The sequence below is a fragment of the Gracilimonas sp. BCB1 genome, from assembly GCF_040117685.2.
Taxonomy (GTDB): Bacteria; Bacteroidota; Rhodothermia; order Balneolales; family Balneolaceae; genus Gracilimonas.
This window is the reverse complement of sequence record NZ_JBEDYP020000015.1, coordinates 57,672-173,014: the sequence shown is the minus strand read 5'-3', so window position 1 is coordinate 173,014 and position 115,343 is coordinate 57,672. Positions and strand designations below refer to the sequence as shown.

Here is a 115,343-nt window from a genome sequence, read left to right as displayed (position 1 = left end):
TTCAGGATCTAATTCAAAATCGAAATTCGTAATATTATCACCCGCTGCTACCTGAACTGTTCGGCTATCAGATATGTAATCTGTTGCTGAAGCTGATAAAGTAATGTCAGTCAGTTCAGAAACATCGATATTGCTAAATGAGTATTGACCAACAGAATCAGTCCGGGTAAAGTCGCTGAATTCCTGAGGACTGGTAATTTGTACAGTCGCATTAGCTATAGAATTTCCGTTTACAGAATTTGTAACCGCACCTTGGATTACGACGGTATCCTCGTCATTCCCGGTACATCCAACTAAAAACTGAATCAATAAAGCCGTGCAAAGAAGTAGAGATATTTTACGCATAGTTTTTTCTTTTATAGAGAACTAAGGGGATACTAAGTTACAATAAAATTCATTTCAAGTTAGAAATACGTTATAAATGAGAAAGAGGAGGGAAGTAGTTGAACAACGTTGCAGAATCTATATCTGAAGCTCTTTTAATCCTTTTCTCCGGAATTGAGCTCAGGTTCGGGAACGTGTTTCCAGACCACATAGGCCATCAGAAGGATCATAACGGTGCCCATCAGTGTATTGCTTACATACCCCTGTTGTACATAAAACGGGCCTGCTATAGAGCCCCCAACTCCATATCCTACCTGACCGATGGCTACCAGCAAGCTCATTAAAGACCCTCTGTTGTCGGATTTAATAAGTTGTGTGGAGAGCGCCTGAAAAGGACTGATTCTCATAGCAATGAGAACCATAGCTGCGAAAAAGATGAGGTATGCTATCCAAAACTCAGTAACAACATAGGTCGTGATTCCCATAACTACCGAAAGCCCCAGGCAGGAAATAATGATTATTTTTTTCCTGCCGATACGATCTGATATTTTACCGGCAATGGGCCCTGTAATCACATTAGCTACACCCCCAACAAAGAAAAGTGTCGCAATCGCTTTACCGTCAACACCGAAAGTGTTTTCCAGCCAGGTAGGCAGGTAAACCACGTACACCGAGATACTCAAAAACATCACTACATAGGCAAAGGCAACAGCACGGACTTCGCTACGCTTAAGTAAATCGTAGTATTTGGATACCGAACCCTTGAACGTAACCCGGTCTTTTGACAGCTCAACATTAGGCTGTGGAACTTTGAATAAAATCAGAATAAAGGTAAGAGCCATTATCACACCAAAAAGGAGAAATGGGATTCGAAAGCCAAACAAATCAGCGAGTAGTGTTCCTATTGGAATGCCTAATATTTGTCCCATAGCGATACCGCTCATAATCCAACCATTAGCCCAGCCTCTCTTTTCGTAAGGGAAGTAATCGCCCACATAGGCAACAGCAGCTCCGCTTAAAACACCCCCGGCCATGCCTGCCAAAGCCCGGACAATTAGTAGTCCTATAAAAGTATCAACCAAACCATGTAGAAAGAGAAAGAAAGAGATACCACCGGTTCCTATTAATAAAATCTTGCGGCGGCCGATTTTGTCGGACAGTGGCCCCATAATGATGGCAAACATACCTACCATTACTGCATATACGGTAACCAGATTACCAAGAATCTCTAACGGAGTTCCCAACTGTTCGCTGATACGGGGTAGGATGGGAGAAATGATCATGACCTGGCTACTTGCTGCAAATACAAGTAACCAGAGAGCAAATATAATTAGGTAAGGATTGCCGTCTTGCTTCTTCGTCATTCTGAATTATTTCGACCAAGATAGAATGCAGACTTATAAAAAACAGTAAATAATTTTTATTGGTATTTATCGATTCCAGATACTTCAATTTATGTTTCTTTAAAAGGAGCCGATTAACAGAAATATCATTTTTAAAAAATTCAAATATACTTTTTGGAACATTATTCTTATTTCTAAAAAAAAAGTAGTTTATTGTAACAAATCAGGATATATATCATCATTAAGTGGCAACCCGGTATTGCTTGTTTTTCGTAAATAGTATGTATGATATCGGTATTTCAAATTTATATTAATTCAGACGCGTCGTCTTAAGAACCGAGAAGGGTAAATTTTAGCATTATGGCACAATTCAGGCTAAAAGCGATTTCGCAAAAAGGTAAAGTAGTTCAAACTGAATTTGAAGCAGACAATAAGAAAGAAGCTCAGCTAAAGGTAGACAGGCTTTCCAAGACCAATGGACTTAAGATCCAGTCGGTGGATGAGAAAGTGATGTTCATGTATAAAGTCCAGCGTCCGGGTAAACCGGTTGTTTCTGGTGAACAGGAAGCTTACAGCAAAGAAGAATTAGAAAAAGCGCTCGTCAAGCTTGGCTATAAAGTCAAGAGTATCAATAAAAAACTGTTCGATTTTAAGGGCGGAGTACCCCAACAGGAAGTAGTTACTTTTATTAGACTTTCATCAGACCTTCTTGGCCAGCAGCTTCCTTTTGACGAGATTCTGAACCTACTGTACGAAGATACCCAGAACAAGCGGATGAAAGAGGTGATTAAAACCATCCAGAAGGACCTGAAGGATGGTAAAGAAGGTTCAGAGGTGTATGGGAAGCATGAGGATGTATTCGGTAAGTTTGCAGCTTATATGTTAAGTGTTGCCTCCACCTCGGGTAATATGGCTTTGGTATTTGAAAGTACCGCCAAGTTTATGGAACGAGACGCTGAGTTTAAGAAGAATATGCGCCGTGCTCTTATGATGCCTGCGGTAACGGTATTGGCTGTAATTGGGGTGGTGCTGTTTTATGTGGGATATATTTTCCCGGCAACCGCAGAAATGTTTCTGGAAATGGATATTGCTCTTCCTCCAATGACGGCTGCTACCCTCGAGATGAGTTACTGGCTCCGGGATAACTGGGTATTGATCGTGCTTTCATTCGTTATACCTATTGCAGGATTTATATATTTCGTCCGTACGCCAAAGGGGCAGTTATTCAAAGATAAATACATTATACATTTGCCCGTTTTGGGTGATTTGCTCCACAAGACAAGTATAGAGATTTTTGCACGGGTATTTTACACTCTTTACAGTGGCTCCGGGCAAAACATAGAGGTTATTAAGGTGGCTTCTGAAGCGTGCCGAAATAAATACATGGAAAAACAGATTAAGGAAGTGGCCATACGAAAAATGTTAAAGGATGGAGCCGGGCTTATCGAGTCGATGGAGGCAACCGGAGTTTTTACAAATACCGCTTTAAGTAGATTTAGGTTGGGTGCTGAGTCAGGTGCTTTAAGAGAAAATGCAAAACAGCTGGCCGAGTATTACGAAATTCAAACCACCTATAAAATGCAATCCGTAATTGATATGATTAATTTGTTTATCAATATGTTTATTATGGTTGCGCTGATTGCTATTACGGTCGTTTCTTCCGAGTCAGCCGTAATTCAGCCGAATTCAGGTGTCTAAGAGTTTTAAATGGGAAAAATAAATATACGCAGACATATTGGGGATATCCTTGTTAATAAAGGGATTATAACCTCTGATCAGTTGCAGAAAGGGCTGTCTATCCTCTCTGAAGAACCTAAGGAGAGTAATCGCAGACTTGGTCAAATTCTTTCACAGGACTTAGGGCTGAACAGGCACCTGATTATGAAAGAAATTGCCAATATCTATGCTTTCAGAGAGGTGTTGAAAGATGTCGACGAAATTCCGGATGAAGTTCTTGATCATATCAAGGAAAACCTGGAAGACCTCCCAAAAGAGATTGTGGATGAACTGGTACACCATAAGGCCCTTCCGTACCAGAAAACCAAGAATTCCATTGTAATTGCTGCGGCTGATCCATCCGATCCTAACATTCAAAGTGTACTCAATAAGATTAATTTCAAGCAAACAGAATTAGTCTATTGCAAATATGAGTCGATTGAAGACATCCTGTCTAAAGTTTATGAGCAAAAAAATGAGTTCCTGGATCTGCTCGAAGAAATCGATTATGAAGAACCTGATTTAGATAAGAATCAGGAAGAGATTGACGAAGAAGAGATTGATGCTGAGATCAATCAGAGTATGCTTAACTCACTGGTAGAAGGGATGTTGGTAGAATCAGTTCGCCAGGGAGTGAGTGATATGCACATCGTTCCCAGCTCTCCAACCACTACAGATATCCGTTTTCGGGTGGATGGTAAATTACAGCTTTGGTACCAGCAGAAGAATGTGAAGCCGGAGGCTATTTCAGCTGTAATTAAGGATAAAACACGTAATGTTGACCGCTTTGAACGGGATGCTTCTCAGGATGGATTTATTCAGCGTCAAATTGATGGTGTCGGAATTCGATACAGGGTTTCGATTATGCCTATTGTTGGAAAACAATACGACCGGAAGTTTGAATCAATTGTAATTCGTGTATTGGATGATCGAAATGTAATTCGAGACCTGGATAAGCTTGGGTTACAAAAACAGGCGAAAGAAAATTTTGTAAAATCGATCCAAAAGCCTTCAGGTATCGTAATTATCACAGGGCCTACCGGTAGCGGTAAGTCAACTACATTGGTAGCCGCCCTGTATTATGTGATTGACCCAACAAAAAATGTTTTAACTGTGGAGGAACCCGTAGAGTATATTATTGAGGGGGCAAGACAGTTAAAGATCAGTAACCACATGACCTTTGATCAGTCGATTAGGGGGATTTTGCGTCATGACCCCGACATTGTACTTGTAGGTGAGATGAGGGATTTAAAGACGGCTGAAATTGCTATTAAATTAGCAAACACCGGTCACTTAACCTTTTCAACCCTTCACACCAATGATGCACCCAGTGCGATTTCCCGTTTATTTAAGATGGGAGTTGAACCATTTTTGATTGCGAATGCCGTAAACCTGGTTGTTGCTCAGCGTTTGATTAGAAGACTGTGTAGCAATTGCAAAGAAAAGTTTACACCGCATCCCGAGACGGCCAAAGGCATTGGTTTTACGGATAAAGAAATTGAAGAAACTACATTCTATAAGGCGGTTGGTTGCGAAAAATGTAACCAAACTGGTTTTAAGGGCCGTGCAGGTATTCATGAAGCACTTTATTTCTCGAAGGAGATTAAGCAAATGATTCTGGATGCCGGTGGCGATATTGATGAAGGAGCTATTAAAGAGCTTGCAATGTCACAGGGTATGCTTACCTTGCGCGGGTCTGGCCGGGAGCGTGTAAAAGAAGGTGTTTCAACGATCGAAGAAATTGTGGCCGCAACTATTGAAGATTAATAAGCGGAAAACTTGAAATTAAATATTAACTTGATGCATATTGCTGTTATGCCAGTAGTAACTATCACAGGGGTTTAGTATGAGTACCGAGATGTCAAATTCCGGCGATGAATTAATGACCGATTACATAAAGAAGTTTTTGAAAGAACCTCCGTTGCTTCTGAAAAACTTTCATTATGAAGATGTTTTGGAATTCCTTCAGTTAGGGAAGGAAGAAAGGTTTCTGTCTGATGAAATCATCCTGAACGAGTCGGAATATGTTAATTCAGCCTATTTAGTAGCCGAAGGAAAAGTATGTATTTGGAAGGATAACATACAGTTAGCTACGTTGGGGGAAGGTAATTTTTTAGGGGAAACCTTCTTATTCAGTAAAAATAATAGAATGGCTAAGGTTACTGCAGAAGGCGATTGTGTGGTTTTAAGATACGAACGATATGAAGCCCTTAATTTTTTCAGAAAAAAACCTGAGAAGCTGTTCAACATCTTTACAAAAAATATCATCGAAATACAGCAGCGTAAAATAAGTAACATGAATGTTCAATTACTTAACTTGAAGAAGAGGTTATTGAACGATACCAATTGGTAACTCTGTAAACAGGTTATTGTACGGCAAATTGATAATTCGCAAGCATATACGCTTGGATTGTTAGTTTTTTTTAATTTTTTTCGTAACAATAAGCGTTTTCAGGTATCCTGTTATTTGTCATCAACAAAATGATTTGGCTTTATTATGGAGGCGGCAACCAAAAAATCCGAAAAGCTATCAGAACTGGTTCATCCGGTTATTGAGCAATTACCCCGGACCTCAAGGGGAATAGACCGGCATGTGCAATTGGGAAATGTGGTTGATAACCTTGGGGATGACCACCGCGAGAAACTTTCTGATATATTAGACGGCTACCTGAAAAGGATGCTAAAGAACGATGCTTCTGATATTGATTTAGGCGGTCCGGGATGTGATGGCAGGGTTTGGTATAGAATATATGGTGATAAAAAGCCGGCCAAAGAACCTCTAAGCCTCTCACTGGATGAAACGAATGTATTGCTGCATAATGCTATTCTTCCATCACAAAGGAAAAAACTTATTGAAGACAAAAATCTTGATTTTTCGTATTCAATAGAGCTTGGTAATGGTAAACAGCAGCGGTTTCGTGCTGATATGTATTTTGATTTGGAGCACTTAGCGCTCAACATGCGTAAAATTGATAATACCATACGACCTTTCAAAAATCTGAATGTACATACCGAGGTAGCAAAGGCTCTGAGTTTAAAGTATTACAAATATGGATTAACCCTCATCACCGGTATAACGGGTTCCGGTAAGTCGTCAACTCTGGATACGGTTATTGATGCCAATAACCGCACGGTTGACTCTCACATCGTAATTATCGCTTCTCCGGTTGAATTGATACACACACCCATCAAGTCAGTTGTTAGGCACAGGGAAGTAGGCCGGGATGTTGAGTCTTTTAAGGAAGGGGCAGTTCAGGCGCTTAGGCAAGATCCTGATATTATAGTAATTGGTGAGCTTCGTGACCCCGAAACTATTATGACGGCATTGGAAATCACTGATTCCGGTCACAAAACGTTTGGAACACTTCATACCTCATCAGCTATGGAAAGTATTGAGCGTATTTTAGGTGAGGTGCCAACAGAGGAACAAAACAGGGTTAGGGTAAGGCTGGCAGATGTTCTTACCTGTGTAGTTAGCCAAAAGTTAGTTCCCAGTCTGGATGGTAAACGGGTGTTAGCCAAAGAAGTATTAATGGTGAATACTTCGGTAAGGGCCGCTATTCGTAATAATAATATCAGTGAGATCTATCAGATGTTGATGGAGGGTAGTGAGAAAGGGATGAATACCATGGAACAGGACCTGAAGAGATTATATACTGATGGCATTATTTCTAAAGAGAACGCTTTAAATCACGCCAACAACAAAACTAAAATGGTTCAACTGCTAAGTGAAGTTAATTACTAAGGCTGAATATGTTATCAAATAAGACATATACCGGAATTGTTGTTGACGAAGAGTTTCTGAAAGTTGCCCGTATAAAAATAAACGGCAAAAAGGTCTCTTTAGTTAGTCTTGACAAAGTACGCCTGGTTGAAAGTCTGAAAGGGAAAGCCAAAGCAGCCAGGGAAGAAGAAACAGTTGACGTTTTTGACAGTATCGATGACAGCCTTGATGACGAGGATGTCATATTTGGCCTGGAAGAAGAGGAAGAAGATCAAACTGAGGAGTTAGATTTAGACGCTTTTGAAGATGACCTCGATGATCTTGACTTTGATGACCTTGATGATTTAGAAGGTTCGGATGAGATTGTTGATACTGATATGGTTGATGAAACCGAAGCGGCCGCATCCAACGAATTGCTATTATATAACCTTCTAAGCTCTACAGACACCAAAAGAGTAGATGTTGGTTTAAGTATCCCTGCCGGACAAACGATCTTCCAGATTTTAAAAGATGTTGATTTTTCCGAAACTAAAAAGAAAGATCTTCAGATTATAGTTAATGACCGGCTTGAAGCTCTGCACGGAGTGTCTAAAGCAGAAGACTATTTTTCCTATTCAGTAAGAGAAGATGGTGCTTTACTTCTCACTTCTATTGACGATGAGCCGGATTTACTAAAACTAATGAACAGGACCCGTGATATGTACTCCGGGAAATTGTTCATTAATGAGATTTTACCTGATGAAATACTTCTATTAGGGCTAATTCGGGCAAATTATGAGCTCGAAATAAACAGTATCACCGGTGTGGTTCAGTTTGGTGAAACCACAAGTCGGATACTTTTCCTGAAAGGTTCTCAGCTTTGGATCGTATCACCAATTATTACAGAAGGGATTAAGAATCCAAAATTTCTCAATACCATATTCAGTAAGATTCTTTTCCAGCTTGATACCGGAGAGGTACCAAATCTTGATCGGCTTATTATCTGTAATAATTCGCTTGGAGATGATGCTATTGAGTTTTTTGAAGAGCGCTTTCAGGATGTAAATGTTTCAGAGTTTGAGTTTTCTGATGATTTTTTCGATTCCGAAGAAATAAATCCTTCCTCCATACCCGCCTTTACTACGGCAATTGGTGCAGCGTGGTCAGCTTCAGGTTTTGAGAAAAGCAATTTCCCAAATATCTCTTTCTTACCGAATTATGTAAGTGATCGTCAGAAGATTTTTAAACTGCAATGGCATGGGTTTTTACTGTTATTATTGATCTTGTTGACCCCTATTGTATCTAACCACTTCTATACTCAAAATGCGACTGAAATAGATCGACTTAGAAATGAAGTGAGTACATTGAACTCTCAAATTCAATCTCTTGAGCCAACCGTGCAACGGTATAATCAAATTAGTTCAGATTTAGAGCAAATTCAGGCTAAGCTTGTATTATTAAGTGAGTTGAATCAGGGAACCTTACGCTGGAGTAAAAACCTGGATCGTATAAATAGTGGGGTAGATGATGTAAATTCGGTATGGTTAACGGCAGCAGCAACGCTACCTAATGGTGATGTTGAATTAACCGGATACGCTGTTTACAGGGAGCGAATTGCCGAGCTTGCCGATTTATTTGCAGATGCAACGCTGTTGAATGTGACATCTGATCAGATAAGAGAACAGGATGTTTACAGTTTTACCTACGTTGTCTCAGAATTTTTTGACGATGAAAGCATCTACACGCCACAGAGTGTGCAGGGAATTGAAGAATTAATAGAAGGGAACCAATAGTCAATTGTCATACGCGGTCCGAAATACCATCATTTTGTTAGTAACACTTACCTTATTTGTAGGTGCGGCTTTTTCTTATATCAAGTTTTTTCAGTTGTCTGAATTACAGGAACTTCAGACTTCAGTAACGGAGAAACAGAAAGATTTCAACAGCAAAAAGGCTACCAGCGATGCTTTTCCGGCATTAAACCAACGGTATCAGCAGGCCTTATCCATTATTGAGAACGCTGATAAGTCTCTTTTTAAGTCTCCCAATCCTGATGACATTTATGATTACCTGAATTATATAAGTAATAGCAGCACATCTTCGAAAGTGTTTTTTGACTTTGTTTTTGTGGACTCTACTGCCCAGGACCAGTATGGTATTGTAAACGCAGAAATTAATGGTTATGGAACCTACACTAACTTTGTAAACTTTGTGAACAAAATTGAGAACAGTCAGCTTTTAAATAAGGTTTCTGAGATATCCTTAACACCCCCGAGTTCTAGTCCTGAAGAACTCAATGATATTACTTTTACCTTCACTATTGAAAGTTATTATGAACGAATACCCATTCAGGACGGACTGGCATTATCCAGTCAGTTAACGATGGATGAACGAGTTTCAACATTCAACCCATTTTATCCACTAATACAGGAAGTGATTCCACCCAATGACGATAATCTGATTGATGTGGAGCAAAGCAGATTAATAGGCCTCACAGCATCACGAATTTTTATCGTAGATCAGGGAGGAAATATAAATTCACTTAGAAAAGGAGATGAAGTGTACCTTGGTGAATTAGAATCTATAGACCTTAAGAATAAATCCGCTACTTTTAATCTAAACAAAGGTGGCATCACGGAATTGGTTACCTTGGAGATAGAGCGATGAAACCCATGAAAGCAACAATCTACAAAAAAGGTTTTTTGACATTAGTCCTTTTCGGCTTGGTAAGTTTACTACAGCCTGAGTTTGTACATGCTCAGGTAGTTGACCCTCTAAAAGAATACACCAATCCGGAAGAGATCGTCGCCTTCGACAAAAGTACGACCTACAACGAGGCCATTGAAATCATAAATACCTTTGCCCAGGAGTTTGAGAACAAGTTTATTGTTGATAATTCGGCTTACAGTGGTACCATTGGGGTTACTTTACCCGCAATGCACTGGAAAGATGCTCTACAATACATCATGCGGTTTAACAACCTTGAGCTGGAAGAGTTTGAAGATTTCTATGAAATAAATGAACCTGAACCTGCTACAACCGGTACTACAACGCAGGCTTCCGGAGGCGGTTCCGCTGCTGCTCAAGGTGAAGCTCCGTCAGCTACAACCAGAACTCAGGAAGTGCGAATTAATGCTACCTTTTTTGAAGGTAACAAGAGAGCGCTTCAGGAAATTGGAATTGACTGGTCTACATTAACAAGCGATGTACCGGCGAATTTGGGAGATTTTGTAGACGCTGATGCGAATCAAAGCATCCCGGCTACCGAATTTAACGATCAGTTTGTATCTGTTAACTCTTATAACGCTGCAAGTGTTTCTCAGAACGCTTTTAACGCCCTTGTAAATCTGGGAGAAGTTGGTCCCGGCATAAGTGTACAGGCATTATTCAGTGCTTTTGAAGCGGATAACCTTGGTAAAGTTTTGGCCACTCCATCCATTAAAGTTGTGGATGGAGAAGAAGGGAATATCCAGGTTGGTCAAGATTTCTCTATTAAGCAGCGCGATATTGCAGGTAACGTGACGGATAACTTTATCAGCACGGGTACTATTCTTACTGTAACTCCTGAAATTATAAATCAGGAAGACACTTCTTTTATTTATTTGTCACTTGAAGTAGAACGTTCTACCGTACAGCCTGATGTAATTAGTACCATTGTTAACAAACAGGAAGCAACAACCTCAGCAATTCTGCTGAATGGGGAAGCAACTTATGTAGCCGGATTATATCGAACGGAAGAGTCTACAGTACGAAGAGGAGTTCCAATTCTTAAAGACTTACCGGGTTGGTTTTTCGGTCTTCGGTATTTATTTGGGTACAACTCGAAAGATTATTCCGAAAATGAACTGATTATCATTGTGCAGGCAGAGTTGATTAAACCTGTTTCGGAGCGGATTTCAGAACGTAAGCTTACAAAACGTGAAGTTTTAAATAATACACGCGACAACATGCGTACCGACTTAGACCGGGTATTTACTACTGAGACATTCGAAATGCCCGTTGTTGAAGAAGAGACAGCTGAAGCTGAGCAGGAAGAACAACCGGCTATGGATGATTCAACTCTTGTTGAAACGGACATGGAAGAGACTGAGCCTGATACCACAGCTTTGGATAAGCAACCGGTGGACGCCGAAGAAGAGGATGCACTTACCGATGAACAACAGGAACTGGCCAAAGATTTAAGCATGCCTGTTGACAACCCGGAATTAATGGTGGTAGTACCTAAAGCATTTAATTTGGATGAATATCTGGAGTACCAACAGAATGAGCAGGAAGTGGAGACTATGCAGGAAGAGACTTCCGATTTGAAATATTTTGTGATTGGCGGTTCATTTCTTGTTCCGGGTAATGCTCAGAACTTTAAATCTTCACTCGAACAAGAAGGCTATAACACACAAATCCTGTTTAATCCGGAAACCCGCTTTAATTACGTAGCTTACGAAGGCTTTGCCGATTTTAATGTAGCCGTTGAACGAACTCTTGAGATAAGAGACAGCTTTAACAGTGAAGCTTGGTTATTCACCCTCAGAAATGGAAATAATCCTAACGCTGAGCGAGTTAACGGAAGTAGCGAATAAGGGTTAAATTCAGGAGTGAGCCTTCAGGTATTGGATGGAAACCCGGTTAAAAGCTCCGGGTCGTTCCACATTGCAAACGTGTCCGCAATTTTCAATAACCTTTAGGCTTGAATTCTTGTGCTTTTCCACTATTTGTTTAACAGGAGGGAGGAACATATAGTCCTCACTTCCCATCACGTATAACATAGGAGATTCAACCTCTTTTTCTTTGAAATATCGAAGGAGTGGGTTCACTTCATTGGTAAGCTTAAACCACCTTAGAAACTCTTTTTGATATAATTTCTTCGCTTCCCTGATAAAAAGATTCCTGGATTTAGCGTGATGTTTCTTAGGCATAATAATCCACGCAAACAGTTTATATAACCACATGTAGGGAATAAACCGCTTAAACATATGCCCGACAAAGACAAGAATCCTGGAGCGTACATTCAAGCGGGTGATAGCACCACAGAGGATAGAAGATTTAACGCGTGTAGGGGCAATCTCGGCAATAGTACGAATGATAATGGTTCCCAATGATACTCCAATAAAGTGAGCCTTATCAATATTGAGATGGTCCAGCACATCCAGGATATCCTGACTTATAAACTCAAATGAATAGTTATCTTCATAATACTTTTGAAGCAGATCTTTGGATTTACCATGCCCGCGTAAATCTACCATCAACACATTGAAGTGTTTTTTGAAATCTCTTAACTGGCTAAACCAAATGGATGAGCTTCCTCCAGCGCCGTGAACGAACACAACCCAGTCTCTCTTTTCAGATGATTTATATTCTTTGTAGTACAACATATTTAATGGTACAAATATATATCAATTAAGTAAATATCCAAGCTGCACAAGCTGGCATACAATTGTAATTAATCCTAATCAGGCCGGTAGCCTTCAGGCGTGTATCTTGTGGTTTCTGTTTCAGTTCAATTACATAAATCTAACCAAATTAGGTGTAATAGAGTTTAAATATCTAACGGGGCCGATATCTATATTCATTCAGTATAAACAACACGACAAAAAGCCCTGTTTTTCTGAAAGAAATTGTTAATTTCTGCTCATGAATTTTCTACGGGCTATCATAAAGTTATCTGGTTTTCTGGTTTCAACCCTGTTTTTTTATTTCCTGATAATGCTGTGTCTTTTTGCTTCAGTTGTTGGGGTGAACTATGAAAAAAGCAGAGGCTATCTTCTTCGAAGCTGGGGAAAAGTTTGTTGTTGGATAATTGGGATAAAAATAGAGGGGAAAAATAAACCCCCGGAACCACCATTTCTATTGGTGTCTAACCATCTGAGTTATATTGATATTTTTGTACTTTTCTCTCAGTTAAGATGTTTATTTGTGGCTAAAAGTGATGTAAAAACATGGCCGTTAATCGGTTTTATCATCCGGACGTGTGGAATTTTATTTATTGATAGGCACAGAAAAAGGGATATAACACGGGTTAATAAACTCATTTCTAAAAATATAAACACCAATCAGGGTATTATCATCTTTCCTGAAGGCACTACCAGCCCCGGATATGAAATATTACCGTTCAGGTCTTCATTGTTGAAATATCCGGCTTCCCGAGAATTCCCGGTTTCAACCGTTGCCGTTTCATACAGAACGAATCGGGAAGAAGCTCCGGCTTACGATACGATTTGCTGGTGGGATGATACTCCGTTCTTCGTACATTTCTTCAACCTGCTGAAACTTAAGTCTTTTACAGCCGTTGTTAACTTTGGTTCGGATCAGGTTATGGCCAGCGACCGAAAATTATTAGCTGAACGATTAAAAAGTGATATTGAAGAACAATTCGTGCCCGTTATTTCAGAAAATGAATTCCTTAAACAGAACCGGGAATTCACACCCATTGCATTCTCTTAATTCCATGAAGAAACTCTTTTCGTGAAGCTTATTCATTTCTGCATATTTCTGATCTTTGGGGTTGCTACATCGGTTAATGCCTTTGCTATACCAAAACACGCTGATGTTTTCGTTTACCAAGAGTTTGGGGTAAGCGATACAACTGAGCAGCTTTCTGAAACTGAGAATATAAATAAAGACAGTCTCCAGAAATTAGTCCCATACCTGGATAACGTGGAGGCTGATTCGGAAAATGAGCTCCTTGTTTTATATATGCTATTGATCATTCTGGCAACCTTCATGAGCGAAGATCTTGCTTGTATTGGGGCGGGTTTAATGGCAGCACAGGGACTCATTGATTTCTGGCCTGCGGCCATAGCTGCAACGGCAGGAATTTACATAGGTGATTTCACCCTCTATTTTGCCGGGCGTTTAATGGGAAATGCTATTTTCAACATCCCGCCTTTTAAGTGGATGGTGAAAAAGGAGAATGCGTACAGTGCAGAAGCGTGGTTTCAGAAAAAAGGACCTGTGATACTTGTGCTCAGTCGATTCATACCCGGTAGTCGTTTTCCGGTTTATCTGAGTGCCGGTATTCTAAAAACGGGCTTCTGGACCTTCCTGCTTTATTTTGGATTAACAGCACTGCTATGGACTCCCACCTTTGTGTGGCTTTCCGTTTTTGCAGGTAACGAGTTGCTGTTCTTTTATGAAGCCTATGAAGAATATGCTGTTTGGGCAGCGTTGGCTGTCTTTATATTTATCATAGTTCTACTCAAATATTTGATCCCGGTACTGAAGAAGAAATTCGAAATCTGATATGTTTCTCATTCATAAATAAAAAAACCCGATTCTTTTCAGAACCGGGCTCTTCACTTAAGTATGTTTGAAATTAAACGGACCCAATAATTGAATTCAAGGTTTCACTGGGTCTCATTCGATCATAAACAATCTCACGATTTGGCCAGTAATATCCATCAATCTTTTCGGGACTTCCCTGAGAAGCAATTAACTCTTCGTTGATCTTTGTTTCGTTCTCTTCAAGCTTATCGGCTACAGCTTTAAAGCGTTCAGCCAGCTCAGAATCTTTGCTTTGGTTAGCTAATGCCCGGGCCCAGTACATAGCCAGATAAAAGTGGCTGCCACGGTTGTCGTGTTCATTCACCTTGCGGGAAGGTGATTTATCGTTTTGGAGGTACTGCGTATTGGCTATATCCAGCGTTTCTGAAAGAACCAAGGCTCTGTTGTTATCGAAGGTTTTTCCCAGATGCTCGAGCGATACGGCTAAAGCAAGGAACTCACCTAAGGAATCCCAACGCAGGTGACCTTCATCCAAAAACTGCTGGATGTGCTTAGGGGCAGAACCGCCCGCACCGGTTTCAAATAAGCCACCACCGTTCATAAGGGGAACGATGGAAAGCATCTTGGCGCTGGTTCCCACTTCAAGAATGGGGAAGAGGTCGGTGAGGTAATCACGCAGCACATTTCCGGTTACGGAAATCGTGTCTTTACCATCTTTGATCCGCTCCAGAGAATAGCGCATGGCTTTGACCGGCGACATTATGTGAATCTCTAATCCTTCAGTATCAAATTCCGGCAGGTAAGCATTTACTTTTTTGATGAGCTCCGCATCGTGTTCACGGTTTTCATCCAGCCAGAAAACAGCGGGAGATCCGGTTTCACGTGCTCTGCGAACAGCAAGTCCAACCCAGTCTTTAATGGGAGCGTCTTTGGTCTGACACATTCTCCAGATGTCGCCTTCCTCAACCGGGTGTTCTACTACGGTTTCTCCGGCTTTATTGACAACTCGTACAGAGCCACTGCCGGGGATTTCAAATGTCTTGTCGTGAGAGCCGTATTCCTCAGCTTTCTTTGCCATTAGTCCTACGTTAGGCACACTTCCCATCGTAGTTGGATCGAAAGCGCCGTGTTCTTTACAGAAGTCAATCACTTCCTGGTAAATACCGGCATAGCTGCTTTCAGGAATAACCGCTTTCGTATCTTGTGTCTCGTCATTCTTGTTCCACATTTGTCCTGATGTACGAATCATGGCCGGCATGGAGGCATCAATAATCACATCGCTTGGCACATGGAGATTAGTAATTCCTTTGTGGGAATTTACCATCGCCAGGTCCGGTCCGTTTTCATAGCATTTCTGTATGTCCGCTTTGATCTCTGCCTGTTTGTCTTCCGGTAATTCCTGAATTTTTGCTTCCAGGTCACCAAAACCATTATTGGGATCTACACCCAATTCCCGGAGTGTTTCACCATGCTTCTCGAATACTTCTTTGAAATACACTTTTACGGCATGACCAAAAATAATCGGGTCCGAAACCTTCATCATGGTTGCTTTCATATGCAGTGAAAAGAGTATGCCTTTTTCTTTGGCATCTTTGACCTCATTCTCAAGGAAATTAACCAAGGCTTTTTTACTCATAGCGGCAGCATCAATCACTTCACCCGGTTGTAGTGGCGTACTTTCTTTTAATACCTGCACATTATCATTGGAATCAACAAATTCGATTCGGACATCATCGGCATCAGACAGGGTGATGGATTTTTCAGAATGAGCAAAATCATGGTCTTCCATAGTAGCTACATGTGATTTGGAATCAGAACTCCATTCACCCATGGAATGGGGATTGTTTCGGGCATACTCTTTAACAGGCTTAGGAGCCCGGCAGTGTGAGTTTTCCTTCCCGCAGAACAGGATTAACTGCACTTCCTTTTACTACATCGTAGCGTTTTTGAATCTCTTTTTCTTCTTCAGTTTGAGGTTCTTTCCGGATAATCAGGAAGATCATAACCCTTACTCTGCAATTCCTTTATAGCGGCAACTAACTGAGGGATAGAAGCACTGATATTCGGGAGCTTGATGATATTCGCTTCCGGTTTCTTAGCCAGCTCTCCAAGCTCTGCAAGCGCATCAGGAACCTGCTGACCTTCTTTTAAATAATCGGGGAAGTTGGCAAGAATACGTCCTGCAAGAGAAATGTCTTTGGTCTCTACATTAACTCCGGCAGCCTTGGTAAATGATTCAATAATAGGGAGGAAAGAATGGGTAGCTAAGAAAGGTCCTTCATCCGTTATGGTATAAAAAATCTTGGCTTTATCAGTGCTCATTTTTAAATAAATGGTTAATGGTCAGTAATTTAATGTGAAGATCGAAAAACTGGTTTCCGAAGAAAAATTAAGGGGCAGGGAGTTTACAAATTTTAGAGGCAAAAGAACATTCGAAAGAATATCGAGCATTCAATGTTGAACATTAAATAATGAAGTACCCGGTAAGCAGTTTAGCGAGATTCATTATTCCCGATGGAATGTTCGATATTCACCCTTCAAATTCTGTATATTGAATAAGATTTGGTAACCACCCGCGTTAGCCATTCAAAGCCAATAAAATTGAGGTGTTGTTATGATCAGACCGATGTTCGGCTTCCGGCCTAAACCCAAAAAATTTGATTACCCGTTTCGCTACTACGATCCCGAAAAGGATGAAAAAGAAAAGCGCAGAAAACGAATCAAGTTTGAGACCCATACAAGACGAAGACCGGCACAATTTACCCGTGTGGTTTTTTATGCGGCGTGCCTTGCCCTTATTGTTTATTTAATTTCACTTTAAAAGACGTACAGATAACCATTGAGCGATACCCGGATTAGCGATTCCATTATACATCAGCTTCCCCCAGAAATAAGTAATAAAATTGCGGCCGGAGAGGTAATTCAGCGTCCGGCCTCTGTAGTTAAAGAACTTCTCGATAACGCCATTGATGCCGGCGGTGATCAGGTAAAAATTCTTATCCAAAATGCCGGCCGAACTTTGATCCAGGTTTCCGACAACGGGTGCGGGATGAGTAAAGAGGACCTGCCTCTCTGTTTTGAACGACACGCTACTTCAAAGATCAATTCGGTCGATGATCTTTTTAAAATTCGCACACTCGGTTTCAGGGGCGAAGCGATGGCTTCCATTGCATCGGTATCTCAGGTAACCGTTAAGACCAAACGAGCCGGTGATGAAAACGGCTGGGAGTTTGAAGTTTGGGGTGGAGAGGAAAGGGAAATAAAACCCACCGCCATTGATGACGGAACAACCATTGCCGTTCGTAATCTCTTTTTTAATGTGCCCGCCCGCCGGCAGTTTTTGAAAACAGATGTCACAGAGCTTCGGCATATCCTGCGAACCATTCAGTATGCTGCACTGGCAAATACCGATGTGGCTTTTTATGTAGAAGCTGATGGCGATATTATTTATGATTTACCAATCCAGGACCTTAAAGACCGGGTAACACAGATTTTCGGTAGTTCCTACAAAGCCAGCCTGATTGAGTTCGGGGAAGAGACGAGCTATGTAAAAATTCATGGCTTTGCATCCGATCCTAAATTGGCCAAAAAGAGTCGGGGGGAGCAGTTTTTGTTCGTGAACGGCCGGCCTTTTCAGCACAGGTACCTTACCCATGTGATATTGAGTTTGTATGATGCATGGACCCGAAATAATGAATACCCGTTTTATGCGCTCTTTTTCGATATTGACCCTTCTAAAGTAGATGTAAATGTGCATCCTTCTAAAATGGAAGTAAAATTTGAGGATGAGCGAAGTGTAATTCAGCTTGCCAGGTCGGTGGTTAATCGGGCCCTGAATAAACATTTTCAGGTGCCCAATATTGAGCAGGATCAGGATGCATTTTTGAGTGATGATCCGTCCAAAGGATTTGATTCAGGTTTCAGTTTTAACAAACCCCGGTCCTCCGGACAAAGTGAAGGCGGATTTCAAATTCCATCCCGAATCAATAATCGCTCTTCTAATATTGGAGGAAGGGGACAAGATTTCAGCGAGCAGTTATATGGCGGAGGCCACACCAAAAGTCCGAATTATGATGAAGCCGAAAACTTTGAACCTGCTGAAGACGAACAAAAGAAAGTAACCCAGGAAAAAGGGTTCTGGCAGTTGCATAACACGTACATCCTCACTCAAACCCGGACCGGGCTTACAGTTATTGATCAGCATTTGGCTCATAAACGCATCATCTTTGAAAAGGCGATCAATGCTACCGAAGAAGCTCTTCCAAGTACCCAGCAGTTGTTATTTGCCCAGACTCTGGAGCTTTCCGCATCTGATTATACGCTCCTTAAAGAACTCCATTCCATTATTCAGCGTATGGGTTTTTCCGTACAGCTGCTCAGCGGAAATACTGCTATGATTAACGGCGTTCCGGCCGATATTGAAATCGGGAATGAGGAAGAGGTACTTATTTCGATGCTGCATCAATACCAGGAATTGGGACAGAAAGTGAAGCTGGAAGCCCGGGAAAAACTGGCCATTGCCTTTGCGGCTAAAGCAGCCATCCCTCGTGGCAAGAAATTAACCGAACAGGAAATGGAAGGACTTGTGGATCAGCTTTTCGCTTGCGAGCAGCCGTACCTGGATCCACTAAAGAAACCCACAATCAGCTATATCCCCCTGGATGAGATACAGTCGAGGTTTAGGTAGTTTATCTCGTTATGGTGCTCTGCTCCGTAACGCCCCATTGAGGCTCCGCCTCATCCATTTAATACTATACCAATCTCACTATAGGCAGAGCCTATGATTTAGGTTACACAGCGGAGCGGCCGAATCAGTACAAGCAAGTTCATACCGTAACACACTCTTTATTTGGTTCATTAATAAATTTCTTATACTTATCGCTTTCCCAAGATTAAGACCATTTGCATGAATATTCTGGCGGTAGAACCTTTTTACAGCGGCTCACACAAGGCTTTTTTAAAAGGACTTGAAAAGCATTCCCGCCATAATATTATCCCTATCAAGCTTAATTATAAGGGATGGAAATGGCGGATGCACGGCGATTCGGTTTCGCTTGCAGAAATGACCAAGAACGTGGATGAGGATATCGATCTGTTGCTTACCAGCAGCATGACTAATTTACCGGCGTTCATGGCGCTGACTAATCCCCGGTTTGCTCACACGCCGGTCATTATGTATATGCATGATAACCAGTTTACCCGTCCCATTCCGGAAGGTGAGAGCAGAGATCTGACTTACTGCTATATCAATTACCTGAGCATGCTGGTGGCGGATAAGCTGTTGTTCTCCTCTCAATTTCATCTGGATGATTTGCTGGAGGCCTTACCCAAGTTTCTGGATAAGTTTCCGGATACCAATCAATATAATACCGTTGAGCGTATTGCGAAGAAGAGTATTATTATGCACCCCGGGCTGGACCTTTCCAGTTTTGACAAGCAGCCCGATACCCGAAGTAAGAACGATAACCCGGTGATTGTATGGAATCAGCGCTGGCAGTTTGACCGTAATCCCGCCATGTTTTTCAGAGTGCTGAACCGGCTGAATGATATAGATCTGAAATTTGACCTGATTTTAGCAGGGGATACCCAGCATGAAAAGCCGGAAGAATTTGAGAAAGCCTGGCAGCGGTTCGGGCAGCAAATAACTCATTTCGGGTATGTGGATGACAAGGAAAATTACAGCAAGCTGCTGCACTCCGGCGATATCGTGGTATCCACTGCAAGCTATGAGTTTTTTTGTGTGGCCATAATGGAAGCCATTTATTGTGGGTGTCATCCTCTGGTTCCCAACTCTTTGCATTACCCGGAGCTGATTCCCAAAAGTTTACACGATCCACTCTTGCACGCACCAGTTCTATATGAAACGGAGGATGATCTATTTCACCACCTGAAAGATTTGCTAAATGGAGAAACGAAATCGCTGCCAAAGAGTTCACTACAAAATATAAACCGCCATTTGGATTGGAAGAAGAGGATCAGGGACTTTGACCCACTTTTTGATGAAGCGGTTGAAGGTAAGTGAAATCAGATGTTGCCAAGGTTTTATAGTCCATCAGTGGAAGTCGTCCTGAGCGTAAGAAAGCAGAATCAGGATTAGGATGTATATCTCGTTACGGTGCTCTGCTTCGTAATGCCCTTCCAAGGCTCCGCCTCATATAGGTTTGACTTTAATCCAATCTCACTAGAATTAGAGGCAGAGCCTCTGGTTAGGTTCCGCAGCAGAGCGGCAGAACCAGTGCAATGACATATTTTGGTAGTCAAGGATGCACGATCTAAGCAAATTAAAACGGAGCATCTTCATCGGGCGCGGGACTATGGGGCATAGGAGGAGGGCCGTCATTCCCGCCACCATCGGTATTACTTCCGCCGTCTCCAAGAAATGGATCGTTACTATCAGCTGAACTGAGGTTTTCGAATCGGGCGTAATCTTTCACAAAGTACATCATCTTACTTCCAACCGGACCGTTACGCTGCTTTCCTATAATCACCTCTGCAATACCGGCTGTTGACTGTCCTTCGGCGGTAGTTGTAATGCCGTAGTATTCAGGCCGGTAAAGAAACATCACGATATCCGCATCCTGCTCAATAGAACCGGACTCCCGAAGGTCAGACAGCTGCGGACGTTTATCTCCGCCACGTTGCTCAACCGCCCGGGAGAGCTGTGAAAGTGCAATTACCGGCACATCCAGCTCTTTAGCGAGTCCTTTCAGTCCACGGGAAATAGACGCAATTTCCTGCTCACGACTTCCGATGTCTTTAGCGTTAGACTGCATTAGCTGGAGATAATCAATTACAATGAGTCCTATTCCTTTTTCGCTTTTTAGTCGCCGGCATTTGGTTCTCAATTCCATCAGGCTGATGCCGGGAGTATCATCAATGTAAATTTCTGCACTGAACAGGCGGCTGGCTGCATCAATCAGCTTTCGGAAGTCTTCATCTTTCAGGGTACCTTTTCGGGCTTCATCAGCACGAACGCGGGCTTCCATGGTTAATAAACGCTGAACCAAAGACTGGTTGGACATCTCTAAACTAAAAAGAGCAATGGGGGTGCGCAGCTTTTCATTGGGATGCATAGCCGCGTTACGTGCGGCGGTTAATACAAAAGCCGTTTTACCCATTGAAGGTCGGGCGGCAATAATAACGAGGTCACCATTTTGCCAACCGGCGGTCATGTCATCAACGGCCAGTCCCGACGGTACACCCGTAATTCCATAATCCTTACCCCGAAGGTCTTCCAGGTAGGAGAGAGTGTCTTTCAAAAGTTTTTCTACCGGAACAGCTGAGCTTCGGCTTTTTTGGTTGGAGAGATCAAAAATGCGCTGCTCGGCGGTATCCAGCACATCGTATGCATCACTGGTGGTGTCGTAGGCATCTTTGATTACATCATTGCTGGCTAGAATCAGATTACGTTTGATCGCCTTTTCAATAATGATCTGTGCGTGATACTCAATATTGGCAGATGAACTCACCGATCGGGTAAGGTCGGATAAATAGGTTGGACCACCGCAAGCATCCAACAGGTTGTTGTCTTTGAGCTCGGTTTCAACAGTGAGCAGGTCAAGTGGATTATCCCGCTCATACAAATTTGAGAGTGTCTCAAAAATATGACGGTTAGCAGTTTTGTAGAAATCGGTGGGTTTCAACATTTGGAGAGCAATGGTAGCCGCTCCGTGTTCAATCAGCATGGCACCCAAAACGGCTTCTTCAACTTCTACGGCCTGGGGAGGAACACGTCCGCCTTGCTCCAGAACTTTATCGTCGTTCTTATAATTATTGCCGTAAGATCCGTTCTTTTTTGCCATGATTTGTGCTGAAAACTAAAGAGTACTGCTGAAATCCGAATCTCGAAAATAGCTATAATATGAAAGCAAAATGAGATTCTTTTTGAACAATTTTTGAACAGGGTTATCCACATTCAAATTGTTTAATCGGTACTCAATTTAGAGTAGATATCAATATCGATATAACGGCCATTTTTTATTTCTGCATTCCTCATGGTTCCTTCGAAAGTAAAGTTGAGTTTATCGAGAGCTTTTTGACAGTTGGTGTTTTTGCTTTCAACAAATCCTTCAATTCGGTGAAGGTTTATTTTTTCGAAACCATGGTTTAAGATGGCCGGGATAGCTTCACCCATAAAACCGTTTCCCCAATATTCCGGAAGCAGCCAAAACCCGAACTCTGCTTTCTTGTGATCGTGCTCAATATCATTGAGACCACCCGCACCAATAAAATGTCCGGAATCCTTTAAACAAATAGCCCACCAGGCTCCGGTTTCATTTCTCTCATGATCAGCAAACCACTTCATTTGCTCTTTGGCAGATTCCCTGGTCTCGAAACTGATGCCATAATACTTGATAATATCCGGGTTAGATAGCCCCTTAAACACATTATCAAGATCATCTTCAGTAAAAGGCCGGAGAATCAGTCGTTTCGTTTGCAGGCTTGGAATCATGGCAAAACTTTGCTTTGATTAAAATGTAATAATATGAAATGCATAAATTTTAAACATTGTATATTTAGCCCAAAATTATGTCAGGGACTATTCAAGAGTAGCCTAGTTCATCATGTATTCGTCGATAAATTTTCAACTTTAACAAGTTTTCTCTTTAGGTTTGAAATTTAAAAGCAGCTTCTGGTTTCGCTTTATAATTTTATGTTTGATGGTATTTGGACCAATCAATTTGGCAGCCCAATTCTATCCGGCCAAAACGTATTCTATTGCTGATGGTTTACCTTCCAATGCCATCTATGATGTTGTACAGGCTGATAACAGTGTGATGTGGTTTGTTACCTCAAAAGGGGTTACAACTTATGATGCACACAGTTGGTATGTATTTCCAGATAGCCTGCAACTACCTACCTTTCTGAGTTCAAAAATTGAAAAAAGTAGTGACGGACTTATTTGGGTAGCAGGAAAAAATGATACTGAATTTGTGATTAAGGTTTTTGACTCCGAAGAATGGAGAGAAATTCACGTTCCAGAAGCTTGGGGAAAAAAACAAACGGCTTTTTCTTTTGAAGTAATAGCAAATAATGAACATCATAACATAACCCTGGCTGGAATACGGAATGTGTACCATTATTCTTCGAATACTGAACAATGGGAGAAGCTTTCATTTCCCAATGGGAAACTCCGGAAATTAACTCTACCGTAAAAATAGATGAAATTGTTTACATCAATACCCGAAAGGGTCAGTTTCAGTTGGAAGACGGTGAAATTGTAAGAAGCCAGTACGATCCTTTATTTAGAGATTTTGAGGATATTCTGACGGTTACCAAGAAAGACAGTACCCTGTATATACTGGGTTTTAATTGGTTAGCTAAGATTGAACAAGAGCAATTTAATCTTCTATCAGAAAATCTTGGGATTCAGAACCACTCTGTTTACAACCGCCACTCTCTAATAGTAGATCACAGAGATCGCATATTTTATAGCAGTAGCTCCAAGGTTATGCAATTCAGCAGGCAAACCGGCAGAAGCTCACCTTTAGAGGTAGGGGGGCGCACAAATAATATTCACTCCAACAGGCTTTACCTGGATAAAGAAAATAACGTTTGGTCGGTAGATAATAGGGGGCTTTTTAAATTCAATATCCTGAATTTTAAAAGCTATAACAGAGATTCAGGGCTTGCAGAAAATGAAGTGACCGCTATTTTGGAAAGCAGTGATGTCACACTTTATTTAGCGAATTCATCTTATCTGAATGTATTAAAGGATGGAGTAGTTACCCGAAAGTATTCTTTGAAATCAAATAATGAAGAGCAGGCAAGGGTGCTTCAGATAACGGAACATGCTGATGGTTCTATTTATTTAGCAGCCGGAGCAGCCGGACTATATAGATTAAAAGATGGACAGTTGGTCAGGATGATTGAGGGCAATCCACAACAAAATATAACAAGTGTCATTAGCTTTAAGGGATCAATATACTTCTCTGATATGAAATTCATTTATAAAATGGGGCAGAATTCAGAGTATGAAAATGTAAATAAAGAGCCTTTTCAATACATCAGGAATATTCAGGGGTTAGGTGATGAGATTGCTTTTTTAAGCGGTACTAAAGGTGTTTATATACTCGGCAATGGTGAGATAAAGAATTATACATCGGAGTATATCAACTACAACAATATATATGATGCGGTTTATTGGAACGACCATTTAATACTTGGTACAGCTGCCGGATTAGCAAGATTAGACGGCGAGAGAATTATTCCGTTTCAGGTCAGTGATTTTGATGATTTGGCGTTTTCACTACTGGTAGATAAGAACGACCAGCTTTGGATCGGAACTTTTAATGGAGTGTTTAAGTGGGATGGACAAGCTCTGGAGCAATTTTCGGTAGCGCAAGGGCTGATTGGAAATGAAATTAACCGAAATGCATTAATACAGGATAAAGAAGGTAATATTTGGATTGGCACCGAACTCGGAGTGAGTGCCTATGACGAGGATGAAGATATGACGGAACAGAAGGTTCCGGACCTGTATTTAACATCAGTTAAAACGGAAAATGGAAATGAATTAATTTCCGATTCCCTGGCTGAACTTTCGGCAAGTAACAATACCTTAACCTTTAATTTTAAAGGAATCTCTTTTCTGTATAACGACAGGATTTTTTACCGGTACCGGCTTTCCGGATTAGAAGGAGAATGGAATTTCTCTAACAACTTTAGCGATCCGGGTGCTACTTACAGAAATCTGGATTCCGGTGATTATACATTCGAAGTTCAGGCACGAAATGAAGTTAGTGACTGGAGTGAAATCAGGGAATACAGTTTCATCATTGCAAAACCTTTTTATATCACATGGTGGTTTTTTCTGATAGTAGCGATTTTAATAGCCGCGATTTTATATGCTGCCCTGCGATTACGCTATCTGTATCTAATTACTAAACAGAAAAAGCTAAGGGAGATGGTAGATGAACGCACCAAAAGTATTACCCGGAAAAACGAGCAGATAAAATCAAAAAATGAAGAACTGATTCAGGTTAATAAAGAACTGCATGAAAAGACGGACTCACTGAACACAACATTGAAAAAGTTAGAAACGGCCCAGGTAAAACTCATTCAAAAAGAAAAAATGGCCGCCCTGGGAGTGTTGACAGCCGGGGTAGCTCATGAAATCAATAATCCTGTTAATTACATCAAATCCGCCTCTGAAATCATCGGCCAAATGATGGAAGAGGAAGACGATAAACTGGTTATCAAAGAGAAAGATGTGTTTGAGGAAGTGTTCAAAACCATTGAAATTGGTGTTGGTCGCATTGTGTCTATCGTCCGAAGCCTAAGTTCATTCAGCCGAACCAATGAAACTGACAAAGGGGATTGTGACGTCAATAACATTATTGATGAGTGTTTGCTTATTCTGAAGAATGAGTACAAAGGCAGAGTAGAAATCACGAAAGACTACAGTGAGAAGGCAGTCACCATTCAGGGCAACGCGGGTAAACTGTACCAGTTATTCACCAACATTATTATGAATGCCATACAGGCTATTGAAGGAGAAGGAACTGTTAATATAAAAACCCGGGCTAACAAAGAGGGTATTTATATTGAAGTAAAAGACTCCGGAAAAGGATTTAATGAGCTGGTTAAAGAGAAACTGTTTGACCCGTTTTTTACTACCAAAGACCCCGGAAAGGGCACGGGATTGGGCTTGTCAATTGCCTACAATATTGTCGAGGAACACAATGGTGAAATTCATTATGATTCAACTCCGGGCAAAGGGACAATCGTAACAATAAAATTTTCTGAAAAATAAAGGTAAGGATGTCATCAAAACCGCAAATATTATATATAGATGACGAACACATTAACCTGTTCTTGTTCGGAAGGCTGATGGGTAAATACTTTGACGTTCTCACGGCACCTTCAGGTCCGGAAGGCCTGCAGAAGCTTGAGGAGCATCCTGAAATTAAAGTGGTGATTACTGATTTGAGAATGCCAAAGATGAATGGCCTCGAATTCATAGAAAAAGCAAAAAGCGATTTCAGCGACAAGCCTTACTTTATATTGTCAGGTTTTGAAAAAAGCGATGAGGTCAAGGATGCCATTAATAAAGGCTTGGTAGAGGAATACATACAGAAGCCATATAGTTCAGAAGTTGTAGCCAACCAAATTAAAGAATCCATTCCATCCTGATAATCAGGGTTGGCCTCCCAACTCGTCATATCTTTTTCTGAGCAGTTGTACATCTTCCCAGGTTGGGCGCTTATATTTTTGATTATAAAGTAACGCCGCAGGATGATAGGTAACCATGAGTTCCCGACCATGGTATTCATGGAACGAGCCGCGCAATTTTCCTAAAGAGGTTTCCTTTTCAAGCAGGGTAGTCGCTGAGATTCTTCCCACACATAAAATTAGCTTGGGGTCAATAAGTTCGATTTGTTTTAATAAATAGGGCAGACTTCGTTCACGTTCTTCCGGTTCAGGGTCGCGGTTATCCGGTGGACGATGTTTTAGTATATTGGCAATGTAAATATCCGACCGTTCGAAATGTATTGCTGCCATGATCTTATCCAGCAGCTGCCCGGCCTGCCCAACAAAAGGCTCTCCCTGTTGGTCCTCGTTGTACCCGGGGGCTTCTCCAACAATCATCAGGTCCGCATTCGGATTTCCCACTCCAAACACAAGGTTAGTACCTTCAAGGTCTGTTTTCAGTTCTTCAGCTTGCTCACAAAGATCTTTGAGTTCATCAAGAGTTGAGCATTCAGCAATGAGTTCCTCCTGTGACCTCTGAACCTCAACTTCCGGTTTCTCTTCCTCGGAAACTTCATTGAGTTGCTGACTGTGCGATTCAGATTCATACGAAACACCCTGTTCATTGGCCTGTACAGTTTTATTTTCGGACTTCAGGTCCAATTCCACAGAAAAATCACCATACATATCCCGTTGTTGCTGCAGGAACCGGGAGGCTTTTTTAAAAATTCTATAGGGTCGTTCATGAATTAGCTGTTAAAACGATTTTTTATCAATGGCTAAGATAAAGGCTGCTCACCACAATTTCTCCAACATTGCATACAGAACTACTCCGGCGGCAACCGATACATTCAGGGAATGCTTTTGCCCAAATTGAGGAATGGCAATGAACTGATCGATGTGTGGAAGCAGTTCATCATCAATTCCGGTAACTTCATTCCCCAAAACAATGCAGATTTTATCATGTGATTTCGGATCAAAATCAGGCAGAGCAATGCTATCGGTGGTTTGTTCAAGTCCTGCTATGCAGTACCCTTGCTTTTTCAGCTTTTGAATAGCCTTTGTGCCTTCCTCCATGTACGACCAATTCACAAATTCTTCAGCTCCGATTGCCGTCTTGTTGATTTCGGGCCGGGGTGGAGTAGGAGAGTAACCGCAAAGAATAATCTCCGAAACACCAAATGCATCTGCTGAACGAAAAATTGAACCCACATTATGTAGGCTTCGGATGTTATGAACCAGTACTTTTAAGTTGGTTAGTTTTTTGGGAGCCTTTCGGGAGAGGTTCTCCTTAAGAATTTCTTTTGTGGTGAGTTTGTTCAAAGCAGAAAAAATAGTTGAAATTAAATCCGTAAAAAAACCCCATAGCATTAAGATGATTGCTTAACTTTGAGGCCAACACTATCACGGACAAAATATCATTGTTCAGGCATCATTGCATTAATTCATGAAACAAAAGAGAAGCGCAGCGCTCATCTTCATTTTTATTACGGTATTGGTGGATGTAATAGGCCTGGGTATCATTATACCGGTAATGCCGGCTCTAATCATGGAACTTACCGGGGATGGACTTAGCGAAGCTTCATTGTATGCCGGATGGATTACGTTTACCTATGCAGCGACGCAGTTTTTGTTTGCTCCGGTGATAGGTGGGTTAAGCGATCGATTTGGACGAAGGCCCGTGTTGTTGTTTTCACTTTTAGGATTCGGCCTTGATTACATCTTACTTGGATTCGCCCCTACCATTATATGGTTATTTATTGGGCGATTTATATCCGGAATTACAGGTGCAAGCTACACCACAGCCAGTGCATATATTGCGGATATCAGTCCGCCAGAAAGAAGATCTCAGGATTTCGGACTCATCGGTGCAGCGTTTGGATTAGGGTTTATTATTGGTCCCTCTGTGGGAGGTATTTTAGGCGAATACGGAGCCAGAATTCCGTTTTTTGCGGCAGCAGGGTTGGTTTTAGTCAATATGATGTATGGATACTTTGTGCTACCTGAATCCCTTTCTAAAGAAAATCGCCGCCCTTTCGACTGGTCTCGTGCCAATCCATTCGGGGCTCTCAAGCAAATAAAGAAATACCCTAAAATCTCCAGTCTGGTTGGTGTGTTCTTTTTGGTATATGTCGCCAATCATGCCACACAAAGTACGTGGACATACTTCACCATGGAGAAGTTCAGTTGGAGTGAAATGACGGTCGGGCTTTCATTAGGCGTGGTAGGCCTTTCGGTGGTGGCCGTACAGGGAGGGTTAATTAAAGTAGCGATACCTAAACTCGGCAACAATCGAACAGTATATTTCGGACTGGTGATGTATGTACTTGGTTTTCTGGGTTTTGCTTTTGCCAATCAGGGATGGATGATGTTCGCAGTAATTCTTCCGTTTTGTGTTGGCGGACTTGCCACACCGGCCTTGCAGGGTATTATATCAAATGAAGTGCCACAGAATGCACAGGGCGAACTGCAGGGAGCCTTAACCAGCCTGATCAGCTTTTCAGCTATATTTGGCCCGCCTATGATGACCAACTTGTTTGGGTATTTCACTTCTGAAGCAGCTCCTTTTTACTTTCCGGGAGCGCCTTTCTTTCTAGGAGCCGTTTTAGTGGTATGTGCTATTATATGGGCTACTAATTCACTTGGAATTAAACAAAAAGTGGTAGTTTATGGAGAAGATTGACTAAGTGAAATCTCATAAGTGTATATCCATACACGAGAGGGGAGCTGTTAAGATTGCGTATTGATATAAGTTCAGAGAAAAGATAGTTTGAATTGTTATATTAAAAACAGTGATGGATATACATCCGTTAACATCTTATTTTAGGCCTGTTGATGAACAGAAATAGAAAGGCGTCTGCCGGTGGTAGATGGCTTTTTTTATTTAATGAAACCGAACAAAAAAGAGATTATGAGCAAAGTTCAATACCTCACACAAGAAGGTTACGACAAATTGGAAGCGGAATTGAAAGATCTTAAAACCCGTGGACGACGAGAGATTGCAGAAGAGATAGCTGAGGCCCGCGCAAAAGGAGATCTAAGCGAAAATGCAGAATATGATGCAGCTAAAGAAGCTCAGGGGCATATGGAAGACCGTATTACCAAGCTTGAGGATGCCCTCGCCAATGCTCGTGTTCTTGATAAGAGTGAACTTGATCTTTCTAAAGTGCGGGTACTTACAACGGTTACCATTCTTAATAAGAAGATGGGCAAAGAAATGAAGTATACGCTTGTTTCGCCAAACGAGGCTGATTTTGCCGCGGGTAAAATTTCCGTTGAATCACCGATCGGGCAGGCTTTAATGGGACGTGAAATTGGAGAAACGGTAGAAGTGGATGTGCCGGCCGGTAAGCTTGAACTGGAAGTTAAAAACATCGAAATCTGACCCCATATACCTTCCCATGAAAAAGCTCATTGATGTATATCCGTACAAGATGGAGGGAGAGCAACCTCATTTCCTGATCTTTAAGCGGTCGTCCAAAAAAATTTATGGAAAGCAATGGCGGATGGTGGGCGGAAAAGTATTAGATGAGGAGGCAAGCTGGGAGGGAGCCCTTCGGGAACTCAAAGAGGAAACAGGTCTTACACCCCTGAAATTCTGGACTATCCCATCCGTAAATCAGTTCTATGAGGCCAAATCAGATACGGTTCATACAATTCCTGCTTTTGCAGCCGAATTGAGCGGAGATGAAGAAATTTCTCTTGATGACGAACATTCTGAATATAAATGGGTTAGTATTGAAGGTGTGGAGCCTTACATAAGCTGGCCGGAACAGCGAAGACTCATGAAGATGACACACGACATTTTAACCGATCAATTCCTTCAAATACTTCCAGAGTGGATAATCGATATTTCTTAATTGCCTTTCTTTTTGTTTTAATTCCCGCAGCGCTTTTTGCTCAGGACGACAATTATAAGCTGGAATTTGCTCCCGATCTTTGGTACAACAGCGTGGATGGCATTCGGGTTGGAGCGCGAGTGTTGGGGGATGTGGAAGGCACTTTTCAGGATGGCCCACACCGCCTGGATGCCGGAATGTGGCTTGGGACCAATTTCCCTGATCAGCCGGTTTCTTACTTTGTTTCATTTACCGAACCTATTCCTTCGCTTTCAGAATTTGGAGAGGAATTCAACATACAGCTTATTAGCAGTATAAGAACCGGGTATAATCGTCATGGATTTGCCATTAATAAGCGCTTTCAGAAAGGGTTTGATGAACTGCGATATCAGGAAATAAGGGTAAGCTTGTTCCAGGAAAAAGCCACGGATAATGATTACAGGCTGAACGCATTTCAGGTAAAGGACTGGAAAACCCTGGCCGGCGTTGCCTTCAGAACCAGTGGGTTCACTGCTTTGGGTGCCTTCAAAACCCACTTATCGTTTCAACAGAATGTAAATAAAGCTTCCGGAAATTTCTCGATTGGAAGTGCAGAGGTTAAACATCTTACGGAATTAGGGAAGGGGTTTGGCTTAAATCTCAGAGCCTTTGGGGTTTTGGTCAGCTCTGATGCTCCCCTTGAATATAATTACAGCATGGCTAACCGGGCTCCCATTGCCTGGCTTAATAACGGGGTTACAAGGGCAAGAGGGACCATTCCGGATGTATTTTTTGAAAACGGACTGGTTCAGGTAGCCGGAGGGTTCAATCTCAGAGGGTATAACACCACATCCTTTACAACACAGAGCGGTAACACTGATTATACCATTAGTTATACAGGCACTCTTGATAAAGGGTTTTCGGTGAATACGGAATTAATTTTTCCCAACTTTCTTAACTCCTTGCTTAATCGTTCTATGGTCGGAGATTTTGTTCATCTAAAGTCGTACTTATTCCAGGATGTCGGAAGAGTAAGTGGAATCAGAATTGAAGATGATCTATCTCTCGACTTTGAAGAAACCGTTGCGAATGCGGGTATCGGAATCCAATTTTCTATCAATATTCCGGATTGGTTGGGCAAAGACCGTGGATTTGCCCTTAGATATGAAGTGCCGTTTTGGTTATCCGATCCTGAGAGCGGAGAAGAGTCTTTCAAATTTCGTAATTTGATCGGTATTGGAGCGGTAATCTCACTTTAACTCACCCATGAAAACCCTTGTAATAAACTGCGGCAGCTCATCCATTAAGTATCAGCTCATAAACACAGAGAATAGAGAATGCCTCTGTAAGGGATTAGTGGAGCGTATCGGAGCGGTTACTTCCATCATAAAGCAAGAGTTTAAGGGTGAAAAGCCGCTTAAGAAATCAATGGTTATTGAAAATCATGCCGCTGCACTCAAAAAAATCATGGAGCTGCTGATTGAAGCCGATAACGATTACCTGCAATCGCTGGATGAAATTGAGGCTGTGGGGCATCGCGTTGTTCACGGAGGGGAGACCTTCAAAGATTCCGTATTAATTGATGAAGATGTGGAAGAAGCCATTCAGCAGGCTTTTGACATTGCCCCGTTGCATAATCCTCCGAATCTGGAGGGAATACGAGCCGCCAAGAAACACCTGCCCAATGTACCTCACGTGGCTGTGTTTGATACCGCCTTTCATCATTCCATACCGCAACATGCCTACTTATACGGTATACCCAACCGGCTTTACCGACGCTATAAAATCAGGAAGTATGGGTTTCATGGGACGTCGCATTATTATGTGAGCCGTCAGTATCACAAAATTTCAGGTAAACCGAAGAAAGGTTCCAAAGTGATCACCTGTCATTTGGGAAATGGATGTTCTGTAACAGCCATTAAAGATGGAAATTCTATTGACACCAGCATGGGGTTCTCTCCGCTGGAAGGACTGGTAATGGGAACTCGTAGCGGAGACATTGATCCTTCTATCTTATTCTACCTCATAGAGAAAGAGGAATTATCTCTCGCCAATGTTCATGCATTATTGAATAAACACAGCGGACTTTTAGGACTCAGTGGATATGCAGCCGACATGCGGGATTTATTGGATGAAGCGGAAAGCGGAGACCGCCGGAGTAACGAAGCCATCGATGTATTTTGCTATCGGGTGAAGAAATATATCGGTTCGTATATTGCTGCACTGAATGGGGTGGATGCTATCATCTTTACCGGAGGTATTGGTGAGAATGCAGCTCCGATAAGGGAAAAAATATTGGAAGACATGCAGTATGCCGGAATTGAAATTGACGGTAAAAAGAATGGAAATCTGAATGGTGATACTAAAATCAGTTCCGATACTTCCAAGGTTGATGTTCACGTTATTCCAACCAATGAAGAACTTGTGATTGCCATTGACTCGGCTAAAATTGCCACCGCTTCAAAACAAACACCATGGGCATAAAGAAATCATCTTTTATTTACATCGTGCTGATTGCAATGGTACTGTTTCAGGGATGTTCCAGTACCAGTTGGATAGTGGTGGATGAAGAGGCTCTGGATATAAACGATTATGAGTTGGTAAAATCACGGTACTATTTAGAAAGCACTAACGGTATCTCCCCAAACCAGCCACTTATCCATTTTGATCTGAAATCGATTAATACCTACGAGTATGCAGAGCGGGTAAAAACAGAGCGCTATATTCAAAGATACCGTCCGAGAATCGGATATGTTTTGTTAGGGGCTGCAGGAGCCGGGCTTTCTTATTATGCTGCCTTTTCTGATCAACTGCTTGACCGCCCGACCGATGAACAACGATATGCACTGATGGGAGCCGGAACACTACTCACAGGGTTGTCTTTTATGAATATGAAGCCGGTAGGTGAACCAACCCGAACGGGAGAGAGCAGGCTTTTACGGCAAACCGGAACTGCCACAGAGGTAGATACTACAGATGCCAGACCCTATAACACCGAGAATCCGGGTATTCGAATTTCATATAACAACCGGGTGTTGGTTGAGAATGAGGAGTGGGATTTTAATGGCGGACGTATTTCCATAAATCTGGCTGAAGAAGTAGATGCAGGCATTTTCGGTGAATCCCCGGCCCAAAATATTGTGGTTGAGGCTTTTTATGATTCCCTGTCTCAGACAAAAGAAATATCGGTGCCTTCCGTCTTTGAACAGTTTGTGGTTGTGGATGTTCAAATAACTGCTTTACGTAACGAGCCGGAATCGAACCCGGGAAATATTTTAACGGATCTTGCAGAAGGCAGTCAGCTTAAACTGGTTTCTAAAGAAGGGGATTGGTATAAAGTGTTGTATGGCATCTCGGAAACATGGGTATCTGCAAATGATGTGCGAACCATCTGGAGGCCATCCGAGTTTGCTTCCGACCTTTCTGTGATAGCTATTCCTAATGTTCCTTTTGGCTCCATAGATGTGGAGAGGAATATTCCGGTTTTAGGGCGTAGTTCACTCAACTCAGGAGCATTCATATTGTCCAATAACCAATATGAAGGAGAGCTTTCTGAACGGATATACGGGCAGCGTGACGCTAAGCTAATGGAAGAATATTTCATTCAGGGATTTGGAGTTCGGAGTACCCGTGTTTTCAAAGCCATGAATGCCACCAGTGATCTGATGGTGAATAGGGCTTATTCCCGCCTGGCTGCAACCCTCAGTGATTCTCGCCACAACCTGAATGTGTATATAAACGGTTATGCTGAAATTATAGACGGGCAGGTTTATTTACTGGGAAGTGAGCTTGACCAAGACGGAGAATTGCAGCTTATTGACCTTCAAAAACTGTTTCGGGCATTCAATAACCTGGATCTGAATTCCATAAAAGTTTTTGCAGATCTGGATATTCTGAATGAAAACGGTTCCACTCAGGCGCTTGCAAACCTGGCATCCATAATTACGGATCAGAACTTTGCTTCGGCTGTATTTTTTGCATCTCGTCCCGATCAGCGATCCGGTATTTATTCTTCAACCAATGGAAAACAAAATCGCCACAGCATCTTTACCTACTATCTGGCAGAGGCCATCAAGCAGCGTAATATGAACATGAACTCCATTTTTAACCATCTGGAACGGAATGTGCCCTTTACCTCCCGAAGCCTATACGAGCGACCACAGAACCCATTGTTTTTTGGAAACAGAGAGCTTGAGCTTCTGAACTGATGGGACTCCTATACATCTTTCTGAGTATTTCCTGTTCTCTGACCATTGCCCAGATTCTTAAACTGGCCGAAAACCGGAAACTGAATGTGCTCAAAATTCTGGTTTGTAATTACCTTGCCGGTTTCTTGATTAGCCTGTTCAATTCAACGGAGTTTGGAGCTTTCCCTGTGGCCTCACCGGAACCCGGAATTTGGCTCCTTATTTTGGCCGTAGTACTGGGTATTGTTTTCATTGCCAACATGGTGGTTTACAGCCGGTCTATAGACAGAGTTGGGATGGGAGTAAGTATCGCCGCCATGCGGATGTCACTGATTTTCCCGATAGCAGTAAGTTTGTTTGTATTTGGGGAAGCCATCGGCGGATTAAAGTACATCGGTATAGCCCTTGCATTGGGTTCTTTATTGCTGATGGTGCCTCGTATCAAAACGAAAAGCATTTCCGGTTTTTCTGATGCCTGGTTGCCGGTATTAATTTTTATTATGACCGGGATGGCTGATACCGGACTGAAAGTGTATGAACAAGTGTTTTCGGAACAGTTATCAGAAGATCTTTTTGTATCAGGAATCTTCTTTATTTCCTTTTTAGTGGGAGTAGGAATCCTTTTAAAAAGAAAAGAGATTAATTTTACCTTCACAGAAATCGTGTATGGTATAGCAACCGGAGTCGTGAATCTCTACTCCTCCATATTCCTGATTTATGCCCTAAAACTCATGCCCGGTTCCATCGTGTTCCCGCTGGTGAATGTGAGCCTGGTTGTTTTAGGTACTTTAATTGGCATCGGAATCTGGAAAGATAAGCCCTCGGTTAAGCAATGGTCAGGACTGGCCGTTGCCGTAATTTCAATCATATTATTGGTAGGATAATGGACATTATCAAAGATATTCGAAGTCGGGCAAAAGCATCGTTGAAAACAATCGTTTTTCCCCGTTCTTCGGACGAGCGTGTAATTAAAGCGGCGGAATACCTGCAGGAAAACAGACTCGCAAAACCGATTTTGATTCAAAACGAGGGAGCCGGTATTCCTGAAGGGCTTGATTTCATAGATCCTGTATCGGATGAGAATCTCAAAAAATATGCCCTCTCTTTTTTTGAGCGACGAAAACACAAAGGCTTAACGGAAGCCGAAGCTATTGAAGTCATTAAAGATCCGCTGTTTTTTGCAGCAGCTATGGTTGCTGCCGGCGATGCAGATGGATGCGTAGCCGGTTCTGTATCTACCACCGGAGATGTATTGCGGGCAGCCATACAAACCATAGGGCTTAAAACAGGCTCCAATGTTGTATCCAGTGTATTCCTGATGAGCTTTGATGATGGCCGGGTGTTTACTTACGGGGATTGTGCCGTGGTCCCTTATCCGAATGCGGAACAGCTCGCAACTATCGCCATGGATTCCGCTCAAACCCACAAGAAAGTAACCGGAGAAGATCCGCGGGTATCCATGCTTTCCTTTTCAACTAAGGGAAGTGCTGAGCACGAACGCATCGATTTAGTTCGGCAAGCTCTTGAAATCGTAAAGTCTCACAACCTCGACTTTCCTGTTGACGGGGAACTGCAGTTTGACGCTTCCATCATCCCGGACATCGCTAAAAGAAAAGCTCCCGATTCTGAAGTGGCCGGCAAAGCAAATGTATTCATATTCCCCAACCTGGATGCCGGGAATATCGCCTATAAAATTACGGAGCGACTGGCCGGAGCCTCAGCCACCGGCCCCATTATTCAGGGGCTTGCTAAACCTATGATGGATTTATCCCGTGGATGCTCCTGGGAAGATATCGTCAACACTGCCTGCGTTTGCAGTTTGATGGGGGAGTGATTAATCGTGGTTAATTATTTTTGAACCTTGATTTATGGGATTGGCGGATTGCCTTGATTACTCTGAGGTATAACAAACATCATGGCAATGATTCATCCTAACTAAACAGCCGGCAGGCGCTTATTCTTGTTACGGTGCTCCGCTCCGTAACACCCCATCGAGGCTCTGCATCAAATTCGGCCTCTCACCTTCACTAATTCATCCAAACTTTATCCGAGGCAGAGCCTCGGGGTTGGGTTCTGCAGCAGATCGGCGGAACCAGTAGGAACATACACCGCACTTTTCAACGTTTGGCTCGCAATTACTTACCTTTTCAAACCTATTCATTCAATAGAGATTCTCAATCATTTCAGATTTAGTTAAGAAAGGGAGATTTCGTATATTTGTACTCGATCTAAATAGGCCTGCAAAACAGCGAACTTAAACTTGAAAAAGGTTGTTTTTCAGGCGGAATCAAGAAGCAAAATTTTTAAGACCATATAACTAATGAGCGAAACGCAAGCGTTAGAGTCAATGATTGGGGAAGAGTACAAATATGGCTTTTCCACCGATGTTGAATACGAAGATTTTCCCAAGGGACTTAACGAAGATATCATCCGCGAACTCTCTGCTCGAAAAGAAGAGCCGGAGTGGATGCTTGAGTTCCGTTTGAAGGCTTATCGGGCATGGACCGAAATGGAAGAACCGGACTGGTTCAATGCTGAATATGAGAAGCCAAAATTTGATGAACTTCAATATTACTCAGCTCCCAAGAATAAACCCAAACTCGACAGTCTGGATGAAGTAGATCCCAAAATCCGTGAGACTTACGATAAACTGGGTATTCCATTGGAAGAGCAGAAAATGCTTTCCGGTGTTGCTGTGGATGCTGTTTTTGACAGTGTTTCCATTTTTACAACGTTCAAGGAAAAGCTTGCTGAAGCCGGTGTGATTTTCTGCTCCATATCGGAAGCGGTTAAAAATCACCCCGAATTGGTTAAGAAGTACATGGGGTCCGTTGTTCCCGCTCGTGATAACTTCTACGCAGCTCTAAACTCTGCCGTATTTTCGGACGGATCTTTCTGCTACGTGCCGAAAGATACCATTTGCCCGATGGAGCTCTCAACGTATTTCCGGATCAACAACATGAATTCCGGTCAGTTTGAGCGTACGCTTATCATTGCTGAAGACAATTCGCATGTAAGCTATCTTGAAGGTTGCACAGCTCCGATGTATGATGAGCATCAGCTGCACGCTGCCGTAGTTGAGTTAGTGGCAATGGATAATGCCGAGATCAAATATTCGACTATCCAAAACTGGTACGCCGGTGACGAAGAGGGGAAAGGCGGGATTTACAACTTTGTAACCAAACGTGGAGCCTGCCGCGGTAAGAATTCCAAGATTTCCTGGACGCAGCTGGAAACAGGTTCAGCAGTAACACTTAAGTATCCAAGTGTGATTCTGCAGGGTGATAACTCCATTGGTGAGTTTTACTCCGTTGCGGTAACCAATAAGCGCCAGCAGGCCGATACCGGTACCAAAATGATTCATATCGGTAAAAACACCAAGAGTACCATTATTTCGAAAGGTATTTCTGCCGGTAATTCACAAAACAGTTACCGGGGTGAGGTGAAAATCTCCAAGAAGGCGGATGGCGCCCGTAATTACTCAGTTTGTGACTCGATGTTAATCGGGCAGACTTGTGGTGCACACACATTCCCGTATATCTCTTCTCAAAACCCGACTGCAAGTGTGGAGCACGAAGCTTCGACATCACGAGTAGGGGAAGAGCAGATATTTTACCTGATGCAGCGAGGAATCAGTGAGCAGGATGCCATTTCCATGATCATTAATGGATTTGTGAAAGAAGTACTGAAAGAACTGCCGCTTGAATTTGCTACCGAAGCCAATGCTTTACTGGATGTGAAGCTGGAAGGTAGTGTAGGGTAAGAATTTTAAATGTTGAATGATGAATGTTAAATAGATTAAAATTTCAGTTCTATTTAACATTAAAAATTTAGCATTCAACATTTATTTCGAAGAACTTAAATCAAAAAAGAAAAGAACGATAACGTGTTAGAGATCAAAAATTTACATGCCTCAGTAGAAGGCGAAGAAGAACAGATTCTGAAGGGTGTGAACCTGAAGATTAACAAAGGTGAAATCCATGCTATCATGGGGCCGAACGGCAGCGGGAAGAGTACGCTGGCCAAAGTTGTATCGGGTCACCCGGAGTATGAAGTGACCGATGGTGAAATCTTATTTGAAGGAGAAGATATCACCGAAATGGATGCCGATGAACGAGCTCACCTTGGGCTGTTTCTGGCATTTCAGTATCCGGTGGAAGTTCCGGGTATTACCAACAAAACCCTTCTTCGTGAATCTTACAACACAATAGCCCGTGAAAACGGCCGGGAAGAACTTGACCCGATCGAATTTGAGGATTATCTGAAAAGTCGCCTCGAAGTCATCGATATGAAAGATGAATTCCTCGAGCGAAGTATCAATACCGGATTTTCTGGTGGTGAGAAGAAGAAGAATGAGGTATTCCAGATGGCTGTGCTGAATCCAAAGCTGGCCTTTATGGATGAAACCGATTCAGGTCTTGATATCGATGCATTGAAAATTGTATCGGACGGTATCAATAAAATTTCCGGACCTGAAAATGGAATCGTTCTGATTACACACTACCAGCGTCTGCTGAATTACATCACTCCGGATTACGTACATGTGATGATGGGCGGCAAGATTGTGAAATCAGGAGATAAAAACCTGGCACTTGATCTTGAAGAACAAGGTTACGACTGGTTAGAAAAAGAATTTTCCCTAAACGGAGAGGCTCAGTAATGAGTGTAGCAGTAAAAGAAAAAGAAACCATTTTAGACTTTCTGGACGGTAACTTTGAAACAGTATCCAACGTTTCAGCTATTGCCGGATTGAATGAGAAAGGTGCAGGGAATATTTCTGAATTCCCGTTTCCAACCAAGAAAGACGAAGACTGGCGTTTTACCGACCTTAAATCCATCAGCCGTAGTCATTTTGTGCCGGTATCAGAAGCCGGGGCAGTTTCGCCCGGAGATATCAGTGAGTATTATCTGCCGGAAGCGACGAATAGTCGATTGGTGTTTGTAAACGGTGAATTTGATGCCGATCTGTCTTCAACTTCTGATATTCCTGAAAATGTAATTGTTGGTACACTGGCAGAAAACGGTGATTCTGAAATCATCGAAAAACATTTAGGTGCATACACTACTTACGATGATGATCAGGATGTTTTTGCTGCATTGAATGATGCCAATTTCAAAGACGGTGCTTTCATTTATGTTCCAAAAGAGACGAAAGTAGAAGCCCCGATTCATATCCTGAATGTATTCACAGACGCTGAAAAAGCCTTTTATGCTACACCACGTGTTCTATTTGTGGGAGAGGCTTATTCCAAATCAACGATTGTTGAAGAGCATGTGGCACTGGTTCAGAATGAATACCTGAACGTGACGGTGAATGAGTTTAAGCTGTTTGAAGGAGCTCATGTTCACCATGCACGTATTCAGCGCGACAGTAAGAAGGCGAATCATATTTCCCGCCCGATTGCTCACCTTGATAAATATGCGGAATACCACTCATACACTATTTGTTTGGGTGCAAAGTTGTTCAGAAACGACCCGCGGGTTGTTCAGAATGATGAAGAAGTTGATTTCACCATCGACGGCCTTGTGCTGATTGATGGCGATCAGATTGCCGATACGCATTCTGCTATTGATCACCGGCACTGGCATGCGAAAAGTCACCAGCTGCACAAAGTGGTCGTGAATGACAAAGCGCATTCCATCTTCAACGGTAAGATTTTTGTACGGGAAGATTCTCAAAAAATTGACTCGTTCCAGGAAAACCGAAACCTGTTGTTATCCATTGATGGAACCGTTCACACTAAGCCACAGCTGGAAATCTTTTCAGATGATGTATTGTGCTCGCACGGTGCAACAATCGGCCACCTGAACGAAGACGAGGTGTTTTACCTGCATAGTCGTGGTTTAACCAAGAAGAAAGCACGTGAGTTACTGGTTTACGCTTTTACGCTCGAAAGTATAGAGAGCATGGAAGTGGAATCAGTGCATAAATTATTATTAGACGAAGTAGTTAAATTCACCAGCCGAGACGAAGAGTTTGTTTCGGTGGAGGAATAATTATTACACAACTCGCTCCGATGCTCTGCGTCGGAGCGTAATGGGTAACCAAGCAGGTTAGCGTACCCAGCAGATTATTTTGAAAATGGAAGAAGCACTGAAACAAGATACCGCCACATTAACTACGGATTGGCAAGCCATCCGCAACCAATTTCCTGTGCTTAAGCGGGAAATCAAGGGGAATCCTTTGGTGTATCTCGATAACGGTGCTTCCAGCCAGATGCCACAGCGTGTGATTGATCGTATTAACGCTTACCACTCCAACGAGCATGCTAATGTGCATCGGGGAATCCATACGCTGAGTCAGGAGGGAACCGATGCCTATGAAGCTGCACGAACGAAAGTAAAAGATTTCATCAATGCCCGTCATCTGGAAGAAATCATTTACACCACCGGAACCACCGACTCCATTAATCTGGTAGCCAACAGCTACGGGCGAAAGCATTTCCGGGAAGGAGATGAAATCATTCTTTCGGCAATGGAGCATCACGCTAATATTGTGCCGTGGCAAATGGTGGCAGAAGAAACGGGAGCCAAGATCAAAGTCATTCCGATGACGGATGAAGGCGAATTGGTGATGGAAGAGTTTCACAACCTGCTTTCAGACAGAACCAAAATGGTAGGAGTTCTTCATGTATCGAATGCTTTGGGAACGGTTAATCCGGTGGAAGAAATCATAGAGGCGGCTCACGCCAAAGACATTCCGGTATTAATTGATGGAGCACAGGCTGTTCCTCATGCTGTTGTGGATGTACAGAAACTCGACGCTGACTTCTACGCTTTTTCTGCTCATAAAATGTGTGGCCCAACCGGCTTCGGCATTTTATATGGCAAGAAAGAACTGCTCGAAGACATGCCTCCGTATCGTGGGGGTGGCGACATGATCGATAAAGTGACTTTTGAAAAAACCACCTGGAACGACCTGCCGCATAAGTTCGAAGCTGGTACTCCACCTATTGCAGCCGGAGTTGGTTTTGCTGAAACTATCGACTTCCTGAATGAAGTCGGAATGGAGAACATCGCCGCCCGTGAACAGGAATTACTGGATTATGCCACGGACGAACTGAGTAAGATAGACGGACTTAAAATCGTCGGTACAGCAAAGAGTAAGGCGTCTGTAATTTCGTTTTTACTGGAGGGTATTCACCCAACCGATGCAGGTACCATACTGGATCAAAAAGGAATTGCCGTACGAACCGGACATCATTGTGCACAGCCCATTATGGATCATTTTAATATTCCGGGCACTGCACGTGCATCTATTTCCTTCTACAATAATAAAGAGGATATTGACCGCTTAGTGGAAGGAATCAAATACGTAAAAGAATTTTTCTAAAAACAAACGAGAATCGAGATGGCAAAAATTAAAGAAATAGAACGCACACCGAACCCTGATGCCATGCGCTTTGTATTGGCTGAACCGCTGACCAACGGTACCACCCGTTCGTTCGAGAATGCGGCTGAAGCTGAAGGCGATGAACTGGCATCGGCACTGTTTGCAATCGATAACGTGATTAATGTGTACTATGTAGATAAGTACATCACCGTTACCCAGGACGGGAAAGCCGTTTGGTCTGAATTACTTCGAAAGCTGGCACCTCCGATTCGTGAGGCTGAAGCAACGGATTATAACGAAGATGATTCTGAAGTTCATGTAAGTAAAGAAGCTCAGGAATCAGATGACCCACGCCTTCAGGAAATCAACCGCATGCTGGACGAGCAGGTTCGTCCTTATTTGCTGGCCGACGGAGGCGGGCTCAAGGTATTGGGTCTGGAATCTAACCGCCTTAAGGTTCACTATCAGGGAGCTTGCGGAACCTGCCCAACAGCTACAACCGGGACACTGTATGCCATCGAAAGCATGGTGAAGCGCATTGACCCGGAAATTCAGGTTGTTTCAGTCTAAAACAAGGAAATCAGTATTATGGAAGAGCTTTCCATTACAGACAGAGCCACTGAACGGATTAATTTGATTCGTAAGGAGCAAAACGTACCGGACGATGCATACCTTCGAGTTGGCGTTGTAAGCGGAGGCTGCTCCGGATTGACTTACGATCTCGAATTCAATTCCGATGTTCAGCCGGAGGAAAATGATAAAATCTTTGATGTTGACGGGCTGAAAGTGCTGGTCGACATGCGCAGTTTTCTTTACCTGGCGGGAACTGAACTTGATTACACCGAAGGACTGAACGGACAAGGTTTTCATTTCAAAAATCCGAATGCTTCGCGTACCTGTTCCTGCGGAGAATCTTTCTCTATTTAATTTTAAATGTTTATTGCTAAATGTTACATGACTCTACAAGCATTTAACATTTAGCAATTAGAATCCAACATTTCCACATGTCAGAAGAAACTATTGTAAACCGGGTTCAGCAGAATACCAAGCTGGTTACGCTGGATTTGCAGCAATTCCACGACGATACGCCCATCGAAGAGCTGGATATCAAGCAGTTCTTATTTCAGGAATTGATGCTCAAGGAGAAAGACTTCCGGGAGCAGATCAAAGAATTCGACTGGTCGCAATATGAAGGAAAATACCTGACGGTGTATTGCAGCACCGATGCCATCATTGCTCCGTGGGCCTGGATGCTGATTACTTCTTATGCCTCTGAATTTGCCAAAGAAGTATTTAAGGGGAGAAAAGAAGCATTCCAACACCAGCTATACCAAAGAAAGCTGGATAAGTATGACTGGGACCAATATGAAGATAAGTTTGTACTACTGAAAGGTTGTGGGAAAGTACATGTTCCCGATTCTATTTACATGCTGGCTACCAATAAGCTCATGAAGAGAGCTAAAAAGATTATGTACGGGGAAGCCTGCTCCAATGTGCCCGTTTGGAGGAAGTAAGATCACAGATTTAGCTGATTAAGCTGATTTTTGAACTTTTCATTTAACATCAGTTGTATCTCGATGCCAACTTATTAAGCTCTTCATTGATGGTTTCTTTGTTTTGATTTGAGGCTTGTCCAAAATTCAGGATTTTCTTCCTTCCATCTATCAAATAAAAGGTAGCAGAGGTAGAGCCTTCTTCAACTTTTAGTATATCTGAATAGTTAAATTTTTCGACATTAAGGCTGTTATCTCTGAATTTGATACTGTTTTCTGAAAATGAAATAAATTGGAAATTTTGTTTCCAGTGTAAGATCATACCAGACATGAGAAATAGGGAGCCCATTAATAAAAAGAGTCCATACATTAATTTGCCTGAAAAGGGATTTAAGCTACCCCATGTTAGCTCATCGGCAAGCAGTACCATCAGGACAGGGTACATAAATAAGAACAGTCCGGATAAAATATATTTCGTAATGTTTTTGCCTTTAGAAGGATCGGCTAACTTGATTCTATTTTCACTCATGGATGATAATCCGTTAATTCATTGGAAATCTATCATTAATAAAACTAAATGAAAACAATAGTTACAGGCACCTCCCGCGGAATAGGAAAATCCATTGCCCAAAAGTTATTGGATGAAAGGCTCCAGGTCATTGGAACCTCCCGATCAACGGATCACGCTTTTCCGAATAACGAACACTACCGACACATAGCCTGTGATTTATCCAAGCCTGAGGAAGTTGAAAAGCTAAAGGAAGTATTTCAGGAAGATGAAATCCCTGAAGTACTTATCAACAACGCGGGGATGTTTGCAGAAGCTGACTTTGATATCTCTGATGAAGAATGGCTTGCCAACTGGGATTTGACGATGCAGGTTAATCTTCGCTCGGCCGGACTCATTTCCAAATGGGCGCTTAATGCCTGGAAGAAAGCCGGCATTGAAGGGAGGCTTATCAATATTTCATCCCGGGCGGGTACAAGAGGAGATACCCAGGAGTACGCCAGCTATGCCGCCAGTAAAGGGGGGATGACCGCTCTCACCAAAAGTATCGCCCGAAGTTTTGGAAAGCATGGTATTACGGCTTATACCATCGCCCCGGGTTTTGTAAACACCGATATGGCTCAGGGCTCTATCGAAGTGTATGGGGAAGATTATTTGACTAAAGACCTAGCCCTGGATTCCATTGCTCCGCCGGAACAAATTGCAGAAATAGCTAGTCTGCTGGCCTCAGGAAAGCTTAAGCATGCAACTGGACAGACTTTTCATATTAATAGCGGCAGTTACCTTGTTTAATTTCCAAGTGCCAAAATCCAATGATCAAAATTATTGGGATTTGGTGCTTGTTTTTTGGAATTTCTGGCATGACAGACATCAGAGACCGAAAAAAAGACCACGTTGAGCTTACCGTAACCGAAGGCACACAATACGATCAGCCTTCCGGATTTGAACGCTACCGCTTTATTCATAACGCACTTCCGGAAGTGAATTCCGATGAGGTGACTACTGAAGCAACTCTGCTGGGTCGAAGCTTTAGCATGCCCCTTTTTATTTCTTCCATGACGGGAGGGTATTCCGAAGCAGGACCGGTTAACGCAATCATAGCCGAGTTTTGTGAAGCTGAAAATCTGCCCTTTGGGGTTGGGAGTCAGCGGGCTATGCTGGAGGATGAATCCCTAACCGATACCTTTTCAATAGTTCGTAAAAAAGCACCCAATGCTTTTATTTGTTCCAATATTGGAGGCGCGCAACTTATTGGTGGCCTTGAAAATAAATCAATTACCCGATTAACAGACTCAATTGAGTCTAACGCTATTATTGTTCATCTGAATCCACTTCAGGAATTAATGCAGCCGGAAGGAGATCGTGACTTCAGAGGGATTCTGGATGGAATAGAGCAGCTGGTTAAGGACACCGAATTGCCCGTAATAATTAAAGAAACAGGAGCGGGCATCTCTGAGCACACAGCCCGAAGATTGCTCAATGTTGGGGTGAATGTAATTGATGTTGCCGGAGCAGGAGGAACCAGCTGGGCTAAAGTCGAGAACTTCCGTTCCTCCAATCAAACCGCCAATCATGGCTTTGATGAATGGGGTATCCCAACGGTGGAATGCATTCAGCAGCTCAGTAAGCTGGAATGGGAGCGAAGTTTTGAAATCATTGCATCGGGCGGCATCCGTTCAGCTTTTGATATGGCAAAGTCGTTGTGTTTGGGAGCGCATTTTGCTGCAACGGCCCAACCGGTCATCAAAGCAATAAAGAACGATGAATACACCGGTCTTGAAAAGCTTTTGAGCCAATGGAAACAGGATTTAAAAACCATCCTGACGTTACTTGGATGCAAAAATGTACAGGAATTATCGGCTTCTCATCTTCAGGAAATGAAATAGAGATCCGGGCGATTGATAACTAACATCGTCCCTTAAATTCCTTATATTCCGTTCATTCATCTACAAAAAGAGCATTGAGCAACAGCAACCTCCAACAGCAATTACTGGAAAAGATTGAAGCCGGACTAAAAGACCTTAGTCTTCCGGATCATCCCCAAACTCTTTACCACCCTTACCGGTATGCGCTATCGGTTGGAGGAAAGCGAATCCGGCCTATGCTCACCTTGCTTGCTAACGGATTATGTGGCGGTGATTTGAATGATGCCCTACCTGCCGCTCTCTCTGTGGAAATACTTCACAACTTCACCCTTGTCCATGACGACATCATGGACAGTGCCGATACTCGCCGGGGTGAACCCAGCGTTTTTAAGAAATGGAATGAAAACATAGCTATTCTTTCCGGTGATGTGATGTTTGCCGATGCTTACCAGCAGCTCAGTTATTACGGTGAGAACGACAGTTTCACAAAAGCTGAATTTGCTGCCATTCATAAGGTATTCTCCAAAGCAATTGTAACGGTTTGCGAGGGACAGGCTCTGGATATGGAATTCGTTGATCGTAATGAGGTAAATCATAACGAGTACCTGGAGATGATAGCGGGCAAAACAGCGGCTTTACTCAGCGGAGCTTTGGAGTTGGGAGCAATCTCAGCACATGCTACATCCGGGAAGAGGGAAGAGCTGGCTGAACTGGGTTATGAAATGGGTATTGCCTTTCAAATTCAGGATGACTTACTGGATGCTACCGCCGATCCGGAAAAGTTTGGTAAACGTCCGGGCGGAGATATTTTTGAAGGAAAGAAAACATATCTTACCATCCTTGCGTTAGAACGGGCGAATGATGAACAGTCATCAACCATACAGGAAACGCTGGATGCTGAAAACCCGGCTCCGGAACGTGTGGATGAAGTTCTGGGTATTATGTCGGACCTGGACGTATTGGATGATGTTGCCGCCGAAATTGATCAGCATTATAAAAAAGCGTTTCAGTTACTAAATAAATTTGAATCTTCTGATTATAAACAAGAGCTTGAAAAACTTCTTATCTTCTTACAGAATCGTGACCACTAAATCACAAAAATTATACTCAATGCGCAGTAAACTTCTTGCAGTTTTAGCTTTCTTATTCATCTTTTCGGCTTGTAAAAACGACCGGCTTATCAAAAGGGGAGACTCTGTTGAGGTAGCCTACCAAAAAGCGATGGCTTTCTATGAAGAAGAAAATTACAGTGAGGCCGCTAACGCCTTTGATACCGTTACGCGTGTAGCCCGGGGCACCGAATATGGACAAGATGCCCAGTATTACCTGGCCGAAAGTTATTATAAAGATAAGCAGTTCTTGCTGGCTGCCAGCGAGTATGACCGATACATCAGCTATTACCCGCAGGACGAACGTCGCCCGGATATGGAGTTTAAAGCAGCGATGTGCTACTTCAAGTTGAGTCCGCGTTATAAGCTGGATCAAAACCAGACCCGAAAGGCGATTGAACGATTTCGTTTATTCAATAATCGATATCCCGACCATGAAAAGGTTCAGGAAGCAGCGGCTCGCATTGATGAGATGAGAGAAAAGCTGGCTCATAAGTCTTATGAATCAGCCCGATTCTATGTGCGAACCGAACAATACAAAGCGGCTACCATTTACCTGGATAAAACCATTGATCAGTACCCGGAATCAAAGTGGGCAGAACGGGCATTGGTTGATCAAATTCAAACCTACATCAATTACGCCGATAACAGTGTTATAAACCGACAAGCCGAGCGTTACAGTAAAGCCATTGATAACTACGAGAAGTTTCTGCAGCTTTTCCCTGAAAGTAAATTCCGGGAAGAAGTAGAAAACTACCATGACGAAGCTGCCCGTAAATTAGCCGATGTTCGAAATGGCGGCAGTGGCCAAAATGAGGTTGCTGACTCGGGACAGGAATAATGTCGGCCCGGATTGGATTATTTGGGGGTACCTTCGATCCGGTTCATAACGGACATTTGTCGATAGCTAAATCTTTCATCCAGTCTGACCTGATTGATGAACTTTGGGTCTTGCTGACCCCATATCCTCCTCATAAGAGCAGTGGATTTCAAACGGCCTATGATATTCGGCTGGAGATGCTGAAAAAGGCATTTTGGGATCAGAATAACGTTTCCATTAAAACCATCGAGAACGAACTGCCCAAGCCTTCCTATAGCGTTCAGACCATTCGTTATTTAAAGAAACATCATCCGGATAATACCTACTATTACTGCATGGGGGAAGACAGCCTGTCTCAATTTCATAGCTGGAAGTTTTACCAAGAGATACTGCAAGAATGTGAGTTGTTGGTAGCCCAACGACCCGGTGAAACTCACAAAGATGTTGAGAAAAAAATCCTGAAACGCACACATTTTGTTAATCACACCCCATTGGATATTTCTTCCTCACAAATAAGGGAGAACATCGCAGCGGGAAAATCCATCATTGTTCAGGTGCCGGAAGAAGTCATAAAAGTGATTGAAAAAGAGCAGTTATATAGCTAACTACTGCCATTCATAAAATCTGTTTATAATGGCATTTACCCGAAAAGACTTTCTCAAGACAACCGCACTTGCGTCAATTTCCGGAGCGGCCCTCGGGCTTACAGGCTGCGAAACAAAAGCCGCTCCCGGTTCACCCCTAAAAATTAAACCCAAGGCACTGAAAGCCGGGGACACCCTGGGACTGGCAGCACCGGCAAGCCCCATTTATGAATCCTCTGTTTTTGATGAGATGCTAACAAACCTGCAGGAGCTGGGCTTTAATCTTAAGCTCGGGGAGCATGTGCGGAATCAAAAAGGCTATTTGGCCGGAACCGATCAACAGCGAGCTGATGATTTGATGAATATGTTTCGGGACCCTCAGGTGGATGGAGTGATGTGTATACGCGGGGGGTGGGGGTGTAACCGTATCCTGCCTTTGCTGGATTATGATGTATTCAAAAATAACCCTAAAGTGTTCTGTGGGTTCAGCGATATTACTTCGCTCCACATGGCTATGTATGAAAAAAGTGACCTGATTACGTTTCATGGGCCGGTGGGGAAGTCTAACTGGAATCCCTTTACAACTAATGCTTTTAAACAAATTATCCTGGATGGAGAAACGCCCAATTTTGAAATCCCCGCTGACGATAAACGAAATTTTGTAATAACTCCGGGAACCATTGAGGGTAAACTGCTCGGTGGAAACCTGTCAGTCTTGGTTTCTATGGTTGGATCTGACTACCTGCCTTCCTTTGAGGACGCTATTCTTTATTTAGAAGACGTGGGAGAAAGTGTGTACAGAATCGACCGGATGCTGACCCAGCTTAAACTGGCTGGTATTCTTGATCAAATTTCGGGCTTTGTATTTGGGAAATGCACCGATTGCGATGCCGGGGATAACAGCCTTACCTTAGAACAAGTTTTTGATGACCATATTAAACCACTGGATATTCCGGCTTTTTATGGGGCAATGATCAGCCACGAAGATGATAATATTACCTTGCCGGTTGGTTTGGATGCAAGGATAGATGCAACAAAGAAAACGATCCACGTATTAGAATCGGCTGTTGTTTGATCGAATAAAAATTTCAATTTGTATGCAATCAGGTACAAATAATGAATGGTGAATCCCGCTTTTCAGGGTTGATTGTATTCCTTTTACTGTTGGTTCCGGGTGTTAATGTTTTTGCTCAAACGGGGACTTTATCCGGCTTTGTATATGATGCTGAAACGCAGGAAACACTGCCGTACGCAAACATTATCGTCGAAGGCACAAGCAAGGGAACCTATACCGCAAGCGACGGTTCGTATTCCATTAAGCTGGATACCGGAAACGTTCGTATTCGATACCGTTTTATCTCATTTCGGGATACAGTCATTCATTTCAATATTCAGGACGGTAAAGAGATTCAGAAGGATGTGTATTTAAAACCTGACCTGGCATCGATGGAGGTCACCGTTAGTGCTGACCGTGTGGCTCGTAAGGTTCAGGAGCTGGCCCGACTTCGGGATCAGCAGAATTCTAACCTGAACTCCTACATAGCCGAAGTGTATAAGCTGGCCATTCTTAGCAATGTAGATAAAAGTTTTAATAGTGAAGAAGCTGAGCAGGAGGAACTGAACCCCATTGCCTTCTCAGAACGGAAGTCGGAGATTCGATACCTATCCGAACCTGAACGTTACTCCGAAACACTGGAAGCCAATCGGGCTAGTGATAATTTTTTTAGTGAATATGATTTCTTTTCAACAGGGGGGGCTCCGCTTAACCTGAACTCGGATGAAGTGACCTTGAGCATACTGTCGGAAGGTATGACGGTAGTTGGACCCATATCTGATAAAGCCGGTCGCTTCTATGAGCTGTATGATGAAGAAGCAGACAGCAGCTGGCCGGAGGGAACTATAGAAATCTATTTTGAACCAAAAACCGATAACCGCCCGCTTTTTGAAGGGCAGGTTTGGTACGACGAGGAACAGTCGGTGATTCTGGGGATCGATGTAAGTCTGAATGAATATGCCGAAACCAATTCGGGTACCTTTAAAATTTCTGATCTCAGATATCAGCAGAGCTACAAAAAAGTGGAGGATTTCTGGCTGCCCGAGAAAACGGAGCTTTCGGCTGTGTTACAGTTTATGGGGTCTAAAGATCGTATTTACTACCACGATGAGTGGACCTGGGATAATTATGAACTGAATGCCCGAAGCATTGATCCACAGCAAATAGAATTAAACACCACCCAGATTCAGCAGGATGCGCATAAGAGAAGCCGGGTTTACTGGGACACACTGGCAAACCGGAATCAAAACGAAAATGCCCGGCTACTTGATGAAGCCAAAGAGTATGAGGAAGACCGGGCTCTGGTAAAAGCCGGAATGTCGGCCATGCGTACTTTTTTCAGGCTTCCCTACCAGCTGGAGCGGTTTTACCTGACAAACATCAGCGACATCTACCATTACAACCGGGTGGAAGGAAATTATTTGGGGCTGGGCATACGAACTCCCGTTCATCTTGATTATGAATATCGTGCTATCGGCGGTTATGGCTTTGGAAATCAAAGCTGGAGCTATGAACTGAGTGGGTATCACTTCTTTGGGAATTCATTTGTAGCCCCGGAAGGAAGCTATCACAAACAAACAGTACCACAGTATCAGGATTACGAATACAACCGAACCCCGCTGGATTTCTTCGAAGCACGCCAAACGATGTATGCTTTAACCACCGGAACATCCGGGAATAACTTTTTTGAGCGGGAAGGCTTTGAGGCCGGACTCCGATTCCGGTTTGGAACAGAATCTTTCTTGCGAACGCTGTATATGGATGAAACACATCGCTCACTCTCCGCCTCCAGTAGCTTCAGTCTTTTTGGTGACGGGTTGACACCGGAAGAGTTGGCCAATAATGATCCTGTGTTTCCTGCTCAGGAGGGTACCATCAAAGGATTGTACCTTCACCTTCATCATGATACCCGGCAATACCTGAGAACCCAGTTTCTGCGGGATTATAACATCCGTGAGTTTGGATGGCTGACCGATGCCGTACTTGAAAAAGGCATCAGCAGCTGGGGGAGTGATTTTGACTATAATCGCTATAGGGTGGGCTTGAAGTTATATTGGCCGGTATTCTCCTCTCATTTCTTTCAAACCGATATTATAGTGGGGGCTTCGGATGCCGGAGTTCCCAATCAGCGGCTGTTTACCTACAACGGATACGTACTGGATGATTATGTACGGTACAAACCCTATAATACTATCGATTACAGGGAGCCATTGGGCAATCGGATTTCACAAATAAAACTCCGCTATAAATTCGGGAGTTCACTGACCCGAAGCATTCCCATTAATTTTATTCAGAAAAGCGGGATTAAGATTTCAACGGTGCTAACGGCCGGTGTGGTAGACCAAACACCCAGCCTGGAACCTTTGCTTCCGTATTCAGGGTCTCAGGCCCAGGCAGAGATAGGGATTGCAGCATCCAAGATTTTCGGGATTCTATACGCCGAAGTGAGCAAGAAACTATACGGCAAGTACGGGAATTCCATTGGCTTTTTGTTGCTGTTTTAAAGCGTTTCGTCACAAAATTAAAATTTTACAGGATAAGCAGTAACTAATTGCTTTAATTCCGTAGATAAGCATTCCTAATCACAATAAATCCCTTATACCTATGAATACGATTAAATCCATGAAATGGGCACGGATCCCGTTTTATCTATTTTTGGGGCTTTTCTCAATTCAGAGTGTGCAGGCTTCTATTTTCGAAGTACGGCAAGACACGACTGATTCAGATACTACTACCATTCCCAAAGCCGACAACGAACTCCCGATGAAACCCGGGCGTATTATTGAATTTAATACCACCGAAGGAACCTGGATGTCGCTCGACATCAGCCCGGACGGTCAACACATCGTTTTTGATTTAATGGGCGATATATATCGTATTCCTGCAACAGGAGGAGAAGCGGAACAGCTTACCGATGGTATGTCTTTTGATACGCATCCAAGGTACAGCCCTGATGGTAAGTATGTATTGTTTACCTCCGATGCTTCCGGTGAAGAGGATTTATACTACGTGGAAGTGGCCGATACTTCCGAAATCACACAAATTACAAAAGGCGGAAATACCCGCTATACCAATGCCGACTGGACTCCGGACGGCGAATACGTGATTGCCTCCAAAGGCGGGCTGACTCCCAAATTATGGCTGATTCATAAAGAAGGGGGAAGCGGAACCGCACTTATAGGAGAGCCAAGCGGTCTTAAAATCATAGATCCCGCCATTTCACCCGATGGGCGTTATGTGTATTTCTCGCAACGTTTCGGAGCCTGGAATTACAATGCGCAGCTGCCGCAGTATCAGATAGCCCGATACGACAGGGAAGATGGCTCACGCCGAACCATTACTTCACGATATGGTTCCGCATTCACACCTACGCTTTCTTCGGATGGTAAGTGGATGGTATTCGGTTCCCGTTACGAAGACAAAACCGGCCTGGTAATACGGGATATGGAAACCGGCGATGAACGATGGCTGGCCTACCCGGTTCAAAGAGATGAGCAGGAGTCGATTGCTACCATGGGTGTACTGCCCGGCATGACCTTCACTCCGGATAATAAGAATCTGCTAACATCCTATGGCGGAAAGATATACAGCATCAATATAGAAAACGGAGAATCCACAGAAATCCCGTTTGAAGTAAGTGCCCATCTTGAAATGGGGCCGGAAGTACTCTTTAAATACCCGGTGGATGACAGCAAAGAAATGCTGGCTACTCAAATTCGGGATGCGGTACCTTCACCCAATGGCGAGCAGCTGGCTTTCACGGTTCTCGATAAACTCTACATCCAGGATTTACCGGTTGGCGAACCCAAGAGACTAACCAATTCCGATTTTATTGAAGCGCAGCCAACCTGGTCGCCCGATGGAAAATGGATTGTTTATGCCACTTACGATATGGAAGATGGCGGAGCTCTCTATAAAGTAAACCCGAATGCCCGCCGAATTCGCCCTCAGAAGATCACCGAAGAGCCGGGTATTTACAGCGAGCCGGCCTGGTCACGATCAGGTAACCGAATTGTAGTGCTGAAAGGCGATAACCGAAGTTATGATCGTTCTACCGGACCGTTTGCATTCGGCTCTACCGAAGATCTTGTTTGGGTAGCCGCTGATGGTGGTTCCAACAACTTTATTGCCAAGAGCAGCGGGCGTTCCAATCCTCATTTCGTAAAATCGGATGACCGTATATACCTGAACAGAGGCAATGGCACCTTGCTTTCTATCCGCTGGGATGGAACTGATGAAAAAGAGCACGTGCGCATCACCGGGATCACCACGGCCGGATTTGGAAATATGGGCGTTAATTATCCAACGCCTGATATGCTTCACCCCGAAGAAGCCGCTAAGGAGAATAATCCACCCTCCAACGCCAGCTTTATTGCGATGGCTCCGGAAGGAGATCAGGCGATGGCACTTATCAATAATGATATTTATGTGGTTACCGTGCCTAAAGTAGGCGGCGATACTCCCCGGATATCGGTTGCCCGGGCAGCAAGTGCGGCTTTTCCTTCTAAGAAATTGACGACAATCGGTGGACAGTTTCCTCACTGGTCGGATGATGCAGGCAAAGTCCACTGGTCGATTGGTAAAGGTCATTTCATTTATGATCTGAATGCAGCTGAAGCCTATGAAGACAGCGTGAAGGCCGCCAAGGAAGCCGAAGCGGAGAAGAAGAAAGAGGAGGAGAAAATGAAGAAAGATGACGACTCCGGCGACGGCGATGATTCCGGTGATGCTGATGAAGAAGCAGAGGAGGAAGAAGCCGATGAAGAAAAAGAAGAGAAAAAGGAAGACGAAGGGTATAAGCCGGAAGAACTCAGCATTGAGGTAACGGTAACCCGTGATATTCCGGAAGGAACCATCCTGCTTCAAAATGCCCGCATCATTACCATGAACGGGGATGAAGTGATCGAGAACGGGGATGTGCTCATTGAAAACAATCGAATTGTTGAAGTGGGAACCAATCTGACCGCTCCGAACGGTGCGGAAACCCGCGACCTGAGCGGTAAGACCATTGTACCAGGTTTTGTGGACACTCATGCTCACTTATGGGCCTCGTGGGGCATTCACAAACAACGGTTCTGGGGTTATGCCGCTAACCTGGCTTATGGCGTAACCACCACCCGTGATCCTCAAACCGCCACCACCGATGTTCTGACCTATTCCGATATGGTGGAAACCGGCATGATGGAAGGTCCCCGTGTGTATTCAACCGGACCGGGACTTGGATTCTGGGCCTACAACATCCAAAGTCTGGAGCATGCCAAAAACGTGATGAAGCAGTACAGCAAGTACTACAATACCAAAACCATCAAGATGTATTTGGCCGGTAACCGTAAGCAGCGTCAGTGGATTTTGATGGCAGCTAAGGAGCAGAGCATCATGCCGACCACCGAAGGCGCGCTCGACTGGAAACTGAATATGACGCAGCTCATTGACGGTTACCCGGGGCATGAGCATTCCTACCCGGTGTATCCGATTTACAAGGATGTGATTACCACCACAGCGGAAGCTCAAATGGCGGTTACACCTACACTGCTTGTGGCTTATGGCGGACCGTGGGCCGAGAATTACTTCTACTCCCGCGAAAATCCGTTCTTTGATGAGAAGCTCCGAACTTTTACTCCGTACGAAGAGCTGGCATCCAAGTCGCGACGTCGTCCGGGCTGGTTTCATGACGATGAGCATGTATTCCAGAAGCATGCCGAATTTCAGAAAGACCTGAAAGAAGCAGGCGGACTTTCCGGTGTGGGAAGTCACGGTCAGTTGCAGGGACTCGGTTTCCACTGGGAGCTTTGGGCCATGGCAGCAGGAGGGATGAATAACCACGATGCCCTTCAGGTAGCCACCATTGACGGTGCCACTGCTATTGGCCTGGATGGTGATTTAGGGTCTATAGAAGCCGGCAAACTGGCGGATCTGGTTATTCTGACTGAAAACCCGCTGGAAGATCTGCGAAACACGAACACCATTGAATGGGTGATGAAAAACGGCCGCCTGTATGATGGCGATTCGCTGGATCAGCTGTACCCTATGCAGGTAAAAGCCGCTCCGTATGAGTGGGAATTCCCGAACCCAACGCAGATGATGCTCCCGGGAAAAGAATAATTGTTCGTTAATGGGAAATCGTTATTCGTTATTGAATAACAGATTATCCCGATTAAACGAATAACGAAACGCAATCAACGAAAAAAGGCTCCTTTGGGAGCCTTTTTTCTTTACCTCATCATTAAGCCAAAAATCATTTCCGGAACAAGTCCTTCCTGCGAAGGTGGGAAGCTGGTTGCTTTAATAAATCTCAGGTTTTTACTGTGAAGTCTTTGCTGAATAAAGAGTCACGATCAGTAGTAGTTAAGAGTAGGGGATATCACTCGAAAATGTTATCTGTAATTATTTTTCACTGAAATTCTTGATAACATATCTGAATGGATATCAGAGGCTTGTCATTAATTGATTTGTACTTTTATATAGAATTTTCACACCTTCGTACATTCTAAATAATTATATGTTATACTACCTAACCAATAAGAGCTCATGAAAAACTGGAAAACTTTGTTCTTCTCCTCTTTAGTTCTTTTGGTTGTAACCAATCTTTTCTGGCTTTATAAATCTCTTGATTCTGGTGTAAGTCTGACCTATCAGCAAGATTCATATGAAAAACAGGAAAGAGTAATTGGCATTCTTGGTAACTTAATTGTTGAAGGTGCCCAAGATTATTCAAAAAAAGATGTTCTCTTTTTACTCCGCCAAAAGTATCCTGATGGATTTATAGTCGAGGAAGAAAACAAAGTCATTTATGAAGGAATATACTTCGATTTTGAAAATGACTCTTTGGTTTCAATTACGGAAAACTGGTAGTATAACAAGGCGTTTTAAATCGGACGCGGACGGGGTTCGATGGAAACTTGATTGCCAGGAATTAATTTCGCTACTTCAAATAGATCATAATCCCCGCGCCGTTTAAACGCTGGGTCGTTATATGTACCAGAAAATGATCACAGTTAAAAAGCTTAATATCTTCGAGAAGTATTACGGAAATGAGGATGGATTCTTCAGATTCGGGAAAAAGAAGGATCAAGATGCTTTAACTGAGGAAGAGTGGTACGAAATAGAAGAATTGCTTCGACAGGTCTATTTAGTTCACAATGATTTAGCTTCGAAAGAGCTTGAAGCAAAATTAAATGAGAATCTAAATCAGAAAATCGGTTCAAAAGAAGCTAAGCAATAAATTTTTTCCTTTGTAAAGAAAGAATGGTACACATAACAAGCGTTTCAAGCGGACTCGTTTAGGGTCCGAAACCTTAATTTAACAACTCGACTCGCCGCTTAAACGCCGGGTCGTTAGTAGGCATTGCTCAAATATGAGAACCGAGTATAACCCACCAATCAAAGAAAGAGATACAAAGGAGCTTCTCTCCATTGTCGAAAATACTAATGACTGGAAAGAGGATGCATTAGCTCAAGCGAGAAAAGAACTGGTTGCTCGTGGTTATTCAATTCAAAATCAAGAAAACCGTGCTAAAAGCAAAAAGCGCTATATAAGAAAAACTACTTCGATAAAAGCCAATGCAACATATTCCACTAAAGAATTACTAGCTCTTTATTTTTTTGCACCCTTCATCCTTTTGGTTTATTGGGCATTGGGTTCTACACCAACCGGTGATACTTTTTTGGAGCTTAAAGACAATGGATATAACAAGAAATGGAAACAGAGACTTTTAATGACCACTTTAGGAAATCTATCTTGGTTTTTACTATTGATCTTGGTTCTGGAATATGCCTACTAACAATGCGTTTTAAATCGGACGCGGACGGGATACGATGGAACTTGATTGCCAGGAATTAATTTCGCTACTTCAATCAAATCATAATCCCCGCGCCGTTTAAACGCTGGGTCGTTATGCCCATTGCCCAAATCAAATTATGATCAAGAATCTTTCCATCTTCATTTTCCTGTTTTCAATTGTTGGCTGTAGTAGTTCAAATCAATCTCTACAATTCACAGTTTCTGAAAATAAGATTGATCTACCACTGCCTAAACCTGAAGAAGTTAAAAATTATGAGGACGATCATCAATTTCGGGAGAAGCATTTTATCTATAGCGATGGAAGCATTTTTTTTATTACTGACGATTCAAAATCAGGCAGTGAATTCAATCTATCTAAGGTTGAAAAATTTGGAGATTCGATCTTCTTGCGAATAGCAACGAGCGATACGTTAGATATTTTCGGAGAATCGGAGTCTGGTTTTTGGAGAGAAATCAAATTTAACAACCCAACAATTATAGCTGGATATTTTAATACCAGTAAGGAAATGAAATCAAGATTCGACTCTACACTATCTGAACTTTTAAAAGTTAACTAAAATAGGCATAACAATGCGTTTTAAATCGGACGCGGACGGGGTTCGATGGAAACTTGATTGCCAGGAATTAATTTCGCTACTTCAACCAAATCATAATCCCCGCGCCGTTTAAACGCTGGGTCGTTAGTGGTTTTCAGTAACCAGAAAGTATTATTCTTAACTATGAAACAGGAAGACCTTGATAGACTAATTTACAGGCCAGTCTGTTCTACAAATGAAATAGAACGAATATTAGATATTAAAACTGCTGATGACTATCTACTTAAATTCAGAGCTGATATTATAGTAGATAACATGAGATTGATGAGAGTTGTAATGAATGCCAGAAGAGCTCATCCCAATAATTGGTCTCTTAATAAATACTTCTCAAACAATAACTTTGAAAATGTTATAAAAAAACTTCCTTCTAATCTTAGAGATAAGTGCAATCAAATTACTTTTGGAAATATTTTTTCTACCGATCCTAACGGGATCCTCTTAAAGAGCGAATTTGGTCCAATATCTACTCTATGCAACTCATTATACTACTTTCTAAAGTTTATGCATTTAGGACTTTTAGATCTAGATGATAAAGTTCCATTTGATATTCGAATGAATGCTTTTCGAATTGCTATTAGAGTTATGCTAAAAACTGAAGCTCTTGACTTCACAATGGATCCAAGAGGTATAATACCCAAAAGTATTTTAGATAAAATTGAAGAGCCTATTCCTTATCAATTAGAGTTTATCGCTGGTCATGAATTAGGTCATTTTATTCTCGATCACTTATCAAGTACTAAAAGTTCTAAAAAATCTGTGTTGAGATCAGTTAATAAAGATGAACCAGACTATAAACTCTCAAAGGTTTACAATATATCTCAAAAGCATGAATTTGAAGCTGACTTGGCATCTCTAAACCTTCCAGAATTTAGTTATGATGAACAAAAAATTCGCACTAGCGCAGCATTAATTTGGTTTGCATGTTTAGATATATTCGAAGCTGTAAGAGATACCATTTATCCTCCAATGGGATATCAAACACATCCACCAGCTCGAGATCGATATCTTAACATAATTGAAAATAGTTCCTTGTATAAAGAGTTTGACACCAATTATTGGAAAGAACAATTAATTGAGATGATAGATTTTTTTAGAAATAAATTTATCGAAGAGGTAACGTTAAATATAGATAGCTACGAGATGTACGGTTCTGCATACCTTGCTGCTCCTAATACTTTATGGAGAGGACCCGAACTTATTGACAGAGAAGATTACTATTAAAAAACCATGACAGATTTCTTTAAACAATACTGGAAACTAGTTTACTTGATAATTTTAATTATCATTTCATTTATATATCTCTACAACAGATGGATTAATATTTCTTCGGGTGAATCTACAATTCTAGACACAACAATTGGAATTATCTTTATAGTACTTATCCTAAGTCCATTGTTTAGTGAAATCAATTTTTTAGGATTTAGTTTTAAAACGGATTTGAAGGAACTGAAAAATGACTTGAGGCATGAAATTCTTAATCTTAGATCAGAGATCACAAATACTGTAAGTTTTAATCCAAGCATTGATCTATCTAACCTTGGTTCTTCTTTAATTACAAAGGATGAACTAAAAGAAATCATTGAATCCTCAAAAGATGAACCAAAAAATGAACTTGAAAACACTTTAGATAGTCTGGGTTTCTCAGATCAAACTATGGAGATGTTCAAGATTAGGTATGCTCTTGAATTAAAACTGATGGAAGTCGCATCAAAAATTCGCCAATATTATCCTGACATAAGAGAAAGGTTTCAACCTCCTTCACGTGTAATTTGGTACCTTCAAGAAGACAAGATCATCAACGAAAATATGGCTGAAGCCTTAAGACATGTTTATACCATGAGTTCTCGAGCTATTCATGGAGAAAAATTGGATCAAGAATCGATTGATTATTTAAAAGACCTAGCTCCTGTAATGATATATCAATTGGATGAAATCCTTAGCAAATCATACCACTAACAAGCGTTTCAAGCGGACTCGGTTAGGGTTCGAAACTTTAATAACCAGACTCGCCGCTTAAACGCCGGGTCGTTAAACCCCAGTTTTAAATCTTGCCAACTCTAAACCAAATGAGGTAATCATGCGAAATCCATTCTTACACGGTGTTGGGGGAGTACTAAGTGCAGATATAGCCGTACCGGAGCATGAGCGGGAACTCCGTTTCTACTCGAAGGTTCTAACGACCGGTTCGACGCCACTCTGGCAAGACGATTTGACCAACAACCAGGGAACTCCGGTGATAGGCTTGGGGGAGCGATCACCTGAATACGAAGCCCTGCCACTGCAATGGATGCCGCACATCCAGGTTTCCGATGTAGCTGCAAGTGCAGATCGTACGCTCGAACTCGGAGGGCAGGAGCTGATGCATGCCAAAGGCGATGACGGGCTGAGTCAGTGGGCCGTTCTGGTTGACCCCGCTGGTGCTGCATTCGGGGTAATCCCCGCTGTTGATGACGATCCGGATAATTCAAGTCATTCCAATCCCATCGGTTGCATATCCTGGCTTTCACTTGTGGCCTCAGACGTTTCGTCGATCTGCGAATTCTACGAGCAGGTTGTTGGTTGGTCAGCGGCCCCAGCCGACAAACAAGATGGATTTGACATGCGGCGGCCTGATGGTGTTGCCGCAGCAGAAATCTACCCTGAGAATGACGAGAACGAGGGTATTCCTTCCGTCTGGATACTTAGTTTGCCGGTCGGTGACTTCGAAGAGAGCCTTCGCCAGGTTCGAGAGGGCGGCGGTGAGATCATTAAGGAAGAGACGGAGGCCGGACACGCCGTTATTAAGGATCCCGTTGGTGTCTACATAGCCTTGCAGGACGGTAATTGATGTAGCCCATCTTTGCTTTTGTAAATCTTTCCTGAATTAATTAAGATTCGTAATAATCCCTTCTAACATGCTTTTCTAAAGGGAAACCAATAAAATAATGGGGGATATATATGCGTCTCAATAAATCTACCGGTGTTTTAATCACCACGCTTTGCCTGTTAATACCGGGTTCATATTTCGTACAGGCCCAGAATTCGATTAACTCCGTTGAAAATAAAAGTGTAGCAGCTGTCATTCAGAATGCATTTGATAAGAATGCTGAAATGGCTGAAAAACTTATAGAAGTATATCACGCTACCAAACGATTTCAGGATGTGGAAGTAGCGCTGAAGGAGGGATATGTCAGAGACCCGTTTAACATTTGCGATACAGGTCCGATGATGGGATGGCCCGAATTTACCGGTGCAATGGGTGTTCACTATGTTCGCCCCGATTTACTGGGGCTTATTCCCGGAACCGAACGAGTTGATGGGAATGGCCTTCATACCGATTTCAACAATCCGGCTATTTTGATTTATGAACCCATGGGAGATGGCTCCATGCAGTTAGTAGCTATCGAGAACCTGGTTTTCCAAAAAGGGTGGCATGAGGCAGGAAATGAAGCACGCCCCGATTTCATGGGCATCGATTATTTTGCTATGGTTGACAATCCCGAAACCGAAGCTGATGAAGCCCATAAATTTGAACCCCATTATGATCTCCACATGTGGCTGTACAAGGAAAATGAGCACGGACTCTTTATGCCGTTTAATCCATCGGTAAGCTGTGAATATCATGTTGAAGATTGATAGCAGTGGCAGAGGTAGTTAAACCTTTTCGGGTTTCCTGCGTAGTCAGCCTTTTCCATCATCACAAAAGAAAGACATGAATAAAGCATTAGTATTAGGGGCCAGCGGGGCCACCGGACGGTTATTGGTGAAATCACTGTTGGACAAAGGGGTAGAGGTAAAAGCGGTAGTTCGCAAAGCAGAATCTATCGCTAACATCGAAGATTCTTCCAATTTACTCGAAGTCGTGGAAGCTGAAATATCCTCAATGCCGGATGAAGAATTGGCGTATGTGCTTTCGGGCTGTACTTCCGTTTTCTCATGCCTTGGCCATAACGTATCCTTCAAAGGAATATATGGACACCCGCGCCGATTAGTCACCGATGCGGTAGCGAAAGTGGCCCGGGCCGTTGAGCTTGGTTCTGCTGATCAAAAAATCAAAATAGTGTTGATGAATACCACCGGAAACAGCAACCGGGATATTCCTGAGAAGCCGCCTTTTTCACAACGATTGGTGATTGCTTTATTGCGACTCATTCTGCCTCCTCATGTGGATAATGAACAGGCCGCGGATGTACTTCGTCTTCAAGTAGGCCAAAGCCACGAAAAGTTGGAATGGGTTATTGTTCGCCCCGATGGACTGATTGACGAAGAGCAGGTAAGTGAGTATGATATTCACATTTCACCAATCAGAAATCCCATTTTTGATGCCGGACAAACAAGCAGGATTAATGTAGCTGATTTTATGTCGGAGTTAAGCCTGGATACCGGGTTATGGACTACATGGAAAGGGCAGATGCCGGTTATTTATAATCGTGCACAGGTGTAGTTGGTTTGATTTGCGAATGATCTATGGACCGATGAGCGATTTGCGATTTGTTGGATTGGAAGCAGGAGCTTCCGGAATTTTGTCACCAAGCTGGAGCTTGGTGACCAGGAGTGGGGGCTTAGTGACCAGGAGTAGGTAGGGAGAATGAAAAGGCTAAGAAAAAATCCTGCTCATCTGACTAATCCCACAGATCAAGGTTCAAAAAGTACCTGATTTAAGGACCAACCTGCTGCCCATTCATATGATCGAGTACTTGTCCGTCTTTGGTGTGGTATTCCCGCATCAAATCGGCGGTAAGGCAGGAGTGGATAGGGAATATTTGGATGGTTTCACCTACATTCAGCTTACTGAACACATCCGGGCTGCATTGTATGATGCCATGTTCCTGAGAAAGGCTCTTCACATAGGTTTCTTCCGATAAATACTTCAGCATGGGCTCGCCGTAACTGAGGTAGTCACCTACCTGAACGGAATCTTTGGAGAAATGTACGGCTCCGCCATGAATCAAAACCTGATTGCGGTCGCTGAACTTTTCGATCACCGGGCATTCCATATACACCGCAATTTCATTGGGTGAGCAGGAGCCGATTTGCACCTGCATCCAGTCGTAAAACACAAAGTTGCCGGGGCTGATCTGGGTGACGGGGCCGAATTCATCCAGCACGCTGCAGGAGGGGGTATCACCAAAACAAATGGGGAGGTCGGGGAAATGCTCCTGTATTGCTTCCAGTCCCTGAAGGGCTTCTTTGCTTATTGTCTCAACTTCATCTTTAGAACGTGCCTTATAGGTATGCCCGGCATGGCAGTAGAAACCAGCCGGATAGCAGTGATCAGAGTTCTTGATGGCTTTTAGCAATGATCGGATCCTTTTCAATTCTGTAACCGGAACGCCACTTCGTCCATAAGCGGGATCAATTTCAATATAGAGCCCGAGTTCATGTTCCAGTTTTCTGTCGAGTTTTTGAACTACATCCTCAGAAATAACGAGGGTTTTTAACGAAGCCTTGCCGGTAATTCTATTATAATATTCATGAGCTAAGACATTGGCAGGGAATGCAATAGTGATATCATCCCATCCATCACTTAGAAAGTACTCGGCCATTTTTATGGAAGAAACGGTAATCCCGGTTACTCCAAACTCACGAAATAATTTTCCGATAGCTTTAGACTGATGTGTCTTGAAATGAGGGCGAAATTCGACTCCGGCTTTTTCAGCTTTTGAAACCATGCGGTCAATATTTGACCGAACGATGTCGGGGTCAACGTAAAGGGTAGGAAATGGTGAGTTCATAAATCAATTAAAAATGTATCCGAATGAAAAACCAAAATGTGGGTAGAATTTATTCTTGGACAAAATAGGGGTAAATGCGATTCTGATGGTAATATTTTCTCTATTTGGGAGTATCCGATAACCGACTGTTCCGGTTAATGCAGGGTAATCGGGCAGGCCCGGCCTTATGTTCTGATCATTGACCGACAACACGGCTCCAAGCCCCGTTTCCAATCGATGGACACCATCACCGAAATAATAGTTACCCATCCCCACCAACAAAAAGCTTTGCGAGAACTTATCGTTACGTTGGTCGGGTGGCAGATCATCTGAGTCTCTTAAATCAAAATAAGGAGTTATACCAAAGCGAAATCCGATATTCTCCTTTCCTATGTAGTCATAATTCAACGAGTAGGTATATGCATTTCCTAACAAATCAAGATAAACAGAGGATATCGGAGGATTACGATCCTGTATTTCTTCTTTTGGCTCCTCAAATTCTATTTGTGAGAACGCTACAGTATGTGCACAAATGGAAATTGCTGCAAGTAAAAAAAAGAACTTCATATAACATCAGAATTTACAGTTAGCTATCCTATGGATAACCTGCTTAAATTTTAATTATTTCTTTTATCATTTAATCGTTCATTCAAAATCCCCGCTCGATCTGATTCACTCAAGCCATCTTCAAAGTCAAAAAGTGCTTGTTCCCAGGATCCATATACCGGATTGGGAAGAATGAACCAGCGACGCCCGAACCACTCGCTATTATCCTCAACCAGTTCGGCCCTCTTTTTTTGTGTGATATCTTTTGCAGGAAGGAAGTCATTTAAATCATCCCCGATAACCATTACCACCCGGTAATTTTCTTCCACCTGTTGTCGGCGTTCTGTTTTAGAGGAGTTCCAGCCGGGTTCCTCACCGTTGGTCATGATGTTATCTATGGTATTTGAAACGGGAAACCCTTCTTCAATCAGGTTTTTGCGTGTTGCATCTTCCACTTCGTAATCACGGTTGGTGATATAGAAAATGGTTACACCACGTTCGGCTGCATAATTGGCAAATTCCACCGCTCCGGGCACTGCCTCGGCTTTGGCTTCCTTACACCAGGCGTTCCAGTCTTCAATATTAAATTCCTTTCCCTGTTTTATCATACGAGCCTGAAAGGGGGAATTATCAAGCACGGTTTCGTCCACATCCATGATGATAGCCGGGGGGAGCTTCATGAAGTTCTCGTTTTCTTCCTGATTCAAAGAAGCCGTCCAGAATGAATCTTCCAGTGGAAGGGGAAGGGTTCGCATAGCCGTAGCGTACGTCTGCATAGCAATGGCATTATACTCAGCTGCATTTTGAACCCACAATGTGGCTTGGGTGGTGGGATCATCATTAATCGTACTTTGTTGAACGGTGCTACAGGAAGCAAAGAAAAAGGCCGTGAAAATAAGAGTGTATTTTAGAAAGTGCATAAAGAAGTTTTCCTTGAACTTTTTGCCAAAGATAGGAAAAGGAAACCAGAGCTAAACAATTTTAAATGGAAATGTGATAAGGGGAATAAAACCTGTATTTTTGGACATCCTATGAATACATCCAATCAAAAAGTTATTGGCCGCATTGAACTGGTAAATTTGCCGGAGTGGAATTTTACCGGTTTGGAAGCCAAAATTGATACCGGGGCTTTTACGTCAAGCTTGCATTGTCATCATTTAGAACCTTTTGAGAAGGAGGGACAGTCGTGGATTCGTTTTTATATGCTTGATCCTGACCATGAGGCGTACAATGAGCAGATGCTGGAAATGCCGGTCTTTGATAGACGGGAAGTCAAAAGTTCGAACGGTGAAATTGAGTATCGTTACTTCATTCAGACTAAGATTGAGTTTTTCGGTTCTGTTTATACTATCGAATTCTCACTTACTGATCGTTCTGCCATGAAGTACCCGTTGTTGATCGGTAGAAAATTCCTGAGAAAAGGCCCCTTTATGGTGGATGTTACAAGTAAAAATCTTTCAAAGAATTTAAAGAACAAGGACTCTTAAATAATGAGAATAGGAATTCTTTCCAGGAACAAATCTCTGTATTCTACATCCCGGTTAGTGGAAGCTGCCGAAGAAAAAGGACATGATGTGGAAGTGATTGACCACCTGAAATGCGATATCGTGATAGAGCAGGATAATCCCAAAATTTATTATAAAAGTGAGAGGATCGATTACCTGGATGCCATTATCCCGCGTATAGGGGCATCTGTTACTTTTTATGGTGCAGCGGTGGTTCGCCAGTTCGAAATGATGGAAGTTTTCAGTGCGGTGCATTCGCAAGCTTTGGTTCGTTCAAGAGATAAGCTGCGAAGCCTGCAGCTTTTGGCAAGTTCAGGAGTTGGCTTGCCCAAAACGGTGTTTACCAATTATTCCAAAGAGGTGAAAAAGCTGATTGAGTCGGTGGGAGGAGCACCGCTTATTGTGAAATTACTGGAAGGCACGCAGGGACACGGCGTAGTACTGGGGCCCACAAAAAAGGCTGCTGAATCCATTATTGAAGCTTTTCATGCGATGAAAGCCAGGGTGATTGTTCAGGAGTTTATTTCGGAATCCAAAGGCGCGGATATCCGGGCGTTTGTGGTAGATGGTAAAGTGGTTGGCGCCATGAAACGGCAGGGTAAAGAAGGAGAATTCCGGTCCAATCTTCACCAGGGTGGCAGCGGAACCCTCATCAAACTGACCAAAGCCGAAAAAGAGGCTGCTCTTACAGCAGCAAGAGCCATGGACCTCCAAATTGCCGGTGTTGATATGCTGCAATCCGATCGGGGCCCCTTGATTTTGGAAGTGAACTCATCACCCGGACTGGAAGGGATTGAGAAAACAACTAAAAAGGATATTGCAGCAACTATCATACGCTATATAGAAAAAGCGGTTGAAGAGCGTAAAAAGAACCCGGCCCGCAAGAAAAAAGCAAAAAAGCATGCCTGAGTTTATTACCATCAATAAGCAGAAAATCGGGCTGGGGGAACAAAAGATTGTAAATCTTAACATCGCCCGACTGCCAACCTACACCAGTATCGACTTACCCGTGCTGGTTTATCGTGCTCCCGAAGACGGTCCGGTTTTGTTACTTACCGGTGGTCTGCATGGCGATGAAGTGAACGGGGTTGAAATCGTTCGCCGTATGATTGAACGGGATATTGTAGTACCGGAAAAAGGGACCGTTATAGCCATACCTATTGTGAATATTTACGGTTTTATTCAAAACTCCCGGGGTCTGCCGGATGGTAAAGATATCAATAGAAGTTTTCCCGGTGCTAAAGGCGGCTCGTTGGCAAAACTGCTGGCCCATACACTCATGAAAGAGATTATACCTGAAGTGGACTGTGGCATTGATTTCCATACCGGGGGCGCTGCAAGGGCAAATTTCCCACAAATCCGCTGTTCATTCAAAATTAAGAGGGCTAAAGAACTGGCATCAGCTATGGGAGCTCCGGTTATGATGCATTCCTCGCTGATCTCAAAGTCCTTCCGAAGTGCTGCTCATAAAAAAGGAAAGGAAATTCTGGTGTATGAAACCGGAGAATCGCTTCGTTATGACGAAACCGGTATTGAAGAAGGCATTGAGGGCACCCAAAGGCTCATGAAATACCTGGGAATGATCAGGAGTGCTCCGGAGCCTAATGCCACAAAAGTATTCAACAATTCTACATGGATTCGAACCAAAAACGCCGGTTTATTTATAACCAAATCCGAGCTTGGTGAAGAGTTTAACAAACGACAAGTGCTGGGTTCAATTAAGGATCCGTATGGGGAATTAAACTCACGCGTTGTGGCTCCACATGACGGTATGGTGATTGGTCTAAATAACTGTCCTGTAGTAAATAAGGGCGATGCCCTCATTCATTTTGCATATAACAAATAACTAACTGATACCTTGGAAATAGATCTATTATTTACCGCCATTAAACCTTCCGATTGGAAAAATGTATCCGATAACGGAAGCTTTAGTCCCGATTCAATCGAAGAGTCGGGTTATGTTCGTTCTTTTACAGGCGAAAACGCTGAAGAAGTGATCAATCATTACTTTGAAGGTGAAGAACGACTGCTGTTGATCGTGTTTGATCCGCTACGAATTCAAACACCCATAAAACATATCAAAGAAGACGGCTTTAAGTTTACAGCCATTCAGGGAGCAGTTTCCATAGATGCTATTATCGACAAAATTAAGCTAAGGTCCGATAAAAAAGGGAAATTCTCTCTCAACGTTAAGCATTTCGATTGAGCAAAAAGCCATCATATTGTTTCATCATTAACTGTGCATCCAATGCATTTCGTGCTGAAGCTTTCTTCAGAAACAAAGAATCAGAACTTAAAGCCAGGTTTCCCGGTACTTCCTGCATATATATAAGTAAGGACGACTCCATTACAGAAATAGCCCGGCAAAAGGCTGAAGAGCATACACATATTATTGCATGTGGTGGAGACGGCACGGTAAACCGGGTAGCTAACGGACTTGTAGGTAGCAACTGCATTCTTGGAGTGATACCCCTGGGCAGCGGAAATGATTTTGCCCAAAGTATTGGCCTTGATCATGTTTTTGACCGTAATGTTGAAGCGTTGAGCCGGGAAGAAATAACGCGGGTGGATGTTGTCAGTAGTGATTGGGGCTACTTTCTTAATACTTTTGGAATTGGGGTTGACGGGCTGACCAACTATTATGCGTCTAAATCCGGATTTAAGAGTGGTTTTTTACGGTATTTTATGGGTGGATTGAAAGCTTTAATCAAATCCAAGCCCTTAAGAACCAAAATTTCAATTTCAGGACAAACCAATGACATTGAGCAAGAGGTTTGGATGGTGGCTGTAGCGAATGGTAAATCTGAAGGAGGGAAGTACCAAATTTCTCCTTCATCAATAAATTCTGATGGAAAAGTTGAGCTTATCGTTGTGAAATCAGTGACCAGAGTCCGGCTTATCTATGAGTTCCTGAAGTTGTCATTCGGATTTTCCTTTAACAAACAGATGGTAGATGAGTATTCTTTTACTGATTCTGTTTCCATTTCCACCGAGCATGTACTTAAGGCGCATGCTGATGGAGAACAAGTACCGGAAAATGATCATCACACATTTAAAGTTTTACCGGGAGCTTTAAAGGTTATCACCGCTTAAAGGGATAGAGAAAAGCGCTTCATACAATCTTCACTATTGTGGAGTACTCTTAAGTAACTTCTAAATACAAAGGAGGATACTATGAGAGGCCCGGTAAAAATAATCGACCGCAAAAATGATCTGAAAAAAGGCTATTTGGTCCGCCTGGAAATTGGCTTCATGCTTTCACTGCTGATTTTCATTTCCGCATCCAAACTAACCATCAAACCTTCTGAAAACACTGAACAGGCTTTTATTGCTAAGCAGGAAGTTGTTTTTATGGAGGAGATCGTTCAAACAAAACAAGAAGTTAAGGCGCCACCACCACCAAGACCGATGATTCCGGTTGAAGTTCCCAACGATGAAATCATTGAAGATGAACTCATAGATCTGGATTCTGAACTGGATATGGATGCAGCTGTCATGGAACTACCGCCGCCTCCGCCAAGAATGATTGAGCAGGAAGAAGAAGAGGAAATCTTTGTTGTGGTAGAACAAATGCCGGAACTGATAGGTGGTTTGGCAGCTATTCAAAAGCACATCACTTATCCGGAGATGGCACTTAAAGCAGGAATTGAAGGCCGTGTAGTAGTTCAATTCCTCATCGACAAAGAAGGAAATGTTGTTGATCCGGTGGTAGTTCGGGGAATTGGAGGCGGATGTGATGAAGAGGCACTTAAAGCAGTTAAGCAAGTTAAATTCAAGCCGGGAAAACAAAGAGGCCAGCCGGTGATTGTGCGATACAGCCTGCCTGTGGCATTCAGACTACAGGAAACTAATAGCTGATATCCTTATAAAGGAAAATTAATAGGTCTATAGGGTTAAAAGAGTCCGGCAGAAATGTCAGGACTCTTTTTCTGCGAGCCGATTGATGGTGCTTTTCAACTCGTCAAAACTTACCGGCTTAATCAGGTAGTCTACAAAGTCGGTGGTTTTAGCTCGTTCCCGATTCAGCGGATCGGAATTTCCGGTAATATAGATAACCGGAACATCATTAGATTTTTCCCGAAGGGCAGTCATGGCATCAATGCCATCAACTTCATCCTCAAGCATAATATCCATTAAAACAAGGTCGGGATTAAGCGCCTCAATTTTTTCGATAGCTTCCTGACCCTTAGTGATAATTTCCATGACCTCATAGTCCAGTCGTTCGATCATTTTCGAAAGAAGCAGGGAAAGAACTTTATCGTCTTCAACTATAATAATTTTCATACCGCGCTAAGATAATTTATTTGATTTAGCCGAGCCAACATGTTATCGACAAGGTAAGAAGATTTTATAAGCTCTTTATAATTATAATACTGTAATTAAAATATCGTATTTAAGTCGTATAATTTATATTATGTAAAGTAAGGTTATTGTTTTGATATAGTCCTCTTCCCTTTATTAATAATGCTTTTTAATCCAAACTAAGATTTGCCGTGTAAAATTGATTGCTACAGGTCAGCCAGTACTTCCTGTACTTTAGATAAGTTGGGCATTTTACCTGAGTCTTCCAGAATTTCCCGGTGAGCAACTCTTCCCTCTTTGTCAATCACAAATACCGACCGCTTGGATACACCTTTCATACCGAAATAATTGTCATATAATGAGTCGTACTTTGCGCTTACTTCCTTATTGAAGTCGCTTAGAAGCGAAAAATTCAAATTGTGTGCTTCCTTGAATGCTTTTAAAGTAAAAAAGCTGTCTATACTTATGGCGAGCACTTCGGCATCCAAAGAATTATAGATTTTCAGGTTGTCTCTTGTAGAACAAAGCTCTTTAGTGCAAACTCCGCTAAAGGCTAACGGGAAAAAAAGCAGCACTACATTTCTCTCTCCTTTAAAGTCGGATAGTGATACGTCTTCATTCCTGGTGTTTTTCAGTGTGAAATCCGGAGCTGTTTCCATGCACTCAAATGCTATTGGTTATTAAAATATTCACTTTTGATAAATCGATAAGTCATGAAAAGAATTCCCACCGAGAGTAATATTTCTGAAATCCAGATTAAATCCGGGGCTGTTCTGTTAAATACGAGCCAATATGCAAGGTAAGAAACCCCAATACTGCTGAGACCTATGATATAATACCTTCTTCGTCGTTTACGGGCCTGATTAAGCGTGAACACAAGTACGGTTACGGCCAACGCCCCTCCCTGGTATATTGCGTTTATAAGATCCTTTATGACAATAGAATCGATGATGAGTGGGAAAAAAAGAAAACTTACAAACGGTAAAGCGGTCAGATACATGGGAAATCGGGCAAAAATAGGTTTGGATTCCCTGATAAGTACCAATAGTCCACTGATATAAAAGGTAACAGCCACCAGCTTTCCCCACTGAAAAAGGTTTATCGGTGTTTCCATTCGAAAGAGATCAAGCAGGTATGGAATGGAAATAAATAAAGCGGCCAGGCTAAAATATAGGTCCAGCATGGTTCTGCGCTGTATAAATCGCTTCAGTAACAGGAAACAAACCGTTCCAAAGGAAAGTGATACTACTAAATCAATCCATTTAGCCGGTTCCATCAGCTTTCGGGATTTCTGCTTTCCAGCTCCCGCTGCATCTGTTTACTGTTTTGATAGGTAAGCACAAGATCAGCTATTTCCTTCAGCGTAGCCCGTTCTTTTCGTACCATTTGATTGGTAAACTCATACAGTGATATGGTTTGCCTGCCTTTGGTAATCTCTCTCTCCCAATCAATTAGGTTGATGTTCTTAATCAAATTTAAGATGGCAACGCGGTGTTTTGAAATTTTGTAAAGGAGCTTCTGAATGTCTTTAGCCAGTTCTTCGTCTTTCTCAAAAGTCTCTTCCGGATCGGTGTATGCATTCAGGTTGATGGGTCTTACACTCTTGAAAGCATCCTCAATTACTTCCCGGTAATAATTTTGTTGAGCATGGTCCAGAAACATAAGAATTTCTGAAATAGACCTGCGGCCGGGAGGAGTTTCATCATAAGGAACAGAATCAATTACATATTTGAGTGCTTCGGCCTCATGTTCAAGGTAAGCGACATCATCGATAAGTGAATCAATCTGGCTTTGTTTTATATCCATCTTGTAAGAGTAATTAGGTATTCCAGCTGGAAGATGCCGGGGTTGAATCGTTTTCTTCTTGCTGCTCAATCATATCAACCAAAGACAATCCCGTATTCCAGTCCTTGTCTCTATCTCTTACGGAGTGAATGTTATTTTCTTCCTGGAAATCCCAGAAAGAACCAAATTGACGATTCTTATATTTTTTCAGGTACTCGAGACGATCAGCTACGTCTTCTTTAGGTACCAGTAAACGCTCTTTATCATAAATGGCATCTTCTCTTGATTCAAATACAATATCATAATCCTTACTCATTACGATAGCTTCTTCCGGGCAAACCTCTTCGCAATACCCGCAGTAAATGCATCGCAGCATGTTAATTTCAAAAAAGTCAGGATATCTCTCCTTCTCATCTTCGGTCTCTTTGGCCTGCATGCTAATGGCAAGCGGAGGGCAAGCCCGGGCACACAATCCACAAGCTACGCAACGCTCTTTATTATGGTCTTCAACCAAAACCGGACGACCCCGGAAAATTGCCGGTGGATCCCACTTTTCTTCCGGATAATTGAGCGTAAATGAGGGCTGAAACATTTGCTTAAAGGAATACCACATTCCCTTCAATATCTCAGGCAGATACAGTTTTTCAAGAAAATTGAGCTTTCGCTCATTCTTGTAATTATCGCTTAGTGCGTTTACTGTAGGTTTTTCAAGATTCTTAGCCATTCAATTCGAATCGTTTTCGTGTCTGTATTAGCACTCAAAAATAAACCATTGTTGGGTTAGCATCAAAGTTATTTATGAGCTTTTCTAATTTATTTTTGGCGGAAAACCATGGTAATCGGAACGCCCAGGAACCCAAATCGTTCCCGGATTTTATTTTCAATGTACTTGCGGTAGTTCGGAGGGAGTTCATGCGGGCTGTTCATAAAAAACTTAAACACGGGTGGATTACTTTTTACCTGGGTTGCATAAGTAATCTTTAGCTGTTGTCCCCTTTTCATTGGCAGGGGCTTCTCTCCCAGCATTTGCTCCAGAAAATCATTGAAGTCAGGCGTAGGGATTTCCTTTCTGCGTTCAGCAATGACCTCATCAGCTACATTCAAGACCCGGTGAATTCGGGTTTTGTTCAGTGCTGATATGGTTACGATCGGAACGTAATAAAGCTGAGGGACCGTGGTGTAAATATAATCTTCAAATTCGCGAACGGTGTTGGTGTCTTTCTCAGGAACTAAGTCCCACTTATTCAGAACAATGACAAGCCCCTTATTAAATTTTTCAGCCTCCCTTATTACCCGTTTATCCTGAGCATCGAAGCCCTGCATGGCATCAACAATGAGGATTGCGATATCGCACTCACGGATAGCCCGATCGGTCCGAATGGTGCTATAGAACTCAATATTCTCTTTTACTTTGGTGCGTTTTCGCAGTCCGGCGGTATCTACAAGCAGGTATTCTTTCCCGTCATACTCCAGATTACTGTTGATGGAGTCACGGGTAGTGCCGGCAATGTCAGTAACAATAGCCCTTTCGTCATTCAATAAAGCATTAAACAAGCTGCTTTTCCCTACATTCGGGCGCCCGATAAAAGCTAGTTTTGGGATGTCACTCTCCTCTTCCGGCTCTTCTTCTTCCGGCAGTAATTCCGCTACACGGTCCAGTAAGTTACCGGTCCCTGTTCCATTAATAGAGCTCACAGGAAACAGTTCTTCAAAGCCAAGCTCATAGAACTCGGTTGAGTTCATGCGTCGTTCTTCATTATCAGCTTTGTTACTAACCAGCAATACGGGTTTATCCTGCTGGCGTAATAGATTGGCTACAGCTTTATCGAGCGTGTTGATTCCATCCTTTACATCCACCACAAATAAAATCACATCCGACTCTTCGAGTGCAATGTGCACCTGTTCACGGATTCCAACAACCATAACATTCATTTCGTCTGGCAGGTATCCCCCGGTGTCAATTACGGTGAAGTCGCGACCGTTCCAGAACGATTCTCCGTAGTGTCGGTCTCTGGTTACACCATACTCGTCATGAACAATTGCTTTACGGGTTCCGATGAGTCTGTTAAATAATGTGGATTTACCAACGTTAGGGCGTCCTACAATGGAAACTACTGGGAGCATTTTAAGTCTTAGATTCTTAGATTAAACAAGCAATAAAGGTACGCATTATTCAGCACTATATTAACTATGCTTCAAAGCTTTTATGACAATCTTGGTTTCTTCGGCGCGCTCATTACCGCGTTCTCTCTGTTTATCTTTTTCATTTTGTGGATAGCGGGAATTGCAGGTATTTCCCTTCCCTATGACGGCGGGCAAAAGAAAGGTAAAGACTGGCAGATTATATTAGCCGTATTATTCCCACCCTACCCAGTTATCTGGTTAATTGCGGACATGTATCTGCAACGTAAATACATGCGTGAAGAAGAAGATTAAGCTGCACGCTGATTAAAAAGGCACCACGGCTTGTACCCTATAGTAAATATCCGATTTAGCATCGGTGAATAATTGTTGAGCCGGCTGAGCTACTCCAAAAGCGTGTGAAATGGATAATCCGGCAATGGAAATTACGTTTTTCAGTTCTGCTCCTGCTCCCCATCGCTGAATGGTTCCCGTTTCACCGAATTCTGACCGAGCGTTCCATACAATCCCCCCGTCAGAAAACAGTGAAAGGCTTACTCCTCCCAACCGAACGAAACCCAATACCTGCGTCTGTAGTGATGGTATAAATGGGATTCGGTATTCAACACTACCGAACGCTACCTGCTTACCGGTTACAAAGGTCCGATATCCCCTGATTCGCTCATTATCACCAAAGAATTGTAGTGGAATATCATTGGGCAGGCTGATATTAATATTGTCGTATCGGGAAAAGCCGATGTAGTTCTGTGGCAGATTATTTCCCCATTGAGATTGAAATCTTCCTTCCAAAAAGATCCTGTTCAAACCAAGAAAAGGCTGAACGGTATAGCCATGAATATCAGAAATGAGTGTTCGGGTATCCGATCCGAATATTTTCTCGGAAGCTTTAACGCTTAACCGAAGTCCGGTTCCATCCAGCGGGTGGTAGCTGTTATTTTTCCAGGGGCGCTGCTTCTTGATTTGCCAGTTCAGCTGAAGGTCCGTAACCGTTGCATTTTGTGGAGTAGCGAGATTCGGGTTTGATGTGAACCGGTTTTCTCCCATTGGATCGGTTGAATAATGCCGGAGCCTGGCCGACCAGCTACTGCTCTGATAGGAAGAAGAAAAAACATCCAGGGGCCATGTTATGGCAATATTCACTCCGGTGTATTCCTCGAACAGGAATTCTTCTCCGTAATACTGTCCATTCTCTGGTATTTGATATACAGAAAAAGTCAGAGTTGGGTAAAGCTGATTATTAATATAGGATAGCGCCCCATAGGTATTATCCAGCGGGTCTGGAATGGAAAGCCACCCTCCTCCCGAAATGGTATGTTTTGCCAGTGGCTCTGTCCAGTTGGATGTGGCAAAAATCCCCCAGTCGTTTGCATCGGAATAATAGGGAAATCCAAAAGAAGCAATGTGCGTCAGATTCTGGATTGAATTGTAGGAATACCGATTGGTAATTAATGCAGGATTTGCGGTAATGTTCGATGGAATTTCATTCGGTGGAGACTGAAACCTCCAGCTGGAATAAGTTTCCGGGCGTTTCAGTTCAGGTTCATAGATTTCCCGTCCGGCAGAAACGAAGTGCAATTTATCCTGAGTGCGGACTTCTGAAGCTCCTATAACCAGATGTTCTTCACCGGTTGAGTCAAAATCAGAAACCCAGCCAAATACTTCCCCTCCTGTAAACAGATTGGTAAACCGTGATTCAACCCCGGATTCAAAATCATAAATAAAAACATTAGGGACTTCATCTCGCAGGGAAATGTAGGCTATTTTGCTGCCGTCCGGACTTAGAACGGCCTTTCTGTTATCCACCCGTCCCGGGTCAATGGTTTTCTCTGATCCGGTTTCGGGATCAATGAGAACCAAATTTCGATCTCCATTTTCAGCAAACCTGTGAACCAGCCAGGCATTTTCACGCTCAATCCAAAGTGGCCATAAGAGCTGCACATCCCCTGAGTAATCGGTCAGCTTCTCCTCTTTTTGATTCTTCAGGTTTAGGATAAACAGATTTCCGGTCCCACCTTCATTTACGATATACCCAATTTGATTCTTGGATGAACCGGCAGCCGGGAATTTGGCTTTTCGGTTAATGGTAAGCCGGCTCTCTTTCTCTTTTTCCAAGTCATACAAAAATACATCGTTGATCAGAGAAGAATGCCTCCCTCTTACCATTCTTGAATAAAGAAGGCGTTGAGGGTCCAGCCAGTTTAGATCAGAATTAATAGCTCCCTCCCCAATCAGAGTGCTCTCCCGGGTCGAATCTGTTGAAGTGACGTACAACCTGCGTACCGGTCGGGACATGGACGTGAGTGACAAAACAGCCACCAAGCTATCATCCGGACTTACTGAGGCATCAAAATAAAATTGACCGGGAAAACTGAATTCATCCGCATGAAGAGAATCGGTGCGTTCCATTTGAGACGCCACTGTATTGTAATACACATTTACATGCTTTCGCCATCTGTCATAAAAGCCACTATAGCCTCCTTCTACTGTTTCCTCAAAGGCACGGCCAAAATCATGATATTCAATCAGGCCAAATAGCTTTTTCCGATACTGTAACAGATTTGCAAGTGAGGTGTCACCATACTGCTCAGTAAAATAGCGCAATTGGGAGTTCCCCAGAGCATAACGCAGACGGCCGTCTTCAAGGGATTGCCCGGAACGGTAGTTCAGGTCGTCATCAAAAATCGCTTTACGCAGCCAGCGGTCGCCCCGTTGAGAATCCCACTTTTCCGTTTCATATTGAGCCAGTCCTTCCGTCCAAAAACCGGGTAATGGATCTGCAAAGGTATATTGAAGAAGGCCAATTGGTGATTTTACCGCTTCAAAATGGAAAATATGAGCCAATTCATGCGCTATAACCTTTCGAAGCCATTTTTCCTGCCCGTCCAGATTTCGCTGTAATCGTTTAAGTTTACCCAAATATTGGTGTATGGCCGGCTGAATGGAACTGCGAAGCCGTTATTGATTTCATCCTCATCAGAAAGGTAAATGCGTATTTTTTGATCGAAAGTGATTTCAAGGTTTTTGGAAAGAGCTTCATAGGTTTGCTCTGCAATAGCAGCTGCCTCGTTCTCAATTCCGGCAATTCTCTCCGGATACATAATGAGGAAATGCTCTGTTTCAGCTACCTGCCAATTAAGTTCGGGGTGATTTCGTCCGCTGGAAGAATTAAATCCCTGTGCAAACGCCAGATGTACTGAAAATGAAATAGCGATGAATAGTATATACTTCTTGAACAACGATCAGTGATTGAATTACGGTTCTGATTCAGGGTGAAATAATGAAATTAATCCGTCAATTGCTGTTGGTTTCCTTCCTCAATCTGCTGTTGTTGTTCTTCTTCTACAAGCTTCCATTCTTCAACCAAATCGTCATTCATTTCTTTAAGAAAACGTGATGGTTGTGTGAAGTAGTCACCATAGGCTGATTGTGCCAACACCGGATAACTGAAGTACAGCATATCTTTAGCGCGGGTTGCAGCAACGTAAAGCAAACGCAATTCTTCGTCCAGCTGCTCTTCATCCTCCACTGAATAAGCGGAAGGTATGATTCCATCCAGGCACTGAATGATAAACACGTGTTTCCATTCCAGTCCTTTTGCAGAATGAATCGTGCTTAAAATCAGGGGGGCTTCTTCTTTTGTTTTCTGCTCGGTATCTACCGCTGTTGCGGTGATGGGATCAAGGGCCAGTTCTTCCAGCATTTTAGGGAGCGATGTAAAGCTCTCGGATACATTAACAAAAGCTTCTAAGTCTTTAAGGCGCTTTGGATAGTCATCATATCTTTCTTTGCAAAACTCACGGTAATAATCCACGATTAACTCTACAACTTTAGCCACTGAATGATCATTTTCTTTCAGCGCGACCAGTAGTTTACTGAGTACTTTAAGCTGATCGATATATGATTGACTTGTGGTGTCCGAAAGATCCAGTCGGTATGGATTTTTGGCAAGGCGAATCCATTCAAATAGATCCTGAGCCGTTTTTGGTCCAATCCCATCCAGCAACATCAAAACGCGGTTCCAGGCAATTGTATCCATAGGATTGACCAACACCCGGATATGAGCCAGCACATCTTTAATATGCGCAGCCTCGGTGAATTTTTGCCCCCCGTATTTCACAAACGGGATATTTTTGCGGTTCAGTTCTACCTCCAGATCAAATGAATCGCGGCCATTACGGAACAGCACCGCCATTTCATTCAGCTCCATCTCCTGCTCCCTAAGCTGTAATACCGCCTGTGTTATAAAACGGCTTTGATCGTGTTCGCTGGAAGATTGCACCAGTGCAGGTAATTCCCCGTCTTTGATCTCAGAATAAAGCTGTTTATCAAACTTGAAGCTCGCTTGTTTAAGCAGGTTATTGGCTACATTCAGAATTTGCGGAGTTGAGCGATAATTTTCTTCCAGCTTAATAAGTTTGGTGCCTTCAAATCGCTCCGGGAAATCCATGATATTTTGGTGATCCGCTCCCCGAAACGAATAGATGCTTTGAGCATCATCTCCAACCGCCATCACGTTTCCATGTACACTGGAAAACAGCCCGGTTAACTCTGCCTGTAGTTTATTGGTGTCCTGGAACTCATCCACCATTACAAACTGATTCTGAGACGCTACTTTAATTCGTATATCCTCATGCTGTGTAAGCAATTGTCGGGTTTTTATGAGAAGATCGTCAAAGTCCATTACATAGTTCTTCTCCTTGTACTCCTGGTAGGCCAATCCCACCTGCTCAATCTTTTCTTCCTGTTCCAGAAACTGGGGGTATTGCTCCTGTAAAACTATCCTCAAATCGAGATGTTTATTGATGCAGGTACTGATGATATTCAACAGTGTATTTTTGTTGGGAAACCTGTTTTTCTTCTTGTTCAGCTTCAGTTCGGTTCGCACAAACTGAATAACCTCCAGTGCATCCGCAGTATCTATAATGGTGAAATTGGAAGGATAACCAATAATCTCTGCATGCCGGTGCAACAGCAAGCTGCAATAGAAATGAAAAGTCCCCCCTTGTACCTGCTTGCAACGCTCGTCCAATATATTACTGGCCCGGGTCAGCATTTCTTTTGCGGCCCTTCGGGTAAAGGTAAGAAGCAGAATATTGGATGGCTTTATGCCACTTTCCACCAAACGAGCTACGCGGTGGACTAATGTCCGGGTTTTTCCCGTACCTGCACCCGCTACGACTAATGCCGGGCCTTTTTCATGAAAAACAGCATCCAGCTGTTGCTTATTCAATAAATCAGCATACGGAATGGAATAGTCTTCGGGTCGTTTTCTGGGCTCTTCTTTTTTGAGTACAAACTTTTTCATGCTTCAAAGATAGCAATCTGAAGGTATATGTAAAAATTATGTATCCACTATTGACTACTTAACGAAATATATGTAAATAATATGTGTAATTAATAAAAGGAGAGTTACTATGTCAAAATCAGTCCAATTACCGTTGTTTACAGAAGATTTACGAGTGAATGAGTTTCTCATTCTTATCGAGCCACCTAAAAACGTGGCCGATTACGTCACCATTTTAAAGAAAGAGCTTAAAGAGGAGTTTGGTTCATTCAAGTCTGAAAAGTCGAGGGCATATATCACCGTCAGTAATTTTTTGGTAACTCAAAAAAGAATGGATGAGGTGCTTGCTAAAGTTCAAACAAGGGTTTCTCTGTTCTCTTCTTTTGAGTTGAAACTTCAAAGCTTCAAAATATTTGAGTCTGGTAATACCTTTTATATTGGTGTCGAACCTTCTCATCCGTTCAATACTATGATCAATGAGTTTAAATCAATAAAAAAGGAAGTGGTGAAAACCACAAAATTTTACAGCGGTACTACCCCGCATCTACCTATCGCCCGAAATTTAGATTCAAGAGTACTCCGGCAAATCAAATACAGATACCTGCAAAAGCCCTTTTACTATACCTTTGATGTAAAAAAACTGACCGTTCTTACAAGAAGTCATAAAAATGAAAAATATGAGCTCTATTCTCAGATAAATCTTCAGAATTAGTTTTTCCAATTGTCCGAATACCCAAATATATTCCGTCCTCAAAATTATAGGGTTCAAATTATAAGTAAAGCATTAGATGATTAACGAACCTTCGTTAGCACCGCGGGAATTTGGATGGATTGAAGTCGTTTGCGGCGGCATGTTTAGCGGAAAAACCGAAGAACTGATTCGCCGGGCAAAGCGAGCGCATATTGCAGGACAAAAAGTTGTGGTGGTGAAACCCGCTCTCGACAAAAGGTACAGCGAGAACGAAGTTGTATCTCATAATGAAACCGCTCTCCCCAGTATTTTAGTAGATACCGCCGATCAGATCGTTTTGCTTACCGGAGATGCCCGTGTTGTTTGTATTGATGAAGCGCAGTTTTTTGATGATCGGGTTGTGGATGTTGCCAATACCCTCGCCAACGATGGTAAGCGCGTTATTGTAGCCGGACTGGATATGGATTTTAAAGGCCAGCCTTTTGGTCCTATGCCCTATCTTCTGGCGATAGCTGAATATGTAACCAAACTACACGCTGTTTGTGCTGAAAGTGGCACCATGGCTCACTACTCTCAGCGAGTAGTTGAAAAAGAAGGTCAGGTTTTGGTTGGCGAATATGATGCTTATGAACCCCGTGCCCGGCACTGCTTCCGCCCTCCCGTTGACCGACGTCGCGGCAGGCCCATTAAGCCATTCATGAACCCGGCTGTAAAAGAAACTGAAGAAGAATCTACTGACGAAACTACAGAAATAAACTCAGAACACAACTAATGGATATTATACGCGGTATCATTGGAATTGTAAGCCTGCTTGGGCTTGCATTCGTTTTTAGCAACAGCAAAAAAAATATAAACTGGAAACTTGTTGGGATTGGGATAGGAATTCAGTTTATCCTGGCCATTTTCATTCTGAAGGCGGATGTATTGGCCGGTTTTTGGGGGCCTTTGGGCTGGCCTATGATTCTGTTTCAGAAGATTGCCAGTTTTTTTGTAGTTGTACTTAATTACACAACAGAAGGAGCCTCGTTCATTTTCGGAAGGTTAGGTCATGGCCCGGAGTATGAAGACAGCCTTGGGGTCTTTTTCGCTTTCCAGGTACTTCCCACAATTGTCTTCTTTGCTTCATTAACCGCCATTATGTACCACTACGGGATATTGCAGTTCATTGTAAGAATGGTATCCAAAGGGATGCAGAAGCTACTAGGTACTTCCGGTGCAGAAACGTTATCGGTGGTGTCTAATATTTTTGTGGGACAAACAGAGGCCCCTCTGGTGATTGAGCCTTTTATCAAGAAAATGACCAAATCTGAGCTCTTTGTGGTGATGACAGGTGGAATGGCTACCATTGCCGGTGGCGTAATGGCAGCCTATGTAGCCATGTTGGGGGCTCCGTTTGCTGAAGCCAATGGATTAGAGATCCAGGTTGCCCAGCAGCTTTTTGCTGAGCGACTTCTTGGAGCAAGTTTAATGGCTGCCCCGGCAGCACTGGTAATTGCCAAAATATTATTTCCTGAAGAAGGCGAACCCGTCACCAAGGGAGATGTTTCCATGAATGTTGAAAAAACGGATGCCAACGGAATCGATGCAGCAGCCTCTGGTGCCGGTACCGGTCTTCAGCTTGCACTAAATGTTGGTGCCATGTTGTTAGCCTTTATTGCACTGCTCGCCATGTTTAATGGTATTTTGGGCTGGGGAAGTGATATCACCGGGGTTACCGGACTACTGGGTGAAAGCCTCACCATAGAAATGATGTTGGGGTGGTTGTTTGCTCCTATTGCCTGGCTGATTGGGGTACCCTGGTCTGATGCCGTAAATATGGGTTCACTTTTGGGTACCAAGATTGTATTAAATGAGTTTGTGGCTTACCTGAAATTAGCTGAAGGTGTAAGTGCAGCAACGCTATCGCCAAAAACAATAGCGATGGCAACTTTTGCGTTGTGTGGTTTTGCTAATTTTTCTTCCATAGCCATTCAAATCGGAGGCATCGGAGGATTGGCCCCCAGCAGAAAATCAGAATTGGCAAAATTTGGAATTAAGGCTGTTTTTGCGGGAACTTTAGCTAACTTAATGACGGCTACCTTCGCAGGAATGCTCTTTTAATCAGAACAACTAACCATCAAGAAAACTAAATCATTATTCGCAATGGCGAACAAAACATATCGATTATTCTTTTGTCTGTTTCTACTATGTGTTGCCCCTTCTTTGGTATTTGGGCAAGCAAAAAATGATAAAACCGTTGTTGGAAAAGTCGGTAAACAGGAAGTAACCTATGCTGAACTGAAAAAAAACTACAGTAGTGGTTCTTCTGAAGAGCCAACGCTGGAAGATCTTGAAAGCTTCCTCCCTATTTATCTCGATTATAAAGCTAAATTACTCGCTGCCAAAGATCAGGGATATTATGAGGATTCAGCTATGGTAGCTGAGCATGAATCGTATGTAAAGCAGGCTGCTTATGCTTACTGGCTGGAGAATGAAATTAAACCCGCTGCTTTTGATGAGTTCAAAAAACGGGCAGAAATGGAACTTAAAACCTACCATATTCTGGTTGCAGTTGCCCCTGATGCCCCTCAGCAGCAGGTAGATGAGGCATTATCAAAGCTGGAACAAGCACGAAAAGAAATCAATGACGGTGTGCCGCTGGATGAAGTGAATGAAAAGTATTCTACCGTAAGAGGCGGACGCAGTATGGGCGGCGATATTCCCTGGATATCCGTAGGCCGAACGGTTCAGGAATTCGAAGATGTGGTGTATGGACTTGAAGTAGGGGAATTATCAGAGCCCTTCAAAACACAGTTCGGATACCATATTGTATTGCTGCAGGATAAAAGAGAACGGACACCAGCACGACTTGTTAACCATATTTTTGTTCGCGGAACCGGGGATTCTACTGCTTACGATAAAATTTATAGCGCATATGATGCTCTGGAAGACGGAAAGCCCTGGAACATGGTCCTAAACCAATTTACCGAAGATGGTGCCTCCAAAAGAAGCAATGGGCGAATCGGGTGGGTTAGTTACCGCCAGAATTTTGCTATGGATTTTGTTGAAGCTATTGCCGGTCAGGATCCCTCCGAGCCTTACTCTGAGCCGGTTAAAACCAACTATGGTTATCATATTTTTAAAATTGATTCAGTTGAAACGTATGCTTCAGAAGAAGATCGGAACCAGGCTTTGATGGAGCAACTGGGTGATACCCCCTACTTCGAAGAAAGCAACCAATTCGTTGTAGAATTTCTTCAGAAGCAGTTTAATGCTGAAAAGCACTCTGGGAATGAAGACCTGTACAAAAAATGGGTATTAGCTTTTGATACTGTAGCCATTTCTACCCTGCCTGAACCGGCCGGACTGGGAGAAGAAACAGTGTACACTTTCAATGGGCAAAATTACACTATAGACGATTACCATGGTTTTATCCATAATACCTATGGCAAAAGAAAAGCCAATGCTTACCGAAGTAATCTGCTGGATGAATTTGCTCGAAAAGTTGTAGATGAAAACATCATTGAAATGACCCTTGATAAGTACCCTGAATTTGAAAAACAATCAGAAAGCTACCTGAATGGTTTGGTGGTCTATAATATCAATGAAAAGAATGTATGGAGCCCGGCCACTGTTGATACCTCCCGGCTTCAATCAATTTATGAGGAGAACATCAAAAAGTATCAGTACCCGGAGCGTCCCTTCTACTATTTGATGACGTCCCGCCATGATTCAATTCTGACGAAAGCTAAAGACTTTGTCAATAACGGCGGCTCTCCAGACAGTGTGAAGTTCAGAATTGACAGAATAGGAGTTTCTGTAGATTCCACCACTAACTTTACACAAGAACCATTTGACCGACTCAGTGAAATGGAAATTGACAGTTTTTCTGAAATTTTTGATTACAACAACATACGCGGAATATTCTGGCTCGAAGATCGTCTTCCGGCTCGAAATATGACTTTTGATGAAGCCTTCAATCGTATTCTGGCTGAATTTCAACCGCAGCGTGAAAAAGAGTGGCTACAGCAACTCCGTGACAAATATAGCGTGAAAGTTTACGTTAAAAAGCTTCGTAAAGCTTACGATAAAGACGCATAACTCATGGTAAAAACCCACACCATTATTCTTTATATGTTCCTTTTGCTGTTGGCATCAGCATGTAAACAAGATAATGGCTCAGAGCCCGTTGTTCTTGCAGAAGTCGGGAATCAGCAGCTTACCAAAGAAGAGGCCAAAGCCGAGATCCCTGCTCATATTTTTGAGTCAGACAGTACATCTGCCTATCTGAATTACCGGGATGAATGGGTGCGAAGGCAGGTTATCTTACAAGAAGCTCAGCGTCTGAACTTCACCCAACGCAAAGGTGTGCAGGAGAAATTACAGCGAATTCGGGAAGAGTACATCCTCCAGGCAGTGCAGGATTACATCATTACCGAATTTGAAGGTGATATTGATGTAAGCGAACAAGAAGCCCGAAACTACTATCAGCAAAACAAAGACAAGTTCACCCTTGATGAACGTTACGTCCGCTATCGTCACCTTATAGCCCGAAGTAATACGGAAGCAGAACGGGCCAAGCGCGATCTGATGAGAGGTATTGAATGGGAAACAGTGGCCCAGGAATATTCCAAATATGCCGATCTTAAAATCAGAGAATCGGAACGCTTCTGGCCTATCTCCATTGCCGGTGGTGATATCTCAATGCTGAACCGTTATCTGAACATCATTGGCCCTTCGGAAATATCTCCCACTTATCGTTCGGGCAATGAATATCACTTTGTTCAGTTATTGGATGAGCGGCCGCAAGGAGATCATCCGGACCTGGACTGGCTGATCGGACAAATTGAAGAATGGCTAACCCTGGAAAAGCGTAAAAGAGCATTCAACACATACGTAAAGAATCTTTATCTTCAGGGGCAGGCTAATAATGAAATTAAAATTCATAACGTTATAAACGAAACGAATACAGCAGTGGACGACTCTACTGTTTCACTGAACCAAATTAATCAATGAAGAATAAATACGTTTTTTTACCCCTCCTTTTTCTATCTCTAATTCTCACATTTAATACTCAGGCTCAACAGCAACAATTAGCTGATCAGATTGTAGCTCACGTTAACGACAACATTATTTTAAAGTCTGAAATTGACCAGAGCGTAGCTGACTATATGCGTCAGGCTCAGGTACAAGGCCAGCAGGTTCAATTTAACAAAGGACTTTGGTTCGACTTTCTTGAATCTGCCATAGATAATTACCTGTTGCTGGAAAAAGCCCAGATTGACTCCATTACTGTTTCTGATGAAGAAGTTGATCTCAGAATGGATCAACGAATTCAGCAGTTGATCCGGCAGGCCGGCAGTGAGCAAGCACTTGAGCAGGCTTTTGGGAAATCCTTGCTACAACTCCGGGCCGATTTCCGCTCTGACTTCCGCGAGCAGATGATTGCAAGTAAAGTACAGCAACAAAAGATGCAGTCTATCTCCATCACTCGTCCTGAGGTGAATGAATTTTTTGAAAGCATCCCCAAAGATTCACTGCCTACTATTCCGGAACAGGTAGCTTTGTCACAAATTGTGATTGTACCTCCTGCAAAAGGTGATGCCGAACAACGAGCCTTCGAATTTGCCCAACAGCTTCGGGATTCCATTGTAACGCATGGCAAGACGATTGAGGAACTAGCCCGCCGTCATAGCGATGACCAAGGCTCAGCCCGAAGAGGGGGCCTGCTTCCTTTAATGGGACTTGATGAATTGGTTTCGGAATACTCTGCAGCAGCCTCTGCCCTTCAGCCGGGTGGAATTTCCAAAGTGGTTGAAACACAATTCGGTTATCACATCATAAAACTAAACCGCCGTGTTGGTGATCAGATTGAAACCAATCATATTCTAATCTCAGTCGATTCTGAAGAGCTGGATGAAGATTATGCGATTGAACGACTGAATGCTATCCGCGACAGTATCATGTCTAATCCTGATGTAAAGTTTGCTGATGTAGCACGGAAGCTGAGTGAAGATCCATCAACTTCCAATCTTGGAGGTAAGATATTTGATCCGCAAAGCGGTGAGCGGCTTATCCCCCTCAACCGTTTGGATCCTGCCATGTACAGAGTTGTACTGCTAATGGATGAAGAAGGTTATATCTCAGAACCAAAGTCGTTTAACCTTCAAAGCCAAAATAAAAAGGCATACCGAATTGTACGTCTAGACCGGCAGATTCCCGAGCACATTGCGAATATGAAGCAAGATTATGAACGTATTAAGAGCATTGCTTTACAGCAGAAACAGTACCGAATTATGCAACAATGGATGAAGGAATTGCGGGATGATATTTACGTAGAGTATAAAATTAACGTCCCTGAAACGGAGAGTAGTTTATGAGCACCGATGTAAAAGATCCGGTTAAGTTAGCGGATGAATTCCATGCGGTTTTTCATCAGATAAAAAAGGAAATTCATAAGGCTGTAATTGGGCAGGAAGACATTATTGACCTTCTTCTAATCAGCCTTTTTTCAAGAGGACATTGTGTCTTGATTGGTGTTCCGGGACTGGCTAAAACACTGCTTATCAGAACATTAGCAGAATCACTGAATCTTACCTTCAACCGAATTCAGTTTACTCCCGATCTTATGCCCGGTGATATAACCGGTACCGAAGTAATTGAAGAGAATAAAGACTCGGGCCGCAAAGAGTTCACGTTCATTAAAGGACCTGTGTTTGCCAATATTGTACTGGCTGACGAGATCAACCGAACTCCTCCTAAAACTCAGGCTGCTCTGCTTGAAGGGATGCAGGAATATCATGTTACCACCGGCGGTAAAACCTATGACCTGGATACTCCTTTCTTCGTATTGGCTACTCAAAACCCGATTGAACAGGAAGGAACCTACCCTCTTCCCGAAGCACAGCTCGACCGATTTATGTTTAATATCTGGGTTGATTATCCTTCTCTTGAAGAGGAAAAGGAAATTGTGAGCAAAACAACGGCCTACCAGGACATCAACATAGAAGCACTGGTTACCAAAGAGAAGATTAAAGAACTTCAGGCGCTGGTGCGTGAAGTACCGGTACCGGATAATGTACTTGATTATGCGGTGGAATTAGTATCTAAAACCCGCCCCGGCACCGATATGGCCCCGGATTTTGTAAATAAGTATATGAGCTGGGGTGCGGGTCCAAGAGCTTCTCAGTTCCTTATTTTAGGCGGTAAAGCAAGAGCGCTGTCACAAGGGCGCTATCATGTTACCGAAGAGGATATCAAAACCCTGGCAATTCCCGTCTTACGACATCGTATCGTAAATAACTACGCCGCTGAAGCTGAAGGTTATACAACCGTTAAGCTGATTGAAATGCTTACAGAAGAATCCTGAACATCATAATGAGGGATTAATGTGGACTTTCAGGGATTCCAACATATACTTCCACCGGCTGTAATTGTAATTCTTTCCATTGCATTGGTGGTTCTTGCATGGGCTTCTTATCGAACGTTCAAAAGTATTCCTTCTATCGGGCGTTGGGGACTTATCACCCTTAGGGGTTCAGCATTGCTTATCGTGCTTTTATTGTTGCTAAACCCCGACTTCTACTCTTCCCGGCAGATTGATGTAAAGCCAACTATTGCGGTGTTTCTGGATAATTCGGAAAGCATCGGGATTACCAAAGGGGATTATGAAGGACTCAATTCATACAATCAGCTCCTGAATACTTTAAATTTTGACGCTATTCCTGAAGTAGAATTCAGATTTTATGCGATCGGAGAACAGATTTCCGATTTTGATCCCGATTCGCTGAGCGCTTCCGAAACCCAAACCAACCTCGCTGAGCCTATTAAGTCTATCCTCGAAATGGAAGAGCAAGTGCAGGCGGCACTTATTATTTCTGATGGTATTATCACTTTTGGACGGAATCCTTCTATTAATGCGGCAAACTCTTCAATCCCTCTTTACACCATTGCGGTTGGCGATACTTCCAGCGTTCAGGATATTTCGATTTCTAACGTCCTTACCAATACCACCGGATATACGAATACCAATCATATAATTGAAGCTGAAATCTCACAATCAGGTTTTGCAAATAATACGGTAATGGTTTCCCTGTTGTCGGGTGATGAAGTGCTTAACGAGCAGCAGGTTAGCTTTGATACAGACAAACAGGTAAAACAAGTGCAGTTTGAGCTTGAACTCACCGAAGAGGGCCTGAAACAATATGAAGTGCGTACCTCTCCTTTGCCTGATGAGTGGACGGAATCAAATAATTCCCGATTGTTCACCATCGATGTTTTGGACAGTAAAGTGAAGATTTTGCATGCGGCTTTTCAAATTCACCCCGATGTAAAAGCCATTCGGTCTGTTATCAACGAAGATGAAAACAATGATTTGTATACTCTTACCTGGCTTGGCGGGAATCGTTATGTAGAAGAAATGCCGGAAGAGGATGAGTTTAACCTGGTTATTGTACATGGAACTCCTCCTTCCGGCCAAAACCTTTCTTTTCTGAATTCCATTACGGATACCCCAACTATCTTTTTTGAACTTAACAGCCGGTCTGACCCTGGGTCTACGGAAATAGAAACTCTCAGGCTCATAAATCCTCAGAATAACCGGGTGGCTCAGGTTCGGTTAAATCAGATACTGGACCAGGATCAACAGCCGATTTTAGAACTTCCGGAGATTAACTTAAACGATACCCCATCCCTTTATTCCGCATTGAGAAGTGAAATTTCTGAACTCCAAACTACGGCATTATACTCCATTAATTATGATGGGATTAATTCTGAATCTCCGGCGATTGCAGTTTTAGAACAAGGGAATATCCGACGGTCTCATGTACTTCCCTGGGGCTGGCACAAATGGGTTCAAAGTACCAACCCCATAGAACGGGAATATGTATCCACACTTATTGTCAACCTGGTTTCCTGGACATCAAGTGATCCGGATAACAGGAAGCTTCGAATTGCTCCGGCTAAAAAAACTTTCAGCACGGCAGAATCACCTCTGATTAACGCAAGCCTTCGTAACGAAAGAGGTGACCCCGAAGCCGAAGGGATTGTAGAAGTTCAGTTGACTTCAGAAACCGGTACCGCCCGATCGTTCAATATGGAAAGCCTTGGGAATGGAAATTACAGCCTTACCCTGCCCCGGCTTTCAGAAGGGTTGTATAGTTTTCGGGCAACAGCCCGGAAGGGAAATCGGGAAATAGCATCACAATCCGGCGAATTTCTGGTGTCAAATTCAAGCTCAGAGCTAACCAATACCATGAGAGATGATGATTTACTGAAATCTATTGCTGCTAACTCTGGCGGGTCATTTTTCCCTTATAACGAGGCCTCGGCTATATGGGATAGCCTCCGGGCTGAAAATGTATTGGAAACACGTACACAAACGGTTGAAAATTACACGTTTCCGGTTCGCTCTTTTTACTGGTTCGCCATTGTTTTGTTAATGTTAGGAAGTGAATGGCTGCTTAGGAAATACTATTCACTGCCTTAGTAGGCTATCCTTTCCACAACCGGATCTTCTCCTTCCACAATAGTTACGATAAAAATATCTCCGTAGGCTTTTTCATCAAGTTGTTTGAAACGTTGTTCTCCTATCGAAAGATTTACCAGTAAAGGAGTTGTGTTCGAATGACCCACAATCAATACTGTTGCCCCTTTATTTGTATCGATAATTGAATGAATAAGAGCTTTGGGGGCATCTAAACCATATTCCTGGATTTCAAGTCCCATACTGTCTGCGATGGGAGAAGCCGTCTCTTTGGTTCTATAGTACGGAGTACTGTAAACGGCTGAGACATTATGTTCTTTAAGTAATATGTCTGCAAGTCGCACCGCTCTGGCTTTTCCTTCTTCACTTAGGTGTGGATTTCGGGTTCCATCGTCCATTTTTTCGGCATGCCGGACGAATATAAGGGTGGTTTCGGAGACCGGACTTTCTGCAGATTGAGCAAAAACATTCAGGGCTAACAGTAATATTCCGGCTATAAGAAAGAGTTTTTTCATAGGGGCAGAAAGGTTAAAAGTTGCGCTAACCTACGGAAGTCTTTCCAAATATGTTTCTGTTTAACATAAAAAAGGCCGCCCTTCCGGCCGACCTTTTTTGACAGTTAGTAATATTTGGGGTATTACTTTCTTGCTAATACAATGATGAGACCTACGATGGTCAACAGGCTCAACCCAAATAAAATGGGAATGAGAAACGACTTGGGCTTGGCTTCATCTCTCCAGGTCATAATTTCAGTATCTATGGTTGAAATCTGATTCATGGTGAGTACTTCACCTTCCTGAACAAATTTACCCCAGTCTTTTTTGATTTTACCATTCCAGAAGTCATAGAAAGCCTGGAAATCAGCGTAGTTTTCATCTGTTATCACTTTTTCACGACTGGCGTCAGTGGCTTTACTTACGAATTGCTCAATAGACTTATAGAAGCTTTCATTGCTGTCAAAGGCTCCAAGATTTACATTATTACTTTCGAGGTAATTATCCATGGAGGCCCACATATTCCTGGAAGCGCTGGCCTTCCAGTCACCCAGCTTATCCTCTATGTTATTTTCCCATTCGGCGGAATTGTTACCGGCATATATACGGGTTAAATCATCACCGATTTGGTTCCATACCTCTGAAAAACGATTCTGAACCACATACATTCTCAAGTAGTCTTCGGTTTGCAGTGCTCCGTTATCAGCTTTCAGAATCTGAATATTCTCTTCTATCACAGATTCAATAACATGAAGAGGGTTATCCTCTTCATGTAAAGCTCTTGGACCGTTTTCTTCAGTAAATTCAGCCAGTGCTTTACCCTGCATATCTTTGTATGTAATGAACAGCGAATCAATCATGTTGAGTACAAATTCATCCCGCTCTTCCATGCTTTTTCGATACCGTTCAACCAGATTTGAAAGGTCGCTTTCGCTTTCTTCAGAAGCTAATATTGCATTTCTGAGTGAATCAGTTCGATCATTTAAGTTCGCGATCTCTGACTTATAAGCCGATAGCTCATTTGAAAGTTGAGCAAGCTTCTCATTTTGATTCTCAATAATCAAAAGCTTGTGTTCCGCAGCTCTGGCTCTTTGTTTCAGCTCTTCGATACTGCTCTCAAATGTTTCAGGATACAGAGCATTGTCCAGAAGCTTATCATGGTCTTCATTATAGTATTCGAAATCTTCAATTTCGATGCGTAAACTGTCAATTTCCTGAACAGTCATCGCCTCACTAATAGAAGATTTGAGTTCTGCATACCGTTCTTCAAAGTTCTTTTTAACCCGGTAATCTGATGTCTGTGCTGATATGGAAACACTTCCCACAGCAAGAGCAATCAATACCAAAGTAGCTTTATAAAACCGTTTCATGATTGTTCCTCCTCTTTATCGTTCTTTTTAATTCCATTCTCATTTAAGCTTAAAATCTCATTGGTATCGACTTTCACCAACTGAACAACGCCATCTCTCATGTTGAAAGCCGGTTCCGGGATTCTTTCTTCTGAAACCTTAATTTTCTTTTTCAGCTTTAACGTACCGCTTCCGGGTTCCATCACGTATACGTTTTTAAATTGATTAGCTGTGATGAAGTAAAAGCCTTGCTCGTTTCTGATCAGTCGCACTTCTTTTATTTGATGGGTGCTGTCATTTTCTCCAAACTCTTTTTTATGAAATGGAGCTACATTAAAGGTAATCCCATGACGGACGTCTGTTACCGTTCCGTCTTCATCCGGAGTTAGTACGGATTCAATTTGGTGGGAGTAATTCACATTTTTGACCACAAACGTCTTGCAGGCTGTGCCTAACATCACGATTGAAGCCAACAAAATAATCGGAATAAGTTTATGGGGTCTCATTTTCGTGTCCTCAATTACTATTAATTGTTCAAGCAATTGTAGTCACGAAAGTGAAAATTGTTCCGGCTATTCGATAAGAATACTTTCTACCGGCACATTTGGGGTGAGTTGATCCCGCCCATTCAGAAACGAAAGCTCGATAATAAAAGAATAGCCTACTATTTCACCACCAAGGCGTTCAACTAATTTAGAAGCCGCTGAAGCCGTCCCTCCTGTAGCAATCAGATCATCATGAATAATTACTTTGGCACCTTCAAAAATGGAATCTGCATGAATTTCGACGCTGTCTTCCCCATACTCAAGTGCATAGGATTCAGATAGTGTTTTTGAGGGAAGTTTTCCGGGTTTGCGAACGGGTACAAAACCAGCGTTGAGATCCTGAGCAAGATTAGTACCAAACAAAAATCCCCGGGACTCCAAACCAACTACATAATCAACCGACTTATTCCGAAATGGTTGAGCCAGCATATAGGAAGTGAGCTCGAGCGCCCTCTTGTCCTGCAACAACGTAGTGATATCCTTAAACTGAATTCCTTCTTTTGGGAAATCCGGAATGGTTCGAATAGTATCAGATATTAAATCTTTTATGCTTTGCTCTACTTTTTTCATTCAAATAGGATTAAGTTCGCGCCAAGGTAGTTAATTTGAATGATGGCAATCAAGTATTATGAGTGAAATTGAAGGACAGGTTTGGCAGAAACATCATCGATTTATGGCACGTGCTTTTATGTTGGCCGAGCAGGCTTTTGATGAAGGCGAAGTGCCGGTTGGGGCCGTCATTGTTCGGAACCAACAAATCATAGGCAAAGGATATAATCAGGTTCAACGGCTGAATGATCCAACTGCTCATGCCGAAATGATTGCAATTTCAGCAGCCTGCGAATCTATGGATGAGAAATACCTGAGTGAATGCACCCTATACGTTACTCTTGAGCCCTGCCCCATGTGTTCAGGAGCTGCAGTTTGGAGTAAGCTTGGGGCGGTTGTTTTCGGGGCAGCGGATGCTAATGCGGGGGGATGTGGAAGTGTGTTTAACATATCCTCTAATAAAAACCTCAATCATCAGGTTGAAGTAATTCAGGGCGTGATGGAAGCGGAATGCGAGCACTTAATGAAGGATTTTTTTAAAGAGCGGCGTAGCAAATAGAATTCCTGATTTTAACTTAAAATTTGTACTATCAGCTGACTATTCGATTAACAGGAGAGCCATTTTAAATAAAACCAAACAAACATGGCTGAAAATCAAAATACAAATGGACCCACAACCTGGTTTTGGGTTGTTGGATGGGGAGCACTTCTCTGGAACTTACTCGGAGTGATGTCATACATTATGACGGTTACGATGAGTCCGGAAGTAATGGCTGAACTACCCGCCGCTCAACAAGAGCTTATGGCAAATACACCCGCTTGGGCTACAGGAGCTTTTGCATTTGCCGTATTTGGAGGCGCGCTGGGTTCACTATCTCTTCTACTGAAAAGAAAAGTTGCTCTACCCCTTTTTATTATTTCCTTTATCGGAATTGTGGTACAAATGTATCACTCATTGTTTATGAGTAATTCTATAGAGGTGTATGGACCCGGAGGAGCGGTAATGCCTGTAATGGTTTTTCTATTCGGAATAGGACTGATTTGGATAGCCAGAAATGCGATATCAAAAGGTTGGCTAAAATAAATACAGGCTGCACGTTACTTCAGTAAGAAGAAAAAAGTACCCCAAAAACCCAAACCCTGTACTCGGGTAGATTTTAAAGAATCGTCAGGTTAAATCATAATTTATTTATGTATTTATGATTTTTTTATACGGACTTACTCGGAGTTGGATTGGAAATGTGGTTTAAAATTACAGACCAGGCAGACTGCTTATCCTTTCATTATCATGTAAAGTCTTTTTTAGCCGCAAGGTAAACCACATGCCATTTTATCTTTACCTTGTGTTCGGATTTTTTATCCCAGTGATCTGTAAGTAGTCTGAATTGTTTTTTAGATAGTGAAGAACCCTTTACACTCTCAGAGGCCCCGATTCTTTTTAAGTGCCGGAAAAAATCCATAGACGAAGCAAACTCCTGGTATAAATCATTTTCATAATAGTCGATTTGCATGGGTCCCATAGACAGTTTCACAACCACTTCTTCCACATCGGGTAATGGATTTGCGGTATGAGGAAGCCCAAGTTCCAGGCAGTTTTGATACCATTGCTCAAAAGAGTGATTCCCCGGAAAAGAACAAAGGAGCAATCCTCCAGGCCGTATAGATTTTGATAGATTCTCTAATGCTACAGATGTATCCTTAAACCAGTGAGGGGCGAAATTGCTGATTACCATCGAGAATTTTTCATCCGTCTGATCAAATTCATCGGCATCCAATACCTGAAACTGAACTTTATCAGTCAGAAGCCCCTCCTTTTCCAATTCAGATTTACAAAACTGAACCATTTCAGGTGAAGCATCGGTAATAAGAAATTCTTTCCCGGGAAAGTGTTTGATAAGTTCACGAGTCAAAAAACCGGTACCACATCCCACTTCAAGAATCGGACCCGAAGGCAAAAGTTCTCTCCAGGGCAATAGCGACGAAATAAGTCCATCAGCTACTTTTCTTTGAATTTCTGCTTCCTGATGATAGGTTTCAGCTGCATTGCCGAATTTACGGGCTACTCTGTTGATGTCTTTTTCTTCTGTAGTTTCCATTGTGCTGAAAAATAGGAATCATTGCACTGATAAACGACCAGCATTCCTGGTGATGAGTAGCTGGTAAGCCGTGTCCTGCCTTCTTTATAAAATGATATACAGCATTTCCTTCCGTAATCTCTGTAAATGACTTTCCGCGGTTGTTCGTCAGAACCTTGTCACTACCACCATCCAGGCTAATGATCGGCTTGCCATTTTGAAGGTTTTGAATATTGAAGGATCCGGTATCCATTTGTTTTAAATCCTTTACCAATAAATCTTTGTCAAATTTTCCTTTTCGGATATACTTGTTTTTGTGGGGGTGAAAAACATTCTTCCAGAAAGCTTGAAGAACATCCTTGGGGTTGTTCTCAAATCCTGAAATCATACTTTGCAAAGCCTTTCTTGATTCCGATCTCTGGCTTCCATCATCAGGATGGAAGCAACGAAAGCCATTGAATATTACAATGCAGGTAGCCTGTTCGATATGCTCTTGAGGACACCAATGCAGACCATAAGAATGCAAGAAAAGAGCTTTGTGTTTTGAACTGCCGGAAAATTTGGGGTGTTTTTCATCCAGAAAATAGCCTTTGTCCGCCGTTTTAAATAAAACGTTATGAGGAAGAATTGCCGGCCAGTTGTTCCAAAAGGTTGAATCAAACCCCCACCCATGGTAGGCAATGATTTCTAGATCAAGCTTTTGTTTCTGTATTTGCACGAACTAATCATTCTTTATTATTTACACTAAGCCGAAGCACAGTCCGAAGCTTCGCTGACTTTTAGCATTCACAAATAACTATTATACACTAAGTTCTAAAACTAAGATGCCGGATCTTCGGATGAAGACATCCAGGTGGAGTCAGACTCAAACGTTCTTCCCATAGCACGAAACTGGCGCACAAAAGGCAGTTTCTTTCTTACACTGGGTGCAAACTGGTTGTAATCGATCATGAATAACCGATTGGTATCGGGATCATAATAAGTGAAATTCACAAACGGACCTCCCATCAGTCCGTTTACCATATACCAGGTTCCGCGGGTTTCATAAGCCAGTAACCTCCCTTTCTGGAAGCTTTCAGTAATAATTGGTCTGATTTCAGGGCGGTTGGTATAAGTTTGAACGTACATGGAATCGCGGGCTCCCTTAATATATTCCTGAGAAAGGGAATCGCGGGTATTGATAATCCATTCATCGTCCAGAAAGGAAATATCATCCACATTGTCTTTGTACCAAATCCACATCCAGCGGTCATTTTGAGGCAGGAACCGGCGATAACTCAGGAAGTTCAGCGTGTCTATGTTCTTGATATAATCATGCTGAAAGCGAACTTTGAACCCTCGGTTTTCCCACAACGAATCTGACAGCTGAGTTTGTTCTTTCTTTTCGTACACAAAATACTCCCAACGCTGCAGCTCTTTTTGAAGCATATTGCTCAACAATGAGTTCTCTGTATTCCTGATTTTCTGAGCCAGAAGTGAATCAGAAGAAGAACTTAATATCAACACATATTGATCCCTATACCATTGATCTTCCACAGGAAAAGCGAAACTTTCGCCATCCTTAACTCGCTGTTCAACCGACTCATCCAGGAAGCCTCGAACCTGTCGTCCGGTATTGGAGTCCTCGTCAATCGGGGCAGCAAAAATTAAATTCTTACTGCTTTTAAGACGATCTAAATGCGATTGAGAACGTATTTGAGTAAACCGAAGATCATAATAAGACTCTCCGTTTGGTACAGTTAACACCCACTTTCCGAAGACCTCTCTGATGGCCTCGGCTGTCTGGCTTTCCCATTTTGTTGAATCCATAACCACGATTACTTCGCGGGTATTACCTTCAGCCAATGGACGGTAATCTCCATCACAAGAGACAAAAAGAAGAGCAACAGCAGAAATGAATAGTGATCCTAACGTTATTCGCATAATGTGTAATTATTTTCCAAATTTCAGTGAGTGAACGAAGGAAAAAAGCTCTGATTGCCATTCCTCATTCGGATAATTTTTCTTGATGGTGTCAATTAAGGCACTTCCGACAATAAAACCATCGGCATTTGATGCGATATCATTTGCATCTTCATGAGATTTAATACCAAAACCTACCATCACCGGGTTCCGGGTAATATTGGTTTTGACCCGCTCAATAAACCGGTTCACCGATTTTGAGACTTCCTCGCCTTCCCGGGCTCCGGTTACCCCCGTAACGGAAACGCAATATACAAATCCCTCCGACTTTTCATCGGCCTGCTTCATACGTTCATCGCTAGTGTTAGGCGCAACAAGGTATATAAGAGATAGTTTAGAATTTTTGGCGTGCTCCTCAATAATTCCACCCTCTTCTATGGGAATATCGGGGATGATGAGTCCATCAACGCCTGCTTCTTCCGCCCCGGCACAAAACTTTTCCACACCATAGCGAAGCACCGGGTTCATATATCCCATTAAAATGATGGGGATTTCCGATTGCTTGCGGACTTCCTTCACCATTTCGAAAATCCTGTCAATGGTAATGCCATTGTTAATAGCTACATCGCTTGAATATTGGATAGTGGGTCCATCGGCTAATGGATCACTAAAGGGCATTCCAAGCTCAATAATATCGGCCCCGTTATTTTTAAAGCCAAGGATCAGATCTACAGTAGCATCTAAATCAGGGAAACCTGCTGTTAGAAAAAGGCTCATCAGTTTAGAGTCTTTACCCTTTTCTTCAAATACCTTTCGAATTCGATTCATTTTTACCTTTATAAATTTTCAGAAATTGTTCCCATATCTTTATCACCGCGACCGGAGCAGTTCAAAATAATAATATCGTCTTTAGAAGTTTTCGGTAAAAGTTTCTCTAACCATGCAAAAGCATGTGCGGTTTCTAAAGCCGGAATTATACCTTCCGTTTTAGATAACAGCTTAACGGCAGCCATAGCCTCTTCATCAGTTACGGCATAATAATTTACCCTTCCAAGATCTTTCAGGTGAGCATGTTCGGGGCCAACACCGGGGTAATCCAATCCTGCGCTGATGGAATGGGCAAGTTCAATTTGCCCTTCATCACTTTGCAGTAAATAGCTAAGCGAACCATGAAGTATACCGGGTGTGCCTTTGCTCATGGTAGCAGCGGTTTGTCCGGAATCGACGCCATAGCCGGCCGCTTCAATTCCTATGATATTCACGTCCTTATCGTCGAGAAAGGGGTAAAAGAAACCAATAGCATTAGAACCACCTCCCACACACGCAATAAGGTGATCCGGGTTTCTCCCTTCGTAATCATGGATTTGTTTCCTCGTTTCGCGCCCGATAACCTCATGGAAATACCGAACCATCATGGGGTAAGGATGAGGGCCTACAACCGATCCAATGATATAAAAAGTGGTATCTACATTGGTTACCCAGTCACGAATGGCTTCATTGGTTGCATCTTTCAGGGTTTTTGAACCACTGCTCACTCCCCTGACTTCTGCTCCAAGCAAAGTCATTCGATCTACATTCAATTTTTGCCGAACCATGTCTTCTTCACCCATATAAACCACACAGTCCAGGCCGAATTTCGCGCATGCTGTGGCCGTAGCTACTCCATGCTGGCCGGCTCCGGTTTCAGCTATGATTCGCTTTTTACCCATACGTCGCGCCAATAGTACCTGGCCAATCGCATTGTTGATTTTATGAGCACCGGTATGACAAAGATCTTCTCTTTTCAGGTAAATCTTGCCCTTACCATAATGTTCGGTTAACCGATTAGCAAAGGTCAGCTTGGTAGGCCGGCCCACGTATTCATCCAACAGAGACTTAAATTCATTCTGGAAGTCTTCATCCTTCTTAGCTTTCTGAAATTCCTGCTCCAGCTCCTGAATAGCCGGTATTAAAATCTCAGGCACGAATTTTCCGCCGAATTTACCATAATACCCCCGCTCATCGGGAAAGGTATATTTCTTTGTTTCAGTTTTTGTATTCATAAATTAACCATTCTGATGGAACACGGATGACACAGATTCAGCAGATTCACATTTTTAAATAAAATAATCAGTGAGCATCCTCTCAATCCATTCGTCTGAGTTCAATTAATCTGCTTCCAAAGACCTCATGAGATGCATGAAGTCTTCAATTTTTCCAAAATCTTTCAGTCCGGGTTTCTGCTCCAGGCTGCTTGAAATATCTACTGCATAAGGCTGAACCGTTTCTATTGCTTCACTGATATTCTCCGCATTCAATCCACCGGAAAGGAAAAACGCAACATCAATATCAGCTTCATTCAGCATATCCCAGTCAAATGATTTACCGGTTCCGCCCCAAAGGCCATCTATTTTTGTATCAAAAAGCAGGTAGTCAGCTACTTCAGAGTATTGATCAATCTGGTGCTTCAATAAATAAGGAACCGTTTCCTCCTGAATATGAATGACTTTAATGATGGGTTTTTCAACCAATTCACAGTATTCTACCGATTCGTCACCGTGCAGCTGCACATAATCCAGTCCGGTTTCTTTAGCTATGCGGTTTACATCATCCAAAGGCTGATTCACGAATACGCCAACTTTTTCAGGGCCTTCAAGCCAGTTTATAATGGCTCCTGCCTCTCCCGGTTCAATATATCGGGGACTTTTCTCATAAAAGATAAAACCCAGATAATCTACCAGAGCACCAGCCGCAAACCGGGCATCTTCAAGGTTTGTAATCCCGCAAATCTTAATTCTTGTTCTTTGGTCTTCTTGTGTCATAAACTTTGATGATCGAACACGGATGAATTGATTCAGCTATGTTCTATATCTTCTCTTTGTAAGCGTTGAAATTCTTCTTCTGTTTGCTCAATTAAATCTTTTACGGCCTGACCGGGGTCATCCTGCCTCATAAAAAATTCGCCGATTAAAGCTGAGTGAATTCCTTCTTTCCGCAATACAGCCAGGTCTTTGCCGGAAGACAATCCACTTTCAGAGACCAATACCGTTCCTTCGGGCGCCTGTTGCAATATCTCAATGCCTCGATGTACATCCACTTCAAAATTCTTTAAGTCTCTGTTATTTACTCCAAGGATATCAACCTGCTCAAAATCTATTCGGTCAAAGTCTTCCTGATCATAACATTCAACCAGAGCATCCAATTCAAATTCTTTGGCGGCATGTAGCAATTCATTGAGCTGGGCACCTTCCGTGATTGCAACGATGATTAAGGCTGCATCCGCTCCATAGGCTTTCGCCTCTTTTATCTGGTATGGATCAATGATAAAGTCTTTGCGCAGTAACGGAAGTTTAACTCTTTTGGATATAGCCTCAAGATATTTCAAGTCACCTTTAAAAAAAGGCTGATCCGTGAGCACTGAAATTGCGGATGCACCTCCCTCCTCGTATCGAAGTGCAATGTCAACCGGATCAAAATCAGGCCGGATGATTCCTTTGGATGGAGAAGCTTTTTTAACTTCTGAAATGATAGAAACGGAATCTGTACCTGACAGAGCATCTTTATAAGAAATGGTCTGTTTCTCAAAACCCTCAAACGAGTTGAAGTCATTAAATGAGACCTTCCTCTTTCGCCTCTCTAAATCTTCCGCCGTCTTTTCTACTATTTGATCAAGTATAGTGCTCATGGTTTAATATTTGAATGTGCCCATGGCATCGTTAGTAGCATCAATAAAGTCATTCAGCATCTTACGTGCTTTACCTGACTCAAGGGCATCCACGGCCAGTTCTTTAGCTTCTTCGAGTTTATCAACTTTACCGGAAGCCTGAATGGCAAAGGTCGCATTTAACAATGCGATATTTTGCTGAGCTTCAGTGGCTTTATTAGCCATAATGCTTGTAAGTATATCAGCATTCTCCTCTTTACCGCCTCCCATCAGGTCATCCATTTCTACTTTGTTAAACCCCATTGATTCCGGATCAAACAAAATGGAGGTAGACACTACTTTATCCTTCAACTCAAAGATCTCGGATTGCGATGTCAGGCTTACTTCATCCAATCCGTCATGAGCGTTAAAGGTGTAGGCGAAATCTGTATCAAGGTTAGCAAGAATGTGAACCATCTTCTCGGCCACCTCTTTACTGAAAGCTCCTATCACATATCGCTGAACATCAGCAGGGTTAACCATGGGACCAAGAATGTTGAAAAATGTGCGAAAGCCTAACTCACGCCGGGTCGGCATCACGTACTTCATAGCCGGATGAAACATGGGGGCAAACATAAAAGCCATCCCGACTTCATCAAAAACCTGCTCAACTCCATCTTTTCCAAGCTCGATGGAAGCTCCCAAATGCTCTAAAACATCAGCTGAACCACACTTACTGGAAGCACTCCGATTTCCATGCTTTATGACCGGAACTCCGGCTGCAGCCGTAATAAAGGAGGCTGCTGTTGAAATGTTGAAGGTACCTGATTGATCGCCTCCGGTTCCGACAAGATCGATAGCTCCTTCAACATTAACGTCTACTTTAACAGCTTTTGAGCGCATCACCTTCACGAAAGCGGTCAGTTCCTCAACGGTTTCGCCTTTGAGTCTCATAGCTGTGAGGAAACCGGCAATTTGCTCCTCAGACACCTCGCCAGACATAATCAGGTTTAGCGCTGTTTCGGCCTCAATCTGAGAGAGGTTTTCAGAAAATGAAAGTTTGTACAGAATACTTTTGAAATCCATTATTGTCGCAACCAGTTTTGAATAAGTTTAGGTCCTTCCGTGGTAAGAATGCTTTCCGGGTGAAATTGAATCCCCTGAATCGGGTATTCTTTGTGGCGAATCCCCTGAATGACACCATCATCAGAATGAGCGGTAATTTCAAGAACATCGGGGATGGTATCCGGATCTAATACCAGGGAATGATATCGGGTGGCTGTAAAGTCTTTCTCAGTTCCTTCAAATATAAATTTATTATTATGTGACACCTTGGACACCTTGCCGTGCATCAGCTTAGGGGCATATATAACCTTTGCTCCAAATACCTCACCAATGGCTTGATGGCCAAGGCAAACTCCTAAAACGGGGGTCTCTTTTCCCATCTCCCTTATAATTTCCTCAGTAATTCCCGCTTCATGAGGGCGACCCGGTCCCGGTGAGATAAGAATCTTTGAAGGATTTAATTCTTTGATCTCCTCGAGCGTCATGGCATCATTTCGAATGACTTTATAATTATCCGTTTCGGCAGCAACCAAATGAACGAGATTGTACGTGAAGGAATCGTAATTATCTATAATCAGAACCATGGTTAAAAGTGCCTCACGATTCCGGTTACTTCCCGGATAGGTTCCATCACAGACTCTGCTCTTACACGGGCTTTCTTACTTCCTTCCCTAAGCACATCATGAACATAATCCAGGTCTTTAGACAGTTCATGGCGCCGCTCTCTTGCTTCACCAAAATACTCCTCAATCATCCCCAACAGCTCTTTTTTGGCATGACCGTAACCATATCCCCCGGCTTTATATTTAGCGGCGATCTCATCCTGCATGTCTTTATCCGCAAATAGCTTGATGAGTGCAAACACATTGTCGTTCTCCGGGTCTTTAGGGTCCTCAAGCGGAGTAGAATCCGTTTCAATCGACATCACCCTCTTCTTCAACGCCTTTCCTTCAGCGAAAATATTGATGGTGTTTTTGTAGCTTTTACTCATTTTACGGCCATCAATCCCCGGTACTACCGCAACTGATTTCACAATATGTTCTTCCGGTAGCTTGAGGTACTCACCATCATAAGTGTGATTGAATTTTCCGGCTAAATCGCGCGTAATCTCAATATTCTGCTTTTGGTCTTCGCCTACGGGCACGATATCCGAGTGGTAAATCAATATATCCGCTGCCTGAAGAATAGGATAAGTAAACAAACCAATATTCGGGCTGAGTCCGGCTGCAATTTTATCTTTATACGAAACGCCTTTTTCCATCAGGGAAACCGGTGTTAAGGTTCCAAGTATCCATGCGAGTTCGGTTACCTGGGGTACATCAGACTGGGCAAAGAATGTCGCTTTATTAGGATCTAAACCCAGCGCTAGGTAATCAAGCGTTACATCAATCGTATTCTGCCGAAGCTGCTCCCCGTCGTTCAGGGATGTCAGAGAATGAAAATTAGCAATGAAGTAGAAGGCTTCTCCCTGTTCCTGCATGGCAATATGCTGTCGGATCGCTCCGAAATAATTACCAATATGAAGCTTACCTGAAGGTTGAATGCCTGATAAAATAGTTTTTGTGTCGCTCATGTATCTGTTTTATTGAATATCTAAAGCTACGCTAAGCGCCTGAATAAGTGCGCCCGCTTTGTTTTGAGTTTCTTCAAATTCTTTGGTGGGATCACTGTCGGCCACAATTCCGGCCCCGGCCTGAATATAGGCTTTGTTATCGGTTACCACCATGGTTCGAATGGCAATACAGGTGTCCATATTACCGGAAAAATCGAAATAGCCGACAGCACCCGCATAAACTCCACGTTTGGTATGTTCCAGTTCATCAATGATTTCCATGGCACGGATTTTCGGAGCTCCGCTTACCGTTCCAGCCGGGAAGCATTGCATCAGCGCATCTACCGAGGTTTGATCTTCCCGCAATTCCCCAACTACATCACTGACAATGTGCATCACGTGTGAATATCGCTCAATCACCTGATTTCGTTCCATTTTTACCGAACCGGCTTTACAAACCCTCGAAAGATCATTACGCCCCAAATCCACAAGCATAATATGTTCGGCTACTTCTTTGGGATCATTCTTTAAATCTTCTTCCAGAGCAAGATCTTCTTCATGGGTCTTTCCACGTGGCCGGGTTCCGGCAATAGGCAATACACGGGTTTCTCCCTCCTGCACCCGAACTAAGACCTCCGGTGATGAACCCACCAGCTGAAAGTCTTCAAAATCCAGATAGAATAAGTACGGAGATGGGTTCACCATCCTTAAAGCCCGGTACAACATAAATGGATCTCCACTCATATCGGCCTGAAAACGTTGGGAAAGTACTACCTGAAAGATGTCGCCTTCATAAATGTATTCCTTCCCCTTCTCTACAATACGCTCAAAGTAATCCTGTTCCATATTGCTCGACAGCGATTCCGTGTCAATGCTAAACGAGCGGTTCTGATAATTGGAATTCAGGGCCGCTGCTTCCATTTGGTCGAGAGCTTGCTGAGCCATCCGGTAGGCTTCCTCAATATCTTTTTCCTCTTCTACAAAAACCGTCTTTATTAATACTACCTGATGTTTCACATGATCGAAAGCAAAGATTTCATCATAAAAAGCCCAAATGGCTTCCGGCAAATTCAGGTCATCTTCTGGTACATCAGGAAGATCTTCAACCAGACGAAAGGTATCGTAGGCTGAGAAACCAACCGCTCCGCCTTTTAATCGGGGAAGTTCCGGCAGTGTGGGTTCAGAATAAGCAGTTGTCAGTTCTTTTAGCTTTTCAAAATAGCCCTGATCAATCTTTTCTGTTGTTCCTTTTGACTCCAGAGTGGTTTCGTCTCCGTCAAAAATCAATTTTTGATAAGGATTTCTACCTATAAAGGAATAACGGGCCAGTTGCTCTCCGCCCTCCACTGATTCCAGTAAAAACGGGAACTCAGCTCCTTCCCGGATATTCATAAAAAGGGAAACTGGGGTAAGTACATCAGCCAATAACCTTCTATAGATAGGTACAGCTGTATATTCTTTACTAAGTTCTAAAAATTGATCTTTGTTCATTTAGTAGCCACTAAAACACGAAAGCACTAAAATTTTGTGTTTTAGAGATTTCGTGGCAATTCAATTAAATAAAAAAACCCACAATTCCGGCGGAACAGTGGGTTTGCTTACATTCTTTTCTATCGTTCAATTTACATACGAGACCCACTGTTAGTTGTAACAACAGGCCACCACCAAGCAATAATTTGAACGATTTGTTTTTTCATAACGCGTCGAATATAACGGCATAGCAAAGTACATGCAATACGAAGTTCCACAATTTATGAAGTTTAAATCCGTATTGGATTTAAGAACCATGAATCCTTACCATTAGAAATAATCTTTTAGCAGCAAAATTATTTTGAAGCACCTATTCATCTACACTACTCTTTTGCTTGGTTCAAGCATCGTGTTTCTCTCTTGTGATTCTACCACTTCACCAAAAGATATATTTGAGGAAAGCCCGGTAATCCAAAGCTTTAATGTCTCGCCTCAAAATGTGCAGTTCACATCTGCTGATGATGGTGTTAAGGACACAACAGTGATAGTCACCTTTTCTGCTGATACAGAGAACCTGCCTGAAGGTGTAGTCCCCAGAATAATTATTACCGATCGGAATTCCCGTCAGGTAGAGTTGCAACAGGATATGGAAATAACATCGACTAATGGTGAATTCACTCTCGAAGTGCCGTTTCAAACCAAAACTACTTTTTTTCAGGATTTTAAGGTGAATGCCATTGTGCAGAATCCTGAAACCAGCCACTTCAACTATGCCACGGCCTCACTTAAGATTACCGGGTTTTCTGAGATTAAGCCGGAGATTTTAGAAGCCAATAATCCTGAAACTGTACAGCGGCCAACCTCTGGAACTGATGTTTATCGGTTTACTGCCAAAGTCACAGATGAAGAAGGAAACGACACCATTCAGGGAGTTTTTGTACGGATATTTAATCGTTCATCCGGAGAGGTTAATAGTTCTCCGTTCACCCTTTTTGATGATGGTGATAACGGAGCGGATATTACAGCTGGTGACTCCGTTTATACGGCAGCATTTCCGGTAAATCCAGAAAGTCAGCTTCAAACCTTTGATCTATATTATTATGCTGTTGATAAAGGTGGTTTGGTAAGCGATACCCTTCAAACAACATTCAGGATTACCGAATAAATGAAGAAATTTCTTGCTGTACTTATTGCTCTATTCCTATCCGTTGCCGTTCAGGCCCAGGTTTATGGTCCATTGAATCCAGATCGCGAAACCACCAACACCATTCGGGTAAATGGAGTTAGTACTATTTTAGCTTTCGGAGATACCGTTTGGGTAAGCCCTTCCCTGAATAGAAATATCAATAATAACGCGGAATGGTTCACTCCTGAAAATGCTGATAGTGTGGTCAACGGCATTGGACGTGTGTATTCGCTGGAGCTTGGACAAGATACCGTTCTTGCAGGACTTGGTTATACAAACACGGAAGCCGAAGGAAGTCCCCAAACCGCATTCGGGTACTATTTTTCAGTGGATGGTGGCGATTCATGGCGTTTTGAACCCCCTGTCCTCGACCCTGACCCTCCTTCAAAATGTTTTTCAGATGACCCTGATTTTGAACGACCATCCAGTTCCGGGGATTACGATCCGGATTGCGATATACAGTTTACCTACGGCGGGATAACTTACAATCGTATTCGTTTTATAGTACCTGAACAAGCGCCGCCCTATGAAGTGGATTTTAAAAATAACGTTGTTTATTCAGCTAATTTCGGGGGCGGGTTAATCAGAAGCCGCGACTTTGGAGATACCTGGGAACGGGTTATACTCCCTCCTGACAATGTTTCTGAAATGACCCCTGAAGATGATTACAGCTGGAGCTCAAATATAATTTTAGCCAATGGTGATGTGGCTCAAATAAACCGATATGATCCAAGAAGTGATTTTGGATTAAATCTTCGTGTATTTGGAGTTTATATTGATTCGCAGAATCGCGTTTGGGTAGGAACAGGCAGCGGGGTGAATGTTTCAGAAAATGCCCTAACAGCCCCAACCGACAGTATTCGCTGGTCTCATATTACATTTGATGGCTCAACCAACGGCCTGATCGGCAATTGGGTAATTGAGTTAAAAGAAGAGCCAGGCACAGGAAAAGTCTGGATGACTAATCGCATCATTGAGTCCGGAGTAGAAGACCAGGGACTAGTATACACCGATGATGGCGGTCAAACATTTACACAAATGCTGATTGGAGAACGCATTAATGATATTGGTTTTAAGGATGGATATGTATTTGCAACCGGAGAAAATGGCTTGTTCATTTCCCCCAACGGTGGAGATACCTGGATAAAATCCCCCCAAATTAAAAGCCCGAATACCTTCATTAAATCAACCGCTGTTTATTACTCGGCTACTTCTACTACCAATCGCATTTGGATCTCTACAAGCGATGGCCTCACCTCTCATGAGTGCTGCTCAGCCAACCAGGTTTTTGATAACTGGGAAATCACCCGGGTTAACTTCCCTCTCAAAGGGGGAAATATCCACGATGAAGGCCGGGATGTAAGCACCTATGCCTACCCCAACCCATTTTCACCGACCGTGCATGAATTGGTGCGAATCAAGTTTGAAGTGGAAAATCAGGGCAATGTGAACATCCGGGTTTTTGATTTCGGGATGAATCTTGTGAGGGAAATTGAAAATGGATCTTTCCCGCCCGGCACTTATGAAGCTGTGTGGGACGGAGTGGACGGTAAAGGCCGGAAGGTAGCTAACGGAGCTTATATTTATGTAATTGAGACGGCAGGAGCTCGTAAAAACGGTAAAATTTTGGTGGTGGATTAATGCAGAATACCTTCACATATATAAATAAAATACGTTGCTTTGTATTTCTGCTTACGTTCGGATTAGTTTCTCCTTCCCTCCTGGCTCAGAACGGTGGCTTTGCCGGAGCCTCATACCGAATGGGCTTCAGCGCCCCGGGAATGGCAATGGGCAACGCTATGAGTGCGGTAACATCAGAAGGTGCTTTTGCTTACTATAATCCCGCACAAGCAGCGCTGGCCTTAGACACCCGCCAGACCGATCTTACCGTTGGAGCGCTTAAATTTGACCGGGTATTTCAAAGTTCAGGCATACACTTACAACTTCCACCAAGTGCAGGGATCTCGTTTAACCTGATGCGTGCAGGAGTCAAAGATATTGACGGCCGAACGGTTAGCGGCTACCCGACAGGTTTATTTACAGTGAATGAATACCAACTGTCCAGCAACTTTGGAATCCGCCTAAGCGAGAAATTTAATGCAGGAGTCGGCCTGAAGTTTAGTATGGCCGACTATCACTCCGAGCTTGATAATGCCTTTACCGTTGGTGTGGATCTTGGGGCTTTATATAGAGCCGGAGAATACCTGAATATCGGTTTTTCAGTGAAAGACCTGTTTGCCAATTATTCGTGGAATGCTCAAAGCTTGTATAATCTGGATCAGGCCCGCGATGTTGTTAATGACTTCCCTACCCGGATTATTTTAGGATTAGCCTACCAGAGAGAACTTTTTACCGTTTCCGCTGATTTCGAGCTACAAAGTTATAGCTCCGAAACAGAAACTACCGAGTTTTTTATTGATAACGGGGTTCCATCCACGATTACTACCACTGAAACCATCAACACCAGCTCCTCCCAAATAAGACTGGGTGGTTCCTGGAAAGCTCATGAACGATTTACTCTACGGGCCGGCTGGACCCTTCCTGAAACCTCAAATATGGACAGCTGGGGACTTAGCAGTGGCTTTTCCATTCATCTTCCATTTGATGTATTTTCTCCTTCCATCGATTATGCCTTTGTGATGGAACCGTACCGAATTTCTAACATGCATGTATTTTCCTTACGCCTGAATTTATGAAAACCGTAATCTTCAGCCTTTTTCTATTCATCAGCAGCTCCGCCCTTCTTGCTCAGGGAAGCGGCTTCGAGATGCTGAGCATTTCTCCAACTCCTTATTCTCTTTCTAAAGCTGAAGCTACCACTTCTATATCTGAAGGATCAGCTTCTATTTTCTCAAATCCGGCTTTATTATCCCTTAATGACTATTCTTCCATTGATCTTGGTTATTCTTTCTGGATTGCTAACGTGAATAACATTTTTGGCGGTGTAAACTTCAAAAACGGGCAAAGAGCGGTGGCTTTTTCATTTTACACCTCCGGAGCTGATGATTATGAAGCCCGAAATAACCCGGGTCCCCCGAATGGTGAGTTCTCTATACAATATATCTCCATCTCTGCAGCTTATGCCTATGATTTTAAGTACTTCGCATTGGGTGGTGCATTTCAATATCTGAATGAAGAAAACTTCACTTACCAGGCCAACGGTTATGCTTTTAATTTGGGGATGGCCAGTGAGTTATTAAATGACCGGCTTCGGTTGGGAGCATCGGTAACCAATTTAGGAGAAATGGAGAAGCTTAATATTAATTCCACCCCTCTCCCTACAAACTTTAAAGTTGGATCATCTGCAGATGTGCTCAACTTCACCCCGCCAAAAAATGATGACCTGCCTGTGTTGGTAACTGCATACGCTGATTTTGTTTATCCTCTGGTAGAAACGGATGACAAAGATTACGCCGATTATACGGTCCCCGGCTCCTATTTTAATTTCGGGCTTTCTTTTAACATAGCCGATGTTTTGGAAATCAGCGGCGGCTACAAAACCCAGAATAATGTTCGTCCGGTTTCATTTGGTGCTGCCTTCACAACCGACGAGATCACCTTCAATTATGCATTAGTTCCTTTCAATACAGGCTATGGAACAGTACATTCCATTGGGATTCAGTACAAATTTTAATAAGGGTATTTTATGGAGGCTACTTCTCTTAAGGAGCTTTATGCATCGGTTAATAAGGATGCACGTACCGTTTATGTAGTTCCTTTAATCCGGTATTCTCATAAAAAGTCTGATTATTTATATCTGCTTTACAAAAACCTGATCGAAGAAGCGGATTTTGATATTCAATCCATTAGTGTGTTTAATCATTTTAAGTTGGTAGTTGGTATTCTTACCAACCGACAGGCTATTCTGCACTACCACTGGCTTGAATTTCAGGACTTTAAGTCTCTGATGGGCATGCCCTGGAAAATGTTCTGCATCTATTTATTCCATAAGCTGGGTGGGAAAGTCGTATGGACACTACATAATGAGTTTCCCCACGACCAAAAATACCTGGGGCTGCATCGTTATTTGCATAAGAAAATGGCGGCTTGGTCGGATGTGCTTCATGTGCATTGCGCAAAAGCCATGAGCCTTATGAGTGAACGACTGAAAGCTCCAAAAGAAAAATTTGAGTTAATCCCTCACCCATCTTTTCCGGCTGAACCCATCGATAAATCCGTTGCCCGTCAAAACCTGAATGAGCATTATGGTTGTGAATTAAAACCCGAACTGCCTGTTATACTAATGTTTGGTAACATCAGCCGCTACAAGCAGATAGAGAAAGTAGCTGATTTAGTTATAGATTTTGATTTTGAGTGTAAACTTCTGGTTGTTGGGCCGGTAAAAAAAGGCAACCTGAAGTTATTTGATGAATTAAAGGATAAACAGAAGCAGAGTGCCCGAATTCAAATCATCCCGCAGTTTATTGATGAGAGCCGGGTTCCCTGGTTTTACAGTGCCGCTGATCTTTGTGCTTTCAATTACCGCGAAATCCTTTCCTCCGGCGGTTATCATATGGCTAAAGCTTATGATAAGCAGATAATAGCCCCTGATTTAGGCTGTTTGAGTGAGGAAGGAAAGGAGCCGAATGTAGAGTTGTTTACCCATCAGGATGAACTGAAACAATTGCTTGAACAGCATTTAAAGACAACCCGCTAATGGCTAAGCTGAAAGAAAAAGCGTTTTGGATTGCCATTGGTGATGTCGCCGGCCGGGGACTTTCATTCCTTACTTCCATTTACCTGGCCCGAACCCTGGGCTCCGAGTTTTATGGATTGATAACCGTGGCGCTTTCAATTCTTGGCTACGCTACCTGGGTTTCTGATATGGGGCTTATCAGTATAGGAACGCGTGAAACGGCTAAAGAGCCTTCAAAACGCATTTTCCGTGTATTAGAAATATTCAGGATGAAGCTCTTCCTTGGCATTATTGTGTTAATTGCCTCAACCGTCATCGTTTCCATGATAAATACGGGGGAAATTGAGAAACAGGTTATTCTGGGCTACCTCTACTCCATCGTCCCGTACATGGCTCTGATGGAGTGGTTCTATGCCGGGAAGCAACAGTTTGGTAAAATCGCCCTGTCTAAAATATTGAATGGACTCATTTATTTTATCCTCGTCGTTTTTATGGTACAGACCGTTGAGGATGTAACCCTGGTACCGGTGCTGTACACCGTTGGTGTGGCCATTGCGGCTTTAACGCTGGGTACGTTTGCAATCAAAGACAAGCCCTTTTCGCTGCCTTCCCGAGGTACACAAATCTATCCGGATTTACTCAAATCAAGTTCAATTTTAGGTTTGGGTAAATTCTTTGCTCAAATTGTAGTTCTGCTCCCTCCTATTCTTATTGGCGGAATTCTGACTTTACAAGATGCCGGTTTATATGGAGCTGCCTTTAGAGTGGTTATTATTGCGATGATGATCGACCGGGTTTTTGTAAACTTACTGCTTCCTAATCTTTCATCCCTCTGGAGCAGAAACCGGGCCGAGGCAAACAACAAAATAGATACTGTATTTCGGTTAGTGGCTGCAGGGGGAGCCCTTATAGCCCTCGTAACAGCGATTGGAGCTGAACAAATTATATCCATACTTTATGGAGAACAATACGCAGAGAGTGTGATTCTGCTCCAGATTCTTTCGGTAATGATTGCTGCTACTTTCGTCAACAGCCTCTTTTCGTTTGGGCTTATCGCAACAAATAAAGACAAAGAATACTTTTTGGCTACCTGTTTTGGAGGAACCATCTCGGCTATTATCATTTTCAGCTTTACCGCTCTTGGAAATTCAATAATGGTAGCCATATCGGTTTCAGCCGCGGAGGTTATCATCACTTTATTTACCTACTTCTGGTTCAGAAAGGTAGTCCCTTTGAACTACTTGAAACCGCTGCTGGTTAGCTACCCGGCAGCTGTTTTACTATTCTGTGGTTTTATTTTCAGTCCGCTGATGCCCCTTTTAAATGCCGCTATTGCTGCCATCATCTTTATTTTCATCATATATCAGTTTGATATACTTAAGCAGGATCAATTTGAGTGGGCAAAGAAAAAGGTGCTGGGATGAAGCAGCGATTGTGTATAGGGATTCAGGAAAGAAATACAGCCTGGGATGTAGTTTTGAATCAGCTGGGTGTGTGGTACGAAGAAGTGAATTATGACTTAGAACTGCATCATGAGTACAGTGTCATTATTCTAAACAAAAAGCCTGAGAGAGCTCAGCGTTCTGCCCTGAAATCCTTTGTTAAAAATAATGGAGGTTTGTTAGAAGTTGGTGACAATCTGGTCTTCCTTGAGAAAAATCATACCCGTTCATCCCATATTGACACACTCATAAATTATGATCGTGAAGGCTTCTTATCTCATATTTCTCATGTAGATGTTCATGCCAAAGTCAGGCTTCATAAGGATAGCGAATTACTGGAAGGTTTGGTTCATTTTTCTACCGATGATCATTTAAAGCTTGCTTTTTTGGGCGCTGATGTTGGTAAGCTGATACAAACTAACGGTTATAGGAGAAAGCGATTCTTTAGCAGAAATGGAGAACATCCGGATGAAATTGTCAGCAAAGTATCCAAGCATGATCTCACAGAAGTGCTGAAAGCCGTACTGAAAGAGCTACACTTTCGAAGATCTTTGCCCTTCATCGAAAAGTGGACTTCCCCTACAAGTAAACCCGTTTTTTGTTTTCGGATTGACAGTGACTTTGGCGATAAAGAATCCATGGATGATCTTTATGCAACGATTCAGAAGCACCGGAAATCAGCCACGTGGTTCTTACATGTTGATGCGCATAAAGTCTGGCTCACCCACTTCAATTCTTATCAAAAGCAGGAATTTGCCCTTCATGGTTATGAGCATGGCACTTCTGAATCTTACAAAAAGGTTGACCGGAACATTCAAACCGGCCAAGAACATCTCGAAAAAGCCAACATTGATTTTAAAGGTTTTTGTGCTCCTTATGGTATCTGGAACACGGCACTCGAAAAATCCCTAAAGAATTTTGACTTCGAATACACTTCTGAGTTTACCTTTTGTTATGATGGATTACCGCTCCAGCCGGCTGAGGATCAACTCCCTCTTCAAGTTCCCATTCACCCAATTTGTACGGGCAGTCTTAATCGGCGAAAATATTCCATTGAGGATATGAAAGGATATTTCGAAGATGTATTGTCAAATAAATTGTCACGATTTGAACCGGCTTTATTCTACCACCACCCTTTGCAACCCGGACTTTCTGTGATAGATCACTTGCTGGAACTCACTGATATTCAGGAATTTGAAAATCTTACTTTTGGTGAGTTTGCCGCATATTGGAAGGAACGGGATAGATTCACCTATGAAGCGTATTTAACTGATGGAAAAGTAACCATCGAAAAATCTTCAGGTAATGATAAGTTGATTCAGGTATCCTTGAACCATTCGGAGTTTGATTTGGTATCAACAAATAAGGATATCATCAACCTCACAAAAACAACAAAATTAAAGTATTCGAAACCCTATCTTCCTCAGCCTGAGGAGATATCTGAAATGAGAAAACGGGATTTGAAACTACTTAAAACATCACTTATAGATTGGAAAAACCGGGGGCGATTATGAGGGTCGGCTACGTATCTCCTATGAGTATTGCAGCGGTAAATGGTGGATTAAGAAATCAGGCCTTACAGACAACTAAGCATATCACATCTTTTGGAGCAGAGCCATACCTGATTTCGCCCTGGGATGACATTAAAGAGATGGACCTTGACCTGGTTCATGTATTCGGAGCTTCCATAGAGAATGTGGGAATTGTAGATCAGATTAAAGCAATGGGATTACCACTCGCTCTTTCTCCGGTCTTCTTTTCCAACCGGAATGCTGCTTTTATCAAAAGAGCTTTAAAAATGGAGCAGTTGAGCTCTGCTTTTGGCTCCGGAATCCGTTCAGACTTTAGTGTCAAAACCAATTTATGCCGCAAAGCAGATGTAATTTTACCAAATACCTCAGCAGAAGCTGATCTCATCCGAAATGGTTTTTCAATACCTGACGACCAAATTCGGGTTATTCCCAATGGAGTAGAACAAAAATTCGCCGATGCCAAGCCGGATTTATTCATTGAAACATATGGACTGAAGGATTTTGTACTCTTTGCCGGTCAGGCAGGGGCTGAACGAAAGAATGTAATTAAACTGCTCGAAGTAGCAAATGAAGTAGATGCTCCCCTGGTAATTATCGGTTCATTTTATCGGGATCAATACGGGAAAAAATGCATTATCTTAGCCAATAAAGCCGGCAATGTTACTCTGATTGACACTCTTGACCATGATTCAGAGCTGCTTGCATCTGCTTATGCTGCCAGCAGTGTTTTTGTGCTTCCCTCCCAATTCGAAACGCCCGGAATTGCAGCTATGGAAGCGGCTTTGGCAGGTTCGAAAATAGTTATAACCGGGCGAGGCGGTACTAAAGATTACTTTGATGGATATGCTGAGTTTATAAATCCGGATTCTTCTAAGTCGATTCTAAATGGAATAAAAGAAGCGTTGAATAAAGCATCCTCGGATTCCCTTAAGAACCACTTGCTTGAAAAGTACTCCTGGCAACGGGTAGCAGAATTAACGGCTAATCAGTACAAAAGAATTTCAGCATGAAGAAGATTTTAATTGCATTCGGAACCCGGCCTGAAGTCATTAAACTGGCTCCTGTGATCCTGACTCTCAAAGGTCATATGGATGTAACGGTTCTGCATACCGGGCAGCATAAAGAGCTTGTGACACCCATGCTTTCTCTTTTTGATATTAAACCGGATATCAATCTTGAGATCATGAAGCCAAATCAGGATTTATTCGAGTTGTCCCAATCTCTGCTTCCTAAACTGAAAAGTGTCATTGAAAAAGCAGAACCTGATTTTGTAATGGTTCAGGGTGATACCACAACCTCTTATCTCACTGCTCTTTCTGCTTTTTATCAAAAAATTCCGGTGCTTCATGTTGAGGCGGGATTACGAAGCTATAATCCTTACTACCCTTTTCCCGAAGAAATGAACCGGAGGCAAATTACCCATTTGGCTCGTTTCCATTTTGCTCCCACTGAACTGAATAAGAAAAATTTACTAAAGGAAGGTATTGCTGAAGAAGCTATATCAGTAACCGGTAATACGGTAATTGATGCATTGAACAACATTACCAAACTGAAAGTATTTAGTGAATCTATACCTGGTATTCTTTCTGAAATTAATGACAGCCAAAAACTAATGGTGCTAACGGCCCACCGCAGGGAGAATCATGGTGAGCCTATGGTAAATATTTTCAGAGCGGTGAAACAGCTTTTACTTTCAAATGAGGATCTGACGGTTATTTTCCCTGCTCATCCCAACCCCAATGTACTGGCTGCCGTCGAACAAGTTGAAATGCCCGACAACCGTTTTAAACAAACAGAGCCTTTTGACTATTTGTCTTTTTTACACATACTAAAACGGGCTGATATTATACTAACCGACTCCGGTGGTATACAGGAAGAAGCCTCAGCCCTTGGGAAACCGGTGTTCGTGCTGAGAAATGAAACTGAACGACAGGAACTTATTGAATCAGGGCATGGACAGTTGGTTGGAACTCAATCTGATTTAATTGTACGACGGACAAATGAATGGCTTTCCTCTGGTAAACAGCAAGATGCATCATCTGTTTTTGGTGAAGGAAAAGCCGCAGAGATTATCAGGGAAGTGATCGAAAATCAGCTGTAATCCTGAAATTCATCCACTCCGGCCGGACCGTAATCATCGGTAAAGAATTGAATAGCCCCTACGCTGATTCCCTTCAGCATAAACAATGTGAAAACGGCCATCAATCCATATTCTTTGAATAAGAGGATTAATAACAAGTAAACCAGAAACAGAACAAACTTTCCTTTTTGTTCCTTAATGGTTTTCCTGTCGAAGCGTGGAATTTTGTCAAATGGCAGAGTACTTACCATCAAAAAAGAAATGACCACTATAAAAGGAATAAGCGCGGAATTCACGCCATTTTCCAGAAAAGAAAACAGCTCCAGTGAGTCTCTGAAAGTGAGGAAAAAAGCACCCAGTATAATGGCCTGAGCGGGTATGGGTAACCCTACAAAGAAATCGGGTTTGGGGTGCAATCTGGCATTCACGTTAAAGCGGGCTAAACGAACGGCACCGCAAAGTGGCGGCAGTGCACTTACTATAATTCCCACAAAACCTAGTTCGTGTAAACTCCAGCTGTAAATTAAAAAGCCCGGTGCTACTCCGAATGAAACCATATCACTGATAGAATCCAGTTCGATCCCAAAATCGCTGGTAGCGTTGGCAAGCCGTGCCATCAATCCATCAAAAACATCAAATAAACCGGCAAGGGCTATTAACCAGGCTCCCCGTATAAAATCTCCATCCGAAATAGAAATGATAGCCAGAAACCCGCTAAAAAGGTTCATCAGCGTAAAGAAACTGGGAACGGCTATTTTTTTATTTACCG

General features: G+C 42.7%; 108 protein-coding genes and 1 pseudogene (2 of these 109 cut by a window edge). 72 read left to right on the top strand and 37 right to left on the bottom strand.

The annotated features are described in order from the left end of the window. On the bottom strand, positions 1 to 345 hold the start of the coding sequence (locus tag ABFW99_RS13115) for a carboxypeptidase-like regulatory domain-containing protein (protein WP_349355470.1). It extends 1,110 nt beyond the left edge of the window; 345 of the gene's 1,455 nt are visible here — the first part of the coding sequence; its start codon is at positions 343 to 345; its stop codon lies beyond the left edge, outside the window. A 134-nt stretch (positions 346 to 479) separates the two neighbouring features. Next, positions 480 to 1,688 (bottom strand): MFS transporter, encoded by a 1,209-nt coding sequence (locus tag ABFW99_RS13110; protein WP_349355469.1) that lies wholly within the window; start codon positions 1,686 to 1,688, stop codon positions 480 to 482. Between the two features lie 339 nt (positions 1,689 to 2,027). Here ABFW99_RS13110 and ABFW99_RS13105 point away from each other — a divergent pair, with 339 nt between their 5' ends. The 7 genes from ABFW99_RS13105 (at position 2,028) to ABFW99_RS13075 (ending at position 11,663) form a co-directional block, all read left to right on the top strand. Further along, the gene (locus ABFW99_RS13105; RefSeq protein ID WP_349355468.1) at positions 2,028 to 3,365 is read left to right on the top strand and encodes a type II secretion system F family protein; all 1,338 of its coding nucleotides are present in this window, start codon (positions 2,028 to 2,030) and stop codon (positions 3,363 to 3,365) included. A gap of 9 nt (positions 3,366 to 3,374) precedes the next feature. Beyond that, complete coding sequence (locus ABFW99_RS13100) at positions 3,375 to 5,150, top strand: GspE/PulE family protein (protein WP_349355467.1); 1,776 nt, start codon at positions 3,375 to 3,377, stop codon at positions 5,148 to 5,150. 79 nt (positions 5,151 to 5,229) lie between these two features. Further along, a complete protein-coding gene (locus tag ABFW99_RS13095; protein WP_255135574.1) occupies positions 5,230 to 5,736 on the top strand; it encodes a Crp/Fnr family transcriptional regulator in 507 nt (168 codons plus the stop codon). Between the two features lie 144 nt (positions 5,737 to 5,880). Continuing rightward, positions 5,881 to 7,128 (top strand): type IV pilus twitching motility protein PilT, encoded by a 1,248-nt coding sequence (locus ABFW99_RS13090; RefSeq protein ID WP_349355466.1) that lies wholly within the window; start codon positions 5,881 to 5,883, stop codon positions 7,126 to 7,128. Between the two features lie 8 nt (positions 7,129 to 7,136). Continuing rightward, the gene (locus tag ABFW99_RS13085) at positions 7,137 to 8,879 is read left to right on the top strand and encodes a PilN domain-containing protein (RefSeq protein ID WP_349355465.1); all 1,743 of its coding nucleotides are present in this window, start codon (positions 7,137 to 7,139) and stop codon (positions 8,877 to 8,879) included. Positions 8,880 to 8,883: 4 nt separating this feature from the next. Continuing rightward, positions 8,884 to 9,753, top strand: a complete 870-nt coding sequence (pilO, locus tag ABFW99_RS13080; protein WP_349355464.1) for a type 4a pilus biogenesis protein PilO — start codon at positions 8,884 to 8,886, stop codon at positions 9,751 to 9,753. Between the two features lie 35 nt (positions 9,754 to 9,788). Beyond that, positions 9,789 to 11,663 (top strand): type II secretion system protein GspD, encoded by a 1,875-nt coding sequence (locus tag ABFW99_RS13075; RefSeq protein ID WP_349355463.1) that lies wholly within the window; start codon positions 9,789 to 9,791, stop codon positions 11,661 to 11,663. 9 nt (positions 11,664 to 11,672) lie between these two features. Here the strand turns inward: ABFW99_RS13075 and ABFW99_RS13070 are convergent, their stop codons facing one another. Beyond that, positions 11,673 to 12,455 (bottom strand): alpha/beta fold hydrolase, encoded by a 783-nt coding sequence (locus ABFW99_RS13070; RefSeq protein WP_349355462.1) that lies wholly within the window; start codon positions 12,453 to 12,455, stop codon positions 11,673 to 11,675. A 259-nt stretch (positions 12,456 to 12,714) separates the two neighbouring features. Here ABFW99_RS13070 and ABFW99_RS13065 point away from each other — a divergent pair, with 259 nt between their 5' ends. Next, complete coding sequence (locus ABFW99_RS13065; RefSeq protein ID WP_349355461.1) at positions 12,715 to 13,524, top strand: lysophospholipid acyltransferase family protein; 810 nt, start codon at positions 12,715 to 12,717, stop codon at positions 13,522 to 13,524. A gap of 21 nt (positions 13,525 to 13,545) precedes the next feature. Continuing rightward, positions 13,546 to 14,322 carry a DedA family protein gene (locus ABFW99_RS13060; RefSeq protein ID WP_349355460.1) on the top strand — a complete coding sequence of 259 codons (777 nt, stop codon included), beginning with the start codon at positions 13,546 to 13,548 and terminating at the stop codon, positions 14,320 to 14,322. A gap of 73 nt (positions 14,323 to 14,395) precedes the next feature. Here the strand turns inward: ABFW99_RS13060 and ABFW99_RS13055 are convergent. Next, positions 14,396 to 16,626: pseudogene (locus ABFW99_RS13055) on the bottom strand (NADP-dependent isocitrate dehydrogenase). Between the two features lie 517 nt (positions 16,627 to 17,143). On the opposite strand from ABFW99_RS13055, the gene mutL reads away from it, so the two are divergent. Both mutL and ABFW99_RS13045 read left to right on the top strand, forming a co-directional pair. Then, positions 17,144 to 18,991 (top strand): DNA mismatch repair endonuclease MutL, encoded by a 1,848-nt coding sequence (gene mutL / locus ABFW99_RS13050; RefSeq protein WP_349355459.1) that lies wholly within the window; start codon positions 17,144 to 17,146, stop codon positions 18,989 to 18,991. Positions 18,992 to 19,210: 219 nt separating this feature from the next. Then, entirely contained in the window at positions 19,211 to 20,326 is a 1,116-nt protein-coding gene (locus tag ABFW99_RS13045) for a tRNA-queuosine alpha-mannosyltransferase domain-containing protein (RefSeq protein ID WP_349355458.1), read from the top strand. 259 nt (positions 20,327 to 20,585) lie between these two features. On the opposite strand, the gene dnaB is transcribed toward ABFW99_RS13045, so the two are convergent. Then, positions 20,586 to 22,106 (bottom strand): replicative DNA helicase, encoded by a 1,521-nt coding sequence (dnaB, locus tag ABFW99_RS13040; protein WP_349355457.1) that lies wholly within the window; start codon positions 22,104 to 22,106, stop codon positions 20,586 to 20,588. 122 nt (positions 22,107 to 22,228) lie between these two features. Then, entirely contained in the window at positions 22,229 to 22,756 is a 528-nt protein-coding gene (locus ABFW99_RS13035) for a GNAT family N-acetyltransferase (RefSeq protein WP_349355456.1), read from the bottom strand. A 160-nt stretch (positions 22,757 to 22,916) separates the two neighbouring features. Here ABFW99_RS13035 and ABFW99_RS13030 point away from each other — a divergent pair, with 160 nt between their 5' ends. The 3 genes from ABFW99_RS13030 to ABFW99_RS13020 are packed head-to-tail and all read left to right on the top strand — an operon-like array spanning position 22,917 to position 26,439. After that, positions 22,917 to 23,459, top strand: coding sequence for a hypothetical protein (locus ABFW99_RS13030; protein ID WP_440707517.1), 543 nt, complete (start codon positions 22,917 to 22,919; stop codon positions 23,457 to 23,459). Continuing rightward, positions 23,405 to 26,059 carry an ATP-binding protein gene (locus ABFW99_RS13025; protein WP_440707516.1) on the top strand — a complete coding sequence of 885 codons (2,655 nt, stop codon included), beginning with the start codon at positions 23,405 to 23,407 and terminating at the stop codon, positions 26,057 to 26,059. The genes ABFW99_RS13030 and ABFW99_RS13025 overlap by 55 nt, the downstream gene beginning before the upstream one ends. Positions 26,060 to 26,067: 8 nt before the next feature. Then, positions 26,068 to 26,439 (top strand): response regulator, encoded by a 372-nt coding sequence (locus ABFW99_RS13020; RefSeq protein WP_349353752.1) that lies wholly within the window; start codon positions 26,068 to 26,070, stop codon positions 26,437 to 26,439. 3 nt (positions 26,440 to 26,442) lie between these two features. Here ABFW99_RS13020 and ABFW99_RS13015 read toward each other — a convergent pair whose 3' ends face one another. Together ABFW99_RS13015 and ABFW99_RS13010 are read right to left on the bottom strand one after the other, a co-directional pair. Then, positions 26,443 to 27,183, bottom strand: a complete 741-nt coding sequence (locus tag ABFW99_RS13015) for a uracil-DNA glycosylase (protein ID WP_440707515.1) — start codon at positions 27,181 to 27,183, stop codon at positions 26,443 to 26,445. Positions 27,184 to 27,291: 108 nt separating this feature from the next. Continuing rightward, on the bottom strand, positions 27,292 to 27,867 hold the full coding sequence (locus ABFW99_RS13010) for an RNA methyltransferase (RefSeq protein WP_440707514.1): 576 nt from the start codon (positions 27,865 to 27,867) through the stop codon (positions 27,292 to 27,294). Between the two features lie 76 nt (positions 27,868 to 27,943). Between ABFW99_RS13010 and ABFW99_RS13005 the strand changes: the two genes are divergently transcribed. The 15 genes from ABFW99_RS13005 (at position 27,944) to ABFW99_RS12935 (ending at position 43,348) form a co-directional block, all read left to right on the top strand. After that, positions 27,944 to 29,179, top strand: coding sequence for a TCR/Tet family MFS transporter (locus tag ABFW99_RS13005; RefSeq protein ID WP_349353755.1), 1,236 nt, complete (start codon positions 27,944 to 27,946; stop codon positions 29,177 to 29,179). 228 nt (positions 29,180 to 29,407) lie between these two features. Then, positions 29,408 to 29,881 carry a transcription elongation factor GreA gene (gene greA / locus ABFW99_RS13000; RefSeq protein WP_349353756.1) on the top strand — a complete coding sequence of 158 codons (474 nt, stop codon included), beginning with the start codon at positions 29,408 to 29,410 and terminating at the stop codon, positions 29,879 to 29,881. Positions 29,882 to 29,897: 16 nt separating this feature from the next. Then, entirely contained in the window at positions 29,898 to 30,356 is a 459-nt protein-coding gene (locus ABFW99_RS12995; RefSeq protein ID WP_349353757.1) for an NUDIX domain-containing protein, read from the top strand. Next, on the top strand, positions 30,335 to 31,573 hold the full coding sequence (locus ABFW99_RS12990) for a hypothetical protein (RefSeq protein ID WP_349353758.1): 1,239 nt from the start codon (positions 30,335 to 30,337) through the stop codon (positions 31,571 to 31,573). The genes ABFW99_RS12995 and ABFW99_RS12990 overlap by 22 nt, the downstream gene beginning before the upstream one ends. Positions 31,574 to 31,580: 7 nt before the next feature. After that, on the top strand, positions 31,581 to 32,798 hold the full coding sequence (locus ABFW99_RS12985) for an acetate/propionate family kinase (protein WP_349353759.1): 1,218 nt from the start codon (positions 31,581 to 31,583) through the stop codon (positions 32,796 to 32,798). Further along, the gene (locus tag ABFW99_RS12980; protein ID WP_349353760.1) at positions 32,789 to 34,522 is read left to right on the top strand and encodes a caspase family protein; all 1,734 of its coding nucleotides are present in this window, start codon (positions 32,789 to 32,791) and stop codon (positions 34,520 to 34,522) included. Before ABFW99_RS12985 ends, ABFW99_RS12980 begins: the two co-directional genes overlap by 10 nt. After that, complete coding sequence (locus tag ABFW99_RS12975) at positions 34,522 to 35,385, top strand: hypothetical protein (RefSeq protein WP_349353761.1); 864 nt, start codon at positions 34,522 to 34,524, stop codon at positions 35,383 to 35,385. The genes ABFW99_RS12980 and ABFW99_RS12975 overlap by 1 nt, the downstream gene beginning before the upstream one ends. After that, positions 35,385 to 36,335: a phosphate acetyltransferase gene (gene pta / locus ABFW99_RS12970; RefSeq protein WP_349353762.1), complete on the top strand. Its 951-nt coding sequence runs from the start codon at positions 35,385 to 35,387 to the stop codon at positions 36,333 to 36,335. The genes ABFW99_RS12975 and pta overlap by 1 nt, the downstream gene beginning before the upstream one ends. Positions 36,336 to 36,821: 486 nt before the next feature. Next, positions 36,822 to 38,264, top strand: coding sequence for a Fe-S cluster assembly protein SufB (sufB, locus tag ABFW99_RS12965; RefSeq protein ID WP_349353763.1), 1,443 nt, complete (start codon positions 36,822 to 36,824; stop codon positions 38,262 to 38,264). Positions 38,265 to 38,387: 123 nt separating this feature from the next. Further along, a complete protein-coding gene (gene sufC, locus ABFW99_RS12960; protein ID WP_349353764.1) occupies positions 38,388 to 39,161 on the top strand; it encodes a Fe-S cluster assembly ATPase SufC in 774 nt (257 codons plus the stop codon). Next, complete coding sequence (sufD, locus tag ABFW99_RS12955) at positions 39,161 to 40,498, top strand: Fe-S cluster assembly protein SufD (RefSeq protein ID WP_349353765.1); 1,338 nt, start codon at positions 39,161 to 39,163, stop codon at positions 40,496 to 40,498. The genes sufC and sufD overlap by 1 nt, the downstream gene beginning before the upstream one ends. 85 nt (positions 40,499 to 40,583) lie before the next feature. Beyond that, the gene (locus tag ABFW99_RS12950; protein ID WP_349353766.1) at positions 40,584 to 41,834 is read left to right on the top strand and encodes an aminotransferase class V-fold PLP-dependent enzyme; all 1,251 of its coding nucleotides are present in this window, start codon (positions 40,584 to 40,586) and stop codon (positions 41,832 to 41,834) included. Positions 41,835 to 41,852: 18 nt separating this feature from the next. Next, on the top strand, positions 41,853 to 42,404 hold the full coding sequence (locus ABFW99_RS12945; protein ID WP_349353767.1) for a NifU family protein: 552 nt from the start codon (positions 41,853 to 41,855) through the stop codon (positions 42,402 to 42,404). Positions 42,405 to 42,422: 18 nt separating this feature from the next. After that, complete coding sequence (locus ABFW99_RS12940) at positions 42,423 to 42,761, top strand: HesB/IscA family protein (protein WP_255135610.1); 339 nt, start codon at positions 42,423 to 42,425, stop codon at positions 42,759 to 42,761. A 77-nt stretch (positions 42,762 to 42,838) separates the two neighbouring features. Next, complete coding sequence (locus tag ABFW99_RS12935) at positions 42,839 to 43,348, top strand: DUF2480 family protein (RefSeq protein ID WP_349353768.1); 510 nt, start codon at positions 42,839 to 42,841, stop codon at positions 43,346 to 43,348. A 49-nt stretch (positions 43,349 to 43,397) separates the two neighbouring features. On the opposite strand, the gene ABFW99_RS12930 is transcribed toward ABFW99_RS12935, so the two are convergent. Next, positions 43,398 to 43,856 (bottom strand): hypothetical protein, encoded by a 459-nt coding sequence (locus tag ABFW99_RS12930; RefSeq protein WP_349353769.1) that lies wholly within the window; start codon positions 43,854 to 43,856, stop codon positions 43,398 to 43,400. A gap of 48 nt (positions 43,857 to 43,904) precedes the next feature. Between ABFW99_RS12930 and ABFW99_RS12925 the strand changes: the two genes are divergently transcribed. The 17 genes from ABFW99_RS12925 to ABFW99_RS12845 all read left to right on the top strand — a co-directional run bounded on the left by ABFW99_RS12925 (position 43,905) and on the right by ABFW99_RS12845 (position 62,087). After that, positions 43,905 to 44,627 carry an SDR family NAD(P)-dependent oxidoreductase gene (locus ABFW99_RS12925; protein WP_349353770.1) on the top strand — a complete coding sequence of 241 codons (723 nt, stop codon included), beginning with the start codon at positions 43,905 to 43,907 and terminating at the stop codon, positions 44,625 to 44,627. 68 nt (positions 44,628 to 44,695) lie between these two features. Further along, a complete protein-coding gene (gene fni, locus ABFW99_RS12920) occupies positions 44,696 to 45,721 on the top strand; it encodes a type 2 isopentenyl-diphosphate Delta-isomerase (RefSeq protein WP_349353771.1) in 1,026 nt (341 codons plus the stop codon). 74 nt (positions 45,722 to 45,795) lie between these two features. Continuing rightward, positions 45,796 to 46,791 carry a polyprenyl synthetase family protein gene (locus ABFW99_RS12915; RefSeq protein ID WP_349353772.1) on the top strand — a complete coding sequence of 332 codons (996 nt, stop codon included), beginning with the start codon at positions 45,796 to 45,798 and terminating at the stop codon, positions 46,789 to 46,791. 19 nt (positions 46,792 to 46,810) lie between these two features. Then, positions 46,811 to 47,650: an outer membrane protein assembly factor BamD gene (locus ABFW99_RS12910; protein ID WP_349353773.1), complete on the top strand. Its 840-nt coding sequence runs from the start codon at positions 46,811 to 46,813 to the stop codon at positions 47,648 to 47,650. Beyond that, positions 47,650 to 48,234: a nicotinate (nicotinamide) nucleotide adenylyltransferase gene (gene nadD, locus ABFW99_RS12905; RefSeq protein ID WP_349353774.1), complete on the top strand. Its 585-nt coding sequence runs from the start codon at positions 47,650 to 47,652 to the stop codon at positions 48,232 to 48,234. The genes ABFW99_RS12910 and nadD overlap by 1 nt, the downstream gene beginning before the upstream one ends. Before the next feature lie 28 nt (positions 48,235 to 48,262). After that, entirely contained in the window at positions 48,263 to 49,288 is a 1,026-nt protein-coding gene (locus ABFW99_RS12900; protein WP_349353775.1) for a S66 peptidase family protein, read from the top strand. Between the two features lie 41 nt (positions 49,289 to 49,329). Further along, positions 49,330 to 51,771 (top strand): DUF5686 and carboxypeptidase-like regulatory domain-containing protein, encoded by a 2,442-nt coding sequence (locus tag ABFW99_RS12895; RefSeq protein WP_349353776.1) that lies wholly within the window; start codon positions 49,330 to 49,332, stop codon positions 51,769 to 51,771. A 100-nt stretch (positions 51,772 to 51,871) separates the two neighbouring features. Next, the gene (locus ABFW99_RS12890; protein ID WP_349353777.1) at positions 51,872 to 55,369 is read left to right on the top strand and encodes an amidohydrolase family protein; all 3,498 of its coding nucleotides are present in this window, start codon (positions 51,872 to 51,874) and stop codon (positions 55,367 to 55,369) included. 426 nt (positions 55,370 to 55,795) lie between these two features. Beyond that, positions 55,796 to 56,119, top strand: a complete 324-nt coding sequence (locus ABFW99_RS12885) for an Imm58 family immunity protein (protein ID WP_349353778.1) — start codon at positions 55,796 to 55,798, stop codon at positions 56,117 to 56,119. Positions 56,120 to 56,252: 133 nt separating this feature from the next. Beyond that, the gene (locus ABFW99_RS12880) at positions 56,253 to 56,489 is read left to right on the top strand and encodes a hypothetical protein (protein WP_440707513.1); all 237 of its coding nucleotides are present in this window, start codon (positions 56,253 to 56,255) and stop codon (positions 56,487 to 56,489) included. Positions 56,490 to 56,622: 133 nt separating this feature from the next. Next, positions 56,623 to 57,048, top strand: coding sequence for a hypothetical protein (locus ABFW99_RS12875; RefSeq protein WP_349353780.1), 426 nt, complete (start codon positions 56,623 to 56,625; stop codon positions 57,046 to 57,048). Between the two features lie 136 nt (positions 57,049 to 57,184). After that, positions 57,185 to 57,625, top strand: a complete 441-nt coding sequence (locus ABFW99_RS12870) for a hypothetical protein (RefSeq protein WP_349353781.1) — start codon at positions 57,185 to 57,187, stop codon at positions 57,623 to 57,625. A 162-nt stretch (positions 57,626 to 57,787) separates the two neighbouring features. Next, the gene (locus ABFW99_RS12865; RefSeq protein WP_349353782.1) at positions 57,788 to 58,885 is read left to right on the top strand and encodes a hypothetical protein; all 1,098 of its coding nucleotides are present in this window, start codon (positions 57,788 to 57,790) and stop codon (positions 58,883 to 58,885) included. 216 nt (positions 58,886 to 59,101) lie between these two features. Further along, on the top strand, positions 59,102 to 59,620 hold the full coding sequence (locus ABFW99_RS12860; protein WP_349353783.1) for a hypothetical protein: 519 nt from the start codon (positions 59,102 to 59,104) through the stop codon (positions 59,618 to 59,620). 121 nt (positions 59,621 to 59,741) lie between these two features. Then, a complete protein-coding gene (locus tag ABFW99_RS12855; RefSeq protein ID WP_349353784.1) occupies positions 59,742 to 60,491 on the top strand; it encodes a VOC family protein in 750 nt (249 codons plus the stop codon). Between the two features lie 110 nt (positions 60,492 to 60,601). Continuing rightward, on the top strand, positions 60,602 to 61,279 hold the full coding sequence (locus ABFW99_RS12850) for a hypothetical protein (protein ID WP_349353785.1): 678 nt from the start codon (positions 60,602 to 60,604) through the stop codon (positions 61,277 to 61,279). Positions 61,280 to 61,355: 76 nt separating this feature from the next. Next, positions 61,356 to 62,087 carry an NAD(P)-binding oxidoreductase gene (locus tag ABFW99_RS12845; protein ID WP_349353786.1) on the top strand — a complete coding sequence of 244 codons (732 nt, stop codon included), beginning with the start codon at positions 61,356 to 61,358 and terminating at the stop codon, positions 62,085 to 62,087. A gap of 214 nt (positions 62,088 to 62,301) precedes the next feature. Here the strand turns inward: ABFW99_RS12845 and ABFW99_RS12840 are convergent, their stop codons facing one another. Genes ABFW99_RS12840 through ABFW99_RS12830 form a run of 3 tightly spaced genes read right to left on the bottom strand, consistent with a single transcriptional unit; the run spans position 62,302 to position 64,823 of the window. Next, positions 62,302 to 63,378, bottom strand: coding sequence for an alanine racemase (locus ABFW99_RS12840; protein WP_349353787.1), 1,077 nt, complete (start codon positions 63,376 to 63,378; stop codon positions 62,302 to 62,304). 3 nt (positions 63,379 to 63,381) lie between these two features. Further along, entirely contained in the window at positions 63,382 to 63,924 is a 543-nt protein-coding gene (locus ABFW99_RS12835) for a hypothetical protein (protein WP_349353788.1), read from the bottom strand. Positions 63,925 to 63,974: 50 nt separating this feature from the next. Next, positions 63,975 to 64,823: a 5'-nucleotidase, lipoprotein e(P4) family gene (locus ABFW99_RS12830; RefSeq protein ID WP_349353789.1), complete on the bottom strand. Its 849-nt coding sequence runs from the start codon at positions 64,821 to 64,823 to the stop codon at positions 63,975 to 63,977. A 111-nt stretch (positions 64,824 to 64,934) separates the two neighbouring features. Here ABFW99_RS12830 and ABFW99_RS12825 point away from each other — a divergent pair, with 111 nt between their 5' ends. The 6 genes from ABFW99_RS12825 to ABFW99_RS12800 all read left to right on the top strand — a co-directional run bounded on the left by ABFW99_RS12825 (position 64,935) and on the right by ABFW99_RS12800 (position 69,266). Beyond that, the gene (locus ABFW99_RS12825; protein WP_349353790.1) at positions 64,935 to 65,390 is read left to right on the top strand and encodes an ATP-dependent zinc protease family protein; all 456 of its coding nucleotides are present in this window, start codon (positions 64,935 to 64,937) and stop codon (positions 65,388 to 65,390) included. 3 nt (positions 65,391 to 65,393) lie between these two features. Further along, positions 65,394 to 66,317, top strand: a complete 924-nt coding sequence (gene rimK / locus ABFW99_RS12820; RefSeq protein ID WP_349353791.1) for a 30S ribosomal protein S6--L-glutamate ligase — start codon at positions 65,394 to 65,396, stop codon at positions 66,315 to 66,317. Next, the gene (locus tag ABFW99_RS12815) at positions 66,310 to 67,254 is read left to right on the top strand and encodes a succinylglutamate desuccinylase/aspartoacylase family protein (RefSeq protein ID WP_349353792.1); all 945 of its coding nucleotides are present in this window, start codon (positions 66,310 to 66,312) and stop codon (positions 67,252 to 67,254) included. The genes rimK and ABFW99_RS12815 overlap by 8 nt, the downstream gene beginning before the upstream one ends. 12 nt (positions 67,255 to 67,266) lie before the next feature. After that, on the top strand, positions 67,267 to 67,614 hold the full coding sequence (locus ABFW99_RS12810; RefSeq protein ID WP_349353793.1) for a DUF952 domain-containing protein: 348 nt from the start codon (positions 67,267 to 67,269) through the stop codon (positions 67,612 to 67,614). Beyond that, entirely contained in the window at positions 67,611 to 68,501 is an 891-nt protein-coding gene (locus ABFW99_RS12805; protein WP_349353794.1) for a diacylglycerol/lipid kinase family protein, read from the top strand. Before ABFW99_RS12810 ends, ABFW99_RS12805 begins: the two co-directional genes overlap by 4 nt. A gap of 81 nt (positions 68,502 to 68,582) precedes the next feature. After that, positions 68,583 to 69,266: an energy transducer TonB gene (locus ABFW99_RS12800; RefSeq protein ID WP_349353795.1), complete on the top strand. Its 684-nt coding sequence runs from the start codon at positions 68,583 to 68,585 to the stop codon at positions 69,264 to 69,266. A 57-nt stretch (positions 69,267 to 69,323) separates the two neighbouring features. Here ABFW99_RS12800 and ABFW99_RS12795 read toward each other — a convergent pair whose 3' ends face one another. The 6 genes from ABFW99_RS12795 to der form a co-directional block, all read right to left on the bottom strand. Then, positions 69,324 to 69,692 carry a response regulator gene (locus ABFW99_RS12795; RefSeq protein ID WP_349353796.1) on the bottom strand — a complete coding sequence of 123 codons (369 nt, stop codon included), beginning with the start codon at positions 69,690 to 69,692 and terminating at the stop codon, positions 69,324 to 69,326. A 224-nt stretch (positions 69,693 to 69,916) separates the two neighbouring features. Beyond that, positions 69,917 to 70,369, bottom strand: coding sequence for a redoxin domain-containing protein (locus ABFW99_RS12790; protein WP_349353797.1), 453 nt, complete (start codon positions 70,367 to 70,369; stop codon positions 69,917 to 69,919). Between the two features lie 11 nt (positions 70,370 to 70,380). Beyond that, complete coding sequence (locus tag ABFW99_RS12785) at positions 70,381 to 70,986, bottom strand: hypothetical protein (RefSeq protein ID WP_349353798.1); 606 nt, start codon at positions 70,984 to 70,986, stop codon at positions 70,381 to 70,383. Beyond that, positions 70,986 to 71,516, bottom strand: coding sequence for a hypothetical protein (locus ABFW99_RS12780; RefSeq protein ID WP_349353799.1), 531 nt, complete (start codon positions 71,514 to 71,516; stop codon positions 70,986 to 70,988). Before ABFW99_RS12780 ends, ABFW99_RS12785 begins: the two co-directional genes overlap by 1 nt. A gap of 13 nt (positions 71,517 to 71,529) precedes the next feature. Then, positions 71,530 to 72,219 carry a NuoI/complex I 23 kDa subunit family protein gene (locus ABFW99_RS12775; protein ID WP_349353800.1) on the bottom strand — a complete coding sequence of 230 codons (690 nt, stop codon included), beginning with the start codon at positions 72,217 to 72,219 and terminating at the stop codon, positions 71,530 to 71,532. An 89-nt stretch (positions 72,220 to 72,308) separates the two neighbouring features. After that, positions 72,309 to 73,619: a ribosome biogenesis GTPase Der gene (gene der / locus ABFW99_RS12770; RefSeq protein ID WP_349353801.1), complete on the bottom strand. Its 1,311-nt coding sequence runs from the start codon at positions 73,617 to 73,619 to the stop codon at positions 72,309 to 72,311. 66 nt (positions 73,620 to 73,685) lie between these two features. Between der and ABFW99_RS12765 the strand changes: the two genes are divergently transcribed. Then, complete coding sequence (locus tag ABFW99_RS12765; protein WP_349353802.1) at positions 73,686 to 73,931, top strand: hypothetical protein; 246 nt, start codon at positions 73,686 to 73,688, stop codon at positions 73,929 to 73,931. Positions 73,932 to 73,943: 12 nt separating this feature from the next. Here the strand turns inward: ABFW99_RS12765 and ABFW99_RS12760 are convergent, their stop codons facing one another. From ABFW99_RS12760 to ABFW99_RS12750, 3 genes are read right to left on the bottom strand one after another with little or no spacing between them, the layout of a single operon-like run. Next, complete coding sequence (locus tag ABFW99_RS12760) at positions 73,944 to 76,553, bottom strand: hypothetical protein (protein ID WP_349353803.1); 2,610 nt, start codon at positions 76,551 to 76,553, stop codon at positions 73,944 to 73,946. Then, complete coding sequence (locus tag ABFW99_RS12755) at positions 76,487 to 76,873, bottom strand: hypothetical protein (RefSeq protein WP_349353804.1); 387 nt, start codon at positions 76,871 to 76,873, stop codon at positions 76,487 to 76,489. The genes ABFW99_RS12760 and ABFW99_RS12755 overlap by 67 nt, the downstream gene beginning before the upstream one ends. A 47-nt stretch (positions 76,874 to 76,920) precedes the next feature. After that, positions 76,921 to 78,942, bottom strand: a complete 2,022-nt coding sequence (locus tag ABFW99_RS12750; RefSeq protein WP_349353805.1) for an ATP-dependent helicase — start codon at positions 78,940 to 78,942, stop codon at positions 76,921 to 76,923. Between the two features lie 109 nt (positions 78,943 to 79,051). On the opposite strand from ABFW99_RS12750, the gene ABFW99_RS12745 reads away from it, so the two are divergent. From ABFW99_RS12745 to ABFW99_RS12710, 8 genes are all read left to right on the top strand, one after another. Then, complete coding sequence (locus ABFW99_RS12745; protein ID WP_349353806.1) at positions 79,052 to 79,633, top strand: 2'-5' RNA ligase family protein; 582 nt, start codon at positions 79,052 to 79,054, stop codon at positions 79,631 to 79,633. 76 nt (positions 79,634 to 79,709) lie between these two features. Continuing rightward, positions 79,710 to 80,384 (top strand): thymidine kinase, encoded by a 675-nt coding sequence (locus ABFW99_RS12740; RefSeq protein ID WP_349353807.1) that lies wholly within the window; start codon positions 79,710 to 79,712, stop codon positions 80,382 to 80,384. After that, the gene (locus ABFW99_RS12735) at positions 80,384 to 81,712 is read left to right on the top strand and encodes a NupC/NupG family nucleoside CNT transporter (RefSeq protein ID WP_349353808.1); all 1,329 of its coding nucleotides are present in this window, start codon (positions 80,384 to 80,386) and stop codon (positions 81,710 to 81,712) included. The genes ABFW99_RS12740 and ABFW99_RS12735 overlap by 1 nt, the downstream gene beginning before the upstream one ends. Before the next feature lie 42 nt (positions 81,713 to 81,754). Beyond that, a complete protein-coding gene (locus ABFW99_RS12730; RefSeq protein ID WP_349353809.1) occupies positions 81,755 to 83,692 on the top strand; it encodes a peptidylprolyl isomerase in 1,938 nt (645 codons plus the stop codon). 3 nt (positions 83,693 to 83,695) lie between these two features. Further along, positions 83,696 to 84,607 carry a peptidylprolyl isomerase gene (locus ABFW99_RS12725; RefSeq protein WP_349353810.1) on the top strand — a complete coding sequence of 304 codons (912 nt, stop codon included), beginning with the start codon at positions 83,696 to 83,698 and terminating at the stop codon, positions 84,605 to 84,607. Next, positions 84,604 to 85,971 (top strand): peptidylprolyl isomerase, encoded by a 1,368-nt coding sequence (locus tag ABFW99_RS12720; RefSeq protein WP_349353811.1) that lies wholly within the window; start codon positions 84,604 to 84,606, stop codon positions 85,969 to 85,971. The genes ABFW99_RS12725 and ABFW99_RS12720 overlap by 4 nt, the downstream gene beginning before the upstream one ends. After that, positions 85,968 to 86,960 (top strand): AAA family ATPase, encoded by a 993-nt coding sequence (locus ABFW99_RS12715; RefSeq protein WP_349353812.1) that lies wholly within the window; start codon positions 85,968 to 85,970, stop codon positions 86,958 to 86,960. The genes ABFW99_RS12720 and ABFW99_RS12715 overlap by 4 nt, the downstream gene beginning before the upstream one ends. Before the next feature lie 21 nt (positions 86,961 to 86,981). Continuing rightward, positions 86,982 to 89,078, top strand: a complete 2,097-nt coding sequence (locus ABFW99_RS12710; RefSeq protein WP_440707512.1) for a hypothetical protein — start codon at positions 86,982 to 86,984, stop codon at positions 89,076 to 89,078. On the opposite strand, the gene ABFW99_RS12705 is transcribed toward ABFW99_RS12710, so the two are convergent. From ABFW99_RS12705 to ABFW99_RS12690, 4 genes are all read right to left on the bottom strand, one after another. Further along, complete coding sequence (locus tag ABFW99_RS12705; protein WP_349353814.1) at positions 89,075 to 89,590, bottom strand: SixA phosphatase family protein; 516 nt, start codon at positions 89,588 to 89,590, stop codon at positions 89,075 to 89,077. The genes ABFW99_RS12710 and ABFW99_RS12705 overlap by 4 nt on opposite strands. 122 nt (positions 89,591 to 89,712) lie before the next feature. Then, complete coding sequence (locus ABFW99_RS12700; protein ID WP_349353815.1) at positions 89,713 to 90,939, bottom strand: hypothetical protein; 1,227 nt, start codon at positions 90,937 to 90,939, stop codon at positions 89,713 to 89,715. Next, positions 90,936 to 91,424, bottom strand: a complete 489-nt coding sequence (locus ABFW99_RS12695) for a hypothetical protein (protein WP_349353816.1) — start codon at positions 91,422 to 91,424, stop codon at positions 90,936 to 90,938. Before ABFW99_RS12695 ends, ABFW99_RS12700 begins: the two co-directional genes overlap by 4 nt. A 66-nt stretch (positions 91,425 to 91,490) precedes the next feature. Continuing rightward, positions 91,491 to 92,033: an adenine phosphoribosyltransferase gene (locus ABFW99_RS12690; RefSeq protein ID WP_349353817.1), complete on the bottom strand. Its 543-nt coding sequence runs from the start codon at positions 92,031 to 92,033 to the stop codon at positions 91,491 to 91,493. A 58-nt stretch (positions 92,034 to 92,091) separates the two neighbouring features. On the opposite strand from ABFW99_RS12690, the gene tadA reads away from it, so the two are divergent. Next, positions 92,092 to 92,571 carry a tRNA adenosine(34) deaminase TadA gene (tadA, locus tag ABFW99_RS12685; RefSeq protein WP_349353818.1) on the top strand — a complete coding sequence of 160 codons (480 nt, stop codon included), beginning with the start codon at positions 92,092 to 92,094 and terminating at the stop codon, positions 92,569 to 92,571. 84 nt (positions 92,572 to 92,655) lie between these two features. Further along, the gene (locus ABFW99_RS12680; protein ID WP_349353819.1) at positions 92,656 to 93,096 is read left to right on the top strand and encodes a hypothetical protein; all 441 of its coding nucleotides are present in this window, start codon (positions 92,656 to 92,658) and stop codon (positions 93,094 to 93,096) included. Positions 93,097 to 93,298: 202 nt separating this feature from the next. On the opposite strand, the gene ABFW99_RS12675 is transcribed toward ABFW99_RS12680, so the two are convergent. From ABFW99_RS12675 to trpE, 11 genes are all read right to left on the bottom strand, one after another. Continuing rightward, entirely contained in the window at positions 93,299 to 94,108 is an 810-nt protein-coding gene (locus ABFW99_RS12675) for a methyltransferase domain-containing protein (protein ID WP_349353820.1), read from the bottom strand. Continuing rightward, the gene (locus ABFW99_RS12670; RefSeq protein ID WP_349353821.1) at positions 94,065 to 94,805 is read right to left on the bottom strand and encodes a hypothetical protein; all 741 of its coding nucleotides are present in this window, start codon (positions 94,803 to 94,805) and stop codon (positions 94,065 to 94,067) included. Before ABFW99_RS12670 ends, ABFW99_RS12675 begins: the two co-directional genes overlap by 44 nt. A gap of 101 nt (positions 94,806 to 94,906) precedes the next feature. Further along, positions 94,907 to 96,010 carry a DUF4837 family protein gene (locus ABFW99_RS12665; protein ID WP_349353822.1) on the bottom strand — a complete coding sequence of 368 codons (1,104 nt, stop codon included), beginning with the start codon at positions 96,008 to 96,010 and terminating at the stop codon, positions 94,907 to 94,909. 9 nt (positions 96,011 to 96,019) lie between these two features. Continuing rightward, positions 96,020 to 96,817, bottom strand: coding sequence for a tryptophan synthase subunit alpha (gene trpA / locus ABFW99_RS12660; protein ID WP_349353823.1), 798 nt, complete (start codon positions 96,815 to 96,817; stop codon positions 96,020 to 96,022). 8 nt (positions 96,818 to 96,825) lie between these two features. After that, a complete protein-coding gene (trpB, locus tag ABFW99_RS12655) occupies positions 96,826 to 98,031 on the bottom strand; it encodes a tryptophan synthase subunit beta (RefSeq protein WP_349353824.1) in 1,206 nt (401 codons plus the stop codon). A gap of 105 nt (positions 98,032 to 98,136) precedes the next feature. Further along, positions 98,137 to 98,790, bottom strand: a complete 654-nt coding sequence (locus tag ABFW99_RS12650) for a phosphoribosylanthranilate isomerase (protein WP_349353825.1) — start codon at positions 98,788 to 98,790, stop codon at positions 98,137 to 98,139. 32 nt (positions 98,791 to 98,822) lie between these two features. Then, on the bottom strand, positions 98,823 to 99,653 hold the full coding sequence (trpC, locus tag ABFW99_RS12645; protein ID WP_349353826.1) for an indole-3-glycerol phosphate synthase TrpC: 831 nt from the start codon (positions 99,651 to 99,653) through the stop codon (positions 98,823 to 98,825). A gap of 3 nt (positions 99,654 to 99,656) precedes the next feature. Continuing rightward, positions 99,657 to 100,697, bottom strand: coding sequence for an anthranilate phosphoribosyltransferase (trpD, locus tag ABFW99_RS12640; RefSeq protein WP_349353827.1), 1,041 nt, complete (start codon positions 100,695 to 100,697; stop codon positions 99,657 to 99,659). Next, complete coding sequence (locus ABFW99_RS12635) at positions 100,697 to 101,260, bottom strand: anthranilate synthase component II (RefSeq protein ID WP_349353828.1); 564 nt, start codon at positions 101,258 to 101,260, stop codon at positions 100,697 to 100,699. Before ABFW99_RS12635 ends, trpD begins: the two co-directional genes overlap by 1 nt. Before the next feature lie 2 nt (positions 101,261 to 101,262). After that, the gene (gene trpS / locus ABFW99_RS12630; RefSeq protein ID WP_349353829.1) at positions 101,263 to 102,249 is read right to left on the bottom strand and encodes a tryptophan--tRNA ligase; all 987 of its coding nucleotides are present in this window, start codon (positions 102,247 to 102,249) and stop codon (positions 101,263 to 101,265) included. Positions 102,250 to 102,258: 9 nt separating this feature from the next. Further along, complete coding sequence (gene trpE, locus ABFW99_RS12625) at positions 102,259 to 103,719, bottom strand: anthranilate synthase component I (RefSeq protein ID WP_349353830.1); 1,461 nt, start codon at positions 103,717 to 103,719, stop codon at positions 102,259 to 102,261. Positions 103,720 to 104,059: 340 nt separating this feature from the next. Between trpE and ABFW99_RS12620 the strand changes: the two genes are divergently transcribed. The 9 genes from ABFW99_RS12620 to wecB are packed head-to-tail and all read left to right on the top strand — an operon-like array spanning position 104,060 to position 114,595. Beyond that, positions 104,060 to 104,863 (top strand): hypothetical protein, encoded by an 804-nt coding sequence (locus ABFW99_RS12620; protein WP_349353831.1) that lies wholly within the window; start codon positions 104,060 to 104,062, stop codon positions 104,861 to 104,863. After that, the gene (locus ABFW99_RS12615; protein WP_440707511.1) at positions 104,864 to 106,525 is read left to right on the top strand and encodes a FlgD immunoglobulin-like domain containing protein; all 1,662 of its coding nucleotides are present in this window, start codon (positions 104,864 to 104,866) and stop codon (positions 106,523 to 106,525) included. Continuing rightward, positions 106,525 to 107,580, top strand: coding sequence for an OmpP1/FadL family transporter (locus ABFW99_RS12610; RefSeq protein ID WP_349353834.1), 1,056 nt, complete (start codon positions 106,525 to 106,527; stop codon positions 107,578 to 107,580). The genes ABFW99_RS12615 and ABFW99_RS12610 overlap by 1 nt, the downstream gene beginning before the upstream one ends. Beyond that, entirely contained in the window at positions 107,577 to 108,518 is a 942-nt protein-coding gene (locus tag ABFW99_RS12605) for a PorV/PorQ family protein (RefSeq protein ID WP_349353835.1), read from the top strand. The genes ABFW99_RS12610 and ABFW99_RS12605 overlap by 4 nt, the downstream gene beginning before the upstream one ends. A gap of 12 nt (positions 108,519 to 108,530) precedes the next feature. After that, a complete protein-coding gene (locus tag ABFW99_RS12600; protein ID WP_349353836.1) occupies positions 108,531 to 109,541 on the top strand; it encodes a hypothetical protein in 1,011 nt (336 codons plus the stop codon). Continuing rightward, positions 109,541 to 110,944 carry an oligosaccharide flippase family protein gene (locus ABFW99_RS12595; RefSeq protein WP_349353837.1) on the top strand — a complete coding sequence of 468 codons (1,404 nt, stop codon included), beginning with the start codon at positions 109,541 to 109,543 and terminating at the stop codon, positions 110,942 to 110,944. Before ABFW99_RS12600 ends, ABFW99_RS12595 begins: the two co-directional genes overlap by 1 nt. Continuing rightward, positions 110,917 to 112,476, top strand: a complete 1,560-nt coding sequence (locus ABFW99_RS12590) for a polysaccharide deacetylase family protein (protein ID WP_349353838.1) — start codon at positions 110,917 to 110,919, stop codon at positions 112,474 to 112,476. Before ABFW99_RS12595 ends, ABFW99_RS12590 begins: the two co-directional genes overlap by 28 nt. Further along, positions 112,473 to 113,504 carry a glycosyltransferase family 4 protein gene (locus ABFW99_RS12585; protein ID WP_349353839.1) on the top strand — a complete coding sequence of 344 codons (1,032 nt, stop codon included), beginning with the start codon at positions 112,473 to 112,475 and terminating at the stop codon, positions 113,502 to 113,504. The genes ABFW99_RS12590 and ABFW99_RS12585 overlap by 4 nt, the downstream gene beginning before the upstream one ends. Continuing rightward, entirely contained in the window at positions 113,501 to 114,595 is a 1,095-nt protein-coding gene (gene wecB / locus ABFW99_RS12580; RefSeq protein ID WP_349353840.1) for a non-hydrolyzing UDP-N-acetylglucosamine 2-epimerase, read from the top strand. The genes ABFW99_RS12585 and wecB overlap by 4 nt, the downstream gene beginning before the upstream one ends. Here the strand turns inward: wecB and pssA are convergent. Then, positions 114,586 to 115,343: the 3' portion of a CDP-diacylglycerol--serine O-phosphatidyltransferase gene (gene pssA / locus ABFW99_RS12575; protein WP_349353841.1), read on the bottom strand. The gene runs 73 nt beyond the window's last position; 758 of the gene's 831 nt are visible here — the last part of the coding sequence; the start codon falls outside the window, past its right edge; the stop codon is at positions 114,586 to 114,588. The genes wecB and pssA overlap by 10 nt on opposite strands.

Coding starts and splice junctions, on each gene's coding strand:
- ABFW99_RS13095 (WP_255135574.1), top strand. CDS start 5,230: ATGAGTACCGAGATGTCAAATTCCGGCGATGAATTAATGACCGATTAC.
- ABFW99_RS12900 (WP_349353775.1), top strand. CDS start 48,263: ATGGCATTTACCCGAAAAGACTTTCTCAAGACAACCGCACTTGCGTCA.
- ABFW99_RS12930 (WP_349353769.1), bottom strand. CDS start 43,856: ATGAGTGAAAATAGAATCAAGTTAGCCGATCCTTCTAAAGGCAAAAAC.
- ABFW99_RS12610 (WP_349353834.1), top strand. CDS start 106,525: ATGCAGAATACCTTCACATATATAAATAAAATACGTTGCTTTGTATTT.
- ABFW99_RS12695 (WP_349353816.1), bottom strand. CDS start 91,424: ATGAGACCCCATAAACTTATTCCGATTATTTTGTTGGCTTCAATCGTG.
- ABFW99_RS13005 (WP_349353755.1), top strand. CDS start 27,944: ATGAAACAAAAGAGAAGCGCAGCGCTCATCTTCATTTTTATTACGGTA.
- ABFW99_RS12835 (WP_349353788.1), bottom strand. CDS start 63,924: ATGAAGTTCTTTTTTTTACTTGCAGCAATTTCCATTTGTGCACATACT.
- ABFW99_RS12935 (WP_349353768.1), top strand. CDS start 42,839: ATGTCAGAAGAAACTATTGTAAACCGGGTTCAGCAGAATACCAAGCTG.
- sufB (WP_349353763.1), top strand. CDS start 36,822: ATGAGCGAAACGCAAGCGTTAGAGTCAATGATTGGGGAAGAGTACAAA.
- ABFW99_RS13105 (WP_349355468.1), top strand. CDS start 2,028: ATGGCACAATTCAGGCTAAAAGCGATTTCGCAAAAAGGTAAAGTAGTT.
- ABFW99_RS12950 (WP_349353766.1), top strand. CDS start 40,584: ATGGAAGAAGCACTGAAACAAGATACCGCCACATTAACTACGGATTGG.
- trpE (WP_349353830.1), bottom strand. CDS start 103,719: ATGAACAAAGATCAATTTTTAGAACTTAGTAAAGAATATACAGCTGTA.
- ABFW99_RS13020 (WP_349353752.1), top strand. CDS start 26,068: ATGTCATCAAAACCGCAAATATTATATATAGATGACGAACACATTAAC.
- fni (WP_349353771.1), top strand. CDS start 44,696: ATGACAGACATCAGAGACCGAAAAAAAGACCACGTTGAGCTTACCGTA.
- ABFW99_RS12605 (WP_349353835.1), top strand. CDS start 107,577: ATGAAAACCGTAATCTTCAGCCTTTTTCTATTCATCAGCAGCTCCGCC.
- ABFW99_RS12705 (WP_349353814.1), bottom strand. CDS start 89,590: ATGAAAAAACTCTTTCTTATAGCCGGAATATTACTGTTAGCCCTGAAT.
- ABFW99_RS12675 (WP_349353820.1), bottom strand. CDS start 94,108: ATGGAAACTACAGAAGAAAAAGACATCAACAGAGTAGCCCGTAAATTC.
- pta (WP_349353762.1), top strand. CDS start 35,385: ATGGACATTATCAAAGATATTCGAAGTCGGGCAAAAGCATCGTTGAAA.
- ABFW99_RS12775 (WP_349353800.1), bottom strand. CDS start 72,219: ATGGCTAAGAATCTTGAAAAACCTACAGTAAACGCACTAAGCGATAAT.
- ABFW99_RS13100 (WP_349355467.1), top strand. CDS start 3,375: ATGGGAAAAATAAATATACGCAGACATATTGGGGATATCCTTGTTAAT.
- sufD (WP_349353765.1), top strand. CDS start 39,161: ATGAGTGTAGCAGTAAAAGAAAAAGAAACCATTTTAGACTTTCTGGAC.
- ABFW99_RS12925 (WP_349353770.1), top strand. CDS start 43,905: ATGAAAACAATAGTTACAGGCACCTCCCGCGGAATAGGAAAATCCATT.
- ABFW99_RS12895 (WP_349353776.1), top strand. CDS start 49,330: ATGAATGGTGAATCCCGCTTTTCAGGGTTGATTGTATTCCTTTTACTG.
- ABFW99_RS12665 (WP_349353822.1), bottom strand. CDS start 96,010: ATGCGAATAACGTTAGGATCACTATTCATTTCTGCTGTTGCTCTTCTT.
- ABFW99_RS12945 (WP_349353767.1), top strand. CDS start 41,853: ATGGCAAAAATTAAAGAAATAGAACGCACACCGAACCCTGATGCCATG.
- ABFW99_RS13070 (WP_349355462.1), bottom strand. CDS start 12,455: ATGTTGTACTACAAAGAATATAAATCATCTGAAAAGAGAGACTGGGTT.
- greA (WP_349353756.1), top strand. CDS start 29,408: ATGAGCAAAGTTCAATACCTCACACAAGAAGGTTACGACAAATTGGAA.
- ABFW99_RS12715 (WP_349353812.1), top strand. CDS start 85,968: ATGAGCACCGATGTAAAAGATCCGGTTAAGTTAGCGGATGAATTCCAT.
- ABFW99_RS12980 (WP_349353760.1), top strand. CDS start 32,789: ATGGGCATAAAGAAATCATCTTTTATTTACATCGTGCTGATTGCAATG.
- dnaB (WP_349355457.1), bottom strand. CDS start 22,106: ATGGCAAAAAAGAACGGATCTTACGGCAATAATTATAAGAACGACGAT.
- trpD (WP_349353827.1), bottom strand. CDS start 100,697: ATGGATTTCAAAAGTATTCTGTACAAACTTTCATTTTCTGAAAACCTC.
- ABFW99_RS12830 (WP_349353789.1), bottom strand. CDS start 64,823: ATGCACTTTCTAAAATACACTCTTATTTTCACGGCCTTTTTCTTTGCT.
- ABFW99_RS13025 (WP_440707516.1), top strand. CDS start 23,405: ATGGGAGAAGCTTTCATTTCCCAATGGGAAACTCCGGAAATTAACTCT.
- ABFW99_RS12855 (WP_349353784.1), top strand. CDS start 59,742: ATGCGAAATCCATTCTTACACGGTGTTGGGGGAGTACTAAGTGCAGAT.
- wecB (WP_349353840.1), top strand. CDS start 113,501: ATGAAGAAGATTTTAATTGCATTCGGAACCCGGCCTGAAGTCATTAAA.
- ABFW99_RS12615 (WP_440707511.1), top strand. CDS start 104,864: ATGAAGAAATTTCTTGCTGTACTTATTGCTCTATTCCTATCCGTTGCC.
- ABFW99_RS12595 (WP_349353837.1), top strand. CDS start 109,541: ATGGCTAAGCTGAAAGAAAAAGCGTTTTGGATTGCCATTGGTGATGTC.
- ABFW99_RS12825 (WP_349353790.1), top strand. CDS start 64,935: ATGAATACATCCAATCAAAAAGTTATTGGCCGCATTGAACTGGTAAAT.
- ABFW99_RS12870 (WP_349353781.1), top strand. CDS start 57,185: ATGATCAAGAATCTTTCCATCTTCATTTTCCTGTTTTCAATTGTTGGC.
- ABFW99_RS13110 (WP_349355469.1), bottom strand. CDS start 1,688: ATGACGAAGAAGCAAGACGGCAATCCTTACCTAATTATATTTGCTCTC.
- ABFW99_RS12730 (WP_349353809.1), top strand. CDS start 81,755: ATGGCGAACAAAACATATCGATTATTCTTTTGTCTGTTTCTACTATGT.
- ABFW99_RS12865 (WP_349353782.1), top strand. CDS start 57,788: ATGAAACAGGAAGACCTTGATAGACTAATTTACAGGCCAGTCTGTTCT.
- nadD (WP_349353774.1), top strand. CDS start 47,650: ATGTCGGCCCGGATTGGATTATTTGGGGGTACCTTCGATCCGGTTCAT.
- ABFW99_RS12795 (WP_349353796.1), bottom strand. CDS start 69,692: ATGAAAATTATTATAGTTGAAGACGATAAAGTTCTTTCCCTGCTTCTT.
- ABFW99_RS12910 (WP_349353773.1), top strand. CDS start 46,811: ATGCGCAGTAAACTTCTTGCAGTTTTAGCTTTCTTATTCATCTTTTCG.
- ABFW99_RS12785 (WP_349353798.1), bottom strand. CDS start 70,986: ATGGAACCGGCTAAATGGATTGATTTAGTAGTATCACTTTCCTTTGGA.
- trpB (WP_349353824.1), bottom strand. CDS start 98,031: ATGAATACAAAAACTGAAACAAAGAAATATACCTTTCCCGATGAGCGG.
- ABFW99_RS12845 (WP_349353786.1), top strand. CDS start 61,356: ATGAATAAAGCATTAGTATTAGGGGCCAGCGGGGCCACCGGACGGTTA.
- ABFW99_RS12985 (WP_349353759.1), top strand. CDS start 31,581: ATGAAAACCCTTGTAATAAACTGCGGCAGCTCATCCATTAAGTATCAG.
- ABFW99_RS12750 (WP_349353805.1), bottom strand. CDS start 78,942: ATGAAAAAGTTTGTACTCAAAAAAGAAGAGCCCAGAAAACGACCCGAA.
- ABFW99_RS13035 (WP_349355456.1), bottom strand. CDS start 22,756: ATGATTCCAAGCCTGCAAACGAAACGACTGATTCTCCGGCCTTTTACT.
- ABFW99_RS12995 (WP_349353757.1), top strand. CDS start 29,898: ATGAAAAAGCTCATTGATGTATATCCGTACAAGATGGAGGGAGAGCAA.
- rimK (WP_349353791.1), top strand. CDS start 65,394: ATGAGAATAGGAATTCTTTCCAGGAACAAATCTCTGTATTCTACATCC.
- ABFW99_RS12725 (WP_349353810.1), top strand. CDS start 83,696: ATGGTAAAAACCCACACCATTATTCTTTATATGTTCCTTTTGCTGTTG.
- ABFW99_RS12690 (WP_349353817.1), bottom strand. CDS start 92,033: ATGAAAAAAGTAGAGCAAAGCATAAAAGATTTAATATCTGATACTATT.
- ABFW99_RS12720 (WP_349353811.1), top strand. CDS start 84,604: ATGAAGAATAAATACGTTTTTTTACCCCTCCTTTTTCTATCTCTAATT.
- ABFW99_RS12975 (WP_349353761.1), top strand. CDS start 34,522: ATGGGACTCCTATACATCTTTCTGAGTATTTCCTGTTCTCTGACCATT.
- tadA (WP_349353818.1), top strand. CDS start 92,092: ATGAGTGAAATTGAAGGACAGGTTTGGCAGAAACATCATCGATTTATG.
- ABFW99_RS12790 (WP_349353797.1), bottom strand. CDS start 70,369: ATGGAAACAGCTCCGGATTTCACACTGAAAAACACCAGGAATGAAGAC.
- ABFW99_RS13085 (WP_349355465.1), top strand. CDS start 7,137: ATGTTATCAAATAAGACATATACCGGAATTGTTGTTGACGAAGAGTTT.
- ABFW99_RS12765 (WP_349353802.1), top strand. CDS start 73,686: ATGCTTCAAAGCTTTTATGACAATCTTGGTTTCTTCGGCGCGCTCATT.
- ABFW99_RS12745 (WP_349353806.1), top strand. CDS start 79,052: ATGTCAAAATCAGTCCAATTACCGTTGTTTACAGAAGATTTACGAGTG.
- ABFW99_RS12840 (WP_349353787.1), bottom strand. CDS start 63,378: ATGAACTCACCATTTCCTACCCTTTACGTTGACCCCGACATCGTTCGG.
- ABFW99_RS12780 (WP_349353799.1), bottom strand. CDS start 71,516: ATGGATATAAAACAAAGCCAGATTGATTCACTTATCGATGATGTCGCT.
- trpC (WP_349353826.1), bottom strand. CDS start 99,653: ATGAGCACTATACTTGATCAAATAGTAGAAAAGACGGCGGAAGATTTA.
- ABFW99_RS12815 (WP_349353792.1), top strand. CDS start 66,310: ATGCCTGAGTTTATTACCATCAATAAGCAGAAAATCGGGCTGGGGGAA.
- trpA (WP_349353823.1), bottom strand. CDS start 96,817: ATGAATCGAATTCGAAAGGTATTTGAAGAAAAGGGTAAAGACTCTAAA.
- ABFW99_RS12740 (WP_349353807.1), top strand. CDS start 79,710: ATGATTAACGAACCTTCGTTAGCACCGCGGGAATTTGGATGGATTGAA.
- ABFW99_RS12850 (WP_349353785.1), top strand. CDS start 60,602: ATGCGTCTCAATAAATCTACCGGTGTTTTAATCACCACGCTTTGCCTG.
- der (WP_349353801.1), bottom strand. CDS start 73,619: ATGCTCCCAGTAGTTTCCATTGTAGGACGCCCTAACGTTGGTAAATCC.
- ABFW99_RS12680 (WP_349353819.1), top strand. CDS start 92,656: ATGGCTGAAAATCAAAATACAAATGGACCCACAACCTGGTTTTGGGTT.
- trpS (WP_349353829.1), bottom strand. CDS start 102,249: ATGAGCGACACAAAAACTATTTTATCAGGCATTCAACCTTCAGGTAAG.
- ABFW99_RS12735 (WP_349353808.1), top strand. CDS start 80,384: ATGGATATTATACGCGGTATCATTGGAATTGTAAGCCTGCTTGGGCTT.
- ABFW99_RS13090 (WP_349355466.1), top strand. CDS start 5,881: ATGGAGGCGGCAACCAAAAAATCCGAAAAGCTATCAGAACTGGTTCAT.
- ABFW99_RS12875 (WP_349353780.1), top strand. CDS start 56,623: ATGAGAACCGAGTATAACCCACCAATCAAAGAAAGAGATACAAAGGAG.
- ABFW99_RS12800 (WP_349353795.1), top strand. CDS start 68,583: ATGAGAGGCCCGGTAAAAATAATCGACCGCAAAAATGATCTGAAAAAA.
- ABFW99_RS12880 (WP_440707513.1), top strand. CDS start 56,253: ATGATCACAGTTAAAAAGCTTAATATCTTCGAGAAGTATTACGGAAAT.
- ABFW99_RS12600 (WP_349353836.1), top strand. CDS start 108,531: ATGGAGGCTACTTCTCTTAAGGAGCTTTATGCATCGGTTAATAAGGAT.
- ABFW99_RS12635 (WP_349353828.1), bottom strand. CDS start 101,260: ATGGTTCTGATTATAGATAATTACGATTCCTTCACGTACAATCTCGTT.
- ABFW99_RS12700 (WP_349353815.1), bottom strand. CDS start 90,939: ATGAAACGGTTTTATAAAGCTACTTTGGTATTGATTGCTCTTGCTGTG.
- ABFW99_RS13015 (WP_440707515.1), bottom strand. CDS start 27,183: ATGTATGGTGATTTTTCTGTGGAATTGGACCTGAAGTCCGAAAATAAA.
- ABFW99_RS12585 (WP_349353839.1), top strand. CDS start 112,473: ATGAGGGTCGGCTACGTATCTCCTATGAGTATTGCAGCGGTAAATGGT.
- ABFW99_RS13010 (WP_440707514.1), bottom strand. CDS start 27,867: ATGCTATGGGGTTTTTTTACGGATTTAATTTCAACTATTTTTTCTGCT.
- ABFW99_RS13045 (WP_349355458.1), top strand. CDS start 19,211: ATGAATATTCTGGCGGTAGAACCTTTTTACAGCGGCTCACACAAGGCT.
- ABFW99_RS13065 (WP_349355461.1), top strand. CDS start 12,715: ATGAATTTTCTACGGGCTATCATAAAGTTATCTGGTTTTCTGGTTTCA.
- ABFW99_RS12940 (WP_255135610.1), top strand. CDS start 42,423: ATGGAAGAGCTTTCCATTACAGACAGAGCCACTGAACGGATTAATTTG.
- ABFW99_RS12650 (WP_349353825.1), bottom strand. CDS start 98,790: ATGACACAAGAAGACCAAAGAACAAGAATTAAGATTTGCGGGATTACA.
- ABFW99_RS12890 (WP_349353777.1), top strand. CDS start 51,872: ATGAATACGATTAAATCCATGAAATGGGCACGGATCCCGTTTTATCTA.
- ABFW99_RS12885 (WP_349353778.1), top strand. CDS start 55,796: ATGAAAAACTGGAAAACTTTGTTCTTCTCCTCTTTAGTTCTTTTGGTT.